The organism is Klebsiella sp. RHBSTW-00484 (genome assembly GCF_013705725.1).
GTDB lineage: Bacteria > Pseudomonadota > Gammaproteobacteria > Enterobacterales > Enterobacteriaceae > Klebsiella.
Genome location: NZ_CP055481.1, coordinates 2,520,633 through 2,635,975 on the forward strand (window position 1 = coordinate 2,520,633; position 115,343 = coordinate 2,635,975).

General features: G+C 52.4%; 101 protein-coding genes, 2 tRNA genes, 4 other RNA genes, 1 pseudogene and 1 other annotated feature (2 of these 109 cut by a window edge). Of the genes and pseudogenes, 68 read left to right on the plus strand and 40 right to left on the minus strand.

Features of this window, described 5'->3' with window-relative positions; translation table 11 throughout:
- Together HV213_RS12000 and HV213_RS12005 are read left to right on the plus strand one after the other, a co-directional pair.
- Window positions 1–35, plus strand: the final stretch of a protein-coding gene (locus tag HV213_RS12000; protein ID WP_181485855.1) for an aldo/keto reductase. 988 nt of this gene lie to the left of the window's left edge; 35 of the gene's 1,023 nt are visible here — the last part of the coding sequence; its start codon lies beyond the left edge, outside the window; the stop codon is at window positions 33–35.
- 186 nt (window positions 36–221) lie between these two features.
- Complete coding sequence (locus tag HV213_RS12005) at window positions 222–1,796, plus strand: GGDEF domain-containing protein (RefSeq protein WP_181485856.1); 1,575 nt, start codon at window positions 222–224, stop codon at window positions 1,794–1,796.
- An 88-nt stretch (window positions 1,797–1,884) separates the two neighbouring features.
- Here HV213_RS12005 and HV213_RS12010 read toward each other — a convergent pair whose 3' ends face one another.
- From HV213_RS12010 to pth, 5 genes are all read right to left on the minus strand, one after another.
- On the minus strand, window positions 1,885–2,412 hold the full coding sequence (locus HV213_RS12010) for a lipocalin family protein (protein ID WP_181485857.1): 528 nt from the start codon (window positions 2,410–2,412) through the stop codon (window positions 1,885–1,887).
- Between the two features lie 231 nt (window positions 2,413–2,643).
- The gene (locus HV213_RS12015) at window positions 2,644–3,078 is read right to left on the minus strand and encodes a PTS sugar transporter subunit IIA (RefSeq protein ID WP_112213362.1); all 435 of its coding nucleotides are present in this window, start codon (window positions 3,076–3,078) and stop codon (window positions 2,644–2,646) included.
- Complete coding sequence (locus HV213_RS12020; RefSeq protein ID WP_110274205.1) at window positions 3,075–4,514, minus strand: sugar porter family MFS transporter; 1,440 nt, start codon at window positions 4,512–4,514, stop codon at window positions 3,075–3,077. Before HV213_RS12020 ends, HV213_RS12015 begins: the two co-directional genes overlap by 4 nt.
- 858 nt (window positions 4,515–5,372) lie before the next feature.
- Window positions 5,373–6,467, minus strand: a complete 1,095-nt coding sequence (ychF, locus tag HV213_RS12025; protein ID WP_110274204.1) for a redox-regulated ATPase YchF — start codon at window positions 6,465–6,467, stop codon at window positions 5,373–5,375.
- A gap of 117 nt (window positions 6,468–6,584) precedes the next feature.
- Window positions 6,585–7,169 (minus strand): aminoacyl-tRNA hydrolase, encoded by a 585-nt coding sequence (pth, locus tag HV213_RS12030; RefSeq protein ID WP_110274203.1) that lies wholly within the window; start codon window positions 7,167–7,169, stop codon window positions 6,585–6,587.
- Window positions 7,170–7,441: 272 nt separating this feature from the next.
- Between pth and ychH the strand changes: the two genes are divergently transcribed.
- A complete protein-coding gene (gene ychH / locus HV213_RS12035) occupies window positions 7,442–7,717 on the plus strand; it encodes a stress-induced protein YchH (RefSeq protein WP_004103160.1) in 276 nt (91 codons plus the stop codon).
- Between the two features lie 204 nt (window positions 7,718–7,921).
- Complete coding sequence (locus tag HV213_RS12040; RefSeq protein ID WP_181485858.1) at window positions 7,922–8,968, plus strand: MerR family transcriptional regulator; 1,047 nt, start codon at window positions 7,922–7,924, stop codon at window positions 8,966–8,968.
- On the opposite strand, the gene dauA is transcribed toward HV213_RS12040, so the two are convergent.
- From dauA to lolB, 4 genes are all read right to left on the minus strand, one after another.
- Window positions 8,969–10,648: a C4-dicarboxylic acid transporter DauA gene (gene dauA / locus HV213_RS12045; RefSeq protein ID WP_181485859.1), complete on the minus strand. Its 1,680-nt coding sequence runs from the start codon at window positions 10,646–10,648 to the stop codon at window positions 8,969–8,971.
- A gap of 250 nt (window positions 10,649–10,898) precedes the next feature.
- Entirely contained in the window at window positions 10,899–11,846 is a 948-nt protein-coding gene (gene prs, locus HV213_RS12050) for a ribose-phosphate diphosphokinase (RefSeq protein WP_110274385.1), read from the minus strand.
- Window positions 11,847–12,029: 183 nt separating this feature from the next.
- Complete coding sequence (ispE, locus tag HV213_RS12055; protein WP_181486397.1) at window positions 12,030–12,878, minus strand: 4-(cytidine 5'-diphospho)-2-C-methyl-D-erythritol kinase; 849 nt, start codon at window positions 12,876–12,878, stop codon at window positions 12,030–12,032.
- The gene (lolB, locus tag HV213_RS12060) at window positions 12,878–13,489 is read right to left on the minus strand and encodes a lipoprotein insertase outer membrane protein LolB (protein ID WP_181485860.1); all 612 of its coding nucleotides are present in this window, start codon (window positions 13,487–13,489) and stop codon (window positions 12,878–12,880) included. Before lolB ends, ispE begins: the two co-directional genes overlap by 1 nt.
- Before the next feature lie 273 nt (window positions 13,490–13,762).
- On the opposite strand from lolB, the gene hemA reads away from it, so the two are divergent.
- Genes hemA through kdsA form a run of 6 tightly spaced genes read left to right on the plus strand, consistent with a single transcriptional unit; the run spans window position 13,763 to window position 19,084 of the window.
- Entirely contained in the window at window positions 13,763–15,019 is a 1,257-nt protein-coding gene (hemA, locus tag HV213_RS12065) for a glutamyl-tRNA reductase (RefSeq protein WP_112213368.1), read from the plus strand.
- Between the two features lie 42 nt (window positions 15,020–15,061).
- A complete protein-coding gene (gene prfA / locus HV213_RS12070; RefSeq protein ID WP_110274197.1) occupies window positions 15,062–16,144 on the plus strand; it encodes a peptide chain release factor 1 in 1,083 nt (360 codons plus the stop codon).
- On the plus strand, window positions 16,144–16,995 hold the full coding sequence (prmC, locus tag HV213_RS12075; protein ID WP_181486398.1) for a peptide chain release factor N(5)-glutamine methyltransferase: 852 nt from the start codon (window positions 16,144–16,146) through the stop codon (window positions 16,993–16,995). Before prfA ends, prmC begins: the two co-directional genes overlap by 1 nt.
- A complete protein-coding gene (gene sirB2 / locus HV213_RS12080; RefSeq protein WP_181485861.1) occupies window positions 16,982–17,374 on the plus strand; it encodes an invasion regulator SirB2 in 393 nt (130 codons plus the stop codon). Before prmC ends, sirB2 begins: the two co-directional genes overlap by 14 nt.
- A 3-nt stretch (window positions 17,375–17,377) precedes the next feature.
- Complete coding sequence (gene sirB1, locus HV213_RS12085) at window positions 17,378–18,190, plus strand: invasion regulator SirB1 (protein WP_112213372.1); 813 nt, start codon at window positions 17,378–17,380, stop codon at window positions 18,188–18,190.
- Between the two features lie 39 nt (window positions 18,191–18,229).
- The gene (gene kdsA, locus HV213_RS12090; RefSeq protein WP_110274193.1) at window positions 18,230–19,084 is read left to right on the plus strand and encodes a 3-deoxy-8-phosphooctulonate synthase; all 855 of its coding nucleotides are present in this window, start codon (window positions 18,230–18,232) and stop codon (window positions 19,082–19,084) included.
- 87 nt (window positions 19,085–19,171) lie between these two features.
- On the opposite strand, the gene chaA is transcribed toward kdsA, so the two are convergent.
- A complete protein-coding gene (gene chaA, locus HV213_RS12095; protein WP_181485862.1) occupies window positions 19,172–20,272 on the minus strand; it encodes a sodium-potassium/proton antiporter ChaA in 1,101 nt (366 codons plus the stop codon).
- Between the two features lie 389 nt (window positions 20,273–20,661).
- Between chaA and chaB the strand changes: the two genes are divergently transcribed.
- A complete protein-coding gene (gene chaB / locus HV213_RS12100; RefSeq protein WP_112213375.1) occupies window positions 20,662–20,892 on the plus strand; it encodes a putative cation transport regulator ChaB in 231 nt (76 codons plus the stop codon).
- A 150-nt stretch (window positions 20,893–21,042) separates the two neighbouring features.
- Window positions 21,043–21,723 carry a gamma-glutamylcyclotransferase gene (locus HV213_RS12105; RefSeq protein ID WP_181485863.1) on the plus strand — a complete coding sequence of 227 codons (681 nt, stop codon included), beginning with the start codon at window positions 21,043–21,045 and terminating at the stop codon, window positions 21,721–21,723.
- Between the two features lie 36 nt (window positions 21,724–21,759).
- Here the strand turns inward: HV213_RS12105 and HV213_RS12110 are convergent, their stop codons facing one another.
- Window positions 21,760–22,002, minus strand: coding sequence for a DUF1883 domain-containing protein (locus HV213_RS12110; RefSeq protein ID WP_110274189.1), 243 nt, complete (start codon window positions 22,000–22,002; stop codon window positions 21,760–21,762).
- A gap of 239 nt (window positions 22,003–22,241) precedes the next feature.
- A complete protein-coding gene (locus HV213_RS12115; protein WP_110274188.1) occupies window positions 22,242–22,595 on the minus strand; it encodes a DsrE/DsrF/TusD sulfur relay family protein in 354 nt (117 codons plus the stop codon).
- 68 nt (window positions 22,596–22,663) lie between these two features.
- On the opposite strand from HV213_RS12115, the gene nasR reads away from it, so the two are divergent.
- The 7 genes from nasR to HV213_RS12150 all read left to right on the plus strand — a co-directional run bounded on the left by nasR (window position 22,664) and on the right by HV213_RS12150 (window position 35,203).
- Entirely contained in the window at window positions 22,664–23,854 is a 1,191-nt protein-coding gene (gene nasR / locus HV213_RS12120) for a nitrate regulatory protein NasR (protein WP_181485864.1), read from the plus strand.
- Between the two features lie 246 nt (window positions 23,855–24,100).
- Window positions 24,101–25,357 carry a CmpA/NrtA family ABC transporter substrate-binding protein gene (locus HV213_RS12125; RefSeq protein WP_181485865.1) on the plus strand — a complete coding sequence of 419 codons (1,257 nt, stop codon included), beginning with the start codon at window positions 24,101–24,103 and terminating at the stop codon, window positions 25,355–25,357.
- Window position 25,358: 1 nt separating this feature from the next.
- Window positions 25,359–26,243 carry a nitrate ABC transporter permease gene (ntrB, locus tag HV213_RS12130; RefSeq protein WP_181485866.1) on the plus strand — a complete coding sequence of 295 codons (885 nt, stop codon included), beginning with the start codon at window positions 25,359–25,361 and terminating at the stop codon, window positions 26,241–26,243.
- Window positions 26,244–26,253: 10 nt separating this feature from the next.
- A complete protein-coding gene (locus HV213_RS12135; RefSeq protein ID WP_181485867.1) occupies window positions 26,254–27,042 on the plus strand; it encodes an ABC transporter ATP-binding protein in 789 nt (262 codons plus the stop codon).
- 9 nt (window positions 27,043–27,051) lie between these two features.
- A complete protein-coding gene (gene nirB, locus HV213_RS12140) occupies window positions 27,052–31,122 on the plus strand; it encodes a nitrite reductase large subunit NirB (protein ID WP_181485868.1) in 4,071 nt (1,356 codons plus the stop codon).
- Window positions 31,122–33,722: a nitrate reductase gene (locus tag HV213_RS12145; protein ID WP_181485869.1), complete on the plus strand. Its 2,601-nt coding sequence runs from the start codon at window positions 31,122–31,124 to the stop codon at window positions 33,720–33,722. The genes nirB and HV213_RS12145 overlap by 1 nt, the downstream gene beginning before the upstream one ends.
- 101 nt (window positions 33,723–33,823) lie before the next feature.
- Complete coding sequence (locus HV213_RS12150) at window positions 33,824–35,203, plus strand: YchO/YchP family invasin (RefSeq protein ID WP_181485870.1); 1,380 nt, start codon at window positions 33,824–33,826, stop codon at window positions 35,201–35,203.
- On the opposite strand, the gene narL is transcribed toward HV213_RS12150, so the two are convergent.
- Window positions 35,200–35,850: a two-component system response regulator NarL gene (narL, locus tag HV213_RS12155; RefSeq protein WP_110274181.1), complete on the minus strand. Its 651-nt coding sequence runs from the start codon at window positions 35,848–35,850 to the stop codon at window positions 35,200–35,202. The two genes, HV213_RS12150 and narL, sit on opposite strands and share 4 nt — an antisense overlap.
- Window positions 35,851–35,860: 10 nt before the next feature.
- On the minus strand, window positions 35,861–37,639 hold the full coding sequence (gene narX / locus HV213_RS12160; RefSeq protein WP_181485871.1) for a nitrate/nitrite two-component system sensor histidine kinase NarX: 1,779 nt from the start codon (window positions 37,637–37,639) through the stop codon (window positions 35,861–35,863).
- 310 nt (window positions 37,640–37,949) lie between these two features.
- Here narX and HV213_RS12165 point away from each other — a divergent pair, with 310 nt between their 5' ends.
- A complete protein-coding gene (locus tag HV213_RS12165) occupies window positions 37,950–39,338 on the plus strand; it encodes a NarK family nitrate/nitrite MFS transporter (protein WP_110274179.1) in 1,389 nt (462 codons plus the stop codon).
- A 40-nt stretch (window positions 39,339–39,378) separates the two neighbouring features.
- Here HV213_RS12165 and HV213_RS33155 read toward each other — a convergent pair whose 3' ends face one another.
- Window positions 39,379–41,727, minus strand: a complete 2,349-nt coding sequence (locus HV213_RS33155; RefSeq protein ID WP_197975059.1) for a patatin-like phospholipase family protein — start codon at window positions 41,725–41,727, stop codon at window positions 39,379–39,381.
- Window positions 41,728–42,080: 353 nt separating this feature from the next.
- On the opposite strand from HV213_RS33155, the gene HV213_RS12175 reads away from it, so the two are divergent.
- Genes HV213_RS12175 through narI form a run of 4 tightly spaced genes read left to right on the plus strand, consistent with a single transcriptional unit; the run spans window position 42,081 to window position 48,743 of the window.
- Window positions 42,081–45,824 carry a nitrate reductase subunit alpha gene (locus tag HV213_RS12175; RefSeq protein ID WP_181485872.1) on the plus strand — a complete coding sequence of 1,248 codons (3,744 nt, stop codon included), beginning with the start codon at window positions 42,081–42,083 and terminating at the stop codon, window positions 45,822–45,824.
- Window positions 45,821–47,359 carry a nitrate reductase subunit beta gene (gene narH, locus HV213_RS12180; protein WP_181485873.1) on the plus strand — a complete coding sequence of 513 codons (1,539 nt, stop codon included), beginning with the start codon at window positions 45,821–45,823 and terminating at the stop codon, window positions 47,357–47,359. The genes HV213_RS12175 and narH overlap by 4 nt, the downstream gene beginning before the upstream one ends.
- On the plus strand, window positions 47,356–48,066 hold the full coding sequence (gene narJ / locus HV213_RS12185) for a nitrate reductase molybdenum cofactor assembly chaperone (RefSeq protein WP_062778773.1): 711 nt from the start codon (window positions 47,356–47,358) through the stop codon (window positions 48,064–48,066). Before narH ends, narJ begins: the two co-directional genes overlap by 4 nt.
- Window positions 48,066–48,743, plus strand: a complete 678-nt coding sequence (gene narI, locus HV213_RS12190; RefSeq protein ID WP_181485874.1) for a respiratory nitrate reductase subunit gamma — start codon at window positions 48,066–48,068, stop codon at window positions 48,741–48,743. The genes narJ and narI overlap by 1 nt, the downstream gene beginning before the upstream one ends.
- 190 nt (window positions 48,744–48,933) lie before the next feature.
- Here the strand turns inward: narI and HV213_RS12195 are convergent.
- The 7 genes from HV213_RS12195 to HV213_RS12225 all read right to left on the minus strand — a co-directional run bounded on the left by HV213_RS12195 (window position 48,934) and on the right by HV213_RS12225 (window position 51,172).
- Window positions 48,934–49,065: non-coding RNA, RtT sRNA (locus tag HV213_RS12195), on the minus strand.
- A gap of 46 nt (window positions 49,066–49,111) precedes the next feature.
- A non-coding RNA gene (locus tag HV213_RS12200) (RtT sRNA) lies at window positions 49,112–49,242 on the minus strand.
- Window positions 49,243–49,288: 46 nt separating this feature from the next.
- A tRNA-Tyr gene (locus tag HV213_RS12205) sits at window positions 49,289–49,373 on the minus strand.
- A gap of 36 nt (window positions 49,374–49,409) precedes the next feature.
- A non-coding RNA gene (locus HV213_RS12210) (RtT sRNA) lies at window positions 49,410–49,541 on the minus strand.
- A 43-nt stretch (window positions 49,542–49,584) separates the two neighbouring features.
- Window positions 49,585–49,669, minus strand: a tRNA-Tyr gene (locus HV213_RS12215).
- 159 nt (window positions 49,670–49,828) lie between these two features.
- Window positions 49,829–50,671, minus strand: a complete 843-nt coding sequence (purU, locus tag HV213_RS12220) for a formyltetrahydrofolate deformylase (protein WP_181485875.1) — start codon at window positions 50,669–50,671, stop codon at window positions 49,829–49,831.
- Between the two features lie 42 nt (window positions 50,672–50,713).
- On the minus strand, window positions 50,714–51,172 hold the full coding sequence (locus HV213_RS12225) for a YchJ family protein (protein WP_112213391.1): 459 nt from the start codon (window positions 51,170–51,172) through the stop codon (window positions 50,714–50,716).
- A gap of 111 nt (window positions 51,173–51,283) precedes the next feature.
- Between HV213_RS12225 and rssA the strand changes: the two genes are divergently transcribed.
- The 3 genes from rssA (at window position 51,284) to galU (ending at window position 54,376) form a co-directional block, all read left to right on the plus strand.
- Window positions 51,284–52,183: a patatin-like phospholipase RssA gene (gene rssA, locus HV213_RS12230; RefSeq protein WP_181485876.1), complete on the plus strand. Its 900-nt coding sequence runs from the start codon at window positions 51,284–51,286 to the stop codon at window positions 52,181–52,183.
- 89 nt (window positions 52,184–52,272) lie between these two features.
- Window positions 52,273–53,286: a two-component system response regulator RssB gene (rssB, locus tag HV213_RS12235; protein ID WP_181485877.1), complete on the plus strand. Its 1,014-nt coding sequence runs from the start codon at window positions 52,273–52,275 to the stop codon at window positions 53,284–53,286.
- A 187-nt stretch (window positions 53,287–53,473) separates the two neighbouring features.
- On the plus strand, window positions 53,474–54,376 hold the full coding sequence (gene galU / locus HV213_RS12240; protein WP_112213394.1) for a UTP--glucose-1-phosphate uridylyltransferase GalU: 903 nt from the start codon (window positions 53,474–53,476) through the stop codon (window positions 54,374–54,376).
- Window positions 54,377–54,511: 135 nt separating this feature from the next.
- Here galU and hns read toward each other — a convergent pair whose 3' ends face one another.
- Window positions 54,512–54,919 carry a histone-like nucleoid-structuring protein H-NS gene (hns, locus tag HV213_RS12245; protein ID WP_041146073.1) on the minus strand — a complete coding sequence of 136 codons (408 nt, stop codon included), beginning with the start codon at window positions 54,917–54,919 and terminating at the stop codon, window positions 54,512–54,514.
- A 558-nt stretch (window positions 54,920–55,477) separates the two neighbouring features.
- Between hns and tdk the strand changes: the two genes are divergently transcribed.
- Entirely contained in the window at window positions 55,478–56,083 is a 606-nt protein-coding gene (tdk, locus tag HV213_RS12250; RefSeq protein ID WP_181485878.1) for a thymidine kinase, read from the plus strand.
- A 191-nt stretch (window positions 56,084–56,274) separates the two neighbouring features.
- Here tdk and adhE read toward each other — a convergent pair whose 3' ends face one another.
- The gene (gene adhE / locus HV213_RS12255; RefSeq protein WP_181485879.1) at window positions 56,275–58,950 is read right to left on the minus strand and encodes a bifunctional acetaldehyde-CoA/alcohol dehydrogenase; all 2,676 of its coding nucleotides are present in this window, start codon (window positions 58,948–58,950) and stop codon (window positions 56,275–56,277) included.
- A gap of 477 nt (window positions 58,951–59,427) precedes the next feature.
- On the opposite strand from adhE, the gene HV213_RS12260 reads away from it, so the two are divergent.
- The 7 genes from HV213_RS12260 to HV213_RS12290 all read left to right on the plus strand — a co-directional run bounded on the left by HV213_RS12260 (window position 59,428) and on the right by HV213_RS12290 (window position 67,292).
- Window positions 59,428–60,075: a YchE family NAAT transporter gene (locus tag HV213_RS12260; protein ID WP_110275581.1), complete on the plus strand. Its 648-nt coding sequence runs from the start codon at window positions 59,428–59,430 to the stop codon at window positions 60,073–60,075.
- A gap of 750 nt (window positions 60,076–60,825) precedes the next feature.
- Window positions 60,826–62,457: an oligopeptide ABC transporter substrate-binding protein OppA gene (gene oppA, locus HV213_RS12265; protein WP_181485880.1), complete on the plus strand. Its 1,632-nt coding sequence runs from the start codon at window positions 60,826–60,828 to the stop codon at window positions 62,455–62,457.
- Window positions 62,458–62,541: 84 nt separating this feature from the next.
- Window positions 62,542–63,462 carry an oligopeptide ABC transporter permease OppB gene (gene oppB, locus HV213_RS12270; RefSeq protein WP_110275583.1) on the plus strand — a complete coding sequence of 307 codons (921 nt, stop codon included), beginning with the start codon at window positions 62,542–62,544 and terminating at the stop codon, window positions 63,460–63,462.
- 14 nt (window positions 63,463–63,476) lie between these two features.
- Window positions 63,477–64,385 carry an oligopeptide ABC transporter permease OppC gene (gene oppC, locus HV213_RS12275; RefSeq protein ID WP_139537554.1) on the plus strand — a complete coding sequence of 303 codons (909 nt, stop codon included), beginning with the start codon at window positions 63,477–63,479 and terminating at the stop codon, window positions 64,383–64,385.
- Window positions 64,386–64,396: 11 nt separating this feature from the next.
- Window positions 64,397–65,410 (plus strand): ABC transporter ATP-binding protein, encoded by a 1,014-nt coding sequence (locus tag HV213_RS12280; RefSeq protein WP_181485881.1) that lies wholly within the window; start codon window positions 64,397–64,399, stop codon window positions 65,408–65,410.
- Window positions 65,407–66,411, plus strand: coding sequence for a murein tripeptide/oligopeptide ABC transporter ATP-binding protein OppF (gene oppF, locus HV213_RS12285; RefSeq protein WP_110275586.1), 1,005 nt, complete (start codon window positions 65,407–65,409; stop codon window positions 66,409–66,411). The genes HV213_RS12280 and oppF overlap by 4 nt, the downstream gene beginning before the upstream one ends.
- A 44-nt stretch (window positions 66,412–66,455) precedes the next feature.
- Complete coding sequence (locus HV213_RS12290) at window positions 66,456–67,292, plus strand: ion transporter (RefSeq protein ID WP_181485882.1); 837 nt, start codon at window positions 66,456–66,458, stop codon at window positions 67,290–67,292.
- Between the two features lie 68 nt (window positions 67,293–67,360).
- On the opposite strand, the gene HV213_RS12295 is transcribed toward HV213_RS12290, so the two are convergent.
- Window positions 67,361–67,690 (minus strand): HI1450 family dsDNA-mimic protein, encoded by a 330-nt coding sequence (locus tag HV213_RS12295; RefSeq protein ID WP_181485883.1) that lies wholly within the window; start codon window positions 67,688–67,690, stop codon window positions 67,361–67,363.
- A 34-nt stretch (window positions 67,691–67,724) separates the two neighbouring features.
- Entirely contained in the window at window positions 67,725–69,185 is a 1,461-nt protein-coding gene (gene cls / locus HV213_RS12300; protein ID WP_181485884.1) for a cardiolipin synthase, read from the minus strand.
- 143 nt (window positions 69,186–69,328) lie between these two features.
- Between cls and HV213_RS12305 the strand changes: the two genes are divergently transcribed.
- Window positions 69,329–69,502 carry a YciY family protein gene (locus tag HV213_RS12305; protein ID WP_130624366.1) on the plus strand — a complete coding sequence of 58 codons (174 nt, stop codon included), beginning with the start codon at window positions 69,329–69,331 and terminating at the stop codon, window positions 69,500–69,502.
- Window positions 69,503–69,558: 56 nt separating this feature from the next.
- Here HV213_RS12305 and HV213_RS12310 read toward each other — a convergent pair whose 3' ends face one another.
- Window positions 69,559–69,855, minus strand: coding sequence for a YciI family protein (locus HV213_RS12310; protein ID WP_110275659.1), 297 nt, complete (start codon window positions 69,853–69,855; stop codon window positions 69,559–69,561).
- A 211-nt stretch (window positions 69,856–70,066) separates the two neighbouring features.
- Between HV213_RS12310 and tonB the strand changes: the two genes are divergently transcribed.
- Entirely contained in the window at window positions 70,067–70,792 is a 726-nt protein-coding gene (tonB, locus tag HV213_RS12315; protein WP_197975060.1) for a TonB system transport protein TonB, read from the plus strand.
- A 12-nt stretch (window positions 70,793–70,804) separates the two neighbouring features.
- Here the strand turns inward: tonB and HV213_RS12320 are convergent, their stop codons facing one another.
- From HV213_RS12320 to pfkB, 3 genes are all read right to left on the minus strand, one after another.
- A complete protein-coding gene (locus tag HV213_RS12320; protein WP_112213403.1) occupies window positions 70,805–71,677 on the minus strand; it encodes a fructosamine kinase family protein in 873 nt (290 codons plus the stop codon).
- A 106-nt stretch (window positions 71,678–71,783) separates the two neighbouring features.
- Window positions 71,784–72,068, minus strand: a complete 285-nt coding sequence (gene ghoS, locus HV213_RS12325) for a type V toxin-antitoxin system endoribonuclease antitoxin GhoS (RefSeq protein WP_181485886.1) — start codon at window positions 72,066–72,068, stop codon at window positions 71,784–71,786.
- A 92-nt stretch (window positions 72,069–72,160) separates the two neighbouring features.
- Window positions 72,161–73,093, minus strand: coding sequence for a 6-phosphofructokinase II (pfkB, locus tag HV213_RS12330; RefSeq protein WP_181485887.1), 933 nt, complete (start codon window positions 73,091–73,093; stop codon window positions 72,161–72,163).
- Between the two features lie 288 nt (window positions 73,094–73,381).
- On the opposite strand from pfkB, the gene HV213_RS12335 reads away from it, so the two are divergent.
- Window positions 73,382–74,140: a DUF481 domain-containing protein gene (locus HV213_RS12335; protein ID WP_110275668.1), complete on the plus strand. Its 759-nt coding sequence runs from the start codon at window positions 73,382–73,384 to the stop codon at window positions 74,138–74,140.
- A gap of 270 nt (window positions 74,141–74,410) precedes the next feature.
- Window positions 74,411–74,644 (plus strand): hypothetical protein, encoded by a 234-nt coding sequence (locus HV213_RS12340; protein WP_112213406.1) that lies wholly within the window; start codon window positions 74,411–74,413, stop codon window positions 74,642–74,644.
- A gap of 90 nt (window positions 74,645–74,734) precedes the next feature.
- Here the strand turns inward: HV213_RS12340 and HV213_RS12345 are convergent, their stop codons facing one another.
- Window positions 74,735–74,881: a hypothetical protein gene (locus tag HV213_RS12345; RefSeq protein ID WP_181485888.1), complete on the minus strand. Its 147-nt coding sequence runs from the start codon at window positions 74,879–74,881 to the stop codon at window positions 74,735–74,737.
- Window positions 74,882–75,096: 215 nt separating this feature from the next.
- Between HV213_RS12345 and thrS the strand changes: the two genes are divergently transcribed.
- The 9 genes from thrS to ihfA all read left to right on the plus strand — a co-directional run bounded on the left by thrS (window position 75,097) and on the right by ihfA (window position 83,085).
- On the plus strand, window positions 75,097–77,025 hold the full coding sequence (thrS, locus tag HV213_RS12350) for a threonine--tRNA ligase (protein WP_181485889.1): 1,929 nt from the start codon (window positions 75,097–75,099) through the stop codon (window positions 77,023–77,025).
- Between the two features lie 3 nt (window positions 77,026–77,028).
- On the plus strand, window positions 77,029–77,571 hold the full coding sequence (infC, locus tag HV213_RS12355; protein ID WP_071830666.1) for a translation initiation factor IF-3: 543 nt from the start codon (window positions 77,029–77,031) through the stop codon (window positions 77,569–77,571).
- Between the two features lie 96 nt (window positions 77,572–77,667).
- The gene (gene rpmI, locus HV213_RS12360) at window positions 77,668–77,865 is read left to right on the plus strand and encodes a 50S ribosomal protein L35 (protein ID WP_001124225.1); all 198 of its coding nucleotides are present in this window, start codon (window positions 77,668–77,670) and stop codon (window positions 77,863–77,865) included.
- A 49-nt stretch (window positions 77,866–77,914) separates the two neighbouring features.
- On the plus strand, window positions 77,915–78,271 hold the full coding sequence (gene rplT / locus HV213_RS12365) for a 50S ribosomal protein L20 (protein WP_004102963.1): 357 nt from the start codon (window positions 77,915–77,917) through the stop codon (window positions 78,269–78,271).
- A 181-nt stretch (window positions 78,272–78,452) separates the two neighbouring features.
- Window positions 78,453–78,911, plus strand: coding sequence for an IS200/IS605-like element IS1541B family transposase (tnpA, locus tag HV213_RS12370; protein ID WP_141132629.1), 459 nt, complete (start codon window positions 78,453–78,455; stop codon window positions 78,909–78,911).
- A gap of 188 nt (window positions 78,912–79,099) precedes the next feature.
- Window positions 79,100–79,225 (plus strand) — a sequence feature (Phe leader region).
- Window positions 79,105–79,149, plus strand: a complete 45-nt coding sequence (gene pheM / locus HV213_RS12375; RefSeq protein WP_001386830.1) for a pheST operon leader peptide PheM — start codon at window positions 79,105–79,107, stop codon at window positions 79,147–79,149. (Overlaps the previous feature by 45 nt.)
- Before the next feature lie 169 nt (window positions 79,226–79,394).
- Complete coding sequence (gene pheS / locus HV213_RS12380; protein WP_181485890.1) at window positions 79,395–80,378, plus strand: phenylalanine--tRNA ligase subunit alpha; 984 nt, start codon at window positions 79,395–79,397, stop codon at window positions 80,376–80,378.
- A gap of 15 nt (window positions 80,379–80,393) precedes the next feature.
- Window positions 80,394–82,781, plus strand: coding sequence for a phenylalanine--tRNA ligase subunit beta (gene pheT, locus HV213_RS12385; protein ID WP_181485891.1), 2,388 nt, complete (start codon window positions 80,394–80,396; stop codon window positions 82,779–82,781).
- Between the two features lie 4 nt (window positions 82,782–82,785).
- Window positions 82,786–83,085, plus strand: a complete 300-nt coding sequence (ihfA, locus tag HV213_RS12390) for an integration host factor subunit alpha (protein ID WP_004102960.1) — start codon at window positions 82,786–82,788, stop codon at window positions 83,083–83,085.
- 86 nt (window positions 83,086–83,171) lie between these two features.
- Here the strand turns inward: ihfA and HV213_RS12395 are convergent, their stop codons facing one another.
- Window positions 83,172–84,197 carry a zinc-dependent alcohol dehydrogenase gene (locus HV213_RS12395; protein ID WP_181485892.1) on the minus strand — a complete coding sequence of 342 codons (1,026 nt, stop codon included), beginning with the start codon at window positions 84,195–84,197 and terminating at the stop codon, window positions 83,172–83,174.
- A gap of 227 nt (window positions 84,198–84,424) precedes the next feature.
- Between HV213_RS12395 and HV213_RS12400 the strand changes: the two genes are divergently transcribed.
- The 4 genes from HV213_RS12400 to btuC all read left to right on the plus strand — a co-directional run bounded on the left by HV213_RS12400 (window position 84,425) and on the right by btuC (window position 89,764).
- Window positions 84,425–85,321: a helix-turn-helix transcriptional regulator gene (locus tag HV213_RS12400; RefSeq protein ID WP_228288606.1), complete on the plus strand. Its 897-nt coding sequence runs from the start codon at window positions 84,425–84,427 to the stop codon at window positions 85,319–85,321.
- A gap of 316 nt (window positions 85,322–85,637) precedes the next feature.
- On the plus strand, window positions 85,638–86,993 hold the full coding sequence (locus HV213_RS12405) for a glycoside-pentoside-hexuronide (GPH):cation symporter (RefSeq protein ID WP_181485893.1): 1,356 nt from the start codon (window positions 85,638–85,640) through the stop codon (window positions 86,991–86,993).
- Window positions 86,994–87,026: 33 nt separating this feature from the next.
- Window positions 87,027–88,628 (plus strand): glycoside hydrolase family 43 protein, encoded by a 1,602-nt coding sequence (locus tag HV213_RS12410; RefSeq protein WP_181485894.1) that lies wholly within the window; start codon window positions 87,027–87,029, stop codon window positions 88,626–88,628.
- 152 nt (window positions 88,629–88,780) lie between these two features.
- Window positions 88,781–89,764 carry a vitamin B12 ABC transporter permease BtuC gene (btuC, locus tag HV213_RS12415; RefSeq protein WP_181485895.1) on the plus strand — a complete coding sequence of 328 codons (984 nt, stop codon included), beginning with the start codon at window positions 88,781–88,783 and terminating at the stop codon, window positions 89,762–89,764.
- 52 nt (window positions 89,765–89,816) lie between these two features.
- Here btuC and HV213_RS12420 read toward each other — a convergent pair whose 3' ends face one another.
- Window positions 89,817–90,617 carry a MetQ/NlpA family ABC transporter substrate-binding protein gene (locus HV213_RS12420; protein ID WP_181485896.1) on the minus strand — a complete coding sequence of 267 codons (801 nt, stop codon included), beginning with the start codon at window positions 90,615–90,617 and terminating at the stop codon, window positions 89,817–89,819.
- Between the two features lie 223 nt (window positions 90,618–90,840).
- On the opposite strand from HV213_RS12420, the gene HV213_RS12425 reads away from it, so the two are divergent.
- From HV213_RS12425 to selO, 4 genes are all read left to right on the plus strand, one after another.
- Window positions 90,841–91,392: a glutathione peroxidase gene (locus HV213_RS12425; RefSeq protein ID WP_181485897.1), complete on the plus strand. Its 552-nt coding sequence runs from the start codon at window positions 90,841–90,843 to the stop codon at window positions 91,390–91,392.
- Complete coding sequence (btuD, locus tag HV213_RS12430) at window positions 91,392–92,141, plus strand: vitamin B12 ABC transporter ATP-binding protein BtuD (RefSeq protein ID WP_181485898.1); 750 nt, start codon at window positions 91,392–91,394, stop codon at window positions 92,139–92,141. The genes HV213_RS12425 and btuD overlap by 1 nt, the downstream gene beginning before the upstream one ends.
- 81 nt (window positions 92,142–92,222) lie before the next feature.
- Window positions 92,223–92,687: an NlpC/P60 family protein gene (locus HV213_RS12435; RefSeq protein WP_112213414.1), complete on the plus strand. Its 465-nt coding sequence runs from the start codon at window positions 92,223–92,225 to the stop codon at window positions 92,685–92,687.
- 114 nt (window positions 92,688–92,801) lie between these two features.
- On the plus strand, window positions 92,802–94,244 hold the full coding sequence (selO, locus tag HV213_RS12440; protein WP_181485899.1) for a protein adenylyltransferase SelO: 1,443 nt from the start codon (window positions 92,802–92,804) through the stop codon (window positions 94,242–94,244).
- Between the two features lie 35 nt (window positions 94,245–94,279).
- Here the strand turns inward: selO and hemP are convergent, their stop codons facing one another.
- From hemP to HV213_RS12460, 4 genes and pseudogenes are all read right to left on the minus strand, one after another.
- Window positions 94,280–94,459 carry a hemin uptake protein HemP gene (gene hemP / locus HV213_RS12445; protein WP_181485900.1) on the minus strand — a complete coding sequence of 60 codons (180 nt, stop codon included), beginning with the start codon at window positions 94,457–94,459 and terminating at the stop codon, window positions 94,280–94,282.
- A gap of 164 nt (window positions 94,460–94,623) precedes the next feature.
- Window positions 94,624–95,670: a 3-deoxy-7-phosphoheptulonate synthase AroH gene (gene aroH / locus HV213_RS12450; protein ID WP_181485901.1), complete on the minus strand. Its 1,047-nt coding sequence runs from the start codon at window positions 95,668–95,670 to the stop codon at window positions 94,624–94,626.
- A gap of 154 nt (window positions 95,671–95,824) precedes the next feature.
- Complete coding sequence (gene ppsR / locus HV213_RS12455) at window positions 95,825–96,658, minus strand: posphoenolpyruvate synthetase regulatory kinase/phosphorylase PpsR (protein WP_110275732.1); 834 nt, start codon at window positions 96,656–96,658, stop codon at window positions 95,825–95,827.
- A 155-nt stretch (window positions 96,659–96,813) separates the two neighbouring features.
- Window positions 96,814–96,930, minus strand: a pseudogene (locus HV213_RS12460) (hypothetical protein).
- A gap of 70 nt (window positions 96,931–97,000) precedes the next feature.
- Between HV213_RS12460 and ppsA the strand changes: the two are divergent.
- From ppsA to HV213_RS12475, 3 genes are all read left to right on the plus strand, one after another.
- Window positions 97,001–99,379 carry a phosphoenolpyruvate synthase gene (ppsA, locus tag HV213_RS12465; protein WP_181485902.1) on the plus strand — a complete coding sequence of 793 codons (2,379 nt, stop codon included), beginning with the start codon at window positions 97,001–97,003 and terminating at the stop codon, window positions 99,377–99,379.
- Window positions 99,380–99,617: 238 nt separating this feature from the next.
- The gene (locus tag HV213_RS12470) at window positions 99,618–101,015 is read left to right on the plus strand and encodes an MFS transporter (RefSeq protein ID WP_181485903.1); all 1,398 of its coding nucleotides are present in this window, start codon (window positions 99,618–99,620) and stop codon (window positions 101,013–101,015) included.
- A 4-nt stretch (window positions 101,016–101,019) separates the two neighbouring features.
- On the plus strand, window positions 101,020–103,389 hold the full coding sequence (locus HV213_RS12475; RefSeq protein ID WP_181485904.1) for a glycoside hydrolase family 3 N-terminal domain-containing protein: 2,370 nt from the start codon (window positions 101,020–101,022) through the stop codon (window positions 103,387–103,389).
- Here HV213_RS12475 and rprA read toward each other — a convergent pair.
- Window positions 103,389–103,496, minus strand: an RNA gene (gene rprA, locus HV213_RS12480) — antisense sRNA RprA. The two genes, HV213_RS12475 and rprA, sit on opposite strands and share 1 nt — an antisense overlap.
- 305 nt (window positions 103,497–103,801) lie before the next feature.
- Window positions 103,802–104,923, minus strand: a complete 1,122-nt coding sequence (gene ydiK, locus HV213_RS12485) for an AI-2E family transporter YdiK (protein ID WP_181485905.1) — start codon at window positions 104,921–104,923, stop codon at window positions 103,802–103,804.
- 203 nt (window positions 104,924–105,126) lie between these two features.
- On the opposite strand from ydiK, the gene ydiJ reads away from it, so the two are divergent.
- Entirely contained in the window at window positions 105,127–108,183 is a 3,057-nt protein-coding gene (gene ydiJ / locus HV213_RS12490) for a D-2-hydroxyglutarate dehydrogenase YdiJ (RefSeq protein ID WP_181485906.1), read from the plus strand.
- Window positions 108,180–108,590 carry a 1,4-dihydroxy-2-naphthoyl-CoA hydrolase gene (gene menI / locus HV213_RS12495; RefSeq protein WP_112213422.1) on the plus strand — a complete coding sequence of 137 codons (411 nt, stop codon included), beginning with the start codon at window positions 108,180–108,182 and terminating at the stop codon, window positions 108,588–108,590. Before ydiJ ends, menI begins: the two co-directional genes overlap by 4 nt.
- Window positions 108,591–108,623: 33 nt before the next feature.
- Here the strand turns inward: menI and HV213_RS12500 are convergent, their stop codons facing one another.
- Window positions 108,624–108,812, minus strand: a complete 189-nt coding sequence (locus HV213_RS12500) for a YegP family protein (protein WP_181485907.1) — start codon at window positions 108,810–108,812, stop codon at window positions 108,624–108,626.
- A gap of 165 nt (window positions 108,813–108,977) precedes the next feature.
- Here HV213_RS12500 and HV213_RS12505 point away from each other — a divergent pair, with 165 nt between their 5' ends.
- From HV213_RS12505 to sufE, 7 genes are all read left to right on the plus strand, one after another.
- On the plus strand, window positions 108,978–109,226 hold the full coding sequence (locus tag HV213_RS12505; RefSeq protein ID WP_110275741.1) for a GlsB/YeaQ/YmgE family stress response membrane protein: 249 nt from the start codon (window positions 108,978–108,980) through the stop codon (window positions 109,224–109,226).
- 833 nt (window positions 109,227–110,059) lie between these two features.
- Window positions 110,060–110,437 (plus strand): Fe-S cluster assembly scaffold SufA, encoded by a 378-nt coding sequence (gene sufA / locus HV213_RS12510; protein ID WP_181485908.1) that lies wholly within the window; start codon window positions 110,060–110,062, stop codon window positions 110,435–110,437.
- Window positions 110,438–110,439: 2 nt separating this feature from the next.
- Window positions 110,440–111,927 carry a Fe-S cluster assembly protein SufB gene (gene sufB, locus HV213_RS12515; RefSeq protein WP_181485909.1) on the plus strand — a complete coding sequence of 496 codons (1,488 nt, stop codon included), beginning with the start codon at window positions 110,440–110,442 and terminating at the stop codon, window positions 111,925–111,927.
- A gap of 16 nt (window positions 111,928–111,943) precedes the next feature.
- Window positions 111,944–112,690 carry a Fe-S cluster assembly ATPase SufC gene (sufC, locus tag HV213_RS12520; RefSeq protein ID WP_142514038.1) on the plus strand — a complete coding sequence of 249 codons (747 nt, stop codon included), beginning with the start codon at window positions 111,944–111,946 and terminating at the stop codon, window positions 112,688–112,690.
- Window positions 112,665–113,939, plus strand: coding sequence for a Fe-S cluster assembly protein SufD (gene sufD, locus HV213_RS12525; protein ID WP_181485910.1), 1,275 nt, complete (start codon window positions 112,665–112,667; stop codon window positions 113,937–113,939). The genes sufC and sufD overlap by 26 nt, the downstream gene beginning before the upstream one ends.
- Window positions 113,936–115,156, plus strand: coding sequence for a cysteine desulfurase SufS (gene sufS / locus HV213_RS12530; RefSeq protein ID WP_181485911.1), 1,221 nt, complete (start codon window positions 113,936–113,938; stop codon window positions 115,154–115,156). The genes sufD and sufS overlap by 4 nt, the downstream gene beginning before the upstream one ends.
- Before the next feature lie 11 nt (window positions 115,157–115,167).
- Window positions 115,168–115,343, plus strand: the start of a protein-coding gene (gene sufE / locus HV213_RS12535) for a cysteine desulfuration protein SufE (protein WP_181485912.1). Its footprint extends 241 nt past the window's final position; 176 of the gene's 417 nt are visible here — the first part of the coding sequence; the start codon lies at window positions 115,168–115,170; the stop codon falls past the right edge of the window.

A 115,343-nucleotide genomic window follows, 5' to 3' on the forward strand; every position in this document is an offset into this window, starting at 1 on the left:
AAACTAAAGACCAAAAGCAGGTCTGGACGCGTTGACAGAATATGGTCGCCGCCGCAATCGTTGGGGGCGCGATTTACCGGTTGGCACGCTTATAACAGGAAATACCTGACCACGTCCGTTCAGTGCATCTGTTAAAAAAGATTATGTCGTGTTGATAGTTGTGCGCAAAATTGAGCAGACTCGCTACACTAGCCTCACGCATTTGCTGCCCTATTTTATTCATGAACAAAAAACGTTACCGGTTACGAACCCTTATGCTATTTCTGTCAGTTGGCGGGATAGTGTTGACCTCTGTGCTTCTGCTGAGCGCATTGACGGTGTTTCAGAAAGGAAATATTGAGAATAGCCTGTTGCAAGGCAATATTGCCTACGCGCGCAAGCTTGCTGATACCACAGATCGCTATCTGGGCGTTGCACAGCAAGAACTGGCATACAGCGCCCGCCTGATCATCGGGCTTCACGATCGTAAGCAGTTGAGAGAAGAGGCTGACAGGCTGCGGATGCAGTCCGGTTTTTTCAATTCAGTGGTGATAGTGACGGCTGATGCGGTGATTGCTGCAACCTCCCCAGAGAGCCTCAATCTGGTTGGATTAACGTTGCATTCTGAAGCCAGCAAGCATGCCATCCGCAGCCAAAAAGCTTATATATCACCGCCATTCACTTCCGCGACGGGTAACTATGTTGTCTTTATTTCGCAACCGTTATTCTCACCCGAAGGCCACTACATTGGCTTTATCGGCGGTACTATCTATCTAAAAAAACACAGCATGCTGAGTGAAATTCTGGGTTTGCATTTTTATGCAAACCAGGCAGATGTCAGTATTGTCACGGCAGAAGGGCGGATTCTTTTTAGCGACGATCCCGTGTTGATTGGTACCGACGTGAGTACTGATTCGGCCATCAAAGCCAGGCTGGCGCACGCGGGCAGCGGTCACTTCGTGGATAAACAAAAAAGTGGTGCCAACCTTATCGGCTACGCAAGCCTGCAGCAGGCCGACTGGAAGATTTTCATTTCAGGCACTTCTGAAAACGTCTCTCGTATTTTGATGAAGACCATCATTAATGCTTTCTGGTTCACTCTGGGCATTATTATTCTGACTATCGCTATAGTGATATTTTTTGCCGGGCGTATCTCTATGCCTCTGGAAAAACTGGCCAAATTTACCCGCACTGAAGATAGCGATAAAGCGCTTAAGCAGCTGGCTCAGCTCAATCCTGGCTATCAGGAGGCGGAGCGTCTGAGGGAAGCCGTCAGCCATCATCTGGAAACGATGTCGCGACAGGTTAATTTACTTAGCGATGAGGCTATGACGGATCCGCTAACGGGTCTTTATAACCGTAAAGGGTTCAGCTCTTTGGTTGAAGAGCGTTTTTTGGTCGGTGAACACTGCGTTATTGCTATTGATATTGACCACTTCAAGTACATCAACGATCGCCTGGGTCATGATGGGGGGGATGCGGTTCTGGTTAGCTTTGGCAAACTGCTTCGATCGCTGACGCGGCAAAATGATATTGTCTGCCGGTTTGGTGGAGAAGAATTTATCCTCTTCCTACCGGATTGCACTCTGGAGACAGCGGCTTCTGCCGTGGAACGCATACGGGTTGCGGTATCCGAGACGCAGTTTCCAAACGGCGCCAAAGTGACTCTTTCGGCCGGGGTGGCAGCACTTGCTGACTGTGAAGATATCAGCCAACTCCTGAGGCAGGCGGATCTGGCAATGTATCAAGCCAAAGGAGCCGGGAGGAATCAGGTGTGGGTTAGTGATAAGCAAGGATTTGCGCTTTACAAAAATTGAGCAGACGGGAGCCGTATCACCTGTCTTGCTGAAGGCTTGGATCCTCACAAAATTATCGCATCAATGTTGATAGCTCGCTGGCCGCTTTTTATCCGTGCTTAACCCAGAGTAATTTTTCTACCGGGAAACCCAGTTCGCGAGCAATGCCGAGATACTCTTGCTTGACGGCATCGGGGATCGTCGGCGTGCGCGCCAGGATCCACAGGTAATCACGATTTGGGCCGCTGACTAACGCGTATTGATATTTATCATCCAGCGCGATCACATTGTAGCCGCCATAAAACGGCCCAAAGAATGAAACTTTAAGCGCTGCAGTGGTCGGTGCGCCGGTAAAAAAGGCTTTGCCTTGGCTCTCATTCCATTTTTGTGTCTGCGGGTCATAACCCCGGTTGAGAACGCTGATCCCGCCATCATCGCGTTTACCGTAAGTTGCGGTCACTTGTTCAAGACCGCGTTCAAAACGATTCTCCAGGCGTGCGACTTCGTACCATTTGCCAAGGTAGCGACCAGCGTCAAACCCTGTGATGGGCTGGACCCCTTTCGGAGGGGTTGGGGATTTACAAGCAACCAACGTCAGTGCAATAGCGACGCCGGTCAGAACGGGCCATATTTTCATCGGAAGTCCTTTTATCAACTCGGTGAAAATTAAGTGTAGTCCAGGCTTTCGGCGTTTCATTCGCTGTGGTAATAATCGCTGTATATTAGGAAAAATCTATTTCTTGCTCATCGTCCCGCGTCATGGAAGGTATATGGAGTTATGATGAGAGATACTACGGCTGAAAAGAAGGGATGCTCAGCAGGCGATGAGGACCAGGCCTGCGAGTAAGCAGGCCTGGTCATTCGAGGACTATTGATGCTGCTGCAGTATTTTCAGGAAATCCTGCTTGTTGGAGATTAATGACAACGCCCTGGCAATAATTTCATCGCTAAAAATAGAGGCGATCTCTCTCAGGACATCGATATGCTCGCTCTCTTTAGCAATAACGCCGATAGCAATGAACATGACATTGCTTCTATCCCAGATTACGCCATCAGGAAACTGAAAGATTTCCACTCCGCTTTTAACAATAATATTGGTTGCTGACTTAGGAAGATGCGGCAGCGTAATGCCGTTACCTAAAAAAGTAGAGACCTGACGTTCTCTCTCGTTGAGGAAAACAACGCAATCCTCGCTGACATATCCCTTTTTTCTGAAATCAGCACCAATCATGGAAAGAACTTCGGCTTTATTTTTGGCCTGACATGATAAGTGCAAATTATCCAGCGTAATATTATCGATCATAATCCGCTTTCCTTTGTCGCTGTGTTGAGTCGTGCATCATATTTATTCGATGAAAGTTCTTCTTCTAACTGTTCCAGCGATTTGTTCGATGTTTCTGGCAACGCTGTTATGACAAAGATGATAGCTAAATAGTTAATCGCAGCGAAGATAAGGAACACTGGGCCTAATCCGAGCTTGGCCTGTAATAAAGGGAACAGATAGCTGACTATCGCATTCATTACCCACATGAAAAATACCGAGATACCCATCGACAATCCGCGGAATTTCAGTGGGAAGAGTTCGGCTAATACCACCCATGTAATAAAGCCCATCGTCCCCTGCATGACCCCAACGAACATCGCACCCAACAGCCAGATTGCGGTGGCTTTAATATCGCCGACGAGGGTGTAGTCTACGCCAGCGATAATCAGGTGAAGGGTCGCCATGAGAGCAAAGCCGTAGATGATGATGGTCTTGCGTTTAAAACGGTCAACAAGGTACATCACGCCGAATATCATGCCACCTACTGAAAATACGCCATTGAGCACGTTGCATATCAATGAAGTTCTTTCCGAGAACCCCGCAGTACTCAGGATTTCCGTGCCGTAGTACATAATGACGTTGACGCCGGTGGTTTGCTGCAAGGCGGCCCAAACGATGCCAACGATGAGTAATTTGAGAATCCACGGTGTCTGAAGAATCGTTACGAAAGAGTTTTTATTAGCCAGTTTTTTATCCGCTTCGATTTTAATTAACGTTGTGATGTCGTTGAATTCTTTCATCGCACGTTCGAGCGGGCGGATTTGTTTTAATATTTCGAGGGCTTCTTCATGGCGGTTTTTACTGATCAACCAGCGGGGGCTTTCAGGTGAGCGCAACATACCGACAAACAGGCAGATGGCGGGTATGGTTTGTACCATTAGCATATATCGCCAGACTTCGGGGAGGTGGCCCCAGACAATGCCTATAATGGCGTTGATGGCAAATGCGGCCAACTGTCCGATAACAATCGCCACTTCGTTTAAGCCAGTCAGTTTACCGCGCATTTCCGTTGGTGCGACTTCAGAAATAAATGTTGGCGCGGTTACTGAGGCACCACCGACAGCATAACCCAGAATAAAACGAGAAATAAGAAGAACCGTGATATCTGGAGCAAGTGCGGACATTAGTGCGCCGATGAAAAAAACAAATGATAAAAAGAGCAGGTACTTTCTTCTGCCAAAGAAATCGGCGAACTTCCCTCCGAAAACGCTACCTAAGGCGGCACCGATCAGCAACACGCTCATTACCAGACCTTCTGTGGTTGGTGTCAGAGCCATATATTGTTTCAGTGAGGAAAATGCACCATTAATAACTCCGGTGTCGTAACCGAATAGCAGGCCGCCAAATGTTGCTACTAAAGTTATTTGGTGTAGTCGTTTTCTCTGTTGTAGGTTCAGATTCATTATAAGAGACATTTTTATACCTTTTGTTTTGATTAACGGCACAAGATAAAAATAAATCACCCCCAGCCATGGCCGATCTTTTAGTTCGCTGGCATATGACGGGCATGAAATGATTTTTGTTCTTTGTGCTACTTAGCTCTTTTAGTTATTCGCTAAATAAATCCGGTCAAAGAGGCTTCTTTTGATTAATGATTAATCATTAGTATATGTAGGGTTTTTTCCTCCGGGGTCGTTGGCGTACAGCATGTCCCCGGTAGCATTTTCGTGTGAACTGGTGGTGGTATGGCAACCGCCAACATAGACGGTACCAATAAGTTCTGATCTCACTTCTCTCATGGAATCCTCCGGGGGGTTAGGATTTCTGCTGCACCTTAGCGTAATCAAAGTGCGTTTAGTGAGGTGAGATTATGGCATCTAATTTTGAAATGAAAATGCAAATAGATCACATTTTGGAAATTTCATTTCGACTGCAATGGGTCCGAATGAGTACTCATGGCGTCAGATACAATGTGGTTTTTATAACGCATTGATATTAAATGTTATTTTTTAACATATCAAAGATTGTGGATTATGGTTTTTTGGGATCTAATGTTAAATTTATGATATGTATCACATTTGTTATTAAAATCCATTAATGAAATTAAAATTCCATTTTTGTATTTATTTTATATTTCATTCGAAATTTGATGGGTTGAAAGCCACTCCGGGCAGCACCTGGATGGCAAGTCTGGGTTGGCAAGAGAAGTGGTAAAGGCCAGGGGCACGGATCTTTACTGTTTGACTTGTGACCGCTAATTCAAATGTATCTTGTATGAGTCGGGGCATAAAAAAATCCACGCATCAGCGTGGATTTTTTAGTGATAAAAGAGATTAGACGTTGAACAGGAAGTTCATGATATCGCCATCTTTCACAATATAATCTTTACCTTCAGCACGCATTTTCCCGGCTTCTTTAGCACCTTGCTCGCCTTTATAGGTAATAAAGTCTTCAAAGGCGATGGTTTGGGCGCGGATAAAGCCTTTTTCGAAGTCGGTGTGGATTTTACCTGCCGCCTGCGGTGCGGTTGCGCCAACTGGGATGGTCCACGCACGAACTTCCTTCACGCCAGCGGTGAAGTAGGTTTGCAGGTTCAACAGTTCGTAACCAGCGCGGATAACGCGGTTCAGACCCGGTTCTTCAATTCCCAGTTCTGCCATGAACTCCTCGCGATCGGCATCGTCGAGTTCAGCGATATCGGATTCAACAGCGGCGCAAACGGCAACCACTACAGAACCTTCCGCAGCCGCGATTTCGCGCACTTTATCGAGGTACGGGTTATTCTCAAAACCGTCTTCGTTGACGTTAGCGATATACATGGTTGGCTTCAGGGTCAGGAAGCTCAGGTATTTGATTGCCGCTTTGTCTTCTTCGGTCAGGTTTTTCAGCGCACGCAGCATACCGGCGTTTTCCAGCTGCGGCAGGCATTTTTCCAGAGCCGCCTGCTCAGCTTTAGCGTCTTTATCGCCGCCTTTGGCTTTTTTCTGCACGCGGTGCAGGGCGCGCTCACAGGTGTCCAGATCGGACAGCGCCAGTTCGGTGTTGATAACTTCGATATCGTCAGCCGGATCCACTTTATTGTTAACGTGGATAATGTTGTCGTTTTCAAAGCAGCGCACCACGTGACCGATAGCTTCGGTTTCACGAATGTTGGTCAGAAACTGGTTACCCAGACCTTCGCCTTTAGACGCGCCTTTTACCAGACCTGCGATATCGACGAATTCCATGGTGGTTGGCAGAATACGCTGCGGTTTGACGATTTCAGCCAGTTTGTCCAGACGCGGATCGGGCATCGGAACGACACCGGTGTTCGGCTCGATGGTACAGAAGGGGAAGTTGGCCGCTTCAATACCCGCTTTGGTGAGCGCATTGAACAGGGTGGATTTGCCGACGTTGGGCAAACCGACGATACCGCATTTGAATCCCATGATTTAAATCACCTTAATCTTTGGATAATCAACCTGTTACAGTGAGCAGATTGTAGAAAAGTAAATAGCTTTGCCTATTATACACCGTGCGCGGCAAAAATTCCGCACGTCGACCGGTTATTGCGCTTTAAAAGCGTGTAATCGGTTGGTCGCTTTGGTGAGGCCTTCTTTCAGCCAAACTTCGGTACAACGCACCGCTTCGTCAACAGCTTCATCAATGAGTTTCTGTTCGCTAACGGGCGGTTTTCCCAAAACAAAACCGACAACTTTATTTTTATCGCCCGGATGACCAATTCCCACACGTAAGCGGTGAAAGTTCGGGTTATTACCCAGTTTGTTGATGATGTCTTTCAGGCCATTATGGCCGCCATGGCCGCCGCCAAGTTTGAATTTAGCTACGCCGGGCGGCAGGTCGAGTTCATCGTGGGCCACCAGAATTTCATCTGGATTGATGCGAAAGAAGGTTGCCATTGCCGATACGGCTTTACCGCTAAGATTCATAAAGGTGGTGGGTACCAGCAGACGAACATCTTCACCAGCAAGGTTAATCCGTGAGGTGTAGCCGAAGAATTTGCTCTCTTCGCGCAGCGGTGCGCGGTTACGCTCAGCTAATAAATCTACATACCAGGCACCGGCGTTATGTCGGGTCGCTGCGTATTCAGCGCCGGGATTCGCCAGGCCGACAATCAATTTTATGGTCACTTTTCTATCCTGAGTGGGTCGTTCTCTGGCGCGTAGTGTACTGTCTGCGCGCGCGGTTGACAAAATTCTGCCAGCGAAACGCTGCGTGTCATGATGGTTTCGGGTTTGAACAATTAGAATTTGATGTAGTTCAGTAGGTTATTTGTAAACTTTTGTTGGTTTGATGTTCGCTTATGTGATCGTCCACGCAATCGCCTTATTGGTCATTGTCTATACTATACCTACAAGATTTGGGGATATTCCCATGCAACCCAAGGTTCCGGAGGTGACATATGAAACGCAGAAACGCTTCGTTACTCGGTAATGTGCTGATGGGGTTGGGGTTGGTCGTCATGGTTGTCGGCGTTGGTTACTCTATTCTAAACCAGCTTCCGCAGCTTGACCTGCCGCAGTTTTTTGCGCATGGCGCAATTTTAAGCATTTTTGTCGGCGCGGTTCTGTGGCTGGCAGGTGCGCGTATCGGCGGCCATGAACAGGTCAGCGACAGATACTGGTGGGTTCGTCATTACGACAAACGCTGCCGCCGCGATCAGCATCGCCACAGCTGAGTGAATTTAATTTCACCAGCCGTTCAGTACGGCTGGTGCGTTCTATCATAGCCTGGGCAGGCTATCCCTCTATTGTCGTCTAAATTTCCCTTTCGTTACCCTTTTCGAATATTACGGCGCGATCCAAATTCGTATACTTAGCGCTTGACCCTGACGTAACGTCAGACAGCAGAGTGGCGTCACTGGTAAACGAAAGGAGCAGTCATGTTAATTCAGGTGGGAGAACTGGCGAAGCGCGCCGGAATAACCGTTCGCACGCTACATCACTATGAACAAACAGGATTGCTGACCCCTTCAGCCAGAAGCGCGGCGGGTTACCGGCTATACAATCTGGCGGCCGTTCAGCGGCTGCATACGATCAAGGTGTTGGCTCAGGCCGGGCTGGAACTCGCCACTATTAAGGACTATCTCGCCAGGGATGCTTTCTCGCTGTCTGACCTGCTGGTCAAGCAGATAACCACTCTTGATCGGCAGCTACAAACCATCTCAACGCTGCGCGAACGGCTGGCGCTGCTGCGCGATGAGTTAGACAGGGGAAGCGACCCCGATCTGGAGTCCTGGCTACAGATGCTGGAGCTAATGAAAATGTACGATCGCTGGTTTAGTCAACAGGAACTACAGGTGCTGCCGTTCGCGGAGCAGGATGAGCAACGTAATCAAGCCTGGCGGGCGCTGGTTGATGAAGTTCAGGGATTAATGCGCAAGCAATGCCCGGCAGATGCCCCTCAGGCGATGAGTATGGCGACCCGCTGGATGGAACAGTTAGAGCAGGATACCGCTGGACGACCTGAATTTTTGACCCGGCTGAATGAAATGCATGCCGCCGAACCACAGATGTGCGAACAAACAGGCGTTACCCCGCAGATCATTGACTTTATCACTCACGCTTTTGCGGAAAGTAAACTGGAGATCTGGGCGCGCTATCTGAGCGCCGAGGAGCTGGCGTTCACCCGGCAGCACTATTTCGATCGGTTGATGGAATGGCCGGCGTTAGTGGCGGAACTGCATTATGCGTGTCGCGAACAGCTGACACCGGCTTCATCGCAAGGACAGCAGCTTGCACAACGCTGGCTGGCGTTGTTTCAGTCTTACGCCGGAGATAACCCGCAAACTCAGCAGAAGTTTCGCTACGCGATGGAGCAGGAGCCGCATTTGATGAAGGGAACGTGGATGACTCCGGAGGTGCTTGCCTGGCTTCAGCAGGCTATAGGGGTGATGATGCGGCAGGCACAGGGGCCTGCCGCCAGCTAATTAAATGTCCGCCAGCGCGGCGTTACGATCCGGGTAAAAGCTCAGGCGGCCCGCAATCGGTTTAACGCCCGCGCGCGCCAAAGTGCGCAGCGGTTGAAACTCGAGGTTAGAGACGCGCAGCTCACAGCCTTCCGGCAGCTTACTGACAAAGCGCTGGAAGGCATCAAGCCCACCGGCATCCAGCACCGGCACCGCATCCCACTTCAGCACAACGATACGTTTACCTTCAACCCGCGTTTCCAGATCGGTAAACAGCCCCTCAGCGGCAGCGAAGAACAGTGGCCCTATCACGCGTAGCACCAACACATCGTCAGGCACTTCAACGTTGACCGGCGCGAGGCGAGTCATGCGCGCAATCCGGCGCATAAACAACAGTGAGGCCAGCACGATACCCACGCTGATGGCGATAACCATATCAAACAGCACGGTCAGCGACATACACATCAGCAGCACGATAATGTCGTCTTTCGGGCCGTGACGCAGTAAGTTCACAACCTTATGCGCCTCGCTCATATTCCATGCCACCATCAGCAGCAGCGCCGCCATCGCGGAAAGCGGAAGCCAGGAAAGCAGCGGCGCGAGGACCAGTAGCGCCATGATTACCAGCAGGGCGTGGATCACGGCGGAAACCGGTGAGGTTGCGCCAGCACGGACGTTTGCTGCTGAACGGGCAATGGCGGCAGTGGCGGTAATACCGCCGAAGAACGGTGCAACGATGTTGCCAAGGCCCTGGCCAATCAGTTCACTATTGGCTTTATGCTTGGTGCCGGTCATGCCATCCAATACCACGGCGCAGAGCAGCGATTCAATCGCCCCCAGCATAGCCATCGAAAACGCCGCCGGGAGCAGTGCCTGCAGCGAGGCCCAGCTGAGCGTAAAGTCCGAACCGGGCATATCCCACGGCAGAACCAACTGCGGCAGCAATTGCGGAATACCGTTGCCCTGGCTGCCGTCGGCGAGAATATAGTGGAACTGAGAGCCGATAGTGGCGACGTGGCCGCCAACCAGGTTGACTACGCCCATCACCGCACAGCCTGCCAGTAGAGCTGGAAGGTGGCCTGGAAGACGGATCCCCAGGCGTGGCCAGAAAATTAAGATCCCTAGCGTGACCACGCCAATAGCCGCATCACCGAGGTTAATCGTCGGCAGGGCCATAAACAGTGCGCCGACTTTCTGCAAATAATGTTCAGGCACGTGGGCCATCTGCAGGCCGAGGAAATCTTTAATCTGCATGGTACCAATGGTGATACCAATCCCGGAGGTAAAACCGAGCGTGACTGACAGCGGGATGTACTCAATCAGGCGACCAAAGCGTGCCAGGCCGAAAAGAATTAAAAACACCCCCGACATTAACGTCGCCACCAGCAGCCCCGCAAGGCCAAACTGCTGCGAAACCGGGTACAAAATGACCACGAAGGCAGCGGTTGGTCCTGAGACGCTGAAGCGCGACCCACCGGATAGGGCGATGACGATCCCGGCGACAGCGGAGGTATAAAGTCCGTACTGTGGCGCTACGCCGCTGCCTATTGCCAGCGCCATCGCCAGCGGAATGGCGATGATCCCGACGGTAATCCCGGCAATGACATCGCGGGTAAATCGCGATGCGGTATATTTTTCTTTCCAGCAAGCGTCGATGAGGGCGCGGAAAGGCATCACATGTGAGGAAAATAATCTATTCACAATAATGTTTCATCCATGAGCGCATCATCTGTCAACTGAATGGCAGGTGAAGGAGGCATTAATCATTTCCACGTCATCCTTCGGGATGCCTCTTTGTTGGCTGCGCTCATTTACCCCTGTCACGTACTACCTGTACGCTCCTGGGGATTCATTCACTTGCCGCCTTGACGCATACCGAATGATTTTGTGGCTAAATAAAAGGTTCAGAGACAAAAAAACCCGCCGCAGCGGGTTTTTATGCCGGGCTCGATTAGTGTTCGAACATGGCAGAGATGGATTCTTCGTTGCTGATACGACGAATCGCTTCGGCCAGCATGCCAGACAGCGTCAGAGTACGAACTTTTGCCAGCGCTTTGATTTCTGGTGCCAGTGGAATGGTATCGCAGACGACGAATTCGTCAATCACAGAGTTTTGGATATTCTGGATAGCATTACCTGAGAAGATCGGGTGCGTTGCGTAAGCGAATACGCGTTTAGCGCCACGTTCTTTCAGTGCTTCTGCTGCTTTACACAGGGTACCGCCGGTATCAATCATATCGTCAACCATCACGCAGTCACGACCAGCGACGTCACCGATGATGTGCATCACCTGAGAGACGTTAGCGCGCGGGCGACGTTTGTCGATAATAGCCATGTCGGTATCGTGCAGCAGCTTGGCAATAGCACGAGCACGAACGACGCCGCCGATGTCCGGAGAAACCACAATCGGGTTATCCAGATTCAGCTGCAACATGTCTTCCAGCAGGATTGGGCTGCCGAATACGTTATCAACCGGAACATCAAAGAAGCCCTGAATTTGTTCTGCATGCAGATCAACGGTCAGGACACGGTCGACGCCAACGCTGGACAGGAAGTCGGCAACCACTTTTGCGGTGATAGGTACGCGAGCAGAACGAACACGACGGTCCTGGCGAGCATAACCGAAGTAAGGGATAACAGCGGTGATACGACCTGCCGAAGCACGACGCAGAGCATCAACCATAACAACCAATTCCATCAGGTTGTCATTGGTGGGAGCACAAGTGGACTGGATGATGAAAATATCACCACCGCGTACGTTTTCATTGATTTGTACGCTGACTTCGCCGTCGCTAAAACGACCTACAGCGGCGTCGCCAAGAGAAGTGTACAGGCGGTTGGCAATACGTTGTGCTAGTTCCGGGGTAGCGTTACCAGCAAAAAGCTTCATATCAGGCACGAGAAGAACCTCAGGCATGCGTCCAGTGGTGGATGAAACGGGCCAAGAACTGTGCGGGTCGGCACGATTTCATCCAGGCGGTGTATTTAAAGAGCTCGATGCAACGTCTGGAACAGGGTGACGTTGTCACCATAACTCAGTATCCCCGGCGTACTCGCCGTTTTTTGCTAAATTCAGCAGGACTTAGAGCAGCGATTGCTTGAGCGGAGAGATGTTAACACCTCGCGCTACAAAGCCATGCAGCCATGCCGGGGCTTTTTTAAGCACCTGACGAGCGGCGGATTCAGTGTCAAATTCAGCAAACACACATGCACCGGTACCAGTCAGGCGCGACGGCGCATATTCTAGCAGCCAGGAAAGCGCTGCATCAACCTCGCGAAAACGTTTTCTTGCGATAACCTCGCAATCATTGCCGAATTTACATTTTAATAACGTATTAATTGACCTGCTCGGGGTATTACGAGGAAGTTCTGGATCGCGAAAAATGATCGGTGTTGGAATACTGACGCCAGGATGGGCGACCAGATACCATTTCTCCTCGGGTTCTACCGGCGTCAGGATTTCACCCACGCCTTCGGCGAAAGCCGCGTGCCCGCGAACGAACACTGGCACGTCAGCACCTAGCTGCAAACCTAAAGCGGCCAGTTCATCTTCTGAAAGATGGCAGCCCCATAGATGATTAAGCGCCACCAGCACGGTGGCGGCATTGGACGAGCCGCCGCCGAGACCGCCGCCCATGGGGAGAATCTTATCGATGCTGATGTCGGCGCCGCTGCCTGCGGGCAGGGTCCCGCGCTCAAAGGCTGCCTGCATTAATAACCTTGCCGCGCGGATAATCAGGTTCTCATCATCCGGCACGCCGTCCACCGGCGTCAGCAGGCGCAGTTGACCATCATCGCGCGGTTCAATGGTCAGCGTGTCGCCATAATCAAGGAACTGAAATAGCGTCTGCAGCGTGTGATAACCATCGGCGCGCTGTCCGGTAATGTACAAAAACAGGTTCAGCTTCGCAGGAGAGGGCCAGCGGGTCATCATTTCACAATCCAGTTATCCATTTTCAGCTTGATGCGCTGACTGCCGTTGTTGAGTTCCATATTGGCCGGAAGTGAGGGTTTCGTATCAGTGGTGTAGCCGCTCCAGGTGACATGCCAGGTCTTGCCATTTTGCGTGTAGTTCAGCTCGCGTAGACGGTACTGGTCATCAAGAGCGTAATCGGTCGCCTCACCCGGCAGACCGATAATCCACTGGCGCAGGCTGTTGAGCGGAATCGGCATCCCGGTCAGGCGGCCAATCATCTCTTCTGCATCGGTTGCGGTGTAGGTCTGTCCTTTATTGTCAATCATCTGCACGCTGCCCGGTTGCGCGGTCAACGACAGTTCTGTGCTGCCGAGCGGGTTAGTCAGCAGCAAACGATAGCGGTCCTGGCCAGTCTGCTGCCAGAAGAAGCGGGCATACACTTTTTGTTCATCTGAGAGGTAAGCAAAAGCGCCGCGCGTCTGGAACTGATTGAGATTGCGGACATCTTGCTGGTGCTGACGCCACTGCGGAGCGTCAGGGCTTTTACCTGGTCCTTGCGGAGCGTTAATCGTACAGGCGGTCAGAACGAGGCTTGCCAGCGGCAACAGGCGGAACAGTCGATTCATAATGATGACAAATCCTTGATGTCTACAGTGAAATACGGCGAATGGGATAAAGTCGCGGCCGATTTGTGTAGCGGGTTACAATAATAACCTTTAATGCTAGCGTTGCCGGGCGGTAGCGTCTACGTTCAAGTTGTCTGAAATCAAAAAATTACCGTTAATGGCTATTACTGATTAGCTATTACTCCAAAAGGGGAGGCTCTCTTTTATTGATTACGCGCATCCTGTATGATGCCCCCAGACTAACCTTAGCAACGCTGGTACTACTCCCTCACAATGACCCTTTTAGCTCTTGGCATTAATCACAAAACAGCCCCGGTAGCGCTGCGAGAACGCGTAACGTTTTCGCCGGATACGCTCGACCAGGCGCTGGAGAGCTTGCTGGCTCAGCCAATGGTGCAGGGCGGGGTGGTGCTGTCGACCTGCAACCGTACGGAACTTTACCTCAGCGTTGAAGAGCAGGATAACCTCCAGGAAGTCCTGATCCGCTGGCTGTGTGACTATCACGGCCTGAATGAAGACGAACTGCGTAAAAGCCTCTATTGGCACCAGGATAACGATGCGGTCAGCCATTTGATGCGCGTTGCCAGCGGGCTGGACTCGCTGGTGCTTGGCGAACCGCAGATCCTCGGACAGGTGAAAAAAGCCTTTGCCGATTCCAGCCGCGGGCATCTGAACGTCAGCGAACTGGAGCGCATGTTCCAGAAGTCGTTCTCGGTGGCCAAACGCGTGCGTACCGAAACCGATATTGGTGCCAGCGCGGTCTCCGTGGCGTTTGCTGCCTGTACTCTGGCGCGTCAAATCTTTGAATCACTGTCAAGCGTCACGGTGCTGCTGGTCGGCGCCGGGGAAACCATCGAACTGGTGGCCCGCCATTTGCGTGAGCACAAGGTGCGCAAGATGGTGATTGCTAACCGCACCCGCGAGCGTGCTCAGGCGCTGGCCGATGAAGTCGGCGCAGAGGTCATCTCCCTGAGCGATATCGACGAACGTTTGAAAGAAGCCGACATTATTATTAGCTCTACCGCCAGCCCGCTGCCCATTATCGGCAAAGGGATGGTGGAGCGCGCGCTGAAGGCGCGCCGCAATCAGCCGATGCTGCTGGTAGATATCGCGGTACCACGTGATGTTGAACCCGAAGTTGGCAAGCTGGCGAACGCCTATCTCTATAGCGTGGACGATCTACAAAACATCATTCAGCATAATCTGGCGCAGCGAAAAGCCGCGGCGGTGCAGGCTGAAACCATTGTCGAGCAGGAAACCAGCGAATTTATGGCCTGGCTGCGTGCCCAGAGCGCCAGCGAGACTATCCGCGAATATCGTTCCCAGGCTGAGCTGGTCCGCGACGAGCTGACGGCGAAGGCGCTTGCTGCGCTGAGCCAGGGCGGCGATGCGCAGGAAATCATGCAGGACCTGGCGCGTAAGTTGACTAACCGCCTGATCCACTCGCCAACCAAATCTCTTCAGCAGGCTGCCCGTGACGGGGATGATGAACGCCTGCATATTCTGCGCAACAGCCTCGGGCTGGAATAGCGCACCTTTCTCTCTTTTTTAGGACAGGGTGATTTCACGCCTATGAAGCCTTCTATTGTTGCCAAACTGGAAGCTCTTTACGAGCGCCACGAGGAAGTTCAGGCGCTACTCGGCGATGCTGCGACCATCGCCGATCAAGATAAATTTCGCGCATTATCGCGAGAGTACGCACAGCTGAGCGACGTGGCTCGTTGCTATACCGACTGGCGTCAGCTGCAGGATGATATTGAAACTGCACAGATGATGCTCGACGACCCGGAAATGCGCGAAATGGCGCAGGAAGAGCTGCGTGAAGCGAAAGAAAAAGGCGAGCAGATGGAACAGCAGCTGCAGGTTCTGCTGCTGCCAAAAGATCCGGATGACGAACGTAACGCTTTTGTCGAAGTGCGCGCCGGTACCGGCGGTGATGAAGCGGCGTTGTTTGCTGGCGACCTGTTCCGCATGTACAGCCGTTATGCCGAAGCCCGCCGCTGGCGTGTGGAAATCATGAGCGCTAACGAAGGCGAACATGGTGGTTTTAAAGAAGTGATTGCTAAGATCAGCGGCGATGGCGTCTATGGTCGCCTGAAGTTCGAATCCGGCGGCCATCGCGTTCAACGCGTACCGGCAACCGAGTCTCAGGGGCGTATCCATACTTCTGCTTGTACAGTGGCGGTGATGCCGGAACTGCCGGAAGCCGAAATGCCGGAAATTAACGCGGGCGATCTGCGTATTGATACCTTCCGTTCTTCGGGTGCTGGCGGTCAGCACGTTAACACCACCGATTCGGCTATCCGTATTACCCACTTGCCGACCGGTATTGTCGTCGAGTGCCAGGACGAACGTTCACAGCACAAAAACAAAGCCAAAGCCTTGTCGGTGCTGGGCGCGCGTATTCGCGCTGCGGAAGTGGCTAAACGCCATCAGGCGGAAGCCTCCGAACGCCGTAACCTGTTGGGCAGTGGCGATCGCAGCGATCGTAATCGCACCTATAACTATCCGCAGGGGCGCGTCACCGACCACCGCATCAACCTGACGCTTTACCGTCTGGATGAGGTGATGGAAGGAAAACTTGATATGCTCATTGAGCCGATCGTGCAGGAATATCAAGCCGATCAGCTGGCAGCGCTTTCCGAGCAGGAATGATGACATTTCAGCAGTGGTTGACCCGGGCCATAACCCGCCTGAGCCAAAGCGAAAGTCCGCGCCGGGATGCCGAAATTTTGCTCGGCCACGTGACCGGCAAAGCGCGGACTTATATTCTCGCGTTTGACGAAACGACTCTGACGGAGCAACAGTTATCTGAGCTGGAAACGCTGCTAAGCCGTCGCACGCAAGGTGAGCCGGTGGCTCACCTGGTCGGTCAGCGTGAGTTCTGGTCGCTGCCGCTGTTTGTCTCCCCGGCGACGCTTATTCCGCGCCCGGACACCGAATGTCTTGTTGAGCAGGCCCTGGAGCGATTGCCTGGGGCATCGTGCCGAATCCTCGATCTCGGCACCGGCACTGGCGCTATCGCTCTGGCGCTAGCCAGCGAACGCCCGGACTGCCTGCTGACAGCCGTCGACTTTATGCCTGATGCGGTTGCGCTGGCCGAGCGCAACGTCGCTCATCTCGCTATCGATAACGTCACCGTGCGGCAAAGCAACTGGTTCAGCGCGCTCGCCGGGCAGCAATTCGACATGATAGTCAGCAATCCCCCCTATATCGACGAAACCGACCCGCATCTTGAGCAGGGCGATGTGCGCTTTGAGCCAAAAACGGCGCTGGTTGCTGCCGACAGTGGGCTTGCCGATTTGGCGCATATTATCCGTGAAGGCCGTCGTTTCCTCGTCCCCGGCGGCGTTATGCTGCTGGAGCATGGCTGGATGCAGGGTGAAGCGGTGCGCGAGTTATTTCGCGAGGCCGGGTACCTCGATGTCTCCACCTGCCGCGATTACGGAGATAACGAACGTCTAACGTTGGGGCTGATACCGGGAGGGACGCATGAACCTGTTTAGCGCCGTGCTGTACCTGCATATCGCCAGCGTGGTGGTCTCGGTCAGCCTGTTCGTGTTGCGCTACTGGTGGGGCTGGAGCGGTAATCGTCTGCTCAATCAGCGCTGGGTACGCATTGCGCCGCACTGTAGCGATACCGTGCTGTTTCTCAGCGGCGCAGGATTAATGGCAATAACGCACTATCTGCCGTTTACCGAGGACGGTACATGGCTGACTGAAAAGCTGTTTGGCGTTATCATTTATATCGCATTAGGTTTTATCGCGTTGGGCCGTCGTCGCCCGCGCAGCCAGCAGAGTCGGTTTATCGCCTTTCTGTTGGCCCTGGTGGTGTTGTTCATCATCATTCAACTCGCCATCACAAGAATACCGTTACTGGGGTAAGTCATGAGGTCGTTAGCTGATTTCGAATTTAATAAAGCGCCATTATGTGATGGCATGGTCCTCATTTCCGAATTAATCCGCGACGATTTTCCGACGCACTATGTGCAGGATGAACTGGAGCGGTTGCTAGGTCTGGCGCAGGAGGAGATTGCTTCTTCCTGGGATCAGGAACGCCAGATCGAGCGTTTGCTGGAGCTTTTTTACAAGGACTGGGGATTCAGCGCATCCCACGGCGTCTACCGTCTGTCCGACGCCCTGTGGATTGACAAGGTTCTGAACAACCGACAGGGCAGCGCGGTGTCGTTAGGTGCTGTCCTGTTGTGGATTGCTCAGCGTCTGTCGCTGCCGGTTGTACCGGTGATTTTCCCAACGCAGATGCTGCTTCGCGCCGATCCCGAAGAGAGTGAAGAGATGTGGCTTATCAACCCGTTCAATGGCGAAACCCTGAACGAGCACACTCTGGAAGTCTGGCTGAAGGGCAATATTAGTCCGCTTGCCGAGCTGTTTAATGAGGATCTCGATGAGGCTGATAACGCGGAAGTGATCCACAAACTGCTTGATACTCTGAAATCAGCCCTGATGGAAGAGCGGCAGATGGAACTGGCGTTAGGCACCAGCGAGGCGCTGTTGCAGTTCAATCCAGAAGACCCGTATGAAATTCGCGATCGTGGGCTGATCTACGCCCAGCTTGAGTGCGATCACGTGGCATTGCAGGATCTCAACTACTTCGTGGAGCAGTGCCCGGAAGACCCGATCAGCGAAATGATCCGTGCGCAGATCAACACCATTTCGCATAAACAAATTACATTGCATTAGTCTGAAACCAATCCGGTTACACCCTGATAAGGCGAACTTATGAAACAAAAAGTGGTTAGCATTGGTGATATCAACGTAGCAAACGACCTGCCATTCGTGCTGTTTGGTGGGATGAACGTGCTGGAGTCCCGCGATCTTGCGATGCGTATCTGCGAACACTACGTGACCGTCACGCAGAAGCTGGGCATTCCATATGTGTTCAAAGCCTCTTTTGATAAAGCTAACCGTTCTTCCATCCACTCCTATCGCGGGCCGGGTCTGGAAGAAGGGATGAAGATTTTCCAGGAGCTGAAACAGACTTTTGGTGTGAAAATCATCACCGATGTTCACGAAGCCAGCCAGGCGCAGCCGGTTGCTGATGTGGTTGACGTTATCCAGCTGCCAGCGTTCCTGGCGCGCCAGACTGACCTGGTTGAAGCGATGGCGAAAACCGGTGCGGTTATTAACGTTAAGAAACCGCAGTTCGTGAGCCCGGGTCAGATGGGTAATATCGTCGATAAGTTTATCGAAGGCGGTAACGACCAGATTATTCTGTGCGATCGCGGTGCTAACTTCGGCTACGACAACCTGGTTGTCGATATGCTGGGCTTTGGCGTGATGAAAAAATCGTCCAACAACTCACCGGTTATCTTTGATGTGACCCACGCACTACAGTGTCGCGACCCGTTTGGCGCGGCCTCCGGTGGTCGTCGTGCACAGGTTGCTGAACTGGCGCGTGCAGGTATGGCGGTGGGTATCGCCGGTCTGTTCATCGAAGCACACCCGGATCCTGAACACGCGAAATGCGACGGTCCGTCCGCGCTGCCGCTGGATAAACTGGAGCCGTTCCTCAAGCAAATGAAAGCCATCGACGATCTGGTCAAAGGCTTTGATGAGCTGGATACCAGCAAGTAATTGCCCCTGATATGACAAAAGCCTGCCCGTTGCAAAACCGGCAGGCTTTTTTATGTCCCCAGCAAGCTTACGCAGCCGGGGGGAGAGTCAGGCAAAAATAGTCATCAGGTAGGCGGCAAATAGCGCCAGGTGTGCCGCGCCGTTGAGTACATTGGTGCGCCCGGTAGAGAAGGAAATATGGCATAGCACCAACGAGGCGACCATCACCACCATCTCCGGCGCGCCAAGGCCAAAGAGTAGATCGTTACCGGTGAGAATAGCGATTAACGTCACCACCGGAACCGTCAGGGAAATCGTTGCCAGCACCGAACCGAAGAACAGGTTCATCGCCCGCTGAACCTGGTTGTTCAGTACCGCTTTTAGCGCACCAAGGCCTTCCGGGGAGAGGATCAGCAGGGCGACCAGGAAGCCAGTAAAGGCCACAGGCGCGTTCATGCTGGTCAGCAGAGTCTCCAGTGGATTGGCGTTCATCTTGGTGACGGCGATAACCGCAACCAGATGTACCAGCAGCCAGGCGGTATGCCACTTGCTGCTATGCGCAGACGGCTTGCCATGATGCGGGTCGTCGTCGTCGCTGTCATCTTCGTGCTCGTAGATAAACAGGCTCTGGTGGGTTTTGGTCTGAATCAGCAGAAATACACCATACATCCCAGCAGATATCAGCGCGACCAGCAGCGCCTGTCCAGTGGTGAAGTTGGCCCCCGGTAGCGCCATCGGGAAAACCAGCACGATAATCGCCAGTGGGAACAGGGCGATTAAGTACTGTTTGATGCCGAACAGATTCATATATTGGGTGGCAAATTTACTCCCACCAAGAAGTAGTGAAAAGCCCACCAGACCGCCGGTGACGATCATAATGATCGAATAAAGCGTGTCGCGCATCAGGGTTGGCGCGGCGTCGCCGGTGGCCATTAATGCGGAAATCAGGCTAACTTCGAGAATAACCACTGAGAGGCTCAAAATTAACGAGCCATAGGGTTCGCCGAGGCGATGCGCCAGAACGTCGGCGTGGCGTACTACGCTAAATGCGCTGCTCAGAATCCCGACCAGCGCCAGAATGTTTATTGCAATGACCACTGGCAGTGACTGGCTGCTTCCCAGAAAAAACAGCACCGCCAGCGCCAGAACCGGAAAGGCGAGGGTGGTCTCCTTGTGGCGGGTTTTTACCGCCTCATGTGCTTCGGTCATGAACCATCTCCAGGTGTGCAGGTGTTATAATTATATACCCGTCATACTTCAAGTTGCTTATGTGTTGGCTACGCGCGCTCACCCCAGTCACATAGTTATCTATGCTCCTGGGGACTTACGCCCTTGCCGCCTTTAAGCAACTCGAATTATTTAGGGTATAGATACCGTAAGTTAATAAAATAACAGACATTGATGGATTTAATTTGTTTTTTTACTTAAATTTACCACTCCTGGCTGATAAAGGTGTTAGATTGCCATAAGATGCGGTTACTATAGTTTTGTATCTATTATTCAGATAATTACTAAAATTCCTTTCTCATTTATCCTCGCCTTGAAACCCGGCGAATTACCTTCCAGACTTAATATTCATACGCAATCTGGAGGTCATCATGCCTTATCGCAGCAAAAGTGAATTACCCGAGAGCGTTCAGCATGTCCTGCCCGCACATGCCCAGGAGATCTATAAAGAAGCGTTTAACAGTGCTTGGGATCAGTACAAACACAAAGAAGACCGACGAGATGACGCCAGCCGTGAAGAAACGGCGCATAAAGTCGCCTGGGCGGCGGTAAAAAATGATTATGAAAAAGGCGACGATGATAAGTGGCATAAGAAGAAATAATCACTTTTACTGCGTCATCTGCTGCCTGAGCCCTTGCCCACCGGGCGTTCATTGCTTATTGTCAAATAAAGCTGGATAATAATTCGGCAATATTTCATGGATGGCATCAGATAATCGCCGGGATGCGGGCAGTGGCGGAGGTAGTAGAAAGTGTTAACTCGTGATTTCTTACTGAATGCGGATTGTAAAACAGCGTTTGGCGCTATTGAGGAATCGCTTCTCTGGTCGGCGGAGCAACGGGCAGCCTCTTTGGCTGCGACCCTGGCCTGTCGTCCGGACGATGGCTCGGTATGGATTTTTGGCTATGGTTCCCTGATGTGGAACCCGGCGCTTGAATACAGTGAATCCTGTACCGGCACGCTGCCGGGCTGGCACCGCGCGTTTTGCCTGCGGCTCACCGCCGGACGCGGTAGCGCAAATCAGCCGGGTCGTATGTTGGCCCTGAAAGAGGGCGGACGCACGACTGGCGTAGCCTACCGCCTGCCTGATGAAACCCTGGAAGAAGAGCTGACGCTTCTGTGGAAGCGGGAAATGATCACCGGCTGCTATCTGCCGACCTGGTGCAAACTGGAGTTGGATGATGGGCGCACCGTGAACGCGCTGGTGTTTATTATGGACCCGCGCCATCCGCTGTTTGAGGCAGATACCAGCGCCCAGGTGATTGCGCCGCTGATAGCACGCGCCAGCGGGCCGCTTGGCACCAATGCCCAGTATCTGTTCTCCCTTGAGCAAGAGCTGTGCAAGCTCGGCATGCACGATGACTGCCTTGATGACCTGGTCAGCAAGGTGCGTAATCTGCTTGGGGATAATAGCCAGCCGGGGCTGGCTTAAGAATGAAGCGCCCGGGGAAAAACCGGGCGTTTGCTATCAGGCGGGAACGTAGCTGATTGAGTGCTCCAGCGACTGGCTGTGGCTGTCGATGAGAACGTTCCAGGTACCATTGTAAGGTACGGTCAGATACGCGCTATCTCTGTCCTGCACACTCAGAATATCCGCATGACTATCGCCAGGAACTTTGGCGCTCATCAGGTGAATGTGGCAGCGTTCGGAACAACGCACCACCAACGTATCACCACCAAACAACGTTAAACTTGCTTTTACCATTGCCATTTAATCTCAACCCCGTTTCTGTCTACAGCGTCCTGCCTGCCCATTTCCACGCGTGATATGGTTCACACTTTGGTCTATGCATAACACCAAAGGGGAGGGATGCAGATGCTGATTTTGATCAACAAAAGGAGTAAAGATTAAACAAAAATGACGTTGTTCCTGAAAGCATTCAGCTGGCATTGTTTTTCCATCAATAAACGCCGCCAGCCTGATATTTAATCCCGTTTAAAAGAGATTCTTCAGAAGGTCAGGACTTTATCCGCCGCCAGCGTCCACTGCGCCAGTTCAACAAGCGTACCAATCTCCACGCCGTCAATCAGCGGTAACGTGCTGATTCCCCGGCCATCGGCGCAGGTCTTACACAGCTTCACCGGCACGTTTTGCGCGGTGAGGATCTCCAGCATCTGCTGAATGTTGTAGCCTTCCGCTGGTTTCTGGCCGCGCAGACCGGCGGTGACCGCATCAGACATTAAAAATAGCTTGAGTTCGAGGTCGGATTGCTGCTCACGCAGGGCGATAGCCAGACGCAGGCTGTTGAACAGGGATTCGCTGCCGTAGGCGGCACCGTTAGCGATAATCACAACACGTTGCATAAGGACTCCTTCTATAAGGCACGGTTATTGCTTGGCTGAAGTATAAAGCGTTAACCCGGGAGAGGGGTATGAATAATATGGCTGGCAATGCGCCCGAGGCGGGCGACTGGTTTGCACGTGCGCGTCGATTGCAGAGACAGCAGTTGCATCAGTTGGCGCAGCAGGGGGAACTGGCAAGTCAAATAAGTGCTCTGGTGCATATGCTTCAGTGTGAGCGAGGTGCGTCAAACATCTGGTTGTGCTCGGGAGGCCGACTTTACGCCGCGGAGTGCCGTGCGGGGGCGGCGCTGGTGGATGAGCAATTAACGCTATTTTATGCGGCGCTTGATCCAGCCCGCAGCTCAGCCAGCAGCGCGCTGTGCTGGCGTATCGCCAGCGCGGTCTGGTACTTGACGCAGCTCACGGTCCTACGCGAGCGCGTGCGCGGTCAGATAATTGCCGCCGAGGAGGCGACGGGGCAATTTAGCCTTATCATCCGCCATCTGTTGAATATTGTCCCGCAGCTCAATGACAGCATCGACGATCCGCAAATCGCCGGGCGCATGGTGGCGCTCTACAGCTTTATGCAGGGGAAAGAGCTGGCCGGGCAGGAGCGTGCGCTGGGCGCGCTGGGCTTTGCTCGCGGGCAGTTTAGCGGTGAACTGCGCCAGCAGCTGGTGGACCGTATTGACGGTCAGCAGCCCTGCTTTGACAGCTTCCTGGCCCTGGCTCCCCCCCCGCAAACGACCCTGTTTGCTGAACAGTGTCAGGCCAGTCTGGAAATCGAACAGCTGCGGCGTATTGCCTGCACTCGCCAACCTCCTGCGGATGATGGCGAAACGGCATTGCGCTGGTTTTGCGCCCAGACTCAGCGCCTGGAGCAGTTGCGCGGAGTGGAAGAGCTGCTGATTGTTGACCTGCTTAATGCGACCGACGCTCTGCTGGAAGAAGAACAGGCCCCGCCAACTGACTGGCAGGATGTGGATGTCAGCGACAGCGTCTCCCATCGGCTGGATAAACAGCTGCTGCCGCTGGTTCGCCAGCAGGCCCACGAGCTGCAACAGCTCTCCGGGCAACTGGCGTCGTTAAAGGATGCGCTGGAAGAGCGCAAGCTGATTGAAAAAGCCAAAAGCGTGCTGATGGCACACCAGGGAATGCAGGAGGAGCAGGCCTGGCAGGCGCTGCGCAAAATGGCGATGGACAAGAATCAGCGCATGGTGGAGATAGCCCGAGCGCTGCTGACGGTGAAGTCGTTATGGCAAATAACCCCAAAGGAGTAGATGCACAATCAGTGGGCATTTACTGCCAGCCGACGGTGCAATATTGGTGCGAGCCGAACGACTGGCGTGGTGAAAAGGGCGGAAAATGGCCCTGTGCAAATCTGGCATCGGCTTTGCATTAAATAAAACGAGTGAATAAAAGTTTTGGGCAATGTGCCAATGGCGGTGCGTGTGTCCATGGATAAAGGCGTCCTGCAGTGCGTGAGCACTGCCGGGCGCTTTTTTTTGCGCGTTTCTGGAGCGGTTATGGGCGATAAGTTTTCGATTTCACGGCGGCGTTTATTACAGGCGGGGGCCGCGCTGGGCGGCGCAATGCTGCTGCCCGGCATGATGCAGGCGGCGTGGGCGGCAGGTTCGGATAAGCCGGAACAGACCACCGTGCGGGTGGGTTTTATTCCGCTGACCGACTGCGCGCCCTTAGCCATTGCCTCCCTGAAGGGGTTTGATAAAAAGCACGGCATTACCCTCGTGCCGAGCAAAGAGGCCAGTTGGGCGGCGGTGCGCGACAAGCTGGTCGCCGGAGAGCTGGATGCGGCGCACATTCTGTACGGCATGCTCTACGGCCTCGAGCTGGGTATCGCCAGTAAACCGCAGGCGATGGCTAACCTGATGACTCTTAACCGCAACGGCCAGGCCATTACCCTCTCCAGCGAACTGCAGGAGAAGGGCGTAACCGACCTTAGCGGGCTAAAAAAACTGATCGGCCAGAGCGCGCCGGGCAGCTACACCTTCGCGCATACCTTCCCCACCGGCACCCACGCGATGTGGCTCTACTACTGGCTGGCAAGCGGTGGAATTAATCCCTTTGAGGATGTGCGCACCGTGGTAGTGCCGCCGCCGCAAATGGTGATGAATATGCGCATCGGCAATATGAGCGGTTTCTGCGTCGGCGAGCCGTGGAACGCGCGCGCCATTAATGATCGCATCGGCTTTACCGCTGCTACCTCGCAGGATATCTGGCCGGAACATCCGGAAAAAATTCTCGGTACACGCAGCGAATGGGTTGAGCGCAATCCCAACACCGCGCGCGCGCTGGTGGCGGCGGTGATGGAGGCTCAGCGCTGGATTGAAGCCTCGGCGGATAACACCCGTGAAACGGCACGGATCCTCGCTAAGCGCGCATGGCTGAACACCAAAGAGCAGTACCTCACCGGACGCATGCTCGGCGAATACGACAACGGTATCGGTCGCCGCTGGCAGGATGCGCACCCAATGCACTTCTACGCGCAGGGTGAAGTGAGCTTCCCGTGGCTCTCGGACGGTATGTGGTTTTTGACCCAGTTTCGCCGTTGGGGATTGCTGAAGTCGGCGCCGGATTATCAGGCGGTGGCCCAGCGCATAAACCGTATTGACGTCTGGAAAGAGGCCGCGCAGGCGGTGGGCGGTATCAGCACGCCAACGCAACTGATGCGCAGCAGCACGTTGCTGGACGGCAAAGTCTGGAATGGGGTCGACCCGGAAGGTTACGCCCGTAGTTTCGCGATTCAACGTAAGGGGGCATGAGATGAAGCACGCATATAAAACGCAACCGCAGGCCAGCGCTGAAAAAGCGCCCGGCGAAGTGATTACTTTGCCGCCGGTGCAGGTGCGCAAAAATACGCCTCCCGTCAGCCGCTGGCTGCGAGATACCACTCAACGTCTGCTGCCGCCGCTGCTCGGTCTGGGGTTATTACTGTTGGGCTGGCAGCTGGCGGCGATGAACAGCAAAGGTTTTCCGACCCCGCTCAGCACCCTGGATTCGGCGTTGACCATTTTTGCCGATCCGTTTTACCAGGACGGACCGAACGACATGGGCATTGGCTGGAACGTGCTGGCGTCATTGCAGCGCGTGGCGGTGGGGTTTGGCCTCGCCGCGCTGGCGGGTATTCCGCTGGGCTTCCTGATTGGCCGCTCGGTATTCTTCGCCCGCATGTTTAACCCGCTGATTGCGCTGCTGCGTCCGGTCAGCCCGCTGGCCTGGCTGCCTATCGGTCTGCTGTTGTTTCAGAAAGCAGAACCTGCCTCCAGCTGGACCATTTTTATCTGCTCTATCTGGCCGATGGTGATCAACACCGCCGAGGGCGTGCGCCGCATTCCAGAGGACTATCTCAACGTGGCCCGCGTGCTGCAGCTTTCCGAATGGACGGTGATGCGCAAGATCCTCTTTCCGGCGGTATTACCCGCGGTGCTGACTGGGGTTCGTCTCTCCATCGGTATCGCCTGGCTGGTGATCGTCGCTGCTGAAATGCTCACCGGTGGCTTAGGGATCGGTTTCTGGATCTGGAACGAGTGGAACAACCTCAACGTAGAAAACATCATCATCGCCATCGTCATCATCGGCGTGGTCGGGTTACTGCTGGAACAAGGGCTGATGCTGCTTGCCCGTCGTTTTAGCTGGCAGGAAAAATAAGGAGCCGCAAATGAAACCATTAATTCAGGTCCAGGCCGTCAGCCAGCGCTTTAACACCGCCAGCGGCGAATTCCTCGCATTACAGAATGTCTCCTTCGACATCTACGAAGGAGAGACCATTAGCCTGATTGGCCACTCCGGCTGCGGCAAGTCAACCCTGCTCAACCTGATCGCTGGCATAACCCTGCCGACGGAAGGCGGGCTGCTGTGTGATAACCGTGAAATCGCCGGGCCGGGGCCGGAACGCGCGGTGGTGTTCCAGAACCACTCCCTGCTGCCGTGGTTAACCTGCTTCGATAACGTCGCGCTGGCGGTGGATCAGGTCTTTCGTCGCAGCATGAGCAAAGCCGAACGCAAAGAGTGGATTGAGCACAACCTTGAGCGCGTGCAGATGGGGCACGCCCTGCATAAGCGTCCGGGGGAAATTTCCGGCGGCATGAAGCAGCGCGTCGGCATCGCCCGGGCGCTGGCAATGAAACCGAAAGTGCTGCTGCTGGATGAGCCCTTTGGCGCGCTCGATGCCCTGACCCGGGCGCATTTACAGGATGCGGTAATGCAGATTCAGCAGTCGCTGAACACCACCATCGTGGTGATTACCCATGATGTTGATGAAGCGGTGCTGCTTTCCGACCGGGTACTGATGATGACCAACGGCCCGGCGGCGACGGTTGGGGAGATCCTTGATGTGAACCTACCGCATCCGCGTAACCGCGTGCAGTTGGCGGACGACAGCCGCTATCACCATCTGCGCCAGCAGATCCTGCATTTCCTCTATGAAAAACAGCCGAAAGCGGCATAGGGGGCGGCGATGAAGCGGCAACTGGTGATTATCGGCAACGGCATGGCGGCGACCCGCCTGGCGCAGGCGCTGGTGGAGCGCGATGCGCAGCGCTTTAGCATCACCATTATTGGTGATGAACCGTGCCAGGCCTACAACCGTATTCAGCTGTCGCCGGTGCTGGGTGGGGAGAAAACTGCCCCCGAAACGCAACTGCTGTCAGAGACGTGGTACCAGCAGCATGACGTTACGGTGCGTGCTGGTGAGTCGGTAACTGCGGTGGATATTCAGGCCCGCACTCTGCAAACCACCAACGGCGAACTTGCCTGGGATGAGCTGGTATTCGCCACAGGATCGCTGCCGTTTATGCCGCCGTTGCCGGGCATTGAGCTGCCGCACGTTTTTGCTTTTCGCACTCTGGCGGACGTTGAGGACATTCTGGCAATCAACGGTCCGGCGGTGGTGATTGGCGGCGGGGTACTCGGCGTCGAAGCGGCCGCCGCGCTACAACGTCATGGTGACAGTGTCACTTTGTTGCATCGCGGGCGCTGGTTGATGGAGCAACAGACCGATGCTTTTGCCGGTGAACAGCTGCAAATACAGCTCGCCGAGCGTGGGATCCACTGCGTGATGGAGAGCCGCATCGCCGCCATTAATGAATACGAAGTGCTGCTGGAAGATGGCCGCGCCTTTGCCGCCTCGCGGGTGGTTCTGGCGACCGGCGTGCAGCCCAACAAACTGCTGGCCGAGCGCAGCGGGCTGGCGTATGGCCGCGGAATTATTGTTGACCGCCAACTGGCCACCGCGCAGCCGGGCGTCAGCGCCATTGGTGAATGCTGCGAAATTGACGGTCAGACCTGGGGACTGGTGGCGCCGTGCCTGCGCCAGGCCGAGGTGCTGGCCGATCGTCTGTGCGGTCATCCCGGAGAAGATTTTCACTGGCAGGATAGCGGCACGCGCCTGAAAGTTACCGGTATCGAGTTATTCAGCGCCGGTGAACTACGGGCTGATGAACAGGATGAAATTTGTACCAGCTGGGATCCGCTGGACCGCCACTACCGTCGCCTGCTGCTGCGCGACGGCAAGCTGCGCGGCGTCGTGTTGCTGGGCGATTGCGCCAGCGCCGCGCCGCTCACCGCCCTGCTGGGGGCGCATGCGCCCGCACCGGCAGACTGGCTCTTTGATCCTTCTTCAACGATGCAGCCGCGCGCTGCGGGACAAACTACAATGACAAAACCTACTTTAGTGCTGGTCGGACACGGTATGGTCGGCCACCATTTTCTTGAGCAATGCGTCAGCCGTAACCTTCATCAGCAATACCGGATTGTGGTGTTCTGCGAAGAGCGCTATGCCGCCTACGATCGGGTACATCTGTCGGAATATTTCGCCGGACGCAGTGCCGAATCGCTGTCGTTGGTGGAAGGGGACTTCTTCGCTCAGTACGGCATTGAACTGCGTTTGCGGGAATCGGTCGCCAGCATTGACCGTGAATCGCGGGTGGTGCGCGATGCCCAGGGCCACGAAACTCATTGGGATAAGCTGGTGCTGGCAACGGGCTCTTATCCGTTTGTTCCGCCGGTCTCTGGCAATGATCTCGAAGGCTGCTTTGTTTACCGTACGCTTGACGATCTGGACCAGATTGCCGCTCGCGCCGCTAACGCCAGCCGTGGGGTGGTGATCGGCGGCGGCCTGCTCGGGCTGGAAGCGGCTAATGCGCTCAAGCAACTGGGACTGGAAACGCACGTTGTGGAATTTGCGCCAAACCTGATGGCGGTACAGCTGGATAACGGCGGCGCGGCGATGCTGCGCGAGAAAATCAGCGAACTGGGCGTTGGGGTACACACCAACAAGGCGACGACGGAAATTGTCGAGCATGAGCAGGGACTGATGCTGAACTTCGCCGATGGCGGCTCGCTGGCGACCGATATGGTAGTGTTCTCCGCCGGTATCCGCCCGCAGGATGCGCTGGCCCGCAGCAGCGAGCTGAAAATTGGCGAACGTGGCGGGATTTGCATCGACAACCAGTGCCGCACCTCCGATCCGGATGTGCTGGCAATTGGCGAGTGCGCGCTGTGGGAGAACAAAATTTATGGTCTGGTGGCCCCCGGCTATCAGATGGCACGCGCCGCCGCGGCGACCCTGGCGGGCGAAGAGGCCAGCTTCACTGGGGCCGATATGAGCACCAAGCTGAAGCTGCTGGGTGTCGATGTGGCCTCTTTCGGCGACGCTCAGGGACGCACGCCGGGCTGCCAGAGCTACCAGTGGACCCACGGGCCGGAGCAAATCTACAAAAAAATCGTGGTCAGCCAGGATGGTAAAACCCTGCTCGGCGGTGTACTGGTCGGCGATGCTGGCGATTATTCCACGCTGCTTCAGATGATGCTCAACGGCATGGCATTGCCCGCGCGCCCGGAAAGTTTGATTCTTCCGGCGCTGGAGGGCAGCGCGCCGAAAGCGCTCGGCGTAGCGGCATTGCCGGACAGCGCACAGATTTGCTCCTGTCACAACGTCAGTAAGGGCGATATCTGCCAGGCGGTGAGCGGCGGTGCGGGCGACATGGCGGCGATCAAGAGCTGCACCAAAGCGGCAACCGGCTGCGGCGGCTGTAGCGCGCTGGTGAAACAGGTGATGGAGTACCAGCTTGCCGAGCAGGGTGTTGAAGTCAAAAAAGATATCTGCGAGCACTTTCCGTGGTCGCGTCAGGAGATCTTCCACCTGGTGCGCGTCAACCATATTCGCACCTTCGAGCAGCTGATTAGCCGCTACGGTCAGGGTCACGGTTGCGAAATCTGTAAACCGCTGGTGGCTTCAGTGCTGGCCTCCTGCTGGAACGAATATCTGTTGAAACCAGCGCATCTGCCGCTTCAGGACACTAACGATCGCTACTTCGCCAATATTCAGAAAGACGGTACCTATTCGGTGGTGCCGCGCATGGCGGCGGGGGAAGTGACGCCGGATGGGCTGATTGCGATCGGACAGATTGCCAAACGCTATCAGCTGTATAGCAAAGTGACCGGCGGCCAGCGTATCGACCTGTTCGGCGCGCGCCTGGAGCAGCTTCCGGCGATCTGGCGCGAGCTGGCGGAGGCGGGCTTTGAAACCGGTCACGCCTACGGCAAATCCCTGCGCACGGTGAAATCCTGCGTCGGGTCGACCTGGTGCCGTTACGGCGTGCAGGATTCCACCGGCCTGGCGGTCACCCTCGAACACCGCTACAAAGGGCTGCGCGCGCCGCACAAAATTAAAATGGCGGTCTCCGGCTGCACCCGCGAATGTGCGGAAGCCCAGGGGAAGGATATTGGCGTTATCGCTACCGAAAAGGGCTGGAATCTATACGTTTGCGGCAACGGCGGCATGAAGCCGCGTCATGCCGACCTGTTCGCCAGCGACCTTGATGAAGACACGCTTATTCGCACCGTTGACCGTCTGCTGATGTTCTATATCCGTACCGCCGACCGCCTGCAGCGCACCAGTACCTGGATGGATAACCTTGAGGGTGGGGTCGACTATCTGCGAGAAGTTGTCCTTGAAGACAGTCTCGGGATTGGCGAAGAGCTGGAGCAGGAGATGGCTCGAGTGGTGGACAGCTACCAGTGCGAATGGCAAACCACTCTTAACGATCCGCAGCGGCTGGCGCTGTTCCGCTCGTTCGTTAATAGCGATGAGCCGGACGAAGCGGTACAGCGACACACCCTGCGGGGTCAGCCGCAGCTGGCCCCGATCGTTGCGCTGGCTGAACCGACGCTGCCGTCCCGTCCGTGGCAGGTCATTTGCGATCTTGATGCCATTCCGCCGCAGGCGGGCATTGGCGCGCGGCTCGGCGAACGGCAGATTGCGCTATTCCGCTTTGGCGATCAGGTCTATGCCCTCGATAACCAGGAACCGGGCAGCGAGGCCAACGTGCTGTCGCGCGGGCTGCTTGGCGATGCGGGCGGCGAACCGATTGTGATTTCGCCGTTGTACAAGCAGCGTATCCGCCTGCGCGACGGTCGCCAGTGTGACGGCAGCGAACAGACGGTGCGCGCCTGGCCGGTGAAAATTGAGAACGGCAAGGTGTGGGTTGGCAACCAGCAGTTGCTTGTTCGCGCGGAGGCTTCCTGATGACCGAAACCCGAACCACGTGCCCCTATTGCGGGGTCGGCTGCGGCGTTATCGCCAGCGTGGAGACGAACGGTCAGGTGACCGTGCGCGGCGATGAACGGCACCCGGCGAACTTTGGCCGTCTGTGCGTTAAGGGCGCGGCGCTGGGGGAAACCGTCGGTCTGGAGGGAAGAATGTTGTTCCCTGAAGTCGATGGCGAACGCGCGATCTGGCCGCAGGCGCTGGCGGCGGCGGGTTCACGCCTGCGGGAAATCATCGACCAGTACGGGCCTCAGGCGGTGGCGTTCTATGCTTCCGGACAGCTGCTGACCGAGGATTACTACGCCGCCAACAAGCTAATGAAGGGCTTTATCGGCTGCGCGAATATCGATACTAACTCACGGCTGTGTATGTCTTCGGCGGTCACTGGCTATAAACGTGCGCTGGGGGCGGACGTCGTGCCGTGTAGTTATGAAGATGTGGAAAACAGCGATCTGGTGGTGTTAGTCGGCTCGAACGCCGCCTGGGCGCATCCGGTACTTTATCAGCGGCTGGTGCAGGCGAAGCGCGATAATCCGCAGATGCGGGTGGTGGTTATTGACCCGCGTCGTACCGCCACCTGCGATATTGCCGATGTGCATCTGGCGCTGGCCCCCGGCAGCGACGGCGGGCTGTTTGTCGGCCTGCTTAACGCGATTGCTGACAGCGGCGACATTGCTGACGATTTCAGCGATGCGCAGCAGGCGCTGACGCTCGCGCAGGAGTGGAGCATCGAAAAAGTGGCGCAGTTCTGCGGTTTGCCGCAGCAGCAGGTCGCCGATTTCTATTGTCAGTTTATTGCCGCACCGCGCGCCATCACGCTGTATACGATGGGCATTAACCAATCCGCCAGCGGCAGCGATAAATGCAACGCCATTATTAACGCTCATCTGGCGAGCGGAAAATATGGGCGTCCGGGCTGCGGGCCGTTTTCGCTGACCGGTCAACCCAATGCGATGGGCGGGCGCGAGGTCGGTGGGCTGGCGACCATGCTGGCGGCGCATATGAACTTTGAAGCCGACGATTTACAGCGCCTGGCGCGATTCTGGGGCACTGAACGGCTGGCGCAAACGCCAGGGCTGACGGCGGTGGATCTGTTTGCCGCCATTGGTCGAGGTGAAGTTAAAGCGGTGTGGATTATGGGCACCAATCCGGTAGTGTCGCTGCCGGACAGTCATGCGGTGAGCGAAGCTCTGGCGGCCTGCCCGCTGGTGATTGTCTCGGATGTGGTTGCCGATACCGATACCGGACGCTTCGCCCATATTCGTTTTCCGGCGCTGGCGTGGGGAGAGAAGAACGGCACCGTGACCAACTCCGAGCGGCGAATCTCCCGCCAGCGCGCGTTTCTGCCGACACCGGGGGAGGCGAAAGCCGACTGGTGGATCGTTGCTCGCGTGGCGCAAGAGCTGGGCTTTGGCTCCGCCTTTGCCTGGCAGCATTCTCATGATGTATTCAACGAGCACGCCGCGCTGTCGGGTTTTGAAAATAACGGCCAGCGAGCGTTTGATATCGGCGGGCTGGCGAACCTCAGCCTTGACGCCTGGGATGCGCTGGAACCTGTGCGTTGGCCAGTGAGTCGCAGCCCAGCAACATGGAGTTTGCACAAGGGCTGGCACCGGGATGGCAAGCTGCGTATGGTGCCCGTCGCCCCGCAACCGACCCGGGCGGCGACCGATGCGTTTTATCCGCTAATCCTCAACAGCGGGCGGATCCGCGATCAGTGGCACACCATGACCCGCACCGGCGCGGTGCCCAGGTTGATGCAGCATATCGCCGAACCGGTGGTGGAGGTGGCAGCAGATGATGCGCAGCGCTATCACCTGCTGGAAGGTGAACTAGCGCGGGTTCGCTCACCGAATGGGGTGATGGTAGCAAAAGTGGTTATCAGCGATGGGCAGCGCCCCGGTTCGCTGTTCGTGCCAATGCACTGGAATAATCAATTTGCTCGCCAGGGAAGGGTGAATAACCTGCTGATGGCGGTCACCGACCCCCACTCCGGGCAGCCGGAGAGTAAACAGGTGGCGGTAGCGATTGCCGCCTGGCTTCCAGCCTGGAAAGGTGAACTCTTTTCCCGCCAGCCGGTTCCAATACCCGCTTCGTTGCACTGGCGACGGCGGGCCGCGCAGGGCATAAGCCATCTTTCTCTCGCCGGGGATATCAGCCCTCGCCGGTGGCTGACCGACTGGTGCCAGCAGCAGGGATGGCAAATGCAGGTCGCCGAGGGCGGCAAGGTCTGGAACCTGCTGGCGTGGCAGGACGGAGAGCTGATGCTTGGCTGGTGGAGCGATGTCCGTGAACCGGTGATTGACGCCGAGTGGATTAGCGCCGCGTTTCGTACTCCGCCGCAGGATGCTGCTCAGCGCCACGCGCTATTGAGCGGCAGGAAGGGCGGCGATACGGTGCCGCGCGGGCGTATTATCTGTAGCTGCTTTAGCGTGGGCGAGCGGGCGATAAACGAAGCCATTGCCAGCGGCTGCCGGACGCCTGCAGCGCTGGGGGCGAAACTGAAATGTGGCACCAACTGCGGCTCCTGTATCCCGGAACTCAAGGCGCTGCTGGCGGAAAATCTAACGCAAGCCTGAGATTCAGTATATTCCTGGAATCATGCTGAAGGCTGCGAGGGATGGCAAAAAACGATAAACTTACGTTTTACTGCCATCCTTCCTGAGTAGACGTAACCGATTTGAGCTCTTTGTCGTTCCGCGTAACCCCGTATTTACCGCTTCTCCTGCTATTGGCAGGGATCCCCGCCCGCGCGCTGCAGGATAACCAGGCGTTCTCCCGGCCTCCTGATACGTTACCCGATCTCGGTATGGCGCCTCAGGTTGATGATGACGCCAGGCATTTTGCCGAAATGGCGAAAAAATTTGGCGAAGCCAGTATGAGCGATAACGGTCTGACAACCAGCGAACAGGCGCGAGTATTCGCCATCGGCAAGCTGGGGAATGAGGTCAGCCACCAGCTGGAAAACTGGCTCTCGCCGTGGGGCAACGCCAATGTCGATCTGCTGGTCGATAAAGAGGGGCAATTTACCGGTAGTAAAGGAAGCTGGTTTGTCCCGTTACAGGATAACGGCGACTATCTCACCTGGAACCAGTACTCGGTCACGCAGCGGGATAACGGGCTGGTGGGCAATATTGGCCTCGGTCAGCGCTGGCGGATGGGCTCGTGGCTGCTGGGCTATAACTCGTTCTATGACAAAGTCCTGGATGATCGCCTGGCGCGCGGCAGCGTTGGAGCTGAGGCTTGGGGGGAATCGATGCGTCTGTCGGCGAACTACTATCAACCGCTCAGCGGCTGGCAGCAAAGGAGTAGCGTGACCCAGCAGCAGCGTATGGCCAGCGGCTACGATGTGACCGCCCAGGCGCGGCTGCCGTTTTATCAGCATATTAATACCAGCGTCAGCGTGGAGCAGTATTTTGGCGATAACGTTGACCTGTTTCATTCGGGAACCGGTTATCACAATCCGGTGGCGGTGTCGGTGGGGCTGAATTACACCCCCGTTCCGCTGGTGACGGTGACGGCCAAACATAAACAAGGCGAGAGCGGCGTCAGCCAAAACGATGTGGGATTGAAGCTCAACTATCGCTTTGGCGTGCCGTTAAAACAGCAACTGGCGGCCGATGAAGTGGCGGTAAGCCGTTCGCTGCGCGGCAGCCGTTACGATAGCCCGGAACGCGATAATCTGCCGGTGGTTGAATATCGTCAGCGCAAAACCTTGTCAGTGTATCTGGCGACGCCGCCGTGGGATCTTCAGCCGGGGGAAACGGTGCAGCTGAAACTGCAAATTCGCAGCCTGCACGGGATAAAGTCGCTGAGCTGGCAGGGCGATACCCAGGCGCTAAGCCTGACGCCGCCGATAGAGGCAAACGGCCCGGACGGTTGGAGCATCATTATGCCGCGTTGGAACAGTGACGCCGGGGCGAGTAATCGCTGGCATCTTTCGCTGGTTGTGGAGGATAAAACGGGTCAGCGCGTCTCATCCAATGAGATCGCACTGGCGCTGACCGAGCCGCTGGTGAGCTTACCGGCCGAGGGCGTTTCCTGGCAGCATATGCCCTAGAATACGCGCTCCTGATGAACCCAAACCGCCGCTTCCACGCGTGATTTCAGCTTCATTTTCTTCAGCATATGCTTAACATGTACTTTTACGGTGCTTTCGGTGATATCCAGACGGCGGGCGATCATTTTGTTCGGCAGGCCTTGGGCAATCAGCTTGAGAATGTCGCGTTCGCGAGGGGTCAACTGGCTGATGTCGCGATCGGACGTGGCGCGGTTGGCACGCAGGCTTGCTGCCAGCACCGGGGTTAATGCTTCGCTGAGCACCATTTCGCCCGCTGCCGCCTGTTGCAGCGCTTTCAGCAGATCTTCCGGTTCCATATCTTTCAGCAGGTAGCCATCGGCACCGCGTTTCAGGGCGGTAACCACATCTTCTTCATGATTCGACACGCTAAACACCACCACCCGGCCAGAGAGCGATTTTTCGCGCAGCTTGTCGAGGGTTTCAAGGCCGTTCATGCCCGGCATATTGAGATCCAGCAGAATCAAATCTGGATCCAGCGACTCCGCGAGGGCGATACCTTGTTCGCCATTGCTGGCCTCGCCGATGACCTGGATATCCGGGGCCATGCTGACGAGCTGTTTGACGCCGGTGCGCAGCATCGGGTGATCGTCAATGAGAAGGATGGTTGCCCGTTCCTGTTGACTCATAGGGTTCTCCTTATTGGATTGAAAACGATTTTTCAGGGATAAAAGTGACGACCACTTCCGTGCCGCCGGTTTCCCGACGCCGCACCTGGCAGTCTCCGCGCAAGCTCTGGGCGCGATCGCGCATGATAATTAAGCCGTAATGGTTACTGCGCTCCGCGTGGTCCGGCACGCCGCGGCCGTTATCGGCTACCACCAGTCGGACCTGATTATCCCGCAGCGTCACGGTAACGCTGACGTCCGTCGCATTGGCATGCTTCAGGGCGTTGCTCAGCGCTTCGCGGGCGATTTGCAGCAGGTGGATTGCCTGGTGCGAGGGAACAAAACGCGGCGGCAACTGGTAGTCCAGGCGTACCGTAAAGCCGAAATGAGCGCTGTATTCCTGGCAGCTGGCCTCCAGCGCCGGGCGCAGACCGGTTTCGGTTAACTGTAGACGGAAGGTTGTTAGCAGTTCGCGCAGTTGCGCCCATGAGGTATTGAGTTCATTACGAATTTGCCCCAGCAGCTGACGGCTGGCATCCGGCAGGTCTTCGCCCTGCATCTGCAGGCAGCTGACCTGCATTTTCATGCACGAGAGCGACTGGGCAATGGAGTCGTGGAGCTCACGAGCGATAGTGGCGCGCTCTTCCATCACGATAAGCTGCTGCTGGCGCTCCTGATTATGGTCGAGTGCGAGGGTGCCGGTGAGCTGTTCCACAAGAGTATCAACCAGTTGCTGTTGATCGTGGCTTAGATGGCGACCAACGGGCAGAGTGGCCAGCAGAATTCCGTACTGATTATGGGCGTCCGACAGTCGCCATTTCAATGTGGTTCCGGCCTCGGGCAGCGGCGGCAGATCGCGCGGACACAGGTAGCAACCTTTGTCATCGCACTGAATATCAGAGTGGCAGGCGAACTCCTGGTGGTTGTCTTCATCTTCAAGATCATAAACCCGAACTTCAATATCACGCAGCAGAGTTAACCCTTGCAAACCGTTGAGCACCGGCGAGATGCGCTCGCAGAGCGGAGCGTTGGAGTGCAGGCGGCGATTGGCTTGCCACAGGAAGGCGAGAATCTCATTTTTCTGCTCCAGCCCGGCGGTTTTTTCCTGCACCCGGCGTTCGAGCACCGAATAGCTCTCGGCGAGCTCTTCGGACATGTTGTTTAGCGCCATACCGAGCGTCGCCATCTCATCGCGCCCGTTAATCTGGGTACGCTGGGTAAAGTCGCGTTGGCTCACCGCGCGTGCCATATCCAGCAGCTGTTTCCAGGGGCGTAACAAGCGTGCGCGTAGCCAAATAATGGTAAACACCAGCAGCAGCGCCATAATGACCGCCATGATTCTCTGGATCCAGACGACATGTTTTATCCGCTCCTCGGTGGTGTGATCGAAAGCGGTGACAAGCTGGTCGATGCGGTCAACAAAGCCGGCGACATCTGTGGCTACCGTGGCCTGATTTTGTGCCTTACGCATACCGGGTGCGAGCTCCAGTTGCCAGTAATGTTGCAGAGCCTGGAGCTGTTCTTGCTGATCGTCATGGCGAGCGGCGTACTGGAGTTCCGGACTAAAGACGGTGGCGGTCATTTCATCCAGCAGCTTTTGATCGCTTTCGCGTAACGGGATGGCTGCCAGCAGTCGATAGCTCTGCATGCGCAGCGAACCGGCTTTATTAATAGCGTGCGCGCTGCCCTGAACGCCGTGCACCAGGCGAGAGGAGATAGCCATTCCGGCGACACCTATCACTGTGGCCAATAGAACGATTAACACGAGTTGATTAACCAGCGTTAGCGGCGTAAAAAGACGTTTCAACATGAGGTATGTGCTCCTGACCGGCAAATCATCCGGGAGTGGCGCTTATTCTCGGACATCCCCTGGAGTATACCCATACCCCCAAAGGATTACCCCTTAATTGTCAGTCATTGATGATCTGGTGGCAGGGGTAGGGGTAAAGACAGCAGTCGCGTGAAAAACCACACTTTTTTGCGCAGAAATAGCTACTCACTTCGGGTGATGATTTTTTTTTAGCCAAATTAACGCCCACTTTTCCTTTGATTTATATCAACTTACCGCAGGCTGTAACCCATAAGGTAGCCAGGGTTAATACGAATAATCAGAGGTGTCTATGAGTCACTCTTCAATCCCGGAGAAGACTAACAGCTCAGTCATTACCGACTGGCGTCCTGAAGATCCTGAATTTTGGCAGCAGCGCGGTCATCGTGTCGCTAGCCGCAATCTGTGGATCTCCGTTCCATGTCTTTTACTGGCATTCTGCGTCTGGATGTTATTCAGCGCCGTCGCTGTCAACCTGAATAAAGTGGGCTTTCAGTTCACCACTGACCAGCTGTTTATGCTGACCGCACTGCCGGCGCTGTCCGGCGCGCTTTTGCGCGTGCCTTATGCGTTTATGGTTCCGCTGTTTGGCGGGCGTCGCTGGACTGCATTCAGTACCGGGATCATGATCGTACCCTGCGTATGGTTAGGTTTCGCGGTGCAGGACACCTCTACTCCGTTCAGCATTTTCGTGATTATTTCGCTGCTGTGCGGCTTCGCCGGGGCTAACTTTGCTTCCAGTATGGCGAACATCAGCTTCTTCTTCCCGAAACAGAAACAGGGCGGCGCGCTGGGCATCAACGGCGGCCTCGGCAATATGGGCGTCAGCGTGATGCAGCTGGTTGCTCCTCTGGTGGTATCCCTGTCTATTTTCGCCGTCTTTGGCGGAACCGGTAGCGAACAGCCGGACGGTTCGATGCTGTATCTGGAAAATGCGGCGTGGGTTTGGGTACCGTTCCTGATCATCTTCACCCTGGCGGCGTGGTTCTTTATGAACGACCTGTCGGCATCGAAAGCTTCCCTGAGCGAGCAGTTGCCGGTACTTAAGCGCGCGCATCTGTGGATTATGGCGCTGCTGTATCTTGCCACCTTCGGCTCTTTCATCGGCTTCTCAGCGGGCTTCGCCATGCTGTCGAAGACCCAGTTCCCAGATGTGCAGATTCTGCACTACGCGTTCTTTGGGCCGTTTATTGGTGCGCTGGCGCGCTCTACCGGTGGGGCGATCTCTGACCGTCTGGGCGGGACTCGCGTGACCCTGGTGAACTTCGTGGTGATGGCTATCTTCTGCGGCCTGCTGTTCCTGACGCTGCCGACCCACGGCGAGGGGGGGAACTTTATCGCCTTCTTTGCGGTGTTTATGGTGCTGTTCCTGACTGCCGGTCTGGGTAGTGCTTCAACCTTCCAGATGATCTCGCTGATCTTCCGCAAAATGACCATGGAACGCGTGAAGGCGCAGGGCGGCAGCGAAGCGCAGGCAATGCGCGAAGCGGCCACCGATACGGCGGCGGCGCTGGGCTTTATCTCCGCGATTGGCGCTATCGGCGGGTTCTTTATTCCGAAAGCGTTCGGTATCTCGCTGGATCTGACCGGTTCCCCGGCTGGGGCGATGAAGGTCTTCCTGGTGTTCTACATCGCCTGCGTGGTGATTACCTGGGCGGTTTACGGGCGTAAGCAAAAATAATTTTTCTTTCTGGAGAGGGCGCAACAGAGTTGCGCCTTTTTTATAACGAATAAATGCTGCTCGGAAATAATGCTTCCGGCGAGGAATCCCAGCTGGTGGTAGGCCTCCCACTGGGCCTCATCGAAAAATTGATCGCCCGTTGTTTGCTGTGGAAACGTGTCATTTCGTTCGGCGTAGCTGGCAGTGGCAAGATCCATCCCCGGCAATAAATGCGGTTTAATAATGAGTAATTGTCCGGTTTTTTTCGCAAAGCCATTGATCTCTGGATAATGAACGATCGCCTGGAGTAAGGCTGGAGAAGTTGTTTTACTTTTAATGCCGATTGCGAGGTATAGTCGCTGTTAATAGGGGTTTTAAACTCAATATCAATTGCCATATCGATTTTGGCTTTACGTACCAGGTTCTCAAGATCGTCGAATAAAAAATGAGGGTCGGCACCACAATCCGCGACGACAATTGAATCTAACCTGCGTTTCAGCAATGGGTAAACGGCCGTATTTTCAAAATGACCGCCATCCGTCAAATACCATTTCTCATTGCTCAATCCGGGGAAGCGGGCGAACATTTCGGCAAAAAGATATGTTAAATGCGTGTGCGGCCATTTCAATCCAGGTGCACTTTTTTTGTGCTTCGCCTGTCGACTGGGAGAGAGGTTTTTTGACCAAAAACCCAGCCGACCACCAACTAAATAGATCATAAATGCCAGGCCTGGCGATGTCTTTGAACCCATGCCCGTTGAGACCGCTGCGCCGGAAATAGCAAGCCACTGTGATAGCGTGGTGTGATTGAGGTTCTCTGGGGACTCAGGAAACTGGGTACCGGTTTCAACGCCAAATGAACTGACCGTCAGGGCAATGCCTTTTCGGTCAGCATTATAGTTGTCGCTGCGATCGTCGATGGTCTGGTTAATACAGCTGGTGATTAAATGAATCGGACCGCCGTAGTTGTGCGGCGCGTAATTCTCCATTGCCACATCATCGCCCGCCACCGTGGTGGTGATTTTTTCAATTGCATCCATCGCGCCAGGTAACTTGTCATCCAATGGGGCTTGTGGGAAACGCGGTTTGGTCGCTTTATTTTGTTTATGGGGATAGTTTCCTGTTGAAACCCAGGCGCGTTCGATACGCGCCCGATACAGATTATGTAGTGAGCTGAGATTAAGAAACTCAGTAAAGCGAGGCTGTTTACCTAACAGCCACAGAATAAGTAATGCCGTCAGTGCAGTCATCAAAGGTAAATAATTAAACCCGACCAGAGGAACGTTCAAAACCGTTGAAATCTCGATCAGAGCAGCGCAGACCGTTGTCAGACAAAAAAGCATCAGTAGATAGCCTGCGATGTTTCCGGCAAGCATAAGATTAAACGCGATTCGCTTATTACCGGCTGAAATTCGCGAGAGGAGCCAGTTGATAAGCTGGGTTTCTTTTAGCAGGCGAACTGCCGCTATGCTTAACGGACTGGAAATCAACATTATGCTGGTATTTGGGCCATGAAAGAGCGAAAACCACAGTAAAAATCCCGCTCGGTTAAGTCCCCATAAGGCGGCGAGGAGGGTGATAATCAGTAGATCCCAGGTGAGAGCCTGAGTTAAGGCCAGGCGAAATGCCGCTAAGTCTTTTGTCTGCCGAAAGATATGCACCCAGGGAGCCATACAAATAAGCCAGATCAGCAGTGAAAGTCCCCAGGGGACTGGGCTCCAAAAAAGAAAGACCAGGCACAGCAGAATGCTGATGCCCAGCCCAAGGAGAAGCCAGTCCTGGTGTTGACGAAAGTACCAATAGGAAATTGCCAACCAGGCCGCAAGTGCTGCGGGGATCGCCACCAGGAGGGGAAAATGTTTAAGATCTGGAGGAAGCAGAAGTTGTAATTGCAAGGCCAGGCCTGCGCAGATAATGCAGAGTAAGGTGACAAAAAATAGCGAGGCGAAAAATGAGCGGAGAATCTGGCCGAAAGAAAGCGCAATATCTCGTGTTCCCGCAGGAGTGAGATAGCGGCCATTATTGCGTAGCCATCCTAGCAGCAGTGAATTATCTTTTTCTAAACCCGCTTCGACAGCAAGTGGAGAGCACCCTTTCTGATAGCAACGTCCCAGCATTCCCCCCGTATATCCTCCGCCGGAGACCGTTGAGAGATAGTCAAACTTGTGCAGTAGTTTTTTTTTCGCCAGTGCCCTTAGCAACCCGAGGCTGAACGTCGCACTGCGGATTCCGCCACCGGAAAGCGCCAGACCATAAATCCCGGCGCACGGTTTTAATTCTGGCTCGTCACCATGAGGTGCGGCGGTGTCCGATTGGTTCTCTGGCCGGAGTAATTTGCGGCGGAGATTAATAGCCTTTTGTTCATTAGCGGGTAATGCATTGAATTTCAATCGAGTATTTTCATTGCACATGGGGATACCATCGAGGGGGGTTAGCGAGACGGTATTTGTAGTGTAGCCAGCCGGGAATCAATGGTGAGGATATATTTTAACGCTTGGGTAAAAGCGGATACCACCTAATAACTGGTTAAGAGTTCATGAAGAGGTAAATAAAGAAAATTTATTATAAAAACCAATAAAAACAGATAGATAAAAAATAGATAAATATACCACCTTGGTGGTATTTTTTATTTTCTATATAAAGCGTACGGATACCGTGGTTGATCGTTATCAATTCTCTCCCTCTTTCATAGCGTTACCTTCGCTGCAAATCCAGCAATGTCGATTTATCAGAGAGCCGTCAGGCTCCACACAGGAGAGACCCGATGAGTAAATTCCTGGACCGGTTTCGCTACTTCAAACAGAAGGGCGAAACCTTTGCCGATGGGCACGGCCAGCTTCTTAACACCAACCGGGATTGGGAGGATGGATACCGCCAACGTTGGCAGCACGATAAAGTTGTGCGCTCCACTCACGGTGTAAACTGCACCGGCTCATGCAGCTGGAAGATTTATGTCAAAAATGGCCTCGTCACCTGGGAAACCCAGCAGACCGACTATCCGCGTACACGCCCGGACCTGCCAAACCACGAACCACGCGGCTGCCCGCGCGGGGCGAGCTATTCCTGGTATCTCTATAGCGCCAACCGTCTGAAATATCCGCTGATGCGCAAACGCCTGATGAAAATGTGGCGTGAAGCGAAAAAACTGCACAGCGATCCGGTTGATGCCTGGGCATCGATTATTGAAGATGCCGATAAAGCCAAAAGCTTCAAACAAGCGCGTGGCCGCGGTGGTTTCGTACGTTCCTCCTGGCAGGAAGTGAATGAGCTGATTGCTGCCTCTAACGTCTATACCGTCAAAACCTACGGCCCTGACCGTGTCGCTGGCTTCTCGCCAATTCCGGCAATGTCGATGGTTTCTTACGCCTCCGGCGCACGTTATCTGTCGCTGATTGGCGGCACCTGTCTGAGCTTCTACGACTGGTATTGTGACTTACCGCCTGCGTCGCCGCAGACCTGGGGTGAACAGACCGATGTTCCGGAATCTGCGGACTGGTACAACTCCAGCTACATCATCGCCTGGGGCTCTAACGTTCCACAAACCCGTACGCCAGATGCGCACTTCTTTACTGAAGTTCGTTATAAAGGCACCAAAACCGTTGCTATCACTCCGGACTACGCCGAAATCGCCAAACTGTGCGACCTGTGGCTGGCACCGAAACAGGGTACCGATGCGGCGATGGCGCTGGCAATGGGTCACGTGATGCTGCGTGAATTCCACCTCGATAAACCAAGCCAGTACTTCACCGACTACGTGCGTCGCTACACCGACTTCCCGATGCTGGTGATGCTCGAAGAGCGCGAAGGTTATTATGCTGCGGGCCGTATGCTGCGTGCTGCTGACCTGGTTGACTCTCTGGGTCAGGAAAATAATCCGGAATGGAAAACCGTCGCGGTTAATACCGATGGCGATATGGTGGCACCGAACGGTTCTATCGGTTTCCGTTGGGGCGAAAAAGGTAAATGGAACCTTGAGCAACGCGACGGTAAATCCGGTGATGAAACCGAACTGCAGTTGAGCCTGCTGGGTAGCCAGGATGAGATTGCTCAGGTTGGTTTCCCGTACTTTGGCGGCGAAGGCACCGAGCACTTCACAAGCGTCGAGCTGGAAAATATCCTGCTGCACAAACTGCCGGTGAAACGTCTGCAACTTGCCGACGGTACCACCGCGCTGGTGACCACCGTTTATGACCTGACCATGGCCAACTACGGTCTGGAACGCGGTCTGAACGATGAAAACTGTGCAACCAGCTACGAAGATATTAAAGCCTACACTCCGGCCTGGGCTGAGAAAATCACCGGCGTGCCGCGCGCGCAGATCATCCGCACCGCGCGTGAATTTGCCGACAACGCAGATAAAACGCACGGTCGTTCGATGATTATCGTTGGCGCTGGCCTGAACCACTGGTATCACCTCGATATGAACTATCGTGGCCTGATCAATATGCTGGTGTTCTGCGGCTGTGTGGGTCAGAGCGGCGGCGGTTGGGCGCACTATGTGGGCCAGGAAAAACTGCGTCCGCAGACCGGCTGGCAGCCGCTGGCGTTTGCCCTTGACTGGCAGCGTCCGGCGCGTCACATGAACAGTACGTCCTACTTCTATAACCACTCCAGCCAATGGCGTTATGAGTCGGTTACCGCGCAGGAGTTGCTGTCACCGCTGGCGGATAAATCCCGCTACAGCGGTCACCTGCTGGACTTCAACGTTCGTGCAGAACGCATGGGCTGGTTGCCGTCTGCACCGCAGTTAGGCACCAACCCACTGCGTATTGCTGATGACGCGAAGAAAGCCGGGATGGATCCGGTTGATTACACCGTTAAGGCGCTGAAAGAAGGTTCTATTCGTTTTGCGGCTGAACAGCCGGAAAACGGCAAAAACCACCCGCGTAACCTGTTCATCTGGCGTTCTAACCTGCTGGGCTCTTCCGGTAAAGGCCATGAATACATGCTGAAATATCTGCTGGGTACCGAACACGGTATTCAGGGGATGGATCTCGGCAAGCAGGGCGGTCTGAAGCCAGAAGAAGTGGAATGGCAGGATAACGGTCTCGACGGTAAATTGGATCTGGTGGTCACGCTGGACTTCCGTCTGTCGAGCACCTGTCTGTATTCCGATATCGTGCTGCCAACGGCAACCTGGTATGAAAAAGACGACATGAATACCTCGGATATGCATCCGTTTATTCACCCGCTGTCTGCTGCTGTTGACCCAGCATGGGAATCGAAAAGCGACTGGGAAATCTACAAAGGCATCGCGAAGAAATTCTCTGAAGTCTGCGTGGGCCACCTTGGTCAGGAAACGGATATTGTTACGCTGCCAATCCAGCATGACTCTGCGGCCGAACTGGCACAGCCGTTAGACGTGAAGGATTGGAAAAAAGGCGAATGTGACCTGATCCCAGGTAAAACCGCACCGCACATTATTCCGGTTCAACGTGATTACCCGGCAACCTATGAACGCTTTACCTCCATCGGACCATTGATGGAAAAAATCGGTAACGGTGGTAAAGGGATTGCCTGGAACACCCAGAGCGAAATGGACCTGCTGCGTAAGCTCAACTACACCAAAGCAGAAGGCCCGGCGAAAGGCCAGCCGATGCTGGATACCGCGATTGATGCAGCCGAAATGATCCTCACCCTGGCGCCGGAAACCAACGGTCAGGTGGCGGTGAAAGCCTGGGCGGCGCTCAGCGAGTTTACCGGTCGCGACCACACGCACCTGGCGCTCAATAAAGAAGACGAGAAAATTCGCTTCCGTGATATTCAGGCGCAGCCGCGCAAGATTATCTCAAGCCCGACCTGGTCAGGCCTGGAAGATGAACACGTCTCCTACAACGCCGGTTATACCAACGTTCATGAGCTGATCCCATGGCGTACGCTGTCTGGTCGTCAGTCCTTGTATCAGGACCACCAGTGGATGCGTGATTTTGGTGAAAGCCTGCTGGTCTACCGTCCGCCGATCGATACCCGTTCGGTGAAAGATGTGATGGGCAAGAAATCAAACGGCAACCCAGAGAAGGCGCTGAACTTCCTGACGCCGCACCAGAAATGGGGTATTCACTCAACCTACAGCGACAACCTGCTGATGCTGACCTTAGGTCGTGGTGGTCCGGTGGTGTGGATGAGCGAAGAAGATGCCAAAGACATCGGTATTGAAGATAACGACTGGATTGAAGTCTTCAACAACAACGGTGCGCTGACCGCCCGTGCGGTTGTGAGCCAGCGTGTACCAGCCGGGATGACCATGATGTACCACGCGCAGGAACGTATTGTTAACCTGCCGGGTTCAGAAATTACCGGTCAACGCGGCGGTATCCATAACTCGGTGACCCGCATCACGCCAAAACCGACCCATATGATCGGCGGCTATGCGCAGTTGGCCTACAGCTTTAACTACTACGGTACCGTAGGCTCGAACCGTGATGAGTTTGTCGTGGTACGTAAGATGAAGAACATTGACTGGTTGGACGGCGAAGGCAATGACCAAGTACAGGAGAGCGTAAAATGAAAATTCGTTCACAAGTCGGCATGGTGCTGAATCTCGATAAATGCATCGGTTGCCACACCTGCTCGGTCACCTGTAAAAACGTCTGGACCAGCCGTGAAGGCACCGAGTACGCATGGTTCAACAACGTTGAAACCAAGCCGGGTACCGGTTTCCCGACCGACTGGGAAAACCAGGAAAAATACAAAGGCGGTTGGATCCGTAAAATCAACGGCAAGCTGGTGCCGCGCATGGGTAACAAAGCGCTGCTGCTAGGTAAAATCTTCGCTAACCCGCATCTGCCGGGTCTGGATGATTATTACGAGCCGTTTGATTTCGACTACCAGACGCTGCACAACGCACCGGCTGATAGCAAAGCCCAGCCGATTGCCCGTCCACGCTCGCTAATTACCGGCAAGCGTATGGACAAAATCACTAAGGGCCCGAACTGGGAGGATGACCTGGGCGGCGAGTTCGAGAAGCTGTCGAAAGACAAAAACTTCGAGAACATGCAGAAGGCGATGTACGGCCAGTTCGAGAACACTTTCATGATGTACCTGCCGCGCCTTTGCGAACACTGTCTGAACCCGGCATGCGTCGCAACGTGCCCGAGCGGTGCCATCTATAAGCGTGAAGAAGACGGTATTGTGCTGATCGATCAGGACAAATGTCGTGGCTGGCGTATGTGCATTACCGGTTGCCCGTACAAAAAAATCTACTTCAACTGGAAAAGCGGCAAGTCTGAAAAATGCATCTTCTGCTATCCGCGTATTGAAGCGGGTCAGCCGACCGTGTGTTCCGAGACCTGCGTAGGTCGTATCCGTTACCTCGGCGTGCTGCTGTATGACGCAGATGCGATTGAAACCGCAGCAAGCACTGAGAACGAGAAAGATCTGTATCAGCGCCAGCTGGACGTGTTCCTCGATCCAAACGATCCGCAAGTGATTGAGCAGGCGCAGAAAGACGGTATTCCGTTGAGCGTGATTGATGCAGCCCAGAAATCGCCGGTCTACAAAATGGCGATGGACTGGAAGCTGGCACTGCCGCTGCACCCGGAATACCGTACGCTGCCAATGGTCTGGTACGTGCCGCCGCTGTCTCCAATTCAGTCCGCAGCCGATGCGGGTGAACTGGGCAGCAACGGTATCCTGCCTGACGTTGAAAGCCTGCGTATCCCGGTTCAGTACCTGGCGAACCTGCTGACCGCGGGTGACACTCAGCCGGTACTGTTGGCGCTGAAACGTATGCTGGCAATGCGTCACTTCAAACGCACCGAGACCGTTGACGGTGTGATTGATACCCGTGCGCTGGAAGAAGTTGGTCTGACTGAAGCGCAGGCACAGGAAATGTATCGCTATCTGGCGATTGCCAACTACGAAGATCGTTTCGTGGTGCCAAGCAGCCACCGCGAACAGGCTCGTGATGCTTTCCCGGAGAAAAACGGTTGTGGCTTTAGCTTCGGTGATGGCTGCCACGGTTCTGACACCAAGTTTAATTTGTTCAACAGCCGCCGTATTGATTCTGTGGATGTGAGCAGCAAAACGGAGCCACACGCATGATTGAACTCGTGATTGTGTCACGTCTGCTCGAGTACCCGGATGCTGCCTTATGGCAGCACCAGGACGAACTCTTCGACGTTCTGGCCTCATCAGAGAAACTGGATAAAGGGGATGCCCAGATGCTGGGCATGTTCCTGCGTGAGTTAACCGCGCAGGATCCGCTGGATGCGCAGGCCGCTTACAGCGAACTGTTTGACCGTGGCCGCGCCACCTCGTTGCTGCTGTTCGAACACGTTCACGGCGAGTCTCGTGACCGTGGTCAGGCGATGGTGGATCTGCTGAATCAGTATGAGCAGCACGGTCTGGTGCTTGATAGCCGCGAGCTGCCGGATCACCTGCCGCTGTATCTGGAATATCTGGCGCAGCTGCCGGAGAGCGAAGCGATTGGCGGTTTACAGGATATCGCACCGATTCTGGCGCTGCTGTGCGCCCGTCTTCAGCAGCGTGAAAGCCGTTATGCGGTGCTGTTCGAACAGTTGTTGAAACTGGCGAACAGTGCGGTCGATGAAGCGAAAGTGGCGGAAAAAATTGCGGATGAAGCCCGTGATGATACGCCACAAGCGCTTGATGCGGTCTGGGAAGAAGAGCAGGTCAAATTCTTTGCTGACCAGGGCTGCGGTGAGTCGGAAATTTCGAATCACCAGCGTCGTTTTGCCGGAGCCGTTGCCCCGCAATATTTGAATATCTCTAACGGAGGACAGCAATAATGCACTTCCTGAATATGTTCTTCTTCGACATCTATCCGTATATCGCGGGTGCGGTCTTCCTGATTGGCAGCTGGTTGCGCTACGACTATGGCCAGTACACCTGGCGCGCGGCGTCCAGCCAGATGCTGGATCGTAAGGGGATGAACCTGGCGTCTAACCTGTTCCACATCGGGATTCTGGGGATTTTTGCCGGTCACTTCCTCGGTATGCTCACGCCACATTGGATGTATGAATCGTGGCTGCCGCTGGACGTGAAACAGAAGATGGCGATGTTTGCGGGCGGCGCGTCCGGCGTGATGTGTCTGGTAGGCGGGGTGTTGCTGCTCAAACGCCGTCTGTTCAGCCCACGCGTGCGTGCGACCACCACCAGTGCCGATATTCTGGTGCTGTCGATTCTGGTTATCCAGTGTACGCTGGGTCTGCTGACCATTCCGTTCTCCGCCCAGCATATGGACGGGAGTGAGATGATGAAACTGGTGAACTGGGCGCAGTCCGTGGTGACTTTCCACGGCGGTGCTTCTCAATACCTGGATGGTGTGGCGTTTATTTTCCGTATGCACCTGGTGTTGGGGATGACATTGTTCCTGCTGTTCCCGTTCTCGCGTCTGGTACACATCTGGAGCGTGCCGGTGGAGTACCTGACCCGTAAGTACCAGATTGTCCGCGCTCGTCACTAAGACAGCGCTTTAACGTACTAAACCCTGCTTCGGCGGGGTTTTTTTATATCTGAGTATTGGGATTTTCCCGGCCAAGCGCAGCGCCGCCGGGACACATATGGCAGAAATATAGAATCAGCTCTGGAGAATTATAAGAGATAACAAAGAAGTTTTTGATTGTTTGATTTGAGAAGGTGCTATCAGGAAGTGATGGTGGTGGGGGAAGGATGACTCGTCGCGATGCTCCTCGCCCTTCGGGTCGTTGCCTGTGACAACGTTGTCTCGCTTTCGCTCGACTCGAACCTTGGTCGAAGCTTCTCATCCTTCCCCGTATGGGCAGAATATAGAATTTCAGTGTTTGGATTTGAGAAGGTGCTATCAGGAAGTGATGGTGGTGGGGGAAGGATGACTCGTCGCGATGCTCCTCGCCCTTCGGGTCGTTGCCTGCGGCAACGCTTTCTCGCTACGCTCGAATCGAACCTTGGTCGAAGCTTCTCATCCTTCCCCGTATGGGCAGAATATAGAATTTCAGTGTTTGGATTTGGGAAGGTGTTATCAGGAAGTGATGGTGGTGGGGGAAGGATTCGAACCTTCGAAGTCGATGACGGCAGATTTACAGTCTGCTCCCTTTGGCCGCTCGGGAACCCCACCAGGGGTAATTCAAATTGTAGAGGTAAAGCTTTGAGATGGTGGTGGGGGAAGGATTATTCGTCGCTTCGCTCCTCACCCTTCGGGCCGTTGCCTGTGACAACGTTGTCTCGCTTTCGCTCGACTCGAACCTTGGTCGAAGGTTCTTACCCTTCCCAGCGAGTGCAAACTTCAGCATGGCTCGTTGGGGTAACTACATCGCTGTAGTGAATAATGGTGGTGGGGGAAGGATTCGAACCTTCGAAGTCGATGACGGCAGATTTACAGTCTGCTCCCTTTGGCCGCTCGGGAACCCCACCACGGGGTAATGCATAATACTGGCCTGCTTCCTTCTCGGGAAGCGGGGCGCATCATATCAAATGACGCGCCGCTGTAAAGTATTCCTTTGATAAAAACAAACTGGTTGCCTGATTTTTACACGTAAAGCCGCAAAGCTAACCAGCTAATTTCATTATCGATTAAAGAATAATCGTCCGGTTGCCGTAAACGAATACCCGCTGCGCCAAAACCTGATATAAAGCACGGCTCAGCACATTTTTCTCGACGTCACGACCTGCACGCATCATATCTTCCGCGGTGTAGGTGTGATCCACGTGAATCACGTCCTGCATAATGATTGGACCTTCATCGAGATTATCGTTCACGTAGTGTGCGGTCGCGCCAATAATCTTCACGCCGCGATCGTATGCCTGATGGTAAGGGCGTGCGCCAATAAACGCCGGCAGGAACGAGTGGTGGATATTAATGATTTTATTTGGAAAGCGAGAGACGAATTCCGGGGTCAGCACGCGCATATATTTTGCCAGTACGACGTAATCTGGCTCAAGAGCGGCAATGGCATCGCCCATTTGCTTATCGTGCTCTTCGCGGGTTAAACCTTCATGGCTTACCAACTGGAAGGGGATATTAAATCGTTCAACCAAAGTGCGCAGCGTTTCATGGTTGCCGATAACGGCGGCAATTTCTACGTCCAGCCCGCCATAGTTGGCTTTCATCAGCAGATCGCCCAGGCAGTGCGCCTCTTTGGTCACCAAAATCACGACACGGCGACGGCCTGCTGGGTTTAACTCACGAATAGAACCTTCTGGCAGAGCGCTGTCGAGGTCTGCCAGTAGAATGGAATCATTGAAAATACCTTCAAGCTCGGTACGCATAAAGAAACGACCGGTCCGATGATCAACGAATTCGTTGTTTTGCACGATGTTCAGTTCGTGCTTGTAGCAGATATTAGTGATACGCGCGATGAGGCCTTTCTGATCAGGGCAAATAGTGCGTAGTACTTTACGTTGTAGTGAATGCATCGCGGGGAAAATCCTGTAGTGTTTGCTATTTCTGCTGCTGGCTTATTGGCCGCAACATTTTTTAAATTTTTTACCTGAACCGCAAGGGCAGGGGTCATTTCGACCAATGAGCGGTCGTGTGCCGTCAATATAGTACCACTGTCCGTTTTCTTTTAAGAATCTGGATCGTTCAATAATAGCCCCGGAGCGGTTATCGTCAGTAAAACGAGCGATAAAGCTGACGAAGCCTTCATCAGGACTGCGGCCAGTATCGGTGGCAAAGAGGGTTAAACCTTGCCATTGGGTTCGGGTAAATCCGTTCTCCAGGTCTGCGCGAAACTGTTGCGCCTGACAGGAGGGGTGCCATGTTTTGATCAGATAGTCGGCATCTTTCATGACAAATGCGCTGTAGCGGGATCGCATCAGCTGTGACGGATCCGGCGCAAGCTGTGTGCCAGCCAGATAACGCTGACAACATGAGCTATACTCCAGAGCGCTGCCACAGGGGCATAATTGCGACAAAACGGCCTCCATGGAAAAGAGAAAAACAGCGTTGTTACGCTAAAGTGCTTATGTTAACTGAGCGGTGGCGATGATGCCATGCCCGGAGTGGAAGGATATGTTTCGGTAATAATGAGAAAGCTTAAAGTTGGTCTGGCATTAGGGGCAGGAGCCGCACGAGGGTGGTCGCACATTGGTGTGATCAACGCTTTACAGCGTGCAGGTATAGACGTTGATGTCATCGCGGGATGTTCTATTGGGTCGCTGGTAGGCGCAGCCTACGCTTGCAACCGACTTCCTGCACTGGAGAAATGGGTATGCTCCTTTAGTAATTGGGACGTTCTGAAGTTAATGGATCTCTCCTGGCAACGCGGCGGATTGCTGCGCGGCGAGCGTGTGTTCAGTCAGTATCGGCAGCTTATGCCCACTACTGAAATTGAATGCTGCGAACGTCGATTTGCGGCCGTCACCACCAATTTAAGCACTGGTCGTGAATTGTGGTTTACTGAGGGGGATCTACATCTTGCGGTACGCGCCTCTTGCAGTATGCCTGGCCTGATGTCGCCAGTGATGCATAATGGTTACTGGCTGGTGGATGGCGCGGTTGTCAATCCCGTGCCGGTGTCACTGGCTCGCGCAATGGGCGCAGATATTGTGATTGCCGTTGATTTGCAGCACGATGCGCATCTGATGCAGCAAGATTTGTTATCCATGGAGGCGCGACGTCCGGAAGAGGAGGAAGACTTCTCCTGGCATTCTCGTATACGCTCTCGGTTGACGCGCATGACTTCGCGGCGGGCGACGGTGACGCCAACGGCTATGGAGATCATGTCCACTTCTATTCAGGTGCTGGAAAATCGCCTTAAGCGAAATCGCATGGCGGGCGATCCGCCGGATATTCTGATACAACCCTTTTGCCCGCAAATCTCCACTCTTGATTTTCATCGAGCCGGTGAAGCTATAGCAGCTGGTCATCTGGCGGTTGAAAAGAAAATGGATGAACTATTACCTTTGGTGCGTACCCCCGCGTAGCGCATTTAACACCGACTTAAGTAAATTCTGACAGGCGATAGTGTGAATAGCATGCCACTATTACATTATCGTCAGTCAGAGGAGAGATCATGACGCAGCCATTGGCGGGTAAACAGATTCTGATAGTTGAAGACGAACCCGTTTTCCGCTCTCTTATGCACACCTGGTTAACTTCGCTTGGTGCGACTATCGTACAGGCGGAGGATGGGGTGGATGCGCTTCAAAAAATGGCCGATTCAAAACCTGATCTGATGATTTGTGATATTTCGATGCCGCGTATGAATGGTCTGCAGCTAGTTGAACATCTGCGCAATCAGGGTGAACAGCTACCGATTCTGATGATATCAGCCACGGAAAATATGGCGGATATTGCTAAAGCGCTGCGCCTTGGCGTACAGGATATCCTGTTAAAGCCAGTAAGGGATTTTGAGCGTCTGAAGGAAACGGTCTATGCCTGCCTCTATCCCAACATGTTCAATTCGCGAGTTGAAGAGGAAGAGCGGTTATTTGAGGACTGGGATGCGCTAGTCAGTGACCCGAAAGCGGCATCGAGACTGCTGCAGGAGCTTCAGCCTCCTGTTCAACAGGAGATGTCTCATTGCCGTATTCACTATCGCCAGCTTATGTCGGCTGATAAGCCTGGATTGGTTCTCGATATTGCACCGTTATCAGAAAACGATCTGGCGTTTTATTGTCTGGATGTCACGCGCGCGGGGGATAATGGGGTTCTTGCAGCCTTATTGCTGCGTGCACTGTTTAATGGACTGCTGCAAGAGCAGTTAGCTCATCAGGGGCAGCGCTTGCCGGAGATGGGAAGTCTGCTAAAACAGGTTAATCAATTGCTACGTCAGGCAAATTTGCCAGGGCAATTCCCATTATTGGTAGGGTATTATCACAGCGGATTGAAAAATTTGATTTTAGTTTCTGCTGGTTTGAACGGCACGCTGAATACAGGCGAACACCAAATTCAGATTAGCAATGGGGTTCCGTTAGGAACATTAGGTAATGCATATCTCAACCAAATAAGTCAACGCTGTACATCATGGCAGTGCCAAATTTGGGGGGCAGGTGGGCGTTTACGCCTTATGTTGTCTGCGGAATGAGCAACTGTGTTTATTTTAGGTTACCGCACGATCTTTTGCGGTGGTACTATCGCCGGGTTTAATGCGTAAAAATCCTAATTCGGGGATATCCAATCCTTTTCAGACCCGATGTGGTTGAGCAGGCTGATATACTCGATACGATATTATTAACGAGAAGTTTAAAAAACGAACAGTCCAGGAGATTTCAATGGCTGCGCTTAATTCAAAAGTAAGAAAAGCTGTAATCCCGGTTGCGGGATTAGGCACCCGAATGTTGCCTGCAACTAAGGCTATTCCTAAAGAAATGCTGCCACTGGTAGACAAGCCTTTAATTCAATATGTTGTTAACGAATGTATCGCAGCCGGGATTACTGAAATTGTTCTGGTCACGCACTCCTCGAAAAACTCTATCGAAAACCATTTTGATACCAGTTTTGAGCTGGAAGCGATGCTGGAAAAACGTGTAAAACGCCAGCTGTTGGAAGAAGTCCAATCTATTTGTCCGCCGCACGTTACCATTATGCAGGTCCGTCAGGGGCTGGCTAAAGGTCTGGGCCATGCCGTGCTGTGCGCCCACCCTGTTGTTGGCGATGAGCCAGTCGCGGTTATTTTGCCAGACGTTATTCTGGATGAATTTGAATCCGATCTGTCTTGCGATAACCTGGCGGAAATGATTGCTCGTTTTGATGAGACTGGAGCCAGTCAAATCATGGTTGAACCCGTTGCGGACGTGACTGCATACGGCGTTGTTGACTGCAAAGGCCAGCCTCTGCAACCGGGCGAGAGCGTTCCGATGGTTGGTGTGGTAGAAAAACCGAAAGCGGACGTTGCGCCGTCCAATCTGGCCGTTGTAGGTCGTTACGTGCTGAGCGCGGATATTTGGCCGCTGCTGGCAAAAACGCCTCCGGGAGCCGGTGATGAAATTCAGTTGACTGATGCCATTGATATGCTGATCGAAAAAGAAACGGTCGAAGCCTATCATATGAAAGGCGTGAGTCATGACTGCGGTAATAAACTGGGTTATATGCAAGCTTTTGTTGAATATGGTGTTCGCCATAAGTCACTGGGCGCAGAATTTAAAACCTGGCTGGAAAAAGCAGTAGCGAAGTAGTCGTTATCTGTAGTACTACAAGAAGCCGGGGAGCGATTTCATTTCCCGGTTTTTTTATGCCCGTACGACGTATGTTGGATTGAGAGATAAAAAAATCCCGCCGGAGCGGGATTTTTAAACGGATACGATAGCTTATTACAGCAGGAAATCGTCCAGAGATTTACCCTGCTCATCCATCGCTTTCTTGATCACTGCCGGAGTACGACCCTGACCAGTCCAGGTTTTAGTTTCGCCGTTTTCGTCAACGTAGCTATATTTAGCCGGACGTGCTGCGCGTTTGGCTTTGGTACCCGCTTTAACAGCTGCCATGGTGCTCAGCAGTTCATTCGGATCAATTCCATCAGCAATCAGCATTTCACGGTATTGCTGCAGTTTACGGGTGCGTTCTTCAATTTCCGCAGCAGCAGCGCTTTCTTCTTCGCGACGTTCGTTAACGACGACTTCTAATTTTTCCAGCATTTCTTCGAGCGTTTCAAGTGTGCATTCTCTTGCCTGCGCACGAAGAGTACGGATGTTGTTCAAAATTTTAAGTGCTTCGCTCATTGTAGTAATCTCAAACTTATATTGTGGGGTGGTTTGTTGGACTAATAATAGAGCGATAAAATCAGATGTGCAATAGGGGAGAATGTAAGGAAGTCAAAATAATTTGTTATTTGTCTCGAGAATTAATTAATTTAAGTTAATTTTTCCGGATGAGTTCACATCTTTACTGCTTATAGCGAAGTCAGGTCCATAAGCTAAAACCCTGAGATAGTATGCTTTTTCCTACTCCCGGCGAGTAAAGTTATACTTCGCATGGATAAATATCATCTTCGGTATTAGCGCAGTGGTTGCGGTGATGTTTAATATAAAACACTTGTCCAGGTCCGTTATAGGCTCCCGGCAGGAACCCGGATAAGCACAAAAGGACAATGGTACTGCAAGTTGTAGTGTCTCTGGTCGTACGAATAGCAGGCACGCTCTTCTATTAAAATGCTTAATCTTTTAGGTATCCACAGGCTTAACATTGATCGCAATACCCGCCCTGAAAGGGCAGATAGAAGGAGAATATATGGTACAATTTGTCTGCGATAAAACACATTGATTGGGGTCACGCAGCCGATGGCACAACTTTATTTCTACTATTCTGCAATGAATGCAGGTAAGTCTACCGCTCTGTTACAGTCCTCCTACAATTACCAGGAGCGCGGGATGCGTACTGTGGTTTATACAGCGGAGATAGACGATCGCTTTGGTTCCGGGAAGGTAAGTTCAAGAATCGGCCTCTCATCGCCAGCGCGATTGTATAATACCCGAACTTCATTATTTGCTGACATTGCGAGCGAGCATGAGCGTCAGCCTATTCACTGCGTATTAGTCGATGAAAGCCAGTTTCTGACTCGTGAGCAGGTGCATGAGTTGTCCGAGGTCGTCGACGAACTTGATATTCCCGTGTTGTGCTATGGGCTGCGTACTGATTTTCGTGGCGAACTGTTTATTGGTAGCCAATATTTGCTGGCATGGTCCGATAAGCTAGTTGAATTAAAAACCATCTGCTTCTGCGGTCGTAAGGCGAGTATGGTCTTGCGGCTTGATCAGGAAGGGCGGCCATACAATGAAGGTGAACAGGTAGTGATTGGCGGTAACGAGCGTTATGTTTCCGTGTGCCGTAAGCATTACAAAGAGGCGTTAAATAAAGGGTCATTAACCTTTGTGCAGAACAAATAGCACTCTTGCTCATACTTCGTCATTAATCCTTCTCCGGCGCTTTCTCAGCGCCTTTTTTACATCAGTAACGCTAATCCCTCCGCTTAACCTTTCCTGTCGCCTGAGGCGATTTGTGCGCTGCTGAGTGACAGATACAAAAAAGCCCCATCTTTAGGATGGGGCTGATGATTGCTTTCTAAACTGCTGTTAGATTAAGCGGATTTCTTCGCTTTTTTCTCAGCTTTAGCCGGTGCGGCTTCTTTCTTCTCCGCAGTTTCGCCTTCGACGTAATGACGACCGTAGAAAGTATCCAGCAGAATCTGTTTCAGCTCAGCGATCAGCGGGTAGCGCGGGTTAGCGCCGGTGCACTGATCATCGAATGCATCTTCAGACAGCTTATCTACGTGGGCCAGGAAGTCAGCTTCCTGCACGCCAGCTTCACGGATAGACTTAGGAATACCCAGGTCAGCTTTAATTTCGTCCAACCAACCAAGCAGTTTTTCGATTTTCGCTGCGGTACGGTCACCCGGCGCGCTCAGACCCAGATGGTCGGCGATTTCAGCGTAGCGACGACGAGCCTGCGGGCGGTCGTACTGGCTAAATGCAGTCTGTTTAGTCGGGTTGTCGTTCGCGTTATAACGAATAACGTTGCTGATCAGCAGGGCGTTCGCCAGACCGTGAGGAATGTGGAACTGAGAGCCCAACTTGTGTGCCATCGAGTGACAAACACCCAGGAAGGCGTTAGCAAACGCAATACCGGCGATAGTTGCAGCACTATGTACACGCTCACGTGCTACCGGGTTCTTAGAACCTTCATGGTAGGACGCTGGCAGGTTTTCTTTCAGCAGTTTCAGCGCTTGCAGAGCCTGACCGTCAGAGAACTCAGAAGCCAGTACGGAAACATAAGCTTCCAGGGCGTGAGTCACGGCATCCAGACCACCGAATGCACACAGTGATTTCGGCATATCCATAACCAGGTTGGCATCGACAATCGCCATGTCTGGAGTCAGCGCGTAGTCTGCCAGCGGATATTTCTGACCTGTTGCATCGTCAGTAACAACCGCAAATGGAGTGACTTCAGAACCAGTACCAGAAGTGGTGGTGACCGCGATCATTTTCGCTTTCACGCCCATTTTCGGGAACTTGTAGATACGTTTACGGATGTCCATAAAGCGCAGCGCCAGTTCTTCGAAGTGGGTTTCCGGATGTTCGTACATGACCCACATGATTTTCGCAGCGTCCATCGGGGAACCGCCACCCAGTGCGATGATCACGTCTGGTTTGAAGGAGTTAGCCAGCTCAGCGCCTTTGCGAACAACGGTCAGAGTTGGGTCAGCTTCAACTTCAAAGAAGACCTCGGTTTCGACGCCCGCAGCTTTCAGCACAGAGGTGATCTGGTCTGCGTAGCCGTTGTTGAACAGGAAGCGGTCAGTCACGATCAGCGCACGTTTGTGACCATCGGTAATCACTTCATCCAGCGCGATTGGCAGTGAGCCACGACGGAAGTAGATAGATTTCGGAAGTTTGTGCCACAACATGTTTTCAGCTCGCTTAGCAACGGTTTTCTTGTTGATCAGGTGCTTAGGACCAACGTTTTCAGAGATGGAGTTACCACCCCATGAACCACAACCCAGAGTCAGGGAAGGTGCGAGTTTAAAGTTGTACAGGTCGCCGATACCACCCTGAGAAGCCGGAGTGTTGATCAGGATACGCGCGGTTTTCATCAATTGACCGAAGTAAGCAACGCGCTCTGGCTGGTTGTCCTGGTCGGTGTACAGGCAAGAGGTATGACCGATACCGCCCATTGCAACCAGTTTTTCAGCCTTATCAACAGCGTCTTCGAAATTCTTCGCACGGTACATCGCCAGAGTCGGAGACAGTTTTTCGTGTGCAAATGGTTCGCTTTCATCAACGTCAGTGACTTCACCAATCAGAATCTTGGTGGCAACCGGAACGGTGAAACCAGCAAGCTCAGCAATTTTATACGCCGGCTGACCAACGATAGCGGCGTTTAACGCGCCATTCTTCAGGATGATGTCCTGAACGGCTTTCAGCTCTTTACCCTGCAGCAGGTAACCACCGTGGCTGGCAAAACGTTCACGAACTGCATCGTATGCGGAATCAACAACAACAACGGACTGCTCGGAAGCACAAATTACGCCGTTGTCGAAGGTTTTAGACATCAGTACAGAAGCGACAGCACGCTTCACATCAGCGGTTTCGTCGATAACAACTGGGGTGTTACCTGCGCCTACGCCGATTGCCGGTTTGCCGGAGCTGTATGCCGCTTTAACCATGCCCGGACCGCCGGTCGCGAGAATCAGGTTAATGTCAGGGTGATGCATCAGTGCGTTGGACAGTTCAACGGAAGGTTGATCAATCCAACCAATCAGGTCTTTCGGCGCACCGGCAGCGATTGCGGCCTGCAGAACGATATCTGCTGCTTTGTTAGTAGCTTCTTTAGCACGCGGATGCGGAGAGAAAATGATGGCGTTACGGGTCTTCAGGCTAATCAGTGATTTAAAGATAGCGGTTGAAGTCGGGTTAGTTGTCGGGACGATGCCGCAAATAATGCCGATAGGTTCAGCAATAGTGATAGTACCGAAGGTGTCGTCTTGAGACAAAACACCGCAGGTTTTTTCATCTTTGTATGCGTTATAGATGTATTCAGAAGCGAAGTGGTTTTTAATCACTTTGTCTTCGACGATACCCATGCCGGATTCGGCGACGGCCATCTTAGCGAGAGGGATTCGAGCGTCTGCGGCGGCCAGTGCGGCGGCGCGGAAGATTTTATCGACTTGTTCTTGAGTGAAACTGGCATATTCACGCTGGGCCTTTTTTACGCGCTCTACAAGTGCGTTAAGCTCTGCGATATTAGTAACAGCCATAATGCTCTCCTGATAATGTTAAACTTTTTTAGTAAATCAGTAGCTCGATTCGACAGTATAGACAGGCTGTTAACAGCTTGCATCTAAATGTTAATGTAAAGAATTTTTCGCTTCTGACTTCATTGATTAACTAAAAAAGCTCTGGTTTTTTCTTTCAGGTACCGCTGTTTTCCCTCCCTGTTGTGTGTAAACAAGGTTACTCACTTCTGAGTACAAATTATGTGATCTACATCAATAATCGACGAAGCTGATACCTTTCAGCTGCTCGTTTTTTGACCTTTTAGGGCATGTGTAATGATTCGGTATGCTAATTGAATGAATAAATAGCATTATGGAAACAAATAAATAACATCCGAGCTTTATTATGACCTTATGCATAATTGAGATGAATTATGCTATTAAACAGCGTATCTTTTCGCGGATATTTTATGCTGGTAACTGTCAACAGCCATTTTTAATGATGCTGCGGAGCGCACTGTGATTCAACCGTTGTTTGATTTTTCAGCTTATTTCAAATTTTTCATCGGGCTGTTCGCGCTGGTAAACCCGGTGGGCATCATCCCTGTCTTTATTAGCATGACCAGCTATCAGACGGCGGCGATACGTAACAAGACCAATCTGACGGCTAACCTTTCTGTCGCCATTATCCTGCTGACCTCATTGTTTCTGGGGGATGGTATTCTGCAGGTCTTTGGTATTTCCATCGATTCTTTCCGTATTGCTGGTGGGATTCTGGTTGTCACTATTGCGATGTCGATGATTAGCGGCAAGCTAGGTGAGGATAAGCAGAACAAACAAGAGAAGTCAGAAACGGCGATCCGCGAGAGTATCGGTGTAGTACCGCTGGCATTGCCTCTGATGGCCGGGCCGGGGGCTATCAGTTCAACGATCGTCTGGGGTACGCGTTATCATAGCGTTGCGCATTTTTTGGGCTTTTCGGTCGCAATTGCGCTTTTCGCTTTATGCTGCTGGGGGATTTTCCGTATGGCCCCATGGCTGGTTCGCCTGCTGGGGCAAACGGGAATTAACGTGATTACCCGTATTATGGGGCTGCTACTTATGGCCCTCGGGATCGAGTTTATTGTCACCGGGATAAAAGCACTCTTCCCTGGACTAGTGAATTAATCTGCGCTTCTGCACGCGGGGTAAAACCCCGCGGTTGCTTAATTATTAGCAAAGCATATCAAAAAGCGTTATATGAACACGTAAAATAACTTTTTTTAATATAATCATATTTTTGTTTTTTATCAGTCTGTTACGAACTTATCCTGCCATTCTCCTCGCTATCCACTCACATTAGTTACTGTTATTTTCGTCACATCATTCTCTGGTGCTTGCCGTCAGATAATTGAAATGATATTAGTAAATTCACCGATGAGGCAGATGAATGTGCTAAATAATAAACAATTGTTAATTTTTCGTACAAAAAAGCACCTTCTCAGTATTGCTCGGTATGTAAAACAGTAATTTTTTTGTATGCACATGATAGATAATGGTTTTATAACTTTTTCTTTACAGGGGGAATTTTATGCTCTGCCTTCCGGGAGATCATAAAAGAGAATCCGGTAACATATTTGCAAATTGCATTGGCGGACGAGAAGGCCTTTTGGTACTTTCCGGCGTGATCTTTAGCAGAATATAAACTTAAATGAGAATTTTTATTAACTAACTCATTGCGATTTAAAACCGCCTCCGGACAGGGAGGGGAAGAGTCGACGTCAAGACTGCCGTTTGAGCGGTCGTAATAAAATAAGTCGGTGATAGCAAGCAGTACAATCTGACAGCAGCATAAACTCCTGCACTGTACAGAATCCTAAAAGAGAAAAGCAGGCTGGTTATATAGCCAGTAATTATAATGAGTGGAGTAACAAACACATGACCATCATCACGAAAAAAAGCCTGGTAGCCGCAGGCGTATTATCTGCGCTAATTACCGTTAACGCTGCCATAGCGGCAGATGTACCCGCAGGAGTACAGCTGGCGGATAAACAAACGCTAGTGCGTAACAATGGATCCGAAGTCCAGTCTCTTGATCCGCACAAAATTGAAGGTGTGCCGGAATCTAATATCAGCCGGGACTTATTTGAGGGACTGCTGGTAAGCGACCTTGACGGTCATCCGGTTGCTGGCGCTGCGGAAAAATGGGACAACAAAGATTTTAAAGTCTGGACCTTCCATCTGCGAAAAGATGCAAAGTGGTCTGACGGCACGCCGGTTACGGCACAAGATTTCGTTTATAGCTGGCAGCGCCTGGCTGACCCGAAAACAGCATCTCCTTATGCAAGCTACCTACAATATGGTCATGTGGCCAACGTTGACGAAATTATCGGCGGCAAAAAACCAGCGACCGATCTGGGCGTAAAAGCGCTGGATAATCATACTTTCGAAGTCACACTCAGCGAACCCGTACCATACTTTTATAAACTTCTCGTTCACCCGTCCGTCTCTCCAGTACCTAAGGCCGCGATTGAGAAGTTTGGTGAGAAATGGACCCAACCGGCCAATATCGTTAGCAACGGCGCATATAAATTAAAAGATTGGGTCGTCAACGAGCGTATTGTGCTGGAGCGTAATACCAATTATTGGGATAACGCCAAAACCGTGATTAATCAGGTCACCTATCTGCCGATCTCTTCTGAAGTTACAGACGTAAACCGCTACCGTAGCGGTGAAATCGACATGACCTATAACAACATGCCGATCGAACTGTTCCAGAAGCTGAAAAAAGAGATCCCGCAAGAAGTTCACGTCGATCCGTATCTGTGCACTTATTACTACGAAATCAATAACCAGAAAGCACCGTTTACCGATGTTCGTGTACGAACCGCACTCAAAATGGCTTTGGATCGCGACATTATTGTCAATAAAGTAAAAAATCAGGGCGATCTGCCAGCCTATAGCTACACCCCGCCATATACCGATGGTATGAAACTGGTTGAACCTGAGTGGTTCAAGTGGTCGCAGGAAAAACGTAACGAAGAAGCGAAAAAATTACTCGCCGAAGCAGGTTATACCGCTGATAAACCGCTGACCTTTAACCTGCTCTATAACACTTCCGATCTGCATAAAAAGCTGGCTATTGCCGTCGCGTCTATCTGGAAGAAAAATCTGGGCGCGAACGTGAAGCTGGAGAATCAGGAGTGGAAAACATTCCTCGATAATCGCCATCAGGGCACCTTTGATATTGCGCGCGCCGGCTGGTGTGCGGACTATAACGAACCGACATCCTTCCTGAACACCATGCTGAGCGACAGCTCAAACAACACCTCGCATTATAAGAGCCCGGCTTTTGACAAGATTATTGCTGAAACGCTGAAAACCAGTGATGAAGCGAAACGTGCAGACCTCTATGCACAATCTGAGCAGCAGCTGGACAAAGACTCCGTCATCGTCCCGGTCTTCTATTATGTCAACGCCCGCCTGGTTAAACCTTGGGTTGGCGGCTACACAGGTAAAGACCCGTTAGATAATATCTACGTTAAGAACCTTTATATTATCAAACATTAATGGCAAATCGTGGGGCAGGCAGCGCTTGCCCCACCGTGTCTGAATTCATCGCACTCGATAGGCACAGGCCAGAAGGTACGGGCAATGTTAAAATTTATCTTTCGTCGCTGTCTGGAAGCGATTCCGACGCTATTTATTCTAATTACAATCTCCTTCTTTATGATGCGTCTTGCGCCGGGTAGTCCTTTTACCGGTGAACGTACGCTGCCGCCGGAAGTCATGGCGAATATTGAAGCAAAATATCATTTAAACGACCCCATCATGACCCAGTATTTCAATTACCTGAAGCAACTGGCGCATGGTGATTTCGGTCCTTCCTTTAAATATAAAGATTATTCGGTAAACGATCTGGTGGCTTCCAGCTTCCCGGTGTCTGCCAAATTAGGTTTTGCCGCGTTTTTCCTGGCGGTAATTCTTGGCGTCACTGCCGGAGTTATTGCGGCGCTAAAACAGAATACGAAATGGGACTTCGCCGTGATGGGGGTGGCAATGACCGGGGTCGTGATACCCAGTTTCGTAGTCGCGCCCTTACTGGTGATGATATTTGCTATTACTCTGCATTGGTTGCCGGGAGGTGGCTGGAACGGCGGGGCGCTGCAATACATGATTTTGCCGATGGTCGCACTGTCTCTGGCCTATATCGCCAGTATTGCGCGTATCACTCGCGGCTCGATGATTGAAGTCCTGCACTCTAATTTCATCCGTACCGCGCGGGCAAAAGGCTTACCGATGCGCCGCATCATTCTGCGTCACGCCTTAAAACCCGCGCTGTTACCAGTACTTTCCTATATGGGACCAGCCTTCGTCGGCATTATTACTGGCTCGATGGTTATCGAAACCATTTATGGCCTGCCGGGTATTGGCCAACTGTTCGTCAACGGCGCGCTGAACCGCGATTATTCGCTAGTGCTCAGCCTGACCATTCTGGTTGGCGCATTGACCATTCTGTTTAACGCGGTTGTTGACGTGCTGTATGCCGTTATCGATCCGAAGATTCGTTATTAACGCTGGGGTTCGCCATGATGTTAAGTAAGAAAAACAACGAGGCGCTGGAAAACTTCAGTGAAAAGCTGGAAGTCGAAGGGCGCAGCCTCTGGCAGGACGCCCGCCGCCGCTTTATGCATAACCGCGCTGCCGTTGCCAGCTTGGTAGTGTTGGTGATTATCGCGCTGTTTGTCACCATCGCCCCGATGGTGTCGCAGTTCTCCTACTACGATACCGATTGGGGCATGATGTCCAGCGCACCTGATATGGAGTCTGCTCACTACTTCGGTACCGACTCGTCTGGCCGCGACCTGTTGGTGCGTGTGGCGATCGGCGGGCGTATTTCATTAATGGTCGGCGTCGCTGCGGCGCTGGTGGCGGTGATTCTTGGCACGCTTTACGGCTCGCTTTCCGGTTATTTGGGCGGCAAAGTGGACTCGGTGATGATGCGTCTGCTGGAAATCCTCAACTCTTTCCCGTTTATGTTCTTCGTCATTTTGCTGGTGACCTTCTTTGGCCAGAATATTTTGCTCATTTTCGTCGCCATTGGGATGGTCTCCTGGCTGGATATGGCGCGTATCGTTCGCGGCCAGACCCTGAGCCTGAAGCGCAAAGAGTTTATTGAAGCTGCGCAGGTCGGTGGAGTCTCAACAGGTAACATTGTTATCCGCCATATTGTGCCGAACGTGCTTGGCGTGGTGGTGGTGTATGCCTCGTTGCTGGTCCCGAGCATGATCCTGTTCGAATCCTTTCTGAGCTTCCTTGGTCTGGGTACCCAGGAGCCGCTAAGCAGTTGGGGCGCGTTGCTCAGCGATGGCGCGAACTCGATGGAAGTATCGCCGTGGCTGCTGCTGTTCCCTGCTGGTTTCCTGGTGGTAACGCTATTTTGTTTTAACTTTATCGGCGATGGCTTGCGTGATGCCCTCGACCCGAAAGACCGCTAAGGAGCGCCGTCATGAGTACGATTGAAACGGCAAAAGTGCCGCAGGTAGCACAACAATCCAGCCTGCTTCTGGATGTTAAAGACCTTCGCGTTACCTTTGGCACTCCCGATGGCGATGTTACTGCGGTCAACGATCTCAACTTTAATCTACGGGCAGGGGAAACCTTAGGCATCGTGGGTGAGTCCGGTTCCGGTAAGTCGCAAACCGCTTTTGCGCTGATGGGCCTGCTGGCGGCAAATGGTCGCATTGGCGGTTCAGCGACCTTTAACGGTAAGCAGATCCTGAACCTTCCGGAACGTGAGCTGAATAAGCTACGCGCCGAGCAGATCTCAATGATTTTTCAGGACCCGATGACGTCGCTCAATCCGTATATGCGGGTAGGCGAACAGCTGATGGAAGTCCTGATGCTGCATAAAGCGATGAGCAAAGCCGAAGCGTTTGAAGAGTCGGTTAAAATGCTGGATGCGGTCAAAATGCCGGAAGCGCGTAAACGGATGAAAATGTATCCACACGAGTTTTCCGGCGGGATGCGCCAGCGCGTCATGATAGCGATGGCACTGCTGTGTCGGCCTAAGCTGTTGATTGCCGATGAGCCGACAACGGCGCTGGATGTGACCGTGCAGGCACAAATTATGACGTTGCTGAATGAACTCAAGCGCGAGTTCAATACCGCGATCATTATGATTACCCACGATCTCGGCGTAGTGGCGGGGATCTGCGATAAGGTGCTGGTGATGTATGCTGGCCGCACCATGGAATATGGTCAGGCGCGCGACGTCTTTTATCATCCGTCGCACCCTTATTCAATTGGTCTACTGAATGCGGTTCCGCGTCTGGATGCCGAAGGTGACGCCTTGTTGACCATTCCGGGCAACCCGCCGAACCTGCTGCGTTTGCCGAAGGGCTGTCCGTTCCAGCCGCGTTGCCCGCATGCAATGGAGATTTGTAATAGCGCTCCGCCTCTTGAGGAGTTTGCGCCAGGCCGCCTGCGTGCCTGCTTTCAACCGGTGGGGGATTTGCTATGAACGCCGTAACGGAACAAAGAAAAGTCCTGCTCGAAATTGCCGACCTGAAAGTGCACTTTGATATTAAAGACGGTAAACAGTGGTTCTGGCAGCCGTCAAAAACGCTCAAGGCGGTAGATGGCGTAACTTTGCGCCTGTACGAAGGTGAAACGCTGGGCGTGGTCGGGGAGTCAGGTTGTGGAAAATCAACCTTTGCGCGAGCCATTATTGGCCTGGTGAAAGCGACGGACGGTAAGGTTGCCTGGCTTGGCAAAGATCTGCTGGGAATGAAACCTGATGAGTGGCGCGATGTGCGTAGCGATATTCAGATGATCTTCCAGGATCCGCTGGCGTCGCTGAACCCGCGAATGACAATCGGGGAAATCATTGCCGAGCCGCTGCGTACTTATCATCCGAAAATGCCGCGTCAGGAAGTTCGCGACCGGGTTAAAGCGATGATGATGAAAGTGGGGCTGCTGCCAAACCTGATTAACCGCTATCCGCACGAATTCTCCGGTGGTCAGTGCCAACGTATCGGCATTGCGCGCGCGCTGATCCTTGAGCCTAAGTTAATTATCTGTGATGAGCCGGTTTCGGCACTGGACGTGTCAATTCAGGCGCAGGTGGTGAATCTTCTTCAGCAGTTGCAGCGTGAAATGGGTCTTTCGCTGATATTCATCGCTCACGATCTGGCGGTAGTCAAGCATATTTCTGACCGCGTGCTGGTGATGTATCTGGGGCATGCCGTGGAGTTGGGCACTTACGATGAGGTGTACCATAATCCGCTGCATCCTTATACCAAAGCGCTGATGTCGGCGGTGCCGGTTCCTGATCCTGATTTGGAAAGAAACAAGACTATCCAACTGCTGGAAGGGGAATTACCGTCGCCGATTAACCCGCCCTCGGGCTGCGTATTTCGTACGCGCTGTCCGCTTGCCGGGCCGGAATGCGCGAAAACGCGACCGGTGCTGGAAGGCAGTTTTCGACATGCAGTTTCCTGCTTGAAGGTAGACCCGTTATAATCTCTGGGGCTGACGCAGGTCAGCCCTTTTTTTGTGAGGTTAACGTGGCTGTCAATATTCATGCCGCACGTTTGCGGCTGTACCATTTACTTTTCGATCAAAACCGACGCACTGGTCGCCATTTTGAAGGCCTTTGCGGCGTTTTTGCGCTGCTCAGCGTGCTGGTGATTTTTATTGAGTCCGGATTGGGTACGCAATATCACCTGACTTTAGACGAATGGCATATTTTCGTCTGGCTCGAGTTTTTTGTGACGGCTGTTTTTACACTCGAATATTTTCTGCGTATCGTCAGTTGGCCCAACCCAATAAAGTATATTTTCAGCTTTTGGGGAATTATCGATCTGGCGACGATCTTGCCGCTCTACGTTATGTGGCTGTGGCCTGAAATCAGCATTGAATATGTGTTTGCCTGGCGGGCGATGCGCGCTATCCGCGCGTTGCGTATTCTGAAACTGCTGCGATTTATGCCGTCGCTGAATATTTTCTGGGCCGCTATCGTTAGCGCTCGCCATCAATTGATTCTTTTTTATTCGTTCATCGCCATCGTGATGGTTATTTTTGGTTCGCTGATGTATCTGATTGAAGGGCCAAAATATGGCTTTACCACGCTGAATGCGTCGGTCTACTGGGCGATTGTGACGATAACGACGGTGGGGTATGGCGATATCACCCCGCATACGCCGATGGGGCGCATTCTGGCCTCAATACTTATCTTAATCGGTTACTCTATTATTGCGATTCCAACCGGTTTGATTACCACTCATATGACTACCGAATTTCAGAACCGCCGTACTCAGCGCGTGTGTCCGAAATGTCGGCACAATACGCATGATAAAAATGCCCGTTATTGCAATGCCTGCGGCAGTGAGTTGCCTGATTAAATAAAAAAAACCTGCCGCGCTGAAACGGGCAGGTTTTTTCTATAATTGCTACGCGTTTGAGATGATGCTTATTCACGCCACAGAATATGGCAAATCTTGTGGTCTTTTTCGCGAGATAGCAGCACGCGGGCAAAGATATCGTTAATATCACCGCCATCGGCATCTGCCAGGCCAATCACCACTTCGGCAAAGAAATCCGGGTTGAGGTCAAAATCGACGTGCTCTTCCCAATCAGGAGCCGGGTCAAACAGCTCGGCACCGCCGCGTTCTTCAAATTGTAGGTTGAACAGAATGACATCCGCCGGGTCGAGGTTGTCGACAGCCAGTTCCAGGAAGATATCGTAGGCTTGTTCAAGCGTTTCGTCTTCGGTCAGGCGATTGTTTAAATCCATATCCATGATTGCTACCCATTAAACATCTGATTGGCACGTTTTACAGCAACGGACTGAAGAAGTAAAACAGTCGCTCGGCGATTCGTTGCCACAGCGGACGTTTTAACCACAACCGGGCGTCCAGCAGGCGCGAGCGGGAGATATAGTCGTCCTGAACTGCCGCCAGATCGCTACCAAATCCGGCATCGTCAATCACCAGCGTAATTTCGAAGTTAAGCCACAGGCTGCGCATGTCGAGATTCACGGTACCGACCAGACTGAGTTCGCCGTCAACTAATACGCTTTTGGTATGCAGCAGACCGCCTTCAAATTGGTAAATCTTCACCCCTGCCGCCAGCAGTTCACTAAAGAAAGCGCGGCTGGCCCAGCCGACCAGCAGCGAATCGTTCTTGCGTGGCAAAATGATGCTGACATCGACACCGCGTTGGGCGGCAGTGCAGATAGCATGCAGCAGATCGTCACTGGGCACAAAGTAGGGAGTGGTCATGATCAAATGCTCTTTGGCTGCATAGGCGGCGGTCAACAGAGCCTGATGAATCAAGTCCTCCGGGAAACCCGGGCCGGAAGCGATGGTATGAATTGTATGCCCACTGGCCTCTTCGAACGGCATGATATTGACGTCTGGCGGCGGTGGTAAAATCCGTTTTCCGGTCTCAATCTCCCAGTCGCAGGAATAGACGATGCCCATGGCTGTTGCCACCGGGCCTTCCATTCTCGCCATCAGGTCAATCCATTGACCCACGCCGGAGTCTTGTTTAAAGAAACGAGGGTCAACCAGATTCATACTGCCGGTATAAGCAATATAGTTATCGATCATGACCATTTTGCGATGTTGACGCAGGTCCATACGACGCAGAAAGACGCGCATAAGGTTTACCTTCAGCGCTTCGACAACCTCAATTCCCGCATTGCGCATCATGGCGGCCCACGGGCTGCGGAAAAAAGCCACGCTACCCGCGGAGTCGAGCATTAAACGGCAGTGTACGCCGCGTCGAGCCGCTGCCATTAACGATTCCGCGACTTTATCGGCCATACCACCGGGCTGCCAGATATAGAACACCATCTCAATATTGTGACGAGCAAGCTGAATGTCGCGGATAAGCGCCTGCATAACGTCATCTGATTCGGTGAGTAGCTGAAGCTGGTTGCCTTTAACGCCAGCGATGCCCTGGCGGCGCTCGCAGAGTTGGAATAACGATTCGGCGACCGGGCTATTATCATCGGCAAAGATATGTTTGCAGGCTTTGAGATCTTTTAACCATTTGGCCGTCGAAGGCCACATTGCGCGAGCGCGTTCAGCGCGGCGTTTACCCAGATGCAACTCGCCAAACGAGAGATAGGCAATGATTCCCACAAGCGGAAGGATGTAGATGATCAGCAACCACGCCATCGCTGACGGAACTGCACGTCTTTTCATTAGTATGCGTAATGTTACACCAGCGATCAGCAGCCAGTAACCGAGTATGACCAGCCAGTTAACCACTGTGTAAAAGGTTGTCATAGATGAAAAATCCTTTTGAATGACTTTATGTCATGAGTTTACGCATCAACATCAATCTGGCAAATAAAAACGCAGCGAAAGCGTTGGTCACCCAGATTCATCGGTCTATAATGCTGGCTGTTTTCACTTGTAGAGTAGTAGCAATGAAGCGTAGTAGAACGGAAGTAGGGCGCTGGCGCATGCTAAGACAGGTGAGTCGCCGTAAAACACGCTGGCTGGAAGGCCAATCGCGTCGTAATATGCGCATCCTCTCGATCAGAAAAGAGCTGGTGAAACGGCAACGTCATTCCCTGCTGTTCACTTTCTCTGAGTTTTGAGAGTCGAAACAAAAGGCACCGCTCGCGGTGCCTCTGTTTTTGGTTAGGGTCTTGTTTCAGAATACCTTTTTGAAAGGCTTAACGGACACTTTCTGATAAACCCCGGCAGCGATATACGGGTCATCATTGGCCCATGATTGCGCCGCTTCCAGTGATTCAAATTCTGCAATAACCGTTGAACCGGTAAAGCCAGCCACGCCAGGTTCATTACTGTCTACAGCAGGCATTGGGCCAGCGGTCAGCAAACGACCTTCATCATGTAATAGTTGTAAACGCGCCAGGTGCGCGGGACGTACCGACGATCGTTTTTCCAGAGAGTCGGCGATATCTTCAGCGTAGATAACGTAAAGCACGGCATGGCTCCTTATTAATAAATTGGCGAATCACGTTAAGTGAAACCGTCGTTGACTGCAATGCAAAGATGCGCACGACCCATAGATTGCCATGCTCTGGCGCCTTTTTGTCAGAAAAGGGGGCAAATTTTGATGCAAGATAACAACCCTAGTTGAATATGATTGCTATTTGCATTTAAAATCGGGGCATCATTTTTCAACAGAAACGACTATGAGCGCAATGACCCTTGATTTACCTCGCCGCTTTCCGTGGCCTACGCTACTGTCCGTGGTTATCCACGGAGGTGTTGTAACGGCGTTGCTATATACTTCGGTACATCAGGTTATTGAACGACCTTCGCCTTCGCAGCCTATCGAAATTACAATGGTGGCCCCGGCCGATCTGGAACCGCCTCAGGCGGCGCAGCCGGTCGTTGAACCCGTAGTTGAGCCAGAGCCTGAACCGGAAGTGGTGCCTGAACCGCCAAAAGAGGCACCGGTTGTGATCCATAAACCCAAGCCGAAGCCAAAACCAAAACCGAAGCCGGAAAAAAAAGTTGAGCAGCCAAAGCGTGATGTGAAACCAGCGGAAACGCGCCCTGCATCGCCGTTTGAAAACTCAAATACGGCACCAGCGCGCACGGCACCAAGTACATCGACCGCGACCGCTAAACCAACCGTTACGGCCCCGACCGGTCCACGAGCGTTAAGCCGCGGAGAACCGACCTATCCAGCTCGTGCCCAGGCGCTGCGCATTGAGGGTGATGTTCGCGTTAAATTTGATGTTACGCCGGACGGTCGCGTGGATAACGTGCAGATCCTCTCCGCTCAGCCAGCTAATATGTTTGAGCGTGAAGTGAAGAGCGCTTTACGTAAATGGCGCTATGAAGCAGGTAAACCGGGTACTGGCATCACCATGACCATTCAGTTCCGTCTGAAAGGCGTGAAGATTAGCTAAGAGTGAGGCCCCTTAAGGGGCCTTTTCCATTAATACGTCATCAAGCGCTTTCTGCGCCGTGACCAAATGTTGTCCACCAAACAGAATCGCCCGGTTCAGCAATGTATATAGCTGGTAGATGGGTTGACGTTCGAGAAAGCCGGACGGCAGCGGTGAAACGGATTGATAGCCGTCGTAAATTTGCGGTGGTTGTTCAAGATGTAACGGCAGCATAGCCAGATCACACTCTCTGTCGCCCCAATAGCAGGCCGGGTCGAAAATATAAGGTCCATTCGGCCCTAGCGCACAATTACCAGACCATAAATCACCGTGAAGTAATGATGGCTGTGGCTGATGATTGCTCAGCCGCTGTTGTACAGTGTCGACGAGAGTATCAATATCTCCAAAATGCAGACCTTTTTCGGCGGCTAACTCCAACTGCCAGCCAATGCGCTGCTCAGCAAAGAAAGTAGACCAGCGTCGCTGCCACGCGTTTGGCTGTGGGGTGGTAGAAAGATCGTTATCAAAATCGAGACCAAACTGCGGCTGATCGCTCCATTGATGTAAATGCGCGATTTGTTGACCTAACAGGAAAGCATTATGCGCATCCAGTGGCCGGGGAGGGAGATATTCCATCACCAGGAAACTGTAATCCCGGTCGCTGCCGACAGCAAAAACCTGCGGTACGCTAACGGTTTTACTTCGTGACAGCAGCTCAAGCTGATCTGCTTCGGCGGTGAAGATGGGCAAAAGCTCCCGTTCATCACATTTTACGAAGTAATCTCGCCCACCAAAGCGTAAATGCCAGGCTGCATGGATTTCTCCACCAGGTAGTTCGTTTCGCAGTTCGATTTCAGCTGCTTCAGTGTGCCAATCGCTTAACAAATTGCTGATAGCTTGCCACATGCTGTCTCTCCCCTATGTTTTCCACCATTTCATAAGGTTAGCGCATAACCCCGGTGTAAAATTCGAACTGACGCACAACTGACGGTTTCTACTGCGCTAATCGCACTTATTGAGCTTTCAACCACTGATCAAATGTGGTGACGGTTATTTCGATGGGTCTTCCCAGCGCAGTTTCGGCTAAACCGGCGCTTAAAGCTTTGACCTCTTCTGCGTTCTGCGGTGAAAGCAGGCCAAAAGTATTGGTCCCAAGTTCGTGTGGAGCGCCTTCATCATCGTTCAGAACAAGGGTAAATCCGGCTCGGGTGAGGTGATTACTCAGTTCGTTAATTTCAGTTAACGTCTGTTCGTGAAAGCGTGCTGTGATGATCCAGGCAATAATTTCGCTACTCATTTTTCACCCTATTGTTATTCATGAAATTTTTAGCATAGACCATCATGATAATTTGGCGACTCCCTTTGGAGACTCAGAGGGAGTGCAGGCGTTTACTGACCGCGCAAATAGTCGTAGATTTTTTGCGTATTCTCCAGCGAGCAAAGACGAGTTCCCTGGTTAATCGTTGCGGCGCTACCTGCAGCAACGCCAAAACGCACCATATCTTCAAGAGTGGCATCTTCCGCCAGTTGCAGGGTCATTGCGCCGACCATACTGTCTCCGGCGCCGACGGTGCTCTGGCTTTTCATCGGTGGCGGTACGACCTGCACGCTGCCGCTGGCATCTACGCCTAACGCACCCTGAGGCCCCAAAGAGACCACAACGCGAAGAGCCTTGCCGGTGCGAATTAACTCCTGGGCCGCCTTACGTACATCATCTGGTTGGTTGAGATCGCGTTGAACGAGGGCACTCAATTCTTTCTGGTTCGGCTTAACCAATTCAATGTTGCCAACATCGAGTGCGGCGGCGAGGGCTTCGCCAGAGCTATCGATAATACAGCGCAGCCCATGTTTTTGAGCGTTTTTGACCAGCTTTGTCAGGTTTTCGACGCTGATGCCAGGTGGCAGACTGCCGCTGATAACCAGTAGGGACCCGGGTGAGATGGCGCGAACTTTTTCTTCCAGGTGATGAAACTCTTCCTGGGTTAACGCGGCTCCTGGCATGACGAAACGATACTGTTCACCGCTGGTATTCACATGCACATGAAGATTTTGTCGCGTCCAGTCATGCGTTTCTACTGTCTCTACCGGAACATGTTCATCGGTCAGCAGGGCGGTGAGATGTTCCCCCGTCGCGCCGCCGACGGGGAATATTGCGGTAGCGCTGCCGCCAAGAAAAGTAATGGCCCGCGCAACATTTATCCCGCCGCCGCCAGGTTCGAAAACGGGAGCGCTACAGCGTAGTTTGCCTTCCGGGTAGATTTGCGGGGTCTGCGTTGCGCTGTCGAGCGAAGGGGCTAATGTGAGCGTATAGATTTTGGTCATCCAATTTCCTCCATAATACGAGTTTAGCTGCTCTGTTTTTAAGCATGGCACTTAAAGGAGGGTAGGGAAAGTAACGAGTGACGTTTGCACCAGCATCTCTTTTTATCTTTATGAAATAAAAATTGTTTTGAGAAGCCTCTTATACAAAAAATGAAATAGTAATTGATTGCTAAGTTAATCGTGCTTTTTTATAATTTAGCCCCTTTCCAGGAGCGGCAATCAGCGATCCTCGCGAAAGCTCCCGGGACCATCCAGGTCTCCTTTTATGTTGTACGGACTTTAAATTAAATGAAGCTTTTGAAGACAGTACCCGCAGCGGCAATGCTGGCGGGGGGGCTCTTTGCATCTACATGCGCAATGGCCGATGATTCCGTTTTTACTGTCATGGATGACCCTTCCACTGCCAAAAAACCTTTCGAAGGTACTGTTAACGCTGGTTATCTGGCGCAGTCCGGCAATACGAAAAGTTCCTCGATGACTGCGGACTCTACTTTGACCTGGTATGGTAATACTACAGCGTGGTCACTTTGGGGGAATGCCAGCAACACATCGTCAAACGATCAACGCTCTTCGGAAAAGTACGCGGTAGGCGGGCGTAGTCGTTATAACCTGACCGATCAGAATTATATTTTTGGCCAGGCGAGCTGGTTGACGGATCGTTATAACGGTTATCAGCAGCGTGATGTGCTCACCGCGGGTTATGGTCGGCAAATCCTCAATGGCCCGGTACACAGCCTGCGTTTTGAATTTGGTCCTGGTGTACGTTATGACGAGTATACCGATGGTGACAACGACACTCAGCCGCTGGGCTATGCTTCTGGTACCTATGCGTGGCAGATGACCGATACCACCAAATTTACACAGGGTGTTTCAGTTTTCGGCTCTGAAGATACGACGCTCAACACGGAAAGCGCGTTAAATGTTGCTATCAATGCACATTTTGCTCTTAAAGTAGCCTATAACCTGACCTGGAACTCTGAACCGCCGTCCTCAGCGCCAGCGCACACCGATAGACGTACTACTCTGTCGCTCGGTTATAAAATGTAATATTTCAGGCCGGGTATTCCGGCCTGATTGTTTTTAAATTTAGCAATAAGTGACATTATTATTTTTGGCCTTTTGTTTTATTTTTTATAAAAAGAAATTGCCTTCATAATTTCCTCATAATTGTCTTTTTGTTGACAAATATGCAGTTAATTTGACACGAAAAGATAAATATTTAGTCGGACAAGAATGTGATCTGGATCTATACTGTTTGGCACTGACGGAGATAATGCCTCCGTTCAATTAGCTGAAACAAATAAGAGAATCACTATCATGAAAAATAACAAAATCGCAATCGCGGCTGTGATGCTGTGCACGCTATCTTTTGGCGCATTTGCTGCTAACACGGCTCCACAGCCAGCCAACAACGACCATACTCAGGTTGGCATTGCTAAAGCGACTGACGTTGAAGCAGGCTCCAATATTGCTCCAGGTTCCCAATCAACGGGTCAGTCAATGAATGATGCCTTTGATGTGCACAAGCTTGTTGCCGGTGAGTGGTCCTGATATTTCATCTAACACATCATTTATATTTCATTATTTCGTAAAGCAGCAAACCGGGTAATGATGTACCGGTTTTGCTTTCCGCATTTTTTGTTAAACATCCATTCGTTGTGTTAAATTCTCATTATCACACTTGGTTTTTATCATACCGATACCGTTTCTTTTTTCGCATATCATCAAATCAAATAGCGTGCGTTTTTTTGGGCTGCCACCTCTTGTTTTCCCATCAACAATAACCATTTAGTCTCATGCGACTTTAATCACACAGTAATGATGTGTAAACTAACAGTCGGTGTTATCAACAGGCGACTGCGGGTGGGTACGATTCGGTAAACGGTCGTGCGCATATTTCGCAGAGTGAAGCGGGAACCGGGTCTGAACTTGTTGATAATTATGATTATATTGTTTTGTATGTGCTCTTTCGTGTGGGGCACCACTGCAAATAAGGACATGAAATGCCTGTAATTACGCTTCCTGATGGCAGCCAACGCCATTTTGATCATGCTGTGAGTCCGATGGATGTTGCTCTGGATATCGGTCCGGGTCTGGCGAAAGCCACTATAGCTGGTCGTGTAAACGGCGAGCTGGTTGATGCTTGTGACCCAATCGAAAACGATGCAACTCTGTCTATTATCACCGCGAAAGATGAAGATGGTATTGAGATTATTCGTCACTCCTGTGCGCACCTTTTAGGACACGCAATTAAACAGCTGTGGCCAAATACCAAAATGGCGATCGGCCCGGTTGTCGACAATGGTTTCTACTATGATGTCGATCTGGACCATACCCTAACCCAGGAAGATATCGACGCGCTCGAAAAACGTATGCACGAGCTCGCTGAGAAAAACTACGACGTCATCAAGAAGAAAGTCAGCTGGCATGAAGCGCGTGAAACCTTCGTGAAGCGTGGCGAAAACTACAAAGTTTCGATTCTTGATGAAAACATTGCTCATGATGATAAGCCCGGCTTATACCATCACGAAGAATATGTCGACATGTGTCGTGGCCCGCACGTGCCGAACATGCGTTTCTGCCATCACTTCAAGCTGATGAAGACTGCTGGTGCCTACTGGCGTGGTGATAGCAACAATAAGATGTTGCAACGTATCTACGGAACCGCATGGGCAGATAAAAAGGCGCTGAATGCTTATCTGCAGCGTTTGGAAGAAGCCGCCAAGCGTGATCACCGTAAAATTGGTAAGCAGCTCGACCTGTATCATATGCAGGAAGAAGCACCGGGTATGGTGTTCTGGCACAACGACGGCTGGACTATCTTCCGTGAACTGGAAACTTTCGTGCGTTCCAAGCTGAAGGAGTACCAGTATCAGGAAGTTAAAGGTCCGTTCATGATGGACCGTGTGCTGTGGGAAAAAACCGGCCACTGGGACAACTACAAAGATGCGATGTTCACAACTTCTTCTGAGAACCGTGAATATTGCATTAAGCCGATGAACTGCCCGGGCCATGTGCAGATCTTCAACCAAGGGCTGAAGTCTTACCGCGATCTGCCGCTGCGTATGGCAGAATTCGGTAGTTGTCACCGTAACGAACCGTCAGGCGCGCTGCATGGCTTAATGCGCGTACGCGGCTTTACTCAGGATGACGCCCATATCTTCTGTACCGAAGATCAGGTGCGTGATGAAGTCAATGCGTGCATTCGTTTAGTCTATGATATGTATAGCACCTTTGGCTTTGAGAAAATTGTCGTCAAACTTTCAACCCGTCCGGAAAAGCGTATCGGCAGCGATGAAACGTGGGATCGCGCGGAAGCGGATCTGGCCGTTGCGCTGGAAGAGAATAACATCCCGTTTGAGTATCAACTGGGTGAAGGGGCGTTCTACGGCCCGAAAATTGAATTTACCCTTTATGACTGCCTCGATCGTGCATGGCAGTGCGGTACTATACAGTTAGACTTCTCCCTGCCGGCTCGTCTGAGCGCCTCCTATGTAGGCGAAAGCAACGAACGTCAGGTACCTGTGATGATTCACCGCGCAATTCTGGGGTCGCTGGAGCGCTTTATTGGCATCCTGACCGAAGAGTTCGCTGGTTTCTTCCCAACCTGGATTGCACCTGTGCAGGTTGTGGTGATGAATATCACCGATTCTCAGGCTGAATATGTCAACGAATTGACTCGTAAACTACAAAATGCGGGCATTCGCGTAAAAGCAGACTTGAGAAATGAGAAGATTGGCTTTAAAATCCGCGAGCACACTTTACGTCGTGTCCCTTACATGTTGGTCTGTGGCGACAAAGAGGTAGAAGCAGGCAAAGTTGCCGTGCGTACCCGTCGTGGCAAAGACTTGGGCAGCCTGGACGTAAATGAAGTTATCGAGAAGCTGCAACAAGAGATTCGCAGCCGCAGTCTAAAACAACTGGAGGAATAAGGTATTAAAGGCGGAAAACGAGTTCAAACGGCACGTCCGAATCGTATCAATGGCGAGATTCGCGCCCTGGAAGTTCGCTTAACAGGTCTGGAAGGCGAAGCTTTGGGTATTGTGAGTCTGAGAGAAGCTATCGAAAAAGCTGAAGAAGCTGGAGTAGATTTAGTTGAAATCAGCCCTAACGCCGAACCGCCAGTTTGTCGTATTATGGACTACGGCAAGTTCCTTTATGAAAAGAGTAAGTCTTCTAAGGAACAGAAGAAAAAACAAAAAGTTATCCAGGTTAAGGAAATTAAATTCCGACCTGGTACCGATGATGGCGACTACCAGGTAAAACTCCGCAGCCTGGTTCGCTTTCTGGAAGAGGGTGATAAAGCTAAGATCACGCTGCGTTTCCGCGGTCGTGAGATGGCTCACCAGCAGATCGGTATGGAAGTGCTTACGCGCGTCCGTGACGATCTGAGTGAACTGGCAGTAGTCGAATCCTTCCCAACGAAGATCGAAGGCCGCCAGATGATCATGGTGCTCGCTCCTAAGAAGAAACAGTAAGGCCTTCAAGTAGCAATGCCAGTGGAGCCCACGGGTTCCGCAGGTGTTGTTCGCCTACGTTTCGTTTATTAACAATGCGAAGTGGAAGTTATTAAAATGCCAAAAATTAAGACCGTACGCGGTGCTGCTAAGCGCTTCAAAAAAACCGGTAAAGGTGGTTTTAAGCACAAGCACGCTAACCTGCGTCACATTCTGACCAAAAAAGCTACCAAGCGTAAACGTCACCTGCGTCCGAAAGCCATGGTTTCCAAAGGCGATCTGGGCCTGGTAATCGCGTGCCTGCCGTACGCATAAGTCGTTAACCCTTTTACTTTTTAATTAGAATAGATACAGGAGAGCACATATGGCTCGCGTAAAACGTGGTGTAGTTGCCCGTGCACGTCACAAGAAAATTTTGAAACAAGCTAAAGGCTACTACGGTGCGCGTTCTCGCGTATACCGCGTTGCCTTCCAGGCTGTTATCAAAGCTGGTCAGTACGCTTATCGTGACCGTCGTCAGAAAAAGCGTCAGTTCCGTCAACTGTGGATTGCGCGTATCAACGCAGCAGCACGTCAGAACGGTATTTCTTACAGCAAATTCATCAACGGCCTGAAAAAAGCCTCTGTTGAAATCGACCGTAAGATCCTGGCTGACATCGCAGTATTCGACAAATTAGCGTTCACCGCTCTGGTCGAAAAAGCGAAAGCAGCTCTGGCATAAGCCAGTTGAAAGAGGGAGCTTGTCTCCCTCTTTTCGTTGTGCACAGAAAACCTCCAGCTAGGCTGGAGGTTCTGTAAAGCTTTCAGCTTTGAGCCAGTTATAAAAACCCCTTTTGATTTGTTAAAACAGTTTGCGGTCTGGCAACTGCAAACGTTCAACAAGAAATCAAAAGGGGGTCCCAATGAGGGACGAAAAGAGCTTAGCGCACACGCGATGGAACTGTAAATATCACATAGTTTTTGCGCCGAAGTACCGAAGAAAGGTGTTCTACGGGGAAAAGCGCAAAGCGATAGGCAGTATCTTAAGAAAGCTGTGCGAATGGAAAAACGTGAATATTTTGGAAGCAGAATGCTGTGTGGATCACATCCATATGCTTTTGGAAATCCCGCCCAAAATGAGTGTGTCGGGCTTTATGGGATACCTGAAGGGAAAGAGCAGCCTGATGCTTTATGAGCAGTTTGGCGATTTGAAGTTCAAATACCGTAACAGGGAATTCTGGTGCCGAGGGTATTACGTTGATACGGTTGGGAAAAATACAGCCAGGATACAAGAATACATAAAGCACCAGTTGGAAGAGGATAAAATGGGTGAGCAACTCTCGATCCCCTATCCGGGCAGCCCGTTTACGGGCCGTAAGTAATCCATAAATGCAAATGTCAGATCGCGATGCGCCTGTTAGGGCGCGGCTGGCAACAGAGCCTTATAGGCGCATATGAAAAACCTCCGGCTATGCCGGAGGATATTTATTTCAACACTATCAATACATTGACTTTTATTGTCGTAAGCTTTTCAATACAGGTCTTCCGTTTCGTACCAGACAAGGTAATGCAAGCATGAATGCTGCTATTTTCCGCTTCTTTTTTTACTTTAGCACCTGAACTCAGGAGGCTAGCGCGTGAAAGAAGAAACGGAAAACAGCGCCAGAAAGCCTCCCACTGTGGAGGCTTTTTTCGTATATGAACTGGCTCATTCTATTTCAAGCTGCAGATAGGTGAATTAACTCGTGCGATCCAGCTGGAGCAATCTGCGGTAGATACGGATTTACCCACTACCTGCCACTCGAAATAGTGAGAGCAAAATAATAACCATAACCGGTGTCTGCACCGACATAATGAGGAAAACCATGTCACATCTCGCAGAGCTGGTTGCCAGTGCGAAGGCAGCCATTAACGAGGCATCAGATGTTGCTGCGCTGGACAACGTCCGCGTGGAATATTTGGGTAAGAAAGGGCAATTGACCCTTCAGATGACGACCCTGCGTGAGCTGCCTGCTGAAGAGCGCCCGGCAGCCGGTGCGGTTATCAACGAAGCCAAAGAGCAGGTCCAGCAGGCGCTTAACGCGCGTAAAGCTGACCTCGAAGGCGCTGCGCTTAACGCGCGTCTGGCCGCGGAGACAATTGATGTCTCTCTGCCGGGGCGTCGTATCGAGAACGGTGGTCTGCACCCGGTTACCCGTACCATCGACCGTATTGAAAGTTTCTTCGGTGAGCTCGGCTTTACCGTCGCGACCGGCCCGGAAATCGAAGATGACTACCATAACTTCGATGCGCTGAATATTCCTGGCCACCATCCGGCGCGCGCTGACCATGACACTTTCTGGTTTGATGCCACGCGCCTCCTGCGCACTCAAACTTCAGGCGTGCAGATTCGCACCATGGCGAATCAGCAGCCGCCAATCCGCATCATTGCGCCGGGGCGCGTATATCGTAACGACTACGATCAGACTCACACCCCAATGTTCCACCAGATGGAAGGCCTGATTGTTGACACTAACATCAGCTTCACCAACCTGAAGGGAACGCTCCACGATTTCCTGCGTAACTTCTTTGAAGAAGATTTGCAGATTCGTTTTCGTCCGTCCTACTTCCCGTTCACAGAGCCTTCTGCTGAAGTTGACGTCATGGGGAAAAATGGCAAATGGTTGGAAGTGCTCGGCTGCGGCATGGTGCACCCGAACGTACTGCGCAACGTTGGCATTGATCCGGAAATCTATTCCGGCTTTGCCTTCGGTATGGGTATGGAGCGTCTGACTATGCTGCGCTACGGCGTAACCGACTTACGCGCATTCTTCGAAAACGATCTGCGTTTCCTCAAACAGTTTAAATAAGGGCAGGACAGAACAATGAAATTCAGTGAACTGTGGTTACGCGAGTGGGTTAACCCGGCCGTCGACAGCGAAGCGCTGTCGGACCAGATAACCATGGCAGGCCTCGAAGTTGACGGTGTTGAGCCGGTCGCGGGAAGCTTCAACGGCGTTGTCGTGGGTGAAGTGGTTGAATGCGCTCAGCACCCTAATGCTGACAAACTGCGCGTAACGAAAATCAACGTTGGCGGCGAACGTCTGCTGGACATCGTCTGCGGCGCGCCGAACTGTCGTCAGGGTCTGAAGGTTGCGGTTGCAACCATCGGTGCCGTACTGCCGGGTGATTTTAAAATTAAAGCGGCGAAACTGCGCGGCGAGCCTTCTGAAGGTATGCTGTGTTCTTTCTCCGAGCTGGGTATTTCCGACGATCATAGCGGCATTATCGAATTGCCTGCTGATGCGCCGCTGGGTACCGACATCCGTGAATATCTGAAGCTGGACGATAACACCATTGAAATCAGCGTCACGCCGAACCGTGCCGACTGCCTGGGTATTATTGGTGTTGCTCGCGATGTGGCCGTGCTCAACAAAGCTCCGCTGAATGCTCCGGAAATCACTCCGGTTGCGGCGACTGTTGATGATGTTTTGCCCATTCAGGTTGATGCGCCGGATGCATGCCCGCGCTATCTGGGCCGCGTAGTGAAAGGCATCAATGTTAAAGCACCGACTCCGCTGTGGATGAAGGAAAAGCTGCGCCGCTGCGGTATTCGCTCTATCGATGCTGTGGTTGACGTGACCAACTATGTGCTGCTTGAACTGGGTCAGCCGATGCACGCTTTCGACAAAGACCGCATTGAAGGCGGGATTGTCGTGCGTATGGCGCATGAGGGTGAAACTCTGGTGTTGCTGGATGGCTCAGAAGCTAAGCTGGATACCGATACTCTGGTTATTGCTGACCATCAGAAAGCGCTGGCAATGGGCGGCATTTTCGGTGGTGAACACTCTGGCGTGAATGACGAAACGCAAAATGTTTTGCTGGAGTGTGCCTTCTTCAGCCCGCTCTCTATTACCGGTCGCGCGCGTCGCCATGGCCTGCATACCGATGCATCTCACCGCTATGAGCGTGGCGTGGATTCTGCGCTGCAGTATAAGGCAATAGAACGTGCGACCCGCCTGCTGATGGATATCTGCGGTGGTGACGCGGGTCCGATCATTGATGTTACCAATGAAGCGACGCTGCCGAAACCTGCCACTATTATGCTTCGTCGCAGCAAACTGGATCGTCTGATTGGCCATCACGTTGATGATGCGCAGGTGAGCGATATTCTGCGTCGTCTGGGCTGCGAAGTGACCGAAGGTCAGGACGAGTGGAAAGCTGTTGCACCGAGCTGGCGTTTCGACATGGAGATCGAAGAGGACCTGGTCGAGGAGGTCGCTCGCGTTTATGGCTATAACAATATTCCTGATGAGCCGGTCCAGGCAGGCCTGATCATGGGCACGCACCGCGAGGCGGATCTGTCGCTTAAGCGCGTGAAAATGTTGCTCAATGACAAGGGCTACCAGGAAGTCATTACCTATAGCTTCGTCGACCCAAAAGTGCAGCAATTGATTCACGCTGGTGAAGAGGCGCTGATTCTGCCGAGCCCGATCTCCAGTGAAATGTCGGCGATGCGCCTGTCATTGTGGACTGGCCTTCTGAGTACGGTGGTGTACAACCAAAACCGTCAACAGAGCCGTGTACGCATCTTTGAGAGCGGTTTACGTTTTGTACCTGATACTCAGGCTCCGTTGGGGATTCGTCAGGACGTAATGCTGGCAGGTGTTATTTGCGGCAACCGCTATGAAGAGCACTGGAACCAGGCAAAAGAAAGCGTCGACTTCTATGATTTAAAAGGCGACCTTGAGTCAGTTCTTGACCTGACCGGTAAATTATCCGACATCGAATTCCGTATCGAAGCCAATACTGCGCTTCATCCGGGGCAGTCCGCAGCGATTTATCTGAAAGGTGAACGTATTGGTTTCATTGGGGTTGTTCACCCGGAGCTGGAACGTAAACTGGATCTGAACGGTCGCACTTTGGTCTTCGAACTGGAGTGGAACAAGCTCGCAGACCGCGTGGTGCCTCAGGCGCGCGAAATTTCTCGCTTCCCGGCTAACCGTCGTGATATCGCTGTTGTTGTTGCGGAAAACGTACCAGCAGCCGATGTTTTAGCCGAATGTAAGAAAGTTGGCGTAAATCAGGTAGTTGGCGTAAACTTATTTGACGTGTACCGCGGTAAAGGCGTGTCGGAAGGCTTTAAGAGCCTTGCGATTAGTCTAATCCTTCAGGATACCAGCCGTACACTCGAAGAAGAGGAGATTGCCGCTACCGTCGCCAAATGTGTAGAGGCATTGAAAGAGCGATTCCAGGCATCATTGAGGGATTGAACCTATGGCGCTTACAAAAGCTGAAATGTCAGAATATCTGTTTGATAAGCTTGGGCTTAGCAAGCGGGATGCCAAAGAGCTGGTAGAGTTGTTTTTCGAAGAGGTTCGCCGTGCTCTGGAAAACGGAGAGCAGGTAAAACTCTCCGGGTTTGGCAACTTCGATTTGCGTGATAAGAACCAACGCCCGGGCCGTAACCCGAAAACGGGTGAAGATATTCCTATTACAGCCCGGCGAGTGGTGACTTTCAGACCCGGTCAGAAACTTAAAAGCCGTGTCGAAAATGCGTCACCCAGAGACAAATAATCTGAACTAACTAAAAAGGCCGCTATGCGGCCTTTTTTCTTGCTGGTGCGAGAGTGAGCCATCGTGTGGTAGGCGTAGTGATGATGTTATTCCTGAACATCAATGATGACTTTCATTGTCGTTTCACGGTTGCTGTCAATGTATTGATAAGCTTCCCCGTAATCTCTAAAAGCAAATTTTTTGGATATCAATGGGTTTAGTTTTACTTTACCTTCGTTAACCAGACGAATAGCTTCTACATAATCCTCATTCCGGTACATCATTGATGTATTCAGGTCCAGTTCATGGTCATTCAGAATTGCCAAATCGACCTGTGCGGGGCCAGAAAACACCGCAACAAGAATGATTGTACTACCTTTCCTGGCGTGTTTTATTGCCTGTCCTATGGTGATATTGGTGCCTGCACACTCGTAGATGACATCGGCCTTGTCTGGCCCAAATATCTGCAGCATCGATTCACCAAAGTCGTTGTTTTTGGTGTTAACGACGTCAACAATTCCGCATTCTTTGGCTTTTTCAAGCCGTAGGTCGCTAATGTCGGTGAGCATAACGGCTGCTGCGCCCATGCCAAACGCCGTCTGTGCAACCAGATTACCAATAGGACCGGCTCCAATAACTGCAATCTTTTTACCGCGTATATCTCCAGCCTGCCGGATGGCATGGACCGCCACAGCCAGCGGTTCAATCATGGCACCTTCTTCGTAACTCATCTCCTCTGGCAGCAGCGTGACTTTCCCCGCGTCTACGACAAAGTACTCAGAGGCGGTTCCGGTTGACTGAAATCCCATCACTTTAAGTTCTTCACAGAGGTTATATTTCCCGTGTCGGCATGGATAGCATTCACCGCAAACGATTTGTGGCTGAATCGTGACTTTTGCGCCAACCTCAAACCCGGATACACCTTCGCCCAGCGCCATAATTTGTGCAGAGACTTCATGTCCTTGAGTCACCGGATATGTCGTGAAAGGGTGCTGTCCGTGATAAACGTGAATATCTGAGCCACAGATACCAATATTCATAACTTTAACAAGGAGTTGTCCTTTTTGGGCTTTTGGCATGGCGATCTTTCTAAATTCAATATGTTTAGGCTTAGTCATGACTTGCTGTAGCATAGATTATCCTTAATTTAATTGATGTTTCAAATATGAATAATGCCCACTAATTTTTGCAGGCGAAGATAAAGAATTTCATAGCGCTCAATTATTTATCGCTAACAAGCCAAACATTCTCAATACACATTGCTATATACATCGCGATAAAACTACTTTACTCTTCAATATAATTTTTAACCCATACGTTGCTTGATAATGTAGTTTTTAGCGGGGTTTATATAATTTTTATGCTCACCATGTGGAATACAGATCACTTTTTTGAAAAAATAGACACCACGCTAGGCGTGGATTACATGCTTCGTGCGCGAGAGGGGGTACCGGACGAAGGGGTGTATATACAACCCCATATGCATCTTGAACATGAGGTTATGTGGTTCCACAAAGCTCAGGGTAGTTACAGCCTTGGTAATGAAAAATTTGCCATTAAAAATAATACGTTAGTTTACGTTAGTCCACTGATGCTGCATGATATGGAACTGAATTTTACTGCCGATCATGAGCGTTTTTTATTACAGTACGATAATGCCATACTAAGTAAATTAAAGTATCCTTTCCCAATGATAGGATCGCAGGTTGGCGTTGTGATACAGCTTAATGAGCGGGAAGCTGAACGATTACAGTTTATTTTTAAATGGTTTGCTGAGATACACGAAGCGCCTCATTCAGTTCAAGACGTCAACCCGGTGATGATTCTGCTATTAAATACAGTGCTTAGCCACGCTTCTCATGCAGAGCTTGTGTCGGCAGAAACTGAAAATGGCACATCTTTCGAAAATATTATCAATTTTATCATCGAAATGGAGACCAAAACGTCCTTCAACATTACATTGGACGAAGCATCGGCGTCCGTTGGTCTGTCGCCTAGCCATTTCTCAAGAACGTTCAAAAAGATTATGCAGGTTAGTTTTAAAGAGTATCTGGTAAGGAAGAAAATTGCTATGTCTGCCAGTCTCTTAACAAATACTGAGTTAAATATTACGGAGATAGCATATCAATGTGAATTTACGGATAGCGCTTACTATTGCTTCCAGTTTAAGAAAATTGTTGGTGTGACGCCCAAGAGATTCAGGATTAACAGTCGAACTTCGAGGCAACTATCAACAAACTATGATGCACTAAGCTGAATGAGCGGCACTACTTTCACATTAATGATTTAGGTATTGTGGTGAGGTGAAAGAATGATGCAAATGGGTACAAGGTGATCGGGTTAGGATAAAAACCGTCAATGATACAGAGTAAGTTATCGGTCTGAATTATGAGCTATGGCTTATGGGTTATTTTCTTCTAAGTGTGATCGATGTTTCTCAGCATGCGCAAAAAAATTATATAAAGCCACTTAAAAAATATATTTTTCAAATTCATCTAAGTCTATTTTTATTACGAGAATAATTGCTTGTTATTACAATGTTTCTAATGTCTCGCGTGAATAAAGGTGTCTCTATGAATAAAATAGGATTTAAAGAAAAAGTCGGCTATGGATTGGGTGATGGAGCATCGAATATCATCTGGCAAACTATCATGTTGTTTATGGCCTATTTCTATACAGATGTATATGGACTGAGCGCGTTTCATATGGGAACGATGTTTCTCCTTGTTCGGGTTTTCGATGCGTTTGCTGATGTTTATGTCGGCTATTTAGCTGACCATACGCGAACGAAATTCGGTCAGTTCAGGCCGTACCTGCTGTGGTTTTCATTGCCTTTCGGAATTTTTGGCGCCTTGACATTTTACACGCCGGATCTTGGTGAGATCGGTAAAATTATTTATGCCTATATATCATATACCATATTGTCTCTTTTTTATTCGCTAGTGAATATCCCTTACTGCGCGATGATTAATAACATCTCCAATGATGCGAAAGAACGTGTGTCTATGCAGTCGTATCGATTCGCCTTTGCGGCCCTTGGCGGGATTATCGTCTCCTCCGTTGCGTTATCACTGACCAAGGTGCTGGGTGATGGTAATCTGCAGAAAGGCTACTTTTATGGCATGGTACTCATGGGCGGTTTGAGCACTATTCTGTTCCTCCTGTGCTTTGCTATGACGAAGGAGCGCTACATTAAGGAAGTTGATCAAAACCAGAAATTTAGCGGAATTTATAAAGAATTGAATATTCTGATTAAAGACGTGAACTGGCGTTGTATCTTTAGCCTTAACGTCGTTAACCTAATTGCCGCAATTCTTAAAACCGGTGGCGCAATATATTTTGTGAATTACTATTTACTGCGTCCGGACTTGGTCAGTATTGTGTTATCAACAATCTTAGGCGTAAAATTTATTGGCTCCATGTTTACCTCCATTCTGTATGGTAAATTTGAACGGCTAGCGGCCTACAAGGTAACAATCATAATGCAGGCCTTTATTATGGCTATGCTTTTCTTTATCCCCGCTAATTATGTCATCGTGGCCTGCGTAATGATCGCTGCGGTTCACTTTCTTGATGCCAGCGCTTCGCCTTTACAGTGGAGTTTGTTAAGCGACATTATTTATAATCTGGAAAAGAAAGCGGGTAAATCCCTTAGCGGCCTGGTCTTTTCTACCAATATTTTTGCCATCAAAATTGGCATTGCTGTTGGAGGCGCGATCATTGGCTGGTTGTTGACATTGGGTGGTTATGTTGGCAATGCACCGGTCCAAACGGATTCAGCCATCCTGGTCGTGCGTCTGCTTTTTACCATTATTCCCGCGGTAATGGTTCTAAGCTTAATGCTGATTCTGAAAAAATACCGCAATACCGATGCTAATAACAATACTGTGGCAATGCCTTCTACAGAAAATGAACAAGTCAGTCATTAACTGGTTTACAAGAAATATTACAAGGAGTTATGCATGACCGTTATTACTAATCCCATTATCCCCGGGTTTAATCCAGATCCTTCAATTATTAGAGTCGGTGAGGCATATTATATTGCCACCTCAACATTTGAATGGTTCCCTGGTGTTTGTATTTATAAATCCTATGACCTTAAAAACTGGAAGTTGGTCTCATATCCATTGAATCGAAAATCGCAGCTGGATATGCTTGGTAACCCGGATTCCGGTGGTGTGTATGCTCCTTGCCTGAGCCATCATAATGGACGCTTTTATCTAATATTCACCGACGTGAAAAATGTAGCCGGGCGTTTCTGGGATCCAAATAACTATATTGTGACTACGGAAAATATTGAGGGGGAGTGGTCTGAACCTCATTCACTCCACAGCCGCGGAATCGATCCATCTCTCTTCCATCACAGCGACGGTACAAAATGGCTGGTGAGCATGGAGATGAGCCATATGGACGGTGGTAGGCCCAATTTTCCAAAGTGGAATGGAATTATCATTCAGCAGTATGACGCAGAGGAACACCGGCTTGTTGGCGAATGCCGGAAAATATACTCGGGTACGACGTTGGGCATCACAGAAGGGCCGCATATCTACGAAGCTAACGGTTGGTTTTACCTACTGACGGCGGAAGGCGGCACATTCTATGATCACGGTGTTACCCTGGCGCGTTCACGTGATCTTTTTGGGCCATATGAAACTGATCCAATGGGTCAGATGATGACTTCGCGTTACGATTGCCGCCTGCCTCTACAGCGAGTGGGGCACGCGGATCTTTTTGAAAACAGCATCGGTGAATGGTTTATTGTGCATCTTTGTGGAAGACCTCTACCGTCAAAAGGGCGTAGCCCGATGGGGCGGGAAACGGCTATTCAGCGAGTCTACTGGAATGATGAAGGTTGGTTAAGACTGGCGAACGGCAAGACGACGCCGGAAATTGAGGTACAGACAAACCTCAATGAACGCGCATGGGACGAGCAACCTGCAAGGGATGATTTTGATTTACCTGAGATTCCTTTGCATTATCAGTCGTTACGAATTCCGCTGAATGAAGATATGTGTACGCTCAAAGAGAGAAAAGGCTGGCTCAGGTTACGCGGACGCGAGTCGTTGAGTTCACACCATTATCAGAGCTTGTTAGCGAGACGACAGACTGACTATATGTTCACCGCCCAGACCTGCGTCGACTTTAATCCACGCTCATTTCACCAGATGGCGGGCTTAGTTTGTTTTTACGACACCACTAACTTTATCTATTTGAATATATCCTGTAATGACAATGGAGAAAGAACCGTTAATCTGATGGTTAACGACCTCAATAACTTCAGTATGTTAACTGGTGATGGAATTAAAATTGCCCGAGAAGGCTATGTTTATCTTAAGGTTTGCGTAAAAGGCGATGCGGCCTGGTTTTACTATTCGCTGGATGAAAAAACGTGGATCCCGGTGGGGGATTACGTGGAGTACAGCAAGCTCTCCGATGAGTATTTTAAAGAGAGGATGATCGAGCGTTTTACCGGCGCATTTATTGGAATGTGTTGTCAGGATTTTACCGGAGAGAAAATTTGCGCTGATTTTGACTATTTTTCCTGTACCTCGCTTAGCGATTAATAACCTGAATAGTTTATCCAGCTGAGACTGCAGTAGATGCAGCCAGCTGGATTTTTCACTGAAACTAATTTCGGCTTTAGGGCCGTTTCTCTTTTCTCTGATGAATGTCCACCGTAAAATCAACCACATCTCTCTCCTGTGTTACGGAACCTATGCTGACCTTTGCTCAAATTCAACAGCGCCGCAGTCGGCGTTGGCTTATCGCATTAACCTTGCTGCTGCTGGTGACGTCGTCCGTTAGCCTATGTGCTGGCGATCAATGGATCGGCCCCGCCGAATGGTTCAGCGCCAAAGGTGAGTTGTTTATCTGGCAAATTCGCCTGCCGCGAACCCTTGCCGTCCTGCTGGTAGGGGCTGCGCTGGCGCTTTCGGGAGCAATAATGCAGGCGCTATTTGAAAACCCGCTAGCGGAGCCGGGGCTGCTGGGCGTATCCAACGGGGCAGGGGTTGGCCTGATTGCCGCCGTGCTGCTGGGTAAAGGCTTACTTCCAGGTTGGGTGCTAGGACTATGCGCGATTCTTGGCGCACTAGTCATCACTTTTATTTTGCTGCGCTTCGCCAGGCGGCACTTGTCCACCAGCCGGTTGCTGTTGGCGGGTGTCGCGCTAGGAATCATCTGTAGTGCACTGATGACCTGGGCTGTCTATTTTTCTACCTCTTTCGATCTTCGTCAGTTGATGTACTGGATGATGGGGGGATTTGGCGGCGTTGACTGGCAGCAGTTGTGGCTAATGCTGGCGCTGTTGCCGGTGTTGGGCTGGGTGTGTTTGCAATCGCAGCCGCTCAATCTGCTGGCGCTGGGCGAAGTGTCCGCGCGACAGTTGGGCTTACCGCTGTGGCTATGGCGCAAAGTGTTGGTGGTGGCTACTGGCTGGCTGGTGGGAGTTAGCGTGGCGCTGGCCGGGGCGATTGGTTTTATTGGCCTGGTCATTCCGCACATTCTGCGTTTATGCGGTTTAAGCGATCATCGTGTTTTGCTTCCGGCCTGTATGTTAGCCGGAGCCAGCGCATTACTGGGGGCGGATATTGTCGCACGTCTGGCGCTGTCGGCGGCGGAACTGCCCATCGGCGTGGTCACCGCGACGCTGGGTGCGCCGGTGTTTATCTGGTTATTGTTAAAATCAGGCCGCCCGTAGTAGGGCAATACAGGCGCTGTATTGCCACAGCGCCTGCAATAAGTCGAGAATATTACCAGCCTTTAATGGCATCGCCCTTGTAGACTTCCGCTGCCTTATCTGCGACTTCTTTGGTCTGGAAGGCTTCTTTCAGCTCCTGAACCTTTTTGCTGTCTTTATTATCTTCGCGCGAAACAATGGCGTTGACGTACGGAGAGTCCGGGCCTTCCATAAACAAACCATCGCGGGCGGCGGATAAACCAGCCTGCGCAGAGAAGTTAGTATTAATAATCGACAGCGCAACGTTCGGGTCGTCCAGCGTACGGGTTAGTTGCGGCGTATCAACCTCGACAATTTTCAGCTGTTTTGGATTATCGATAATATCCAGAGCCGTTGGCAGGTAACCGACACCGTCTTTCAGCTTGATTAAGCCTTGCGCCTGGAGCAGCAGCAGGCTGCGGCCCAGAGTGGTGGTCTCATTCGAAATAGATACCGTTGCGCCGTTCGGAAGTTCGTTGATATTCTTGATTTTCTTTGAGTAAGCGGCAATCGGGAAGACAAAAGTTTTACCGACAATCGCAAACTTGTAGCCGCGCTCTTTTGACTGCGCCTCCAGATAAGGCAGCGTCTGGAAAGCGTTAGCATCGACATCTTTATTGTTTAAGGCTTCGTTAGGCAGGACGTAATCATTAAACGAGATAACCTCAACATCAAGGTTGTATTTGTCTTTTGCGACTTGTTCAACCACTTTCCAGATAGCCTCATCCGGACCGGTGTTAATCGCCACTTTAACTTTATTATCTTCATCTGGCGAACAGGCCGAGAGTAGCGCCACGGAGGCGGCAATTAACGCCGTGCTAAACATCTTTTTCATCAATAAAACTCTCTCAAATTAACAATTAACGAAATACTATTACATCCATTTATCACTGTACACTGAATTGCTCTGTCTGCTTGTTGAGATGAATTCATGTTGTCAGGGCTGTTACATCAAGAGACACTCCAGGGCGATTCAAAGTAGAATGACGCGGTCTGAATCCGCTACAGTAGATAGGGATCACCACGCAGAAACCGGTTTAATTCACTGAGGGAAGGCTATGCAACACGATATTCTCAATACTGAAGTCACCACCATTGATGGTGAGAAAACAACGCTTGCGCCTTATGCAGGCAAAGTGCTGCTGATCGTCAACGTTGCGTCAAAATGTGGCCTGACGCCGCAATATGAGCAGTTGGAAACTTTGCAAAAAGATCTCGAAAGCGAAGGTGTTAGCGTGCTGGGCTTCCCATGTAACCAATTCCTGGGGCAAGAGCCAGGCAGCGAAGAAGAGATTAAAACGTTCTGCAGCACCACTTACGGCGTCACTTTCCCGATGTTCAGCAAGATTGACGTCAACGGCGAACATCGTGCGCCTTTGTATCAGAAGCTGGTCGATGCCGCCCCGCAAGCCATCGCGCCGGAAGGCAGCGGTTTCTATGAGCGAATGGCCAGTAAAGGCCGGGCGCCGCTGTATGTAGACGACATCCTGTGGAACTTTGAAAAATTCCTGATTGGTCGCGACGGTCAGGTTATCGGCCGTTTCTCACCAGATATGACGCCGGACTCCCCGCAGTTGGTGGCCGCGATTAAAGGAGCTTTAGCCAAATAATGCCGTTTTTGATGCAGCTACAGGATGTAGAAGAGGCGGGGCGGCTGGCGCCATTTACCGCGGATGTCCGACCCGGAGAGATTATTCATCTGGTGGGGCCAAACGGCGCGGGGAAAAGCACGCTGCTGGCGCGAATGGCGGGTCTCACCACTGGCCCCGGGCAGGTGACGCTCAATGAGCGCCCGCTGAGCGACTGGCCAGCGCAGGACCTGGCGCGTCATCGTGCCTATCTCAGCCAGCACCAGATGCCGCCCTTCGCGATGCCGGTCTGGCACTATCTGTCGCTGCATCTGCAAAACGAGACGCAAAACGCGCTCCTGAAGACCATCGCAGAAAAACTGGGTCTGAGCGATAAGCTCGGACGCCAGGTGAATCATATTTCGGGCGGAGAGTGGCAGCGTGTGCGTCTGGCAGCGGTAATATTGCAAATCCATCGCCAGGCCAATCCTGCCGGACAGCTGTTACTGTTGGATGAACCGATGAATAGCCTCGACGTGGCGCAGCAGGCCGCGCTCGATCGGGTATTAAGTGAACTTTGTGCTTCAGGTATTGCGATCGTCATGAGCAGTCACGATCTCAATCACACCCTCCGCCATGCCCAGAGCTCCTGGCTTATCCGTCAGGGAGAGACTATCGCCTGCGGCAGTACATCTGAGGTGCTGAGTGAAGAGAATTTGACCGCCGCCTATGCGATGGCCTTTCAACGAGTGGAGGTGGCTGGCCATCTTATGCTCGTTGCGTCACAGTAGCACGCAGTAGCCTTGCCAGCGAATTGATAAACAAGCTAAATTATTCTGACAATAAGATAGGGAACAGAGGAATCGTCTGAGATGCGTTTCTGGTTCGTGTTGTTTGTAGCGCTATTTCTGGCGGGCTGTAGTAGCCATCGGGCACCGCCGCCAAATCCGCGGCTTGCAGATTCTATTACCGTTGTCGCCAACCTCAATGAACAGTTAAGAAACTGGCGGGGAGCGCCGTATCGTTATGGCGGAATGTCGCCGCGCGGTGTTGATTGCTCCGGTTTTGTGCTGATGACTTTTCGCGATAAATTCGCGTTGCAGTTGCCGCGCGAAACCCGTGAACAGGCGGAAATAGGCACTAAGATTGATAAGAGCGAATTGCTGCCCGGCGATCTGGTCTTTTTCAAGACTGGCTCCGGAGAGAGCGGCTTGCACGTCGGTATTTATGACACGGATAATCAGTTTATCCACGCCTCCACCAGCCAGGGTGTGACGCGTTCATCACTGGATAACGTGTACTGGCATAAGAAATTCTGGCAGGCGCGAAGGATTTAACGTTGGCCAATTATCCGAAGGGAAGCGCCAGTTTCCCTTTTTCATCGCAATACCCCTGAAATCCCTCCGTGTTAATAATTTGTTGAAAGCACTACACTGGAGACAGGAGGTACCATGGCCCTGTCTTTTACTACCCACTGGCGTGATGAACTGCCGGATTTTTATACTGCATTAACACCGACTCCGCTGGAGAATGCGCGGCTTGTCTGGCACAACGCGTCACTGGCGCGAACGCTGGGCATTCCTGATTCGTTATTCAAACCAGAGCGGGGCGCTGGCGTATGGGGTGGCGAAACCCTGCTGCCGGGGATGTCGCCGCTGGCGCAGGTTTACAGCGGTCACCAGTTCGGTTCCTGGGCCGGACAGCTTGGTGATGGGCGCGGGATTTTGCTTGGCGAACAGCAACTCTCCGATGGTCGACGCTTTGACTGGCATTTGAAAGGTGCCGGACTCACTCCTTATTCGCGAATGGGCGACGGGCGGGCGGTATTACGCTCGACGATACGCGAAGGCCTGGCCTCGGAAGCGATGCATGCGCTGGGCATTCCCACTACCCGTGCGCTGGCGATAGTGACCAGCGACACGCCGGTGTATCGGGAAACCGTTGAACAGGGTGCGATGCTGATGCGCATCGCGGAAAGCCATCTGCGTTTTGGCCATTTTGAGCACTTTTACTATCGCCGTGAGCCGCAAAAGGTTCAGCTACTGGCAGACTTTGCGATTCGCCATCATTGGCCGCATCTGCAAGACGAAGCCGATAAGTATGTTTTATGGTTTAGTGACGTTGTCACGCGAACGGCGGAAATGATCGCCAACTGGCAAACTGTCGGCTTCGCCCACGGAGTGATGAATACCGATAATATGTCGATTCTGGGGCTGACGATGGACTACGGGCCATACGGTTTTCTTGATGACTTCCAGCCGGGCTTTATCTGCAATCATTCTGATTATCAGGGGCGCTATAGCTTTGATAATCAGCCAGCGGTGGGGCTATGGAATCTGCAACGACTGGCGCAAACTCTGTCACCTTTTATCAGCGCTGAGGCATTAAATACCGTGCTGGATGGTTACCAGCACGCGCTGCTGACGGCGTACGGCCGCCGCATGCGCGATAAGCTGGGGCTGTTTACCCAGCAAAAAGGCGATAACGAGCTGCTTGATGGACTGTTTGCGCTGATGGAGCGTGAGGGTAGCGACTATACCCGAACTTTCCGTATGCTGAGTGCGAGCGAACAGGCCAGCGCTGCCTCGCCGCTACGCGATGAGTTTATCGACCGTACCGCTTTTGATAGCTGGTTTGCCGACTATCGCGCGCGTCTGCGCGATGAGCAGATTGATGATGCACAGCGACAGGTGCATATGCAAAGCGTCAACCCGGCAATTGTACTGCGTAACTGGCTGGCACAGCGCGCGATAGAACAAGCGGAGCAGGGTGACATGAGCGAGTTGGAACGTCTGCATAACGCATTATCTCAGCCCTTTACCGATCGAACGGATGATTATATTAACCGTCCGCCAGACTGGGGGAGGCGTCTTGAAGTGAGCTGTTCCAGCTAGTAAATCGTTATCCCTGCCGTCATCGGCGGGGATAATTATTTGGTCAGGATCAGTTTGCCCGCATTGGTCTGGCGCAGTAAATAACGCTGACCGCCGTGTTCGATAACCACCCGTCCTTCGCTACCTAATAACGTTTGGCTGTTTATCTGCCTGTCCGTGGAAACGGGGTAAGGGGCATTGTCTTTTGTTTTTTCTGCTGTGGCAGTGTTATCCATACGCGTCATAGCACTCAAAAATAAAAATCAAAGCAACAATGATTATCATTATCAATAATGTTGATTTTCACGGCAAGTATTTTTTACAGGAATGCCATATTTGGCAGGTTTGGTGTCGGGGGGCTAAGAAAATATCCCCACCACGAATGTGGTAGGGAGAAGGGCTAAAGGCGGGTTGCGGTTGCTGCGGCTAATTCCGCAAGCAGACGTTCGCTATCTTCCCAGCTCAGGCAAGGGTCGGTAATCGATTGTCCCCTGGTCAGCGGCTGGCCGGGGATAACCTTCTGCGTGCCTTCCTGAAGGAAGCTTTCGGCCATGATCCCGGCGATGGCGGTTGATCCTGCATGGATCTGCTGGCAGATGTCGGCGCAGACGTCCAGCTGACGGCGATGCTGCTTCTGGCAATTCCCGTGGCTAAAATCAACCACCAACTGCTGCGGCAGGTTGAATTCCGCCAACACATCCCCGGCTGCGGCGATATCGGCAGCGTGGTAGTTAGGCTGTTTCCCGCCACGCATAATGATATGACCATAAGGATTGCCGCTGGTCTGGTAGATGGTCATCTGCCCCTGTTTATCTGGCGACAGGAACATATGACTGGCGCGGGAAGCGCGAATGGCGTCAACGGCAATACGCGTATTGCCATCGGTACCGTTCTTAAATCCTACCGGGCAGGAGAGCGCCGAGGCCATTTCGCGATGAATTTGGCTCTCGGTGGTGCGCGCACCGATAGCGCCCCAGCTAATCAGGTCGGCAATAAACTGCCCGGTCACCATATCGAGAAATTCAGTGGCGGTCGGCACGCCCAGCTCGTTCACCTGCAACAGCAGGCTGCGGGCCAGCTCAAGGCCATGATTGACCCGATAGCTGCCGTTCAGGTCAGGATCGGAAATCAATCCCTTCCAGCCAACCACCGTGCGCGGTTTTTCAAAGTAGGTGCGCATCACGATTTCCAGTTGCGGCTGGTAACGTTCGCGCATTCCTTGCAGGCGGTGTGCATATTCCATCGCTGCATCAGTATCGTGAATGGAACATGGGCCAATCACTACCAGCAGGCGGCGATCTTCACCGTTGAGGATCCTCTCGATTCGGCGGCGTGAAGCGGAGACGTGTGCTGCAACATCGGCAGACACAGGGTGCCGTTGCGCCAGTTCCGCGGGCGTTACCAGGCTTTCAATGCGCGCGGTACGCAATTCGTCTGTTTTATTCATTGGGGTCTCAAAAATCTGTTTCTTCCGCGGCGAAAATGCCGGGAAGTGATGCGCATCACGATAAACCAATCCCTGCTTATTGCAAGAGCAGGGCATGATCCTGTATGGGCCACGGGTGATAGCATAAACAAATTTTTGATAATGTACTAGCTCATTAGTACATTCGGCGGCTTAGCCCCATAATATCCATGATTTTAGTGGCGATTTCTTCCACGGAGTAATTGGTACTGTTCAGGCAAGGTATCTTGTTTTTGCGATACAGCGCTTCAACTTCGGTCACTTCCATCCGACACTGGCGCATGGAAGCATAGCGGCTATTTTCCCGACGCTCTTCACGGATAGCCGCCAGACGTTCTGGATTGATAGTTAGCCCGAATAGTTTGTGCTGTAGCGGTTTTAACGATGCGGGAAGAATCAGATTGTCCATATCATCGGCGATAAACGGGTAGTTGGCGGCACGAATACCGTATTGCATCGCCAGATACAGGCTGGTGGGCGTTTTCCCACAGCGCGAAACGCCAAGAAGGATCACCTGGGCCTGGTCGAGGTTGCGCAGCGAAATCCCGTCATCGTGCGCAAGGGTGTAATCGATAGCGGCGATACGCGCATCGTACTTATTCAGATTACCCGGCGTTAAACCATGGGTGCGATGAGCGATCGGCGACGGGTCGAGACGTAATTCCTGCTGCAGCGGGGCCACCAGCGCCTGAACGATGTCCTGACAGAATCCTTCGCTTTGCATGATGATATCGCGAATTTCCGGAATAACGATGGAGTAGAAGACCAGCGGACGGATACCGGTTTGTTGAAAAATCGCGTCAATTTGTTCCTTCACGGCGCGCGCGCGGCTGATATTTTCGACAAACGGCAGAGTCACGCTGCTGATGGCGACCGGGAATTGCGACATGACCGCATGACCCAGCACTTCTGCCGTAATGGCGGTACCGTCGGAAATATAAAACACGTGGCGATCTACAGCACTTTCCATTTTGACCATCCGGTATAAAGAGTTTAATTACCTGAAAGCTGATATTAAATTTAAGCATATCGCTCCAGGCTTTGTCTCATATTTAAAAAGTGAAACACTATTTTTATTTTTAATGAAAAGCCCTGTTCATTTTTCGCAACTGCGTATCTTTTGTATCAAAATCCACCAGATTCTTGAAGAATCATTAGGTTAGCTATATCCGGAAAAGAATCCTAAAAACGAAAAAATAATTTGCTTGAACGATTCACCGTTTTTTTAAGCCGCGTAAATATGTCAGGATAAATCCCGTAGTCGATCGTGAATTATTTATCACTGGTATTAAATCACAAAAGGATTGTCTCGATGTCCAACAATGGCTCGTCACCGCTGGTGCTTTGGTATAACCAACTCGGCATGAATGATGTAGACAGGGTTGGAGGCAAAAATGCCTCCCTGGGTGAAATGATTACAAATCTTTCTGGTATGGGTGTTTCCGTACCGAACGGGTTTGCCACCACCGCTGATGCTTTTGATCAGTTCCTGGACCAAAGCGGTGTTAACCAGCGCATTTATGCACTGCTGGATGAAACCGACATTGACGACGTTTCCGCATTAGCGAAAGCGGGCGCGCAGATCCGTCAATGGATCATTGATACGCCGTTCCAGAGTGAACTGGAAAATGCGATTCGCGATGCCTATACCCAGCTGTCCGCTGACGACGCTGAGGCTTCTTTTGCCGTTCGCTCCTCCGCGACCGCCGAAGATATGCCGGATGCCTCCTTCGCCGGGCAGCAAGAGACATTCCTCAACGTGCAGGGCTTTGACGCCGTGCTCGTCGCGGTGAAGCACGTCTTTGCTTCGCTGTTTAACGATCGCGCAATCTCCTACCGCGTGCATCAGGGTTACGATCACCGCGGCGTGGCGCTCTCCGCCGGGGTGCAGAGAATGGTGCGCTCCGATCTCGCCTCATCCGGGGTGATGTTCTCCATTGATACCGAGTCCGGCTTTGATCAGGTGGTGTTTATCACCTCCGCCTGGGGCCTCGGCGAAATGGTCGTGCAGGGCGCGGTGAACCCGGATGAATTCTATGTGCATAAGCCGACGCTGGAAGCGGGTCGCCCGGCCATCGTGCGTCGCACCATGGGGTCGAAAAAGATCCACATGATTTACGCCCCGACCCAGGAACACGGGAAACAGGTGCGTATCGAAGATGTTCCGCAGGCGCAGCGCGACGTTTTCTCGTTAACCGACGAGGAAGTGCAGGAGCTGGCGAAACAAGCAGTGCAGATCGAGAAACACTACAACCGTCCGATGGATATCGAATGGGCGAAAGATGGCCACACCGGTAAGCTGTTTATCGTGCAGGCGCGACCGGAAACTGTGCGTTCGCGCGGCCAGGTGATGGAGCGTTATACCCTCCATGCACAGGGGCAGATTGTTTCCGAAGGGCGTGCCATCGGCCACCGTATTGGTGCGGGTCCAGTAAAAGTTATTCATGATATCAGTGAAATGAACCGCATTGAGCCCGGTGACGTGCTGGTCACCGACATGACCGACCCGGATTGGGAGCCGATCATGAAGAAAGCGGCGGCGATCGTCACCAACCGAGGCGGGCGCACTTGTCACGCGGCGATTATCGCCCGTGAGCTGGGGATCCCGGCGGTAGTGGGCTGCGGCGATGCGACCGATCGCATTCAGGAAAACCAGAACGTCACTGTTTCCTGTGCGGAAGGCGATACTGGCTACGTCTATGCCGAAATCCTCGACTTCAGCATTAAGAGCTCCAGCGTTGGCGAAATGCCGGAGCTGCCGCTGAAGATCATGATGAACGTCGGCAACCCGGACAGAGCCTTCGACTTCGCCTGCTTGCCGAATGAAGGCGTGGGCCTGGCGCGTCTGGAGTTCATCATCAACCGCATGATTGGCGTTCACCCGCGTGCGCTGCTGGAGTTTGACGATCAGGAACCGGCTTTGCAGAACGAAATCCGCGAGCTAATGAAAGGCTACGACTCGCCGAAAGAGTTCTACGTTGGTCGTCTGACTGAGGGGATCTCGACGCTTGGCGCGGCATTCTACCCGAAACGAGTGATTGTGCGTCTCTCCGACTTTAAATCTAACGAATACGCCAACCTGGTCGGCGGTGAGCGTTATGAGCCGGAAGAAGAGAACCCGATGCTGGGCTTCCGTGGAGCCGGTCGTTACGTTTCTGAAAGTTTCCGCGACTGCTTTGCGCTGGAGTGTGACGCGGTAAAACGCGTTCGTAACGATATGGGGCTGACTAACGTCGAAATCATGGTGCCGTTTGTCCGCACCGTGGCGCAGGCGAAAGCAGTGGTTGAAGAGCTGGAACGCCAGGGCCTCAAGCGCGGCGAAAATGGCCTGAAGCTGATTATGATGTGTGAAATCCCATCGAATGCGCTGCTGGCTGACCAGTTCCTCGAATACTTCGACGGTTTTTCTATCGGTTCCAACGATATGACGCAGCTGGCGCTGGGTCTGGACCGTGACTCCGGCGTGGTCTCTGAGCTGTTCGATGAGCGCAATGAAGCGGTGAAAGCGCTGCTGTCGATGGCGATTCGCGCGGCGAAGAAGCAGGGCAAATACGTGGGTATCTGCGGGCAGGGCCCGTCTGACCACGAAGACTTTGCCGCATGGCTGATGGAAGAGGGGATTGATAGCCTGTCCCTGAACCCGGATACCGTGGTGCAAACCTGGCTTGGCCTGGCTGAACTGAATAAGTAAATTTTCGTTAAAATATGTCATCCCCGTCAGTAATGGCGGGGATTTTTTTGTTTTCGCACATCCGCACCGCTTATTTGCGCTCAGTCACATAAAACGGAAAAAACAAAATACCGTAATCCGACAGTTAATTTCTACAATTGTCCCTTCTCTGTTTATTACTAATACTGACACAACGTTATCAAAAATCATGATAACCACTTCCTGAAATACCTCTTCTATTGTGTACAGGATAATAATAATGACACTTTCCTCGGTACTCACTACAAAAGATAAAATAGGTTATGGTCTTGGCGATATGGCCAGCGCGCTGGTGTGGCAAACGGCCACGCTTTTTCTGGCCTATTTCTACACTGATGTTTTTGGTTTACCTGCCGCAATTATGGGAACGATGTTTTTGGTCGTCAGGGTTATTGATGCGGTGGTCGATCCCTGTATTGGCGCCCTGGTCGACAGAACCCGAACCCGGCACGGGCGGTTTCGCCCCTGGCTATTGTGGTTCGCCATTCCGTTTGGCGTGAGTTGTATTATTACTTTCTACGTTCCTGATGTTGGACCAACGGCAAAAATCGTTTACGCCTGTGTCACTTACGCTATTTTAAGCTTTATCTATTCGGCGATTAACGTTCCTTATTGCGCTATGCCCGGCGCGTTAACGATGGACCCGCACGAGCGTCACTCGCTCCAGTCGTGGCGCTTTGCGCTGTCGTTTATTGGCGGGCTGATTGTCACCGTGATTGCGCTACCGCTGGTCGCCCATCTGGGACAGGGTGATGCGCAAAAAGGCTATTTTTATGCCATGAGCCTGATGGGTATCCTCGGCATCGTGCTTTTCTTTAGCTGTTTTTTCCTGACCCGGGAGCGATATACCCCGCAGGGCGACAGCTCAGGTTCGTTATTAAAAGACCTTAAGCTGTTAGCGGGAAATAGTCAGTGGCGCATCGTTTTTATCTTCAATATTTTATTACTTACCGCGGTGGTGACGCGCGGTTCGGCAACCATGTATTACGTCAAATATGTGATGCAGCGTCCGGATATGGTCTTCACATTTATCGTTACCGGGATGATTGCGGCGCTGCTCGGCGCATTATTATCTGCGCGCCTGCTCGGGAAATTTGACCGCGTACGTTCCTATCAGTGGACAATTATTACTTACGTTGTTTTTGCAGCGGCTATTTTCTTTATTCCCGCCAATCAATTGTGGTTAATATTGAGCCTCAACGTCATCTTTGGCTTTATACAAAATCTCACCACGCCGCTGCAATGGACTATGTTCTCTGATGTGGTGGATTACGAAGAACATCGCAGTGGACGACGTCTCGATGGTCTGGTGTTTTCTACCGCGCTATTCGCCATTAAATTCGGCCTCGCGCTTGGCGGCGCCGTCGTCGGCTGGGTGCTGGGAATGGTGAACTATGCCCCCAATGCGCTCAATCAATCCACCACGGTGTTAAACACCATCAATGCGCTTTTCACTCTGGTGCCATCGGTACTGTTTATCGCCATGGCGCTTCTGCTGATGCTCTACAAACTCAACAGCCGTACGGCAGACAGCATCGCCCGTGAACTGGCCCAGAAACGTGAAGCGCGCGCGCAAGAAACAGCGCAGCCGACGCTGAATTCAGCCCTACAGGAGTAATAACATGACTGTGATTTATAAGGATGCTCATCGCCCTATCGCGGAACGCGTTGCGGATTTATTGTCGCGAATGACGACCGAAGAAAAATTTGCCCAGATGCACGCGTACTGGCTGGTGTTGGCGGAAAATGGCGATCACCGTGAGCGCAGCGATATGAGCGATGAATTCGCTGGCGTCAGTGAGCAGACTTCATTGGCGGAAAGGCTGAAACTTGGCGTCGGGCAAATCACTCGTCCCTTGGGGACACATATTGTGGATGCGCAGAGCGGCGTACGGGCGGCGAATCGCCTGCAAAAAATGCTGATTGAAGAGACCCGGCTGGGCATTCCGGCGCTGTTTCATGAAGAGTGTCTGGTTGGACTGCTATGCAAAGATGCGACGCTGTTTCCCTCATCGCTAAACTACGGTTCAACCTGGGACCCTGAGTTAGTCGAGCGCGCGGCGCGGGAAATTGGCGCTGAAGCCCGTTCGACCGGCTGTAAACAGGGGCTGGCTCCGGTGCTGGACGTCTCTCGCGATGTGCGCTGGGGACGGACCGAAGAGACCTTTGGCGAAGATCCGTGGCTGGTTGGGGTCATGGCCTGCGCCTACGTCAATGGCTTACAAAGTGAAAAACGCGATCTGCTGGCGACGCTCAAACATTACGTCGGGCACTCGTTTAGCGAGGGCGCGCGCAACCATGCTCCGGTACACCTTGGTTTTTGCGAACTTAACGATACCTTCCTGCTGCCGTTCGAGATGGCGGTGAAGCTGGCCAATGCCGGTTCGGTGATGCCAGCCTATCACGATATCGATAATCAGCCGGGCCACAGCGATAGCTTTCTGCTGACCACCGTTCTGCGCGAGCAGTGGGGCTTTGACGGCATTATCGTTGCCGACTACGGCGGCGTCAGTCTGCTGCATCAGCATCATGGTATCTCACACGATGCAGCGGAATCCGCAGCGCTGGCATTCAATGCTGGTCTTGATGTGGAATTGCCGAAAGATGATTGCGCACGTCACCTGCGCGAGGCGCTGGACCGCGGGTTAATGACTATGGCGAAAATTGATGAGATTGTCGCCCGCACTCTGACCGAGAAATTCCGCCTTGGGCTATTTGAACAACCCTATACCGACGTGACGGGTATTGTGCTGCAATCGGCAAGCGCCCGTCAGGCCGCGCGCGATGTTGCGACACGCTCGCTGACGCTACTGGAAAACCGGGGCGCGATACCATTGTCGGATAAGCCGAAGGTGGCGGTGGTGGGTCCCACCGCCGATGATCCTCTGGCGCTGCTGAGCGGTTACAGCTTCCCGGTGCACTTGATTATCAGCGATATGGTGGATGAGGTCTCGCAGGTGACTACGCCGCTAGCTGCTTTGCGGCAGTATCTTGGCGAGGAGCAGGTCAGCTACGCTAAGGGCTGCCATATTATTGAACAGCGGATGGCCGGTGCGCCGGTATTCCCTGGCGATAGCGGCGGCAAACCGATGCAGCAATCACCGGTCTCGCTGGACGTCAGCCTGATCCCAGATGCGGTAAGCGCCGCCCGGGAAAGTGATGTTGTCGTGGCCTGCGTGGGTGACCTGGCGGGTCTGTTCCAGAGCGGCACAGTGGGTGAAGGTTCCGATACCGACAGCCTGAATCTGCCGGGCGTTCAGCAGCAACTCCTTGAAGCGCTGGTTGGCACCGGTAAACCGGTTATTGTGGTGATGACCGGAGGGCGACCTTATAACCTACAGGGTCTGGAAGACAGCATCGCTGGCTTGCTTATGGCATGGGCACCTGGTCAGGAAGGTGGCTGGGCGATTGCCGATGTGTTAACCGGTCGCGCCGAACCGCAGGGACGCTTAGTGGTCAGCGTACCGAAAAGCGCCGGTGCGATGCCCTATTACTACAACCATAAGCTGAAAAGCGGCGGTACGCCGTTTGCGTTTCACTTTGGCTCACGTTACCCGTTCGGCTATGGGCAAAGCTGGACGACGTTCGATTACGCCGAACCACATTTGCTGGCGCAGGAGGTTAACGTGGAGGGTGAAATCGCCGTGCAGGTTGCCGTGCGCAACAGCGGAGAGCGCCGCGGTAGCGAGGTGGTTCAGCTCTACGTTCGCGATAAGGTCGCCTCGATGGTGCGCCCGCTCCAGGAGCTAAAAGCCTTCCAGCGTGTGACGCTCGATCCTGGCGAAACGGCAACGCTGAGCTTCTATTTGCCGGTAGATATGCTCAACTTCACCCGTCGTGACGGTCAGCGAATTGTCGAACCGGGAGAGTTTGAACTGCAGATTGGCGCATCCTCCGCAGACATTCGCGGGACGGCAACCGTAACGGTGAAGGGTGAGGTTCGCGAGCTACCGCGGGACTGGCGCATGATGAGCCGTTGCGAAGTGAGCTGACAAAAAAATGCCCATCGTGGGAGATGGGCAAAGACTACACACAGCAATTCGTTGTTTCACTCAGGGGATTTCCATGCTTATAAATCAATGTGTTGATTCATAACCGTGAGCTAATAGTAGGCACAGAGATTTTTTGCGTCGATCGGATTCCTCTCAATAGTTAAATTGAGGTAAAGAATCTGCGAGGTAAATGTGTCAAATAGCTTGAGGGAAGGGGATTGCTGTGTGCGATGTATCAGTTTTATTTAAGTTTAAGCGGTATTGCCCGGTGGCGGCTAGCGCCTTACCGGGCCTACGAAAAATGCGTAATTTTGTTGATATTATGGATTTTGTAGGCCGGACAAGGCGTTAGCCGCCGTCCGGCAAGAATACGAGCACAATATTTAAAGGCGAGTCTCCCCGCCTTTTCGCTTTATTTATCCAGTGGAATTCGGTTATTCAGCTCACTGAGCTCTTCCAGCACCAGATCGGGGTCTTTCGGCGGCGGTGGCGCCTCGTTGACCCATGCATCGTACAGACGCCAGGAGACGGCCAGCAGCACCGGGCCAATAAACAGGCCAATCATACCAAACGCCACCAGACCACCGATAACGCCGGACAGGATGAGAATCATCGGCAGGTCTGCGCCCATCCGAATCAGCATTGGGCGGATAAAGTTATCCATCGTGCCCACCACGCAGCTCCATACCAGCAGTACGGTGCCCCAGGTGGTATCCCCGGTCCAGTACAGCCAGATAATTGACGGCACCAGAACCAGCAATGGCCCCACTTGCACCAGACAGGTGAAAATCATCACCACGGTGAGCAGCGCGGCGTAGGGCACGCCGCTGATGGCAAGACCGATACCGCCCAAAACCGCCTGAACCAGCGCGGTCACCACCACTCCCAGCGCCACGGCACGGATCGCCTGCCCGGCGAGGATCACCGCCGCATCGCCGCGTTTTGCCGCCAGACGAGTAGCAAAGTGGCGGAATCCATAGGCCACCTGTTCGCCGCGCCAGTACAACAGGGCGCTAAACAGCAGCATCAGGCCGCAATAAACCAACAGCTTGCCGATATGCGCCGCCTGGCCGACAAACCAGGTGGTGGTGGTGCCAAGGTAGGGACGAATTTTGGTCATAATTGCCGTTCCCCCCATCTCCAGCAAATTATGCCAGCCGGTATACAGCTTATCGCCAATCAGCGGAATACTATTCAGCCACGCCAGATCGGGCGGGGTAAAGTTGCCGCTGGTGACCACTTTAATAAGCGGCGCGCTGTTATCCACCAGGCTGTTGACCAGCAGTGCGATAGGGATAACGAACAGTAAAAAGAGCAGCAGCGTCATGACCAGCACGGCCAGAGAGCGTTTGCCAAAAAGCAGGCGCTGCAGGCGCAAAAGTACTGGCCAGGTGGCGATAACCACAGTGCCGGCCCAGGCAAATGACAGGATAAATGGCTGCACAACCCACAGGCAGGAAATAATAATCAGGGACAAAAACAGCACCGACAGCAGAACTTGCGGTATGTCCCGGGGCTGATTGGGGTTAATCATAGTGAAATTTTACCTTTGCAGTCGCGTCAAAAGGCTGACGCAGCGTAATTCCATATACTGATAATAATATCAATAAGTTCGCGCGCCTGATTTTGCACTTAATTCTGGCGGGCGCATATGAAAAAAATGTGATAAAAAGTTGAGTGCACAACGCAAACGTTTAATCACTTACAACACAACATAGTCAGGCAGGGTCGAGCGTCATGATCCCACAAATTTCTCAAGCGCCAGGTGTCGTTCAACTGGTGCTGAATTTTTTGCAGGTACTGGAGCAACAAGGTTTTACCGGTGATACCGCCACAAGTTATGCCGACAGGCTAACAATGGCGACTGATAACAGTGTATATCAACTGTTGCCGGATGCGATTTTATTCCCCCGTTCCACGGCAGACGTTGCTCTGCTGGCAAGAGTGGCGGCGGAAGAGCGTTTTAAAACGCTGATCTTTACGCCACGCGGCGGCGGCACCGGCACTAACGGGCAGGCGCTAAATGCGGGCATCATCGTCGATATGTCCCGCTACATGAACCGCATTATTGAAATCAATCCTGAAGAGGGTTGGGTGCGGGTGGAAGCCGGGGTCATTAAAGACCAACTTAATCAATACATTAAACCCTACGGATACTTTTTTGCGCCGGAGCTGTCGACCAGCAACCGCGCGACGCTTGGCGGGATGATCAATACCGATGCCTCCGGGCAGGGCTCGCTGGTCTATGGCAAAACCTCCGATCACGTTCTCGGCGTGCGTTCGGTGCTGATCGGCGGTGATATTCTTGATACCCAGCAGATTCCCGTGGCGCTGGCGGAAACCCTGAGCGCTGAACAGTCGGCAATCGGGCGTATTTACCGTACGGTTTATCAGCGCTGTAAAGCCCAACGGCAGCTGGTTATCGATAAATTCCCCCAACTTAACCGCTTCCTGACCGGGTACGATCTGCGCCACGTCTTTAATGACGAGATGAGCGAATTCGATCTGACCCGCATTCTGACGGGTTCAGAAGGGACGCTGGCGTTTATCACCGAGGCGCGGCTGGATATCACCCGTCTGCCGAAAGTGCGCCGTCTGGTTAATATTAAATACGATTCGTTTAACTCAGCGCTGCGCAACGCGCCGTTTATGGTTGAGGCGAAGGCGCTATCGGTGGAAACCGTCGATTCGAAAGTGCTCAATCTGGCGCGGGAAGATATTGTCTGGCACTCGGTCAGCGAACTGATCGCCGATGTCCCGGATAAAGAGATGCTGGGCTTGAATATCGTCGAATTTGCCGGTGATGACGCTGAACTGATTGACTGCCAGGTGACGACGTTGTGTCAGCGTCTGGATGAGTTGATTTCGCGTAACGAAGCGGGCGTCATCGGCTGGCAGGTTTGTAATGAACTCGACGGCGTGGAGCGCATTTATGCGATGCGTAAAAAAGCGGTCGGGCTGCTGGGGAACGCCAAAGGGGCGGCCAAACCGATACCTTTCGCCGAAGATACCTGCGTGCCGCCGGAACATCTGGCGGACTATATTGTTGAATTCCGCGCGCTGCTTGACGGTCATGGCCTGAGCTACGGCATGTTTGGCCATGTCGATGCTGGCGTACTGCACGTGCGCCCGGCGCTGGATATGTGCGACCCGCAGCAAGAGATGCTGATGAAGCGCATCTCTGACGAGGTGGTGGCGTTAACCTCCAGGTACGGCGGTCTACTGTGGGGGGAACACGGCAAGGGGTTCCGCGCCGAGTACAGCCCGGCATTCTTTGGTGAAGAGCTGTTTAGCGAATTGCGCAAGATTAAAGCCGCGTTTGACCCGGACAACCGCCTTAATCCCGGGAAAATCTGCCCACCGGAGGGCGTTGATGCGCCGATGATGAAAGTGGATGCAGTTAAGCGCGGTACTTTCGACAGGCAGATCCCTATCGCGGTGCGCAGCTCGTGGCGTGGTGCAATGGAGTGCAACGGCAACGGCCTGTGCTTCAACTTCGATGCCAAAAGTCCGATGTGTCCTTCGATGAAGGTCAGCAACCACCGTATCCATTCGCCGAAAGGTCGGGCGACGCTGGTGCGCGAGTGGCTACGTCTGCTGGCGGATCGCGGTATCGATCCTAACCAACTGGAAAACGATCTGCCGGAAAAACGTGCCAGCCTGCGGACCCTGGTCGAACGCACCCGCAACAGCTGGCATGCGCGCAAAGGAGAGTACGATTTCTCGCATGAGGTTAAAGAGGCAATGTCCGGCTGTCTGGCCTGTAAAGCCTGCTCGACCCAGTGCCCGATAAAAATCGACGTCCCGGAGTTCCGTTCGCGCTTCCTGCAGCTCTATCACAGCCGTTACCTGCGCCCGGTTCGCGATCATCTGGTGGCAACGGTTGAATCCTATGCGCCGCTGATGGCGCATGCGCCGAAGACTTTTAACTTCTTTATTAACCAGCCGTGGATACGCAAGCTGTCGGAAAAGCATATCGGCATGGTGGATTTACCGCTGCTCTCGACGCCCTCGCTGAAACAGCAGATGGTCGGCCATCGCTCGGTAAATACGACGCTGGAACAGCTGGAAGGACTGAGCGCCGAGCAGAAAGCGAAGATGGTGCTGGTGGTCCAGGATCCGTTTACCAGTTATTACGATGCGCAGGTGGTGGCCGATTTTGTCCGTCTGGTCGAAAAGGTCGGTTATCAGCCGGTACTGCTGCCGTTCTCGCCAAACGGCAAGGCGCAGCATATTAAGGGTTTCCTGACGCGCTTCGCGCGCACCGCGCAGAAAACTGCCGATTTCCTCAACCGCGTGGCTCAGCTAGGCATGCCAATGGTCGGTGTCGATCCGGCGCTGGTGCTCTGCTATCGCGATGAATACAACCAGGTGCTGGGCGATAAACGCGGTGATTTTCGCGTGATGCTGGTGCATGAGTGGCTGCCGCAGGCGCTGGCGGAAACCGCCGTACAGGATAACGGCGGCGAGTCATGGTATCTGTTTGGCCACTGTACCGAGGTGACGGCGCTTCCCGCGTCGACCAAACAGTGGGCGGATATTTTCGCGCGCTTCGGTGCGAAGCTGGAAAACGTTAATGTCGGCTGCTGCGGCATGGCTGGGACTTACGGTCATGAAGTGAAGAATCACGCCAACTCGCTGGCCATCTACGCGCTTTCCTGGCAGCAGGCAATGCAGCGTCTACCGCGTAACCGCTGTCTGGTTACCGGCTATTCGTGCCGTAGCCAGGTGAAGCGTATTGAAGGTAGCGGTGTCCGTCACCCGCTGCAGGCGTTACTGGAGATTATTGGATGATTTGGAAACGTCAAAGCACGCTGGAACAGCTGAACGCGATGGGTGACGGCAATATGGTCGGCCTGCTGGATATTCAGTTTGAAGCGATTACCGATGACTCGCTCGAGGCGACGATGCCGGTAGACGGTCGCACCCATCAGCCTTTTGGGCTACTGCACGGCGGTGCATCGGTGGTATTAGCCGAAACGTTAGGCTCGGTGGCCGGCTATTTGTGTAGCGAAGGAGAGCAGAAAGTGGTGGGGCTGGAGGTCAATGCCAACCATATTCGTTCGGTGCGCAGCGGCAGAGTTCGCGGCGTGTGCCGGGCGCTGCACGTTGGCTCTCGCCACCAGGTCTGGCAAATCGAAATCTCTGATGAGCAGGGGCGTCTTTGCTGCTCTTCGCGGCTCACCACGGCAGTGATATAAGATAATCAGGGGGGAGCATTTCCCCCCTGAACTTTACTGCGTCTCGTCTTTAATGATTTCACTTGCGCCATTCTTCTGCACTGAAGCAATCCCCTTTTTCGCAGCCTCTTTCGAGGAGTACATTTCACTGGAGGCAATCGTTTCGTGATTGTCCGCTTTTAGCACAAAATACCAAGGTTGAGAGACGTTCTTTTCCGATTTTTTAATGACGTAATAGCCCATTCTTCACTCCCTATATGAGTTACCCACGCCATAATCTGTAGACCATCATCTCTCATATGACAAGTATTCACATGATAAATATAAAATCATAAAAACTTCGTAATATATATGCTAATATTTTAGATACGAAAGATTTACAAGGTAACAAAGAGGACGGAGTTAGCTATGGGTATCATTTCCTGGATTATTTTTGGGCTTATTGCCGGTATTTTAGCCAAGTGGATTATGCCGGGGAAAGACGGCGGTGGTTTTATCGTTACCGTAATTCTCGGTGTCATCGGTGCTGTAGTCGGTGGCTGGATCAGCACCTTCTTCGGTTTTGGCAAGGTGGACGGGTTTAATTTTGGTAGCTTTATCGTGGCGGTAATCGGTGCGCTGGTTGTACTGTTTATCTACAGGAAGATTAAGAGCTAATACTCGCCCCGCATACATTGAGTTTTAAAATGAAAAGGCTGCCGCCATTGTCGGCAGCCTTTTTAATTGCTGAAAATAACCTGATCGCGCTTTTCAGTGCCGATAAATCTATGGTGTCACGGTGGGCGAATCCTACGAGTTTCTTTATTTCGTAACGAGTGTGAAGGCCTTGCCGATGACGGCGAGGCTCACGGATTTATAGGGGGGAAGAGGTTAATCGAGCAAAACGCTTATAATTAACAATACGACCATACACATCGACATTACATCTGTTTCTATATCCATAATCCAGTACTACATACGTTCCTGATAAGTCAGCATTGTGACATTGCGTTTAAAGATGAAGAAAATTTAGCAGCTCATTTTACACGAGCTAGCTTTTGGCAAATAAATCTTTATTTCTGTGAAACAGGAGTACTTATAATGAAAATGAATAGAATCTATTGCATGAATGTATTTGCTTTGAATTAGTATGAGAATTGTTCGTTTTTCGCCCACTCACTGCGAGTCGAGCATTGGGGGTTAAGCAGCTGATTTGACTCATCGGGGTAATCAGCAGAACGACTCTTTTTCTATTTCAAAAATCGGTATTTTCGATGCATCTTTTCCATTGCGCCTCAGCACTCCGCCTGCTAATAAATAACTTATTATTTTTCAATCTATTAAAACAAAAAATGATGGGCTGAAAACGCGGGGAACAGGGTCTATGCTTATAAAAAGTACAAAAAAAGAGCCTGATGAAGGAATACCCCTTCTCCAGATGGGTTGAAGTGATAATCATTATCACTAACATAGCGATATGCCCTGATGGCGTCAACCTATGAGGTAGAGCGATGGAATCACATGCAGGAACATTTAATCCCGACGATTTTAGCTGGCGCGGGCTGGTGATGACCCCAGCCGCCGCTGCTCATATTCGCGATCTGGTCCGTAAGCAGCCCGAAATGCAGGGGCTGCGTTTAGGCGTAAAAACCAGCGGTTGCGCTGGTTTTGGTTACGTTCTCGAACTTATCGCCGAACCGGCGAAAGACGATCTGCTGTTTGAGCTTGACGGTGCAAAGCTGTGGGCGCCGCTGCAGGCCATGCCGTTTATCGATGGTACCGAGCTCGATTACGTTCGCGAAGGCTTAAATCAGATCTTTAAATTTCATAATCCAAAAGCCCAGCACGAATGTGGCTGTGGTGAAAGTTTTGGCGTTCAGGCGGAGTAACTATGTCTCGTAATACTGAAGCAACTGACGATGTCAAAACCTGGAGCGGCGGGCCACTCAACTATAAAGAAGGCTTTTTCACCCAGCTACAAACCGATGAGCTGGCAAAAGGCATAAATGAAGAGGTGGTTCGGGCGATTTCTGCACGCCGCAATGAGCCAGAATGGATGCTGGAGTTTCGTCTTAATGCGTTTAAAGCCTGGCAGGCGATGGAAGAACCGCATTGGCTGAAAGCGAACTACGACAAGCTGAACTATCAGGATTACAGCTATTACTCAGCGCCCTCCTGCGGCAACTGCGATGATACCTGCGCCTCCGAGCCTGGAGCCACACAGCAAACAGGCTCCAGCGCGTTTCTGACCAGCGAAGTGGAAGAGGCGTTTAACCTGCTCGGCGTACCGGTACGCGAAGGGCGAGAAGTGGCCGTCGATGCCATTTTTGACTCAGTCTCGGTGGCGACCACCTACCGCGAAAAGCTGGCGGAGCAGGGGATTATTTTCTGTTCCTTCGGCGAGGCTATCCACGATCATCCGGAGCTGGTGAAAAAATATCTCGGCACCGTGGTGCCCGGCAATGACAACTTCTTTGCTGCCCTGAACGCGGCGGTCGCATCCGATGGCACCTTTATCTACGTGCCGAAAGGCGTACGCTGCCCGATGGAGCTCTCGACCTACTTCCGCATTAACGCCGAGAAAACCGGCCAGTTCGAACGCACGATTCTGGTGGCCGATGAAGGTAGCTACGTCAGCTATATTGAAGGCTGCTCGGCGCCGGTACGCGATAGCTACCAGCTGCACGCGGCGGTGGTCGAAGTTATTATTCATAAAGACGCCGAGGTGAAGTACTCCACGGTGCAAAACTGGTTCCCTGGCGACAACAATACTGGTGGGATCCTTAACTTCGTCACCAAGCGCGCCCTGTGCGAAGGCGAAAACAGCAAAATGTCGTGGACCCAGTCGGAAACCGGCTCGGCGATCACCTGGAAGTACCCGAGCTGCATTCTGCGCGGTGACAACTCCATCGGTGAATTCTTCTCGGTAGCGCTGACCAGCGGTCACCAGCAAGCGGATACCGGCACCAAAATGATCCATATCGGCAAAAACACGCGTTCGACGATTATCTCGAAGGGGATTTCCGCCGGTCATAGTCAGAATAGTTATCGCGGCCTGGTGAAAATCATGCCGACGGCGACCAACGCGCGCAACTTTACCCAATGCGACTCTATGCTGATTGGCCCGGATAGCGGGGCGCATACCTTCCCGTATGTGGAATGTCGCAACAACAGCGCTCAGTTAGAGCATGAAGCCACCACGTCGCGTATTGGCGAAGACCAGTTGTTCTACTGTCTACAGCGCGGGATCAGCGAAGACGATGCGATTTCAATGATCGTCAATGGTTTCTGTAAGGACGTCTTCTCAGAGCTGCCGCTGGAATTTGCCGTTGAAGCGCAGAAATTGCTGGCGATTAGTCTTGAACACAGCGTCGGCTGATAACAAAGGAAATAAGATGTTAAGTATTAAAAATTTGCAGGTCGCCGTTGAAGATAAAGAGATTCTGCGCGGACTGAATCTGGACGTTCGCCCTGGCGAAGTGCATGCGATTATGGGGCCAAATGGTTCCGGCAAGAGTACGCTCTCGGCAACGCTCGCCGGGCGTGAAGACTATGAAGTCACCGGCGGCAGCGTGGAGTTTAAAGGCAAAGATCTGCTGGAGCTGGCCCCTGAAGATCGCGCGGGTGAAGGCATTTTTATGGCCTTCCAGTACCCGGTAGAGATCCCCGGCGTCAGCAATCAGTTTTTCCTGCAAACCGCGCTCAACGCTGTGCGCAGCTATCGTGGTCAGGAGCAGCTCGACCGTTTTGATTTTCAGGACCTGATGGAAGAGAAAATTAAGCTGCTGAAGATGCCGGAAGATCTGCTGACCCGCTCGGTCAACGTCGGCTTCTCCGGCGGTGAAAAAAAACGCAACGATATTCTACAGATGGCGGTGCTGGAACCTGAACTGTGCATTCTGGATGAGTCGGATTCCGGGTTGGACATCGACGCCCTGAAGATAGTCTCTGACGGCGTCAACTCTCTGCGCGACGGCAAACGCTCATTTATTATCGTCACCCACTATCAGCGTATTCTCGACTACATCAAGCCTGATTACGTCCACGTGCTGTACCAGGGACGGATTGTGAAATCCGGCGATTTTACTCTGGTCAAACAACTGGAGGAGCAGGGCTATGGCTGGCTTACCGAACAGCAGTAACGCGCTGCAACAGTGGCATCATCTGTTTGAAGCGCAGAGCGAGCAGCGCAGCCCGCAGGCGCACCAGCACCTGCAGCAACTGCTGCGTCTGGGCTTGCCGACGCGTAAGCATGAAAACTGGAAATATACGCCGCTGGACGCATTGCTCAACCAGACCTTTGTGACGGCTCAGCCGGAGGCGCTGACTCCTGCGCAACGGGATACTCTGGCACTGCCCATCGATGCCTGGCGTCTGGTGTTTGTCGACGGCCAGTTTAGCGCAAGCTTAAGCGATGATCTGGCCGCCAGCGGATACGATGTCAGCGTGGATAACCAGCGCCAGGCGCTACCCGATGCCGTGCAGCCAGAGGTGTTTCTGCATCTCACCGAAAGCCTGGCGTCAACCGTCACTCACATCCGAGTCAAGCGTAATCAGCGCCCTCAAAAGCCGCTGGTAATCATGCATCTGACTCACGGACTGGCGAACGATGAGATGAATATCGCTCACTATCGCCATCACCTTGAGCTGGAGAGTGGCGCAGAAGCGACAATTATCGAGCACTACCTGAGCCTGAATGACGAACGCCACTTTACCGGCGCGAGGCTGACGATGTCGGTGGCAGATAACGCTCATCTCCAGCATATCAAGCTGGCCTTTGAGAACGCACAGAGCTACCACTTTGCGCATAACGACCTGGCGCTCGGGCGCGATGCCTCGGCTTTCAGCAGCAGCTTTCTGCTAGGCGCTTCGGTGCTGCGACACCACACCAGTTCGCAGCTCAATGGTGAAAACAGCAACCTGCGTATTAACTCACTGGTGATGCCGGTCAACAACGAAGTGTGTGACAGCCGCACCTGGCTTGACCACAAGGTGGGATATTGCAACAGCCGCCAGTTGCATAAAACCATCGTCAATGACAAAGGTCGGGCGGTGTTTAATGGCCTGATCAACGTGGCGCAGCATGCCATTAAAACCGATGGCCAGATGACCAACAACAACCTGCTACTGGGGCGTTTGTCCGAAGTGGACACCAAACCGCAGCTGGAGATTTACGCCGATGACGTTAAATGTAGCCACGGCGCGACCATCGGCCGCATAGACGATGAGCAGCTGTTTTACCTGCGCTCGCGCGGTATCACCCAGCAGGCAGCGCAGCAGATGATTCTTTACGCCTTTGCCGCAGAGCTAACGGAAGCTATCGGCGATGAGGCACTCAGGCAACAGATCCTGGCGCGTATTGGCCAGCGTTTGCCGGGAGGTATGGCATGACATTTTCAGTGGAACGGGTGCGTGCGGATTTCCCGCTGCTCAATCGTGAGGTTAACGGCCAACCGCTGGCCTATCTCGATAGCGCCGCCAGCGCGCAGAAGCCGGAAGCGGTGATTAATGCTGAAGCCGAGTTTTACCGCCACGGCTATGCGGCGGTGCATCGCGGTATTCATACGCTCAGCGCGGAAGCAACGGCGCGAATGGAACAGGTGCGCCAGCAGGCGGCAACCTTCCTGAACGCCCGCTCGGCGGAAGAACTGGTGTTTGTTCGCGGTACCACCGAGGCGATTAATCTGGTGGCGAACAGCTGGGGGAGTGCCAACGTCGGCGCTGGCGACAATATTATCGTCAGCGCAATGGAGCATCACGCCAACATTGTGCCGTGGCAGATGCTGTGTGCCAGAGTCGGGGCGCAGCTGCGGGTGATCCCGCTCAATCAGGACGGTACTCTGCAACTGGACACGATCCCTGGTCTGTTTGACGAACGGACCCGCCTGCTAGCTATCACCCAGGTTTCGAATGTGCTGGGCACCGAAAACCCCATTTCGGCTCTGATTGCTTTGGCTCATCAGCATGGGGCTAAAGTGCTGGTCGATGGCGCGCAGGCGGTGATGCATCATCCGGTAGATATGCAGGCCCTGGATTGTGATTTTTACGCCTTTTCCGCGCACAAGCTGTACGGTCCAACCGGGATAGGCGTGCTCTATGTTAAGCAGGACATATTGCAGGAGATGCCGCCGTGGGAAGGCGGCGGGTCGATGATCGCCACCGTGAGCCTGACGGAAGGCACCACCTGGGCAAAAGCGCCATGGCGCTTCGAGGCGGGAACGCCGAATACCGGCGGTATTATCGGCCTTGGCGCGGCGCTGGATTATGTTAGCGCGCTCGGGTTGGAGCATATCGCTGAATATGAACAAACCCTGATGCGCTATGCGCTACAGGCGCTGAAGAGCGTGCCGGATTTAACCCTTTACGGCCCGGAAAACCGTCTGGGGGTGATTGCCTTTAATCTCGGTAAGCATCACGCCTACGACGTCGGCAGTTTCCTCGATAACTATGGGATTGCGGTGCGGACCGGTCATCACTGCGCGATGCCGTTAATGGCGTTCTACGGTGTTCCGGCCATGTGTCGTGCGTCGCTGGCGATGTACAATACTACGGAAGAAGTGGACAGGCTGGTGGCTGGGCTGCAGCGAGTCCACAAATTATTGAGCTAAAGGAAGCAACCATGGCGGCTTTACCGGACAAAGACAAACTGCTGCGCAACTTTAGCCGTTGCGCAAACTGGGAAGAGAAGTATCTCTACATTATTGAACTAGGCCAGCGCCTGGCACCAATGAGCCCGGAAGAGCACATCGCGCAGAACATTATTCAGGGCTGTCAAAGTCAGGTGTGGATCGTGAT

Bases quoted from the DNA above. Each gene is read 5' to 3' on its own strand.
- HV213_RS12005 (WP_181485856.1), top strand. From the start codon at position 222: ATGAACAAAAAACGTTACCGGTTACGAACCCTTATGCTATTTCTGTCA.
- HV213_RS12010 (WP_181485857.1), bottom strand. From the start codon at position 2,412: ATGAAAATATGGCCCGTTCTGACCGGCGTCGCTATTGCACTGACGTTG.
- HV213_RS12015 (WP_112213362.1), bottom strand. From the start codon at position 3,078: ATGATCGATAATATTACGCTGGATAATTTGCACTTATCATGTCAGGCC.
- HV213_RS12020 (WP_110274205.1), bottom strand. From the start codon at position 4,514: ATGTCTCTTATAATGAATCTGAACCTACAACAGAGAAAACGACTACAC.
- ychF (WP_110274204.1), bottom strand. From the start codon at position 6,467: ATGGGATTCAAATGCGGTATCGTCGGTTTGCCCAACGTCGGCAAATCC.
- ychH (WP_004103160.1), top strand. From the start codon at position 7,442: ATGAAACGCAGAAACGCTTCGTTACTCGGTAATGTGCTGATGGGGTTG.
- HV213_RS12040 (WP_181485858.1), top strand. From the start codon at position 7,922: ATGTTAATTCAGGTGGGAGAACTGGCGAAGCGCGCCGGAATAACCGTT.
- ispE (WP_181486397.1), bottom strand. From the start codon at position 12,878: ATGACCCGCTGGCCCTCTCCTGCGAAGCTGAACCTGTTTTTGTACATT.
- lolB (WP_181485860.1), bottom strand. From the start codon at position 13,489: ATGAATCGACTGTTCCGCCTGTTGCCGCTGGCAAGCCTCGTTCTGACC.
- hemA (WP_112213368.1), top strand. From the start codon at position 13,763: ATGACCCTTTTAGCTCTTGGCATTAATCACAAAACAGCCCCGGTAGCG.
- prfA (WP_110274197.1), top strand. From the start codon at position 15,062: ATGAAGCCTTCTATTGTTGCCAAACTGGAAGCTCTTTACGAGCGCCAC.
- prmC (WP_181486398.1), top strand. From the start codon at position 16,144: ATGACATTTCAGCAGTGGTTGACCCGGGCCATAACCCGCCTGAGCCAA.
- sirB2 (WP_181485861.1), top strand. From the start codon at position 16,982: ATGAACCTGTTTAGCGCCGTGCTGTACCTGCATATCGCCAGCGTGGTG.
- sirB1 (WP_112213372.1), top strand. From the start codon at position 17,378: ATGAGGTCGTTAGCTGATTTCGAATTTAATAAAGCGCCATTATGTGAT.
- kdsA (WP_110274193.1), top strand. From the start codon at position 18,230: ATGAAACAAAAAGTGGTTAGCATTGGTGATATCAACGTAGCAAACGAC.
- chaA (WP_181485862.1), bottom strand. From the start codon at position 20,272: ATGACCGAAGCACATGAGGCGGTAAAAACCCGCCACAAGGAGACCACC.
- chaB (WP_112213375.1), top strand. From the start codon at position 20,662: ATGCCTTATCGCAGCAAAAGTGAATTACCCGAGAGCGTTCAGCATGTC.
- HV213_RS12110 (WP_110274189.1), bottom strand. From the start codon at position 22,002: ATGGCAATGGTAAAAGCAAGTTTAACGTTGTTTGGTGGTGATACGTTG.
- HV213_RS12115 (WP_110274188.1), bottom strand. From the start codon at position 22,595: ATGCAACGTGTTGTGATTATCGCTAACGGTGCCGCCTACGGCAGCGAA.
- nasR (WP_181485864.1), top strand. From the start codon at position 22,664: ATGAATAATATGGCTGGCAATGCGCCCGAGGCGGGCGACTGGTTTGCA.
- HV213_RS12125 (WP_181485865.1), top strand. From the start codon at position 24,101: ATGGGCGATAAGTTTTCGATTTCACGGCGGCGTTTATTACAGGCGGGG.
- ntrB (WP_181485866.1), top strand. From the start codon at position 25,359: ATGAAGCACGCATATAAAACGCAACCGCAGGCCAGCGCTGAAAAAGCG.
- HV213_RS12135 (WP_181485867.1), top strand. From the start codon at position 26,254: ATGAAACCATTAATTCAGGTCCAGGCCGTCAGCCAGCGCTTTAACACC.
- nirB (WP_181485868.1), top strand. From the start codon at position 27,052: ATGAAGCGGCAACTGGTGATTATCGGCAACGGCATGGCGGCGACCCGC.
- HV213_RS12145 (WP_181485869.1), top strand. From the start codon at position 31,122: ATGACCGAAACCCGAACCACGTGCCCCTATTGCGGGGTCGGCTGCGGC.
- narL (WP_110274181.1), bottom strand. From the start codon at position 35,850: ATGAGTCAACAGGAACGGGCAACCATCCTTCTCATTGACGATCACCCG.
- narX (WP_181485871.1), bottom strand. From the start codon at position 37,639: ATGTTGAAACGTCTTTTTACGCCGCTAACGCTGGTTAATCAACTCGTG.
- HV213_RS12165 (WP_110274179.1), top strand. From the start codon at position 37,950: ATGAGTCACTCTTCAATCCCGGAGAAGACTAACAGCTCAGTCATTACC.
- HV213_RS33155 (WP_197975059.1), bottom strand. From the start codon at position 41,727: ATGTGCAATGAAAATACTCGATTGAAATTCAATGCATTACCCGCTAAT.
- HV213_RS12175 (WP_181485872.1), top strand. From the start codon at position 42,081: ATGAGTAAATTCCTGGACCGGTTTCGCTACTTCAAACAGAAGGGCGAA.
- narH (WP_181485873.1), top strand. From the start codon at position 45,821: ATGAAAATTCGTTCACAAGTCGGCATGGTGCTGAATCTCGATAAATGC.
- narJ (WP_062778773.1), top strand. From the start codon at position 47,356: ATGATTGAACTCGTGATTGTGTCACGTCTGCTCGAGTACCCGGATGCT.
- narI (WP_181485874.1), top strand. From the start codon at position 48,066: ATGCACTTCCTGAATATGTTCTTCTTCGACATCTATCCGTATATCGCG.
- purU (WP_181485875.1), bottom strand. From the start codon at position 50,671: ATGCATTCACTACAACGTAAAGTACTACGCACTATTTGCCCTGATCAG.
- rssA (WP_181485876.1), top strand. From the start codon at position 51,284: ATGAGAAAGCTTAAAGTTGGTCTGGCATTAGGGGCAGGAGCCGCACGA.
- rssB (WP_181485877.1), top strand. From the start codon at position 52,273: ATGACGCAGCCATTGGCGGGTAAACAGATTCTGATAGTTGAAGACGAA.
- galU (WP_112213394.1), top strand. From the start codon at position 53,474: ATGGCTGCGCTTAATTCAAAAGTAAGAAAAGCTGTAATCCCGGTTGCG.
- hns (WP_041146073.1), bottom strand. From the start codon at position 54,919: ATGAGCGAAGCACTTAAAATTTTGAACAACATCCGTACTCTTCGTGCG.
- tdk (WP_181485878.1), top strand. From the start codon at position 55,478: ATGGCACAACTTTATTTCTACTATTCTGCAATGAATGCAGGTAAGTCT.
- adhE (WP_181485879.1), bottom strand. From the start codon at position 58,950: ATGGCTGTTACTAATATCGCAGAGCTTAACGCACTTGTAGAGCGCGTA.
- oppA (WP_181485880.1), top strand. From the start codon at position 60,826: ATGACCATCATCACGAAAAAAAGCCTGGTAGCCGCAGGCGTATTATCT.
- oppB (WP_110275583.1), top strand. From the start codon at position 62,542: ATGTTAAAATTTATCTTTCGTCGCTGTCTGGAAGCGATTCCGACGCTA.
- oppC (WP_139537554.1), top strand. From the start codon at position 63,477: ATGATGTTAAGTAAGAAAAACAACGAGGCGCTGGAAAACTTCAGTGAA.
- HV213_RS12280 (WP_181485881.1), top strand. From the start codon at position 64,397: ATGAGTACGATTGAAACGGCAAAAGTGCCGCAGGTAGCACAACAATCC.
- oppF (WP_110275586.1), top strand. From the start codon at position 65,407: ATGAACGCCGTAACGGAACAAAGAAAAGTCCTGCTCGAAATTGCCGAC.
- HV213_RS12295 (WP_181485883.1), bottom strand. From the start codon at position 67,690: ATGGATATGGATTTAAACAATCGCCTGACCGAAGACGAAACGCTTGAA.
- cls (WP_181485884.1), bottom strand. From the start codon at position 69,185: ATGACAACCTTTTACACAGTGGTTAACTGGCTGGTCATACTCGGTTAC.
- HV213_RS12305 (WP_130624366.1), top strand. From the start codon at position 69,329: ATGAAGCGTAGTAGAACGGAAGTAGGGCGCTGGCGCATGCTAAGACAG.
- tonB (WP_197975060.1), top strand. From the start codon at position 70,067: ATGAGCGCAATGACCCTTGATTTACCTCGCCGCTTTCCGTGGCCTACG.
- HV213_RS12320 (WP_112213403.1), bottom strand. From the start codon at position 71,677: ATGTGGCAAGCTATCAGCAATTTGTTAAGCGATTGGCACACTGAAGCA.
- ghoS (WP_181485886.1), bottom strand. From the start codon at position 72,068: ATGAGTAGCGAAATTATTGCCTGGATCATCACAGCACGCTTTCACGAA.
- pfkB (WP_181485887.1), bottom strand. From the start codon at position 73,093: ATGACCAAAATCTATACGCTCACATTAGCCCCTTCGCTCGACAGCGCA.
- HV213_RS12335 (WP_110275668.1), top strand. From the start codon at position 73,382: ATGAAGCTTTTGAAGACAGTACCCGCAGCGGCAATGCTGGCGGGGGGG.
- HV213_RS12340 (WP_112213406.1), top strand. From the start codon at position 74,411: ATGAAAAATAACAAAATCGCAATCGCGGCTGTGATGCTGTGCACGCTA.
- HV213_RS12345 (WP_181485888.1), bottom strand. From the start codon at position 74,881: ATGGTTATTGTTGATGGGAAAACAAGAGGTGGCAGCCCAAAAAAACGC.
- thrS (WP_181485889.1), top strand. From the start codon at position 75,097: ATGCCTGTAATTACGCTTCCTGATGGCAGCCAACGCCATTTTGATCAT.
- rpmI (WP_001124225.1), top strand. From the start codon at position 77,668: ATGCCAAAAATTAAGACCGTACGCGGTGCTGCTAAGCGCTTCAAAAAA.
- rplT (WP_004102963.1), top strand. From the start codon at position 77,915: ATGGCTCGCGTAAAACGTGGTGTAGTTGCCCGTGCACGTCACAAGAAA.
- tnpA (WP_141132629.1), top strand. From the start codon at position 78,453: ATGAGGGACGAAAAGAGCTTAGCGCACACGCGATGGAACTGTAAATAT.
- pheS (WP_181485890.1), top strand. From the start codon at position 79,395: ATGTCACATCTCGCAGAGCTGGTTGCCAGTGCGAAGGCAGCCATTAAC.
- pheT (WP_181485891.1), top strand. From the start codon at position 80,394: ATGAAATTCAGTGAACTGTGGTTACGCGAGTGGGTTAACCCGGCCGTC.
- ihfA (WP_004102960.1), top strand. From the start codon at position 82,786: ATGGCGCTTACAAAAGCTGAAATGTCAGAATATCTGTTTGATAAGCTT.
- HV213_RS12395 (WP_181485892.1), bottom strand. From the start codon at position 84,197: ATGCTACAGCAAGTCATGACTAAGCCTAAACATATTGAATTTAGAAAG.
- HV213_RS12400 (WP_228288606.1), top strand. From the start codon at position 84,425: ATGCTCACCATGTGGAATACAGATCACTTTTTTGAAAAAATAGACACC.
- HV213_RS12405 (WP_181485893.1), top strand. From the start codon at position 85,638: ATGAATAAAATAGGATTTAAAGAAAAAGTCGGCTATGGATTGGGTGAT.
- HV213_RS12410 (WP_181485894.1), top strand. From the start codon at position 87,027: ATGACCGTTATTACTAATCCCATTATCCCCGGGTTTAATCCAGATCCT.
- btuC (WP_181485895.1), top strand. From the start codon at position 88,781: ATGCTGACCTTTGCTCAAATTCAACAGCGCCGCAGTCGGCGTTGGCTT.
- HV213_RS12420 (WP_181485896.1), bottom strand. From the start codon at position 90,617: ATGAAAAAGATGTTTAGCACGGCGTTAATTGCCGCCTCCGTGGCGCTA.
- HV213_RS12425 (WP_181485897.1), top strand. From the start codon at position 90,841: ATGCAACACGATATTCTCAATACTGAAGTCACCACCATTGATGGTGAG.
- btuD (WP_181485898.1), top strand. From the start codon at position 91,392: ATGCCGTTTTTGATGCAGCTACAGGATGTAGAAGAGGCGGGGCGGCTG.
- HV213_RS12435 (WP_112213414.1), top strand. From the start codon at position 92,223: ATGCGTTTCTGGTTCGTGTTGTTTGTAGCGCTATTTCTGGCGGGCTGT.
- selO (WP_181485899.1), top strand. From the start codon at position 92,802: ATGGCCCTGTCTTTTACTACCCACTGGCGTGATGAACTGCCGGATTTT.
- hemP (WP_181485900.1), bottom strand. From the start codon at position 94,459: ATGGATAACACTGCCACAGCAGAAAAAACAAAAGACAATGCCCCTTAC.
- aroH (WP_181485901.1), bottom strand. From the start codon at position 95,670: ATGAATAAAACAGACGAATTGCGTACCGCGCGCATTGAAAGCCTGGTA.
- ppsR (WP_110275732.1), bottom strand. From the start codon at position 96,658: ATGGAAAGTGCTGTAGATCGCCACGTGTTTTATATTTCCGACGGTACC.
- ppsA (WP_181485902.1), top strand. From the start codon at position 97,001: ATGTCCAACAATGGCTCGTCACCGCTGGTGCTTTGGTATAACCAACTC.
- HV213_RS12470 (WP_181485903.1), top strand. From the start codon at position 99,618: ATGACACTTTCCTCGGTACTCACTACAAAAGATAAAATAGGTTATGGT.
- HV213_RS12475 (WP_181485904.1), top strand. From the start codon at position 101,020: ATGACTGTGATTTATAAGGATGCTCATCGCCCTATCGCGGAACGCGTT.
- ydiK (WP_181485905.1), bottom strand. From the start codon at position 104,923: ATGATTAACCCCAATCAGCCCCGGGACATACCGCAAGTTCTGCTGTCG.
- ydiJ (WP_181485906.1), top strand. From the start codon at position 105,127: ATGATCCCACAAATTTCTCAAGCGCCAGGTGTCGTTCAACTGGTGCTG.
- menI (WP_112213422.1), top strand. From the start codon at position 108,180: ATGATTTGGAAACGTCAAAGCACGCTGGAACAGCTGAACGCGATGGGT.
- HV213_RS12500 (WP_181485907.1), bottom strand. From the start codon at position 108,812: ATGGGCTATTACGTCATTAAAAAATCGGAAAAGAACGTCTCTCAACCT.
- HV213_RS12505 (WP_110275741.1), top strand. From the start codon at position 108,978: ATGGGTATCATTTCCTGGATTATTTTTGGGCTTATTGCCGGTATTTTA.
- sufA (WP_181485908.1), top strand. From the start codon at position 110,060: ATGGAATCACATGCAGGAACATTTAATCCCGACGATTTTAGCTGGCGC.
- sufB (WP_181485909.1), top strand. From the start codon at position 110,440: ATGTCTCGTAATACTGAAGCAACTGACGATGTCAAAACCTGGAGCGGC.
- sufC (WP_142514038.1), top strand. From the start codon at position 111,944: ATGTTAAGTATTAAAAATTTGCAGGTCGCCGTTGAAGATAAAGAGATT.
- sufD (WP_181485910.1), top strand. From the start codon at position 112,665: ATGGCTGGCTTACCGAACAGCAGTAACGCGCTGCAACAGTGGCATCAT.
- sufS (WP_181485911.1), top strand. From the start codon at position 113,936: ATGACATTTTCAGTGGAACGGGTGCGTGCGGATTTCCCGCTGCTCAAT.